117 protein-coding genes, 2 tRNA genes, 1 pseudogene, 1 riboswitch and 1 other annotated feature (1 of these 122 only partly in view) are annotated in these 115343 nt (G+C 45.4%); of the genes and pseudogenes, 31 read left to right on the forward strand and 89 right to left on the reverse strand.

Annotation, left to right across the window (positions count from 1 at the left end):
• The 10 genes from dinG to CS921_RS06435 all read right to left on the reverse strand — a co-directional run.
• Positions 1-319, reverse strand: the 5' end (the start) of a protein-coding gene (gene dinG / locus CS921_RS06390; protein WP_099222239.1) for an ATP-dependent DNA helicase DinG. The gene continues 2471 nt to the left of window position 1, outside the view; only the first 319 of its 2790 coding nucleotides appear in the window; it begins with the start codon at positions 317-319; its stop codon lies off the left edge, out of view.
• A 30-nt stretch (positions 320-349) separates the two neighbouring features.
• A complete protein-coding gene (gene panD, locus CS921_RS06395) occupies positions 350-730 on the reverse strand; it encodes an aspartate 1-decarboxylase (RefSeq protein WP_099222240.1) in 381 nt (126 codons plus the stop codon).
• Entirely contained in the window at positions 727-1575 is an 849-nt protein-coding gene (panC, locus tag CS921_RS06400; RefSeq protein WP_099222241.1) for a pantoate--beta-alanine ligase, read from the reverse strand. Before panC ends, panD begins: the two co-directional genes overlap by 4 nt.
• The gene (gene panB / locus CS921_RS06405) at positions 1572-2411 is read right to left on the reverse strand and encodes a 3-methyl-2-oxobutanoate hydroxymethyltransferase (protein WP_099222242.1); all 840 of its coding nucleotides are present in this window, start codon (positions 2409-2411) and stop codon (positions 1572-1574) included. Before panB ends, panC begins: the two co-directional genes overlap by 4 nt.
• 184 nt (positions 2412-2595) lie before the next feature.
• Positions 2596-3057 (reverse strand): DUF6568 family protein, encoded by a 462-nt coding sequence (locus tag CS921_RS06410; RefSeq protein ID WP_099222243.1) that lies wholly within the window; start codon positions 3055-3057, stop codon positions 2596-2598.
• A 151-nt stretch (positions 3058-3208) separates the two neighbouring features.
• Positions 3209-4183 (reverse strand): biotin--[acetyl-CoA-carboxylase] ligase, encoded by a 975-nt coding sequence (locus CS921_RS06415; protein ID WP_099222244.1) that lies wholly within the window; start codon positions 4181-4183, stop codon positions 3209-3211.
• Positions 4164-5348: a CCA tRNA nucleotidyltransferase gene (locus CS921_RS06420; protein ID WP_099222245.1), complete on the reverse strand. Its 1185-nt coding sequence runs from the start codon at positions 5346-5348 to the stop codon at positions 4164-4166. Before CS921_RS06420 ends, CS921_RS06415 begins: the two co-directional genes overlap by 20 nt.
• 18 nt (positions 5349-5366) lie before the next feature.
• Positions 5367-5777, reverse strand: a complete 411-nt coding sequence (gene mgsA / locus CS921_RS06425; RefSeq protein ID WP_099222246.1) for a methylglyoxal synthase — start codon at positions 5775-5777, stop codon at positions 5367-5369.
• 15 nt (positions 5778-5792) lie between these two features.
• Positions 5793-6563: a 4-hydroxy-tetrahydrodipicolinate reductase gene (gene dapB / locus CS921_RS06430; RefSeq protein WP_240422321.1), complete on the reverse strand. Its 771-nt coding sequence runs from the start codon at positions 6561-6563 to the stop codon at positions 5793-5795.
• A complete protein-coding gene (locus CS921_RS06435) occupies positions 6563-6895 on the reverse strand; it encodes a nucleotide pyrophosphohydrolase (protein WP_099222248.1) in 333 nt (110 codons plus the stop codon). Before CS921_RS06435 ends, dapB begins: the two co-directional genes overlap by 1 nt.
• A gap of 102 nt (positions 6896-6997) precedes the next feature.
• Here CS921_RS06435 and CS921_RS06440 point away from each other — a divergent pair, with 102 nt between their 5' ends.
• Positions 6998-7864, forward strand: a complete 867-nt coding sequence (locus CS921_RS06440) for a YitT family protein (protein WP_099222249.1) — start codon at positions 6998-7000, stop codon at positions 7862-7864.
• On the opposite strand, the gene CS921_RS06445 is transcribed toward CS921_RS06440, so the two are convergent.
• Together CS921_RS06445 and CS921_RS06450 are read right to left on the reverse strand one after the other, a co-directional pair.
• Positions 7858-8985 carry an NAD(P)/FAD-dependent oxidoreductase gene (locus CS921_RS06445; RefSeq protein WP_099222250.1) on the reverse strand — a complete coding sequence of 376 codons (1128 nt, stop codon included), beginning with the start codon at positions 8983-8985 and terminating at the stop codon, positions 7858-7860. The genes CS921_RS06440 and CS921_RS06445 overlap by 7 nt on opposite strands.
• Positions 8986-9630, reverse strand: a complete 645-nt coding sequence (locus CS921_RS06450; RefSeq protein ID WP_099222251.1) for a uracil-DNA glycosylase — start codon at positions 9628-9630, stop codon at positions 8986-8988.
• A gap of 176 nt (positions 9631-9806) precedes the next feature.
• On the opposite strand from CS921_RS06450, the gene CS921_RS06455 reads away from it, so the two are divergent.
• From CS921_RS06455 to CS921_RS06470, 4 genes are read left to right on the forward strand one after another with little or no spacing between them, the layout of a single operon-like run.
• A complete protein-coding gene (locus CS921_RS06455) occupies positions 9807-10979 on the forward strand; it encodes a GGDEF domain-containing protein (RefSeq protein WP_099222252.1) in 1173 nt (390 codons plus the stop codon).
• A 15-nt stretch (positions 10980-10994) separates the two neighbouring features.
• Positions 10995-12143 (forward strand): GGDEF domain-containing protein, encoded by a 1149-nt coding sequence (locus tag CS921_RS06460; RefSeq protein ID WP_099222476.1) that lies wholly within the window; start codon positions 10995-10997, stop codon positions 12141-12143.
• The gene (locus tag CS921_RS06465) at positions 12140-13156 is read left to right on the forward strand and encodes a glycoside transferase (RefSeq protein ID WP_099222253.1); all 1017 of its coding nucleotides are present in this window, start codon (positions 12140-12142) and stop codon (positions 13154-13156) included. Before CS921_RS06460 ends, CS921_RS06465 begins: the two co-directional genes overlap by 4 nt.
• Positions 13157-13174: 18 nt before the next feature.
• Complete coding sequence (locus CS921_RS06470; RefSeq protein ID WP_099222254.1) at positions 13175-13855, forward strand: EAL domain-containing protein; 681 nt, start codon at positions 13175-13177, stop codon at positions 13853-13855.
• A gap of 106 nt (positions 13856-13961) precedes the next feature.
• On the opposite strand, the gene CS921_RS06475 is transcribed toward CS921_RS06470, so the two are convergent.
• Positions 13962-14624 (reverse strand): cyclic nucleotide-binding domain-containing protein, encoded by a 663-nt coding sequence (locus CS921_RS06475; RefSeq protein ID WP_099222255.1) that lies wholly within the window; start codon positions 14622-14624, stop codon positions 13962-13964.
• 212 nt (positions 14625-14836) lie between these two features.
• Here CS921_RS06475 and CS921_RS06480 point away from each other — a divergent pair, with 212 nt between their 5' ends.
• On the forward strand, positions 14837-15862 hold the full coding sequence (locus tag CS921_RS06480; protein ID WP_099222256.1) for a serine hydrolase domain-containing protein: 1026 nt from the start codon (positions 14837-14839) through the stop codon (positions 15860-15862).
• A gap of 101 nt (positions 15863-15963) precedes the next feature.
• Here the strand turns inward: CS921_RS06480 and CS921_RS06485 are convergent, their stop codons facing one another.
• The 24 genes and pseudogenes from CS921_RS06485 to CS921_RS06600 all read right to left on the reverse strand — a co-directional run bounded on the left by CS921_RS06485 (position 15964) and on the right by CS921_RS06600 (position 37760).
• Positions 15964-17220, reverse strand: coding sequence for a BaiN/RdsA family NAD(P)/FAD-dependent oxidoreductase (locus CS921_RS06485; protein WP_099222257.1), 1257 nt, complete (start codon positions 17218-17220; stop codon positions 15964-15966).
• Between the two features lie 112 nt (positions 17221-17332).
• Complete coding sequence (locus CS921_RS06490) at positions 17333-18016, reverse strand: zinc metallopeptidase (RefSeq protein ID WP_099222258.1); 684 nt, start codon at positions 18014-18016, stop codon at positions 17333-17335.
• Between the two features lie 72 nt (positions 18017-18088).
• Positions 18089-18685 (reverse strand): lipoprotein heptaprenylglyceryl N-acetyltransferase LhaT, encoded by a 597-nt coding sequence (lhaT, locus tag CS921_RS06495; RefSeq protein ID WP_099222259.1) that lies wholly within the window; start codon positions 18683-18685, stop codon positions 18089-18091.
• 107 nt (positions 18686-18792) lie between these two features.
• Positions 18793-19326 (reverse strand): ReoY family proteolytic degradation factor, encoded by a 534-nt coding sequence (locus CS921_RS06500; protein WP_099222260.1) that lies wholly within the window; start codon positions 19324-19326, stop codon positions 18793-18795.
• A gap of 28 nt (positions 19327-19354) precedes the next feature.
• Positions 19355-20614 carry a tetratricopeptide repeat protein gene (locus CS921_RS06505; protein WP_099222261.1) on the reverse strand — a complete coding sequence of 420 codons (1260 nt, stop codon included), beginning with the start codon at positions 20612-20614 and terminating at the stop codon, positions 19355-19357.
• A gap of 134 nt (positions 20615-20748) precedes the next feature.
• The gene (gene aroA, locus CS921_RS06510) at positions 20749-22035 is read right to left on the reverse strand and encodes a 3-phosphoshikimate 1-carboxyvinyltransferase (RefSeq protein ID WP_099222262.1); all 1287 of its coding nucleotides are present in this window, start codon (positions 22033-22035) and stop codon (positions 20749-20751) included.
• Between the two features lie 12 nt (positions 22036-22047).
• A complete protein-coding gene (locus CS921_RS06515; protein WP_099222263.1) occupies positions 22048-23148 on the reverse strand; it encodes a prephenate dehydrogenase in 1101 nt (366 codons plus the stop codon).
• 22 nt (positions 23149-23170) lie between these two features.
• Positions 23171-24252 (reverse strand): annotated as a pseudogene (gene hisC, locus CS921_RS06520) (histidinol-phosphate transaminase).
• Positions 24249-24623, reverse strand: coding sequence for a chorismate mutase (gene aroH / locus CS921_RS06525; protein ID WP_099222264.1), 375 nt, complete (start codon positions 24621-24623; stop codon positions 24249-24251). The pseudogene hisC and the gene aroH overlap by 4 nt, the downstream one beginning before the upstream one ends.
• Before the next feature lie 5 nt (positions 24624-24628).
• Entirely contained in the window at positions 24629-25720 is a 1092-nt protein-coding gene (gene aroB, locus CS921_RS06530; protein WP_099222265.1) for a 3-dehydroquinate synthase, read from the reverse strand.
• A gap of 2 nt (positions 25721-25722) precedes the next feature.
• The gene (gene aroC / locus CS921_RS06535; protein WP_099222266.1) at positions 25723-26889 is read right to left on the reverse strand and encodes a chorismate synthase; all 1167 of its coding nucleotides are present in this window, start codon (positions 26887-26889) and stop codon (positions 25723-25725) included.
• 188 nt (positions 26890-27077) lie between these two features.
• Positions 27078-27521 (reverse strand): nucleoside-diphosphate kinase, encoded by a 444-nt coding sequence (gene ndk, locus CS921_RS06540; RefSeq protein ID WP_099222267.1) that lies wholly within the window; start codon positions 27519-27521, stop codon positions 27078-27080.
• A gap of 13 nt (positions 27522-27534) precedes the next feature.
• Positions 27535-28503: a heptaprenyl diphosphate synthase component II gene (hepT, locus tag CS921_RS06545; RefSeq protein WP_099222268.1), complete on the reverse strand. Its 969-nt coding sequence runs from the start codon at positions 28501-28503 to the stop codon at positions 27535-27537.
• Positions 28500-29228: a demethylmenaquinone methyltransferase gene (locus tag CS921_RS06550; RefSeq protein ID WP_099222269.1), complete on the reverse strand. Its 729-nt coding sequence runs from the start codon at positions 29226-29228 to the stop codon at positions 28500-28502. The genes hepT and CS921_RS06550 overlap by 4 nt, the downstream gene beginning before the upstream one ends.
• Before the next feature lie 16 nt (positions 29229-29244).
• On the reverse strand, positions 29245-30012 hold the full coding sequence (locus CS921_RS06555; RefSeq protein ID WP_099222270.1) for a heptaprenyl diphosphate synthase component 1: 768 nt from the start codon (positions 30010-30012) through the stop codon (positions 29245-29247).
• 126 nt (positions 30013-30138) lie between these two features.
• Complete coding sequence (gene folE / locus CS921_RS06560) at positions 30139-30708, reverse strand: GTP cyclohydrolase I FolE (RefSeq protein ID WP_099222271.1); 570 nt, start codon at positions 30706-30708, stop codon at positions 30139-30141.
• A gap of 255 nt (positions 30709-30963) precedes the next feature.
• A tRNA-Asp gene (locus tag CS921_RS06565) sits at positions 30964-31036 on the reverse strand.
• Between the two features lie 6 nt (positions 31037-31042).
• Positions 31043-31117, reverse strand: a tRNA-Glu gene (locus CS921_RS06570).
• A gap of 169 nt (positions 31118-31286) precedes the next feature.
• Positions 31287-32435: a 30S ribosomal protein S1 gene (rpsA, locus tag CS921_RS06575; RefSeq protein ID WP_099222272.1), complete on the reverse strand. Its 1149-nt coding sequence runs from the start codon at positions 32433-32435 to the stop codon at positions 31287-31289.
• 297 nt (positions 32436-32732) lie between these two features.
• The gene (gene cmk / locus CS921_RS06580; protein ID WP_099222273.1) at positions 32733-33404 is read right to left on the reverse strand and encodes a (d)CMP kinase; all 672 of its coding nucleotides are present in this window, start codon (positions 33402-33404) and stop codon (positions 32733-32735) included.
• Positions 33405-33416: 12 nt separating this feature from the next.
• A complete protein-coding gene (locus CS921_RS06585; RefSeq protein ID WP_099222274.1) occupies positions 33417-34379 on the reverse strand; it encodes an asparaginase in 963 nt (320 codons plus the stop codon).
• 77 nt (positions 34380-34456) lie between these two features.
• A complete protein-coding gene (locus CS921_RS06590) occupies positions 34457-35197 on the reverse strand; it encodes a LysM peptidoglycan-binding domain-containing protein (protein WP_099222275.1) in 741 nt (246 codons plus the stop codon).
• A gap of 165 nt (positions 35198-35362) precedes the next feature.
• Positions 35363-36772, reverse strand: coding sequence for a RecQ family ATP-dependent DNA helicase (locus CS921_RS06595; protein ID WP_099222276.1), 1410 nt, complete (start codon positions 36770-36772; stop codon positions 35363-35365).
• Between the two features lies 1 nt (position 36773).
• A complete protein-coding gene (locus CS921_RS06600) occupies positions 36774-37760 on the reverse strand; it encodes a helix-turn-helix domain-containing protein (RefSeq protein WP_099222277.1) in 987 nt (328 codons plus the stop codon).
• Positions 37761-37889: 129 nt separating this feature from the next.
• Between CS921_RS06600 and CS921_RS06605 the strand changes: the two genes are divergently transcribed.
• Positions 37890-38138 (forward strand): ferredoxin, encoded by a 249-nt coding sequence (locus CS921_RS06605; protein WP_099222278.1) that lies wholly within the window; start codon positions 37890-37892, stop codon positions 38136-38138.
• 4 nt (positions 38139-38142) lie between these two features.
• Here CS921_RS06605 and CS921_RS06610 read toward each other — a convergent pair whose 3' ends face one another.
• From CS921_RS06610 to fur, 12 genes are all read right to left on the reverse strand, one after another.
• Positions 38143-38751 (reverse strand): ECF transporter S component, encoded by a 609-nt coding sequence (locus CS921_RS06610; RefSeq protein ID WP_099222279.1) that lies wholly within the window; start codon positions 38749-38751, stop codon positions 38143-38145.
• A 168-nt stretch (positions 38752-38919) separates the two neighbouring features.
• A riboswitch (FMN riboswitch) is annotated at positions 38920-39039 on the reverse strand.
• An 83-nt stretch (positions 39040-39122) separates the two neighbouring features.
• Positions 39123-39650, reverse strand: a complete 528-nt coding sequence (locus CS921_RS06615) for an acyl-CoA thioesterase (RefSeq protein WP_099222280.1) — start codon at positions 39648-39650, stop codon at positions 39123-39125.
• Positions 39651-39665: 15 nt separating this feature from the next.
• Entirely contained in the window at positions 39666-41456 is a 1791-nt protein-coding gene (locus CS921_RS06620) for an ATP-binding protein (protein WP_099222478.1), read from the reverse strand.
• Between the two features lie 89 nt (positions 41457-41545).
• Positions 41546-42262, reverse strand: a complete 717-nt coding sequence (locus CS921_RS06625; protein WP_099222281.1) for a response regulator transcription factor — start codon at positions 42260-42262, stop codon at positions 41546-41548.
• A gap of 181 nt (positions 42263-42443) precedes the next feature.
• Positions 42444-43175 (reverse strand): pseudouridine synthase, encoded by a 732-nt coding sequence (locus tag CS921_RS06630; protein WP_099222282.1) that lies wholly within the window; start codon positions 43173-43175, stop codon positions 42444-42446.
• The gene (gene scpB / locus CS921_RS06635; protein WP_099222283.1) at positions 43175-43774 is read right to left on the reverse strand and encodes an SMC-Scp complex subunit ScpB; all 600 of its coding nucleotides are present in this window, start codon (positions 43772-43774) and stop codon (positions 43175-43177) included. The genes CS921_RS06630 and scpB overlap by 1 nt, the downstream gene beginning before the upstream one ends.
• Positions 43767-44516, reverse strand: a complete 750-nt coding sequence (locus CS921_RS06640; RefSeq protein ID WP_099222284.1) for a segregation/condensation protein A — start codon at positions 44514-44516, stop codon at positions 43767-43769. The genes scpB and CS921_RS06640 overlap by 8 nt, the downstream gene beginning before the upstream one ends.
• 14 nt (positions 44517-44530) lie before the next feature.
• Complete coding sequence (gene lysA / locus CS921_RS06645; protein WP_099222285.1) at positions 44531-45844, reverse strand: diaminopimelate decarboxylase; 1314 nt, start codon at positions 45842-45844, stop codon at positions 44531-44533.
• Positions 45845-45992: 148 nt separating this feature from the next.
• On the reverse strand, positions 45993-46811 hold the full coding sequence (locus CS921_RS06650) for a purine-nucleoside phosphorylase (RefSeq protein WP_099222286.1): 819 nt from the start codon (positions 46809-46811) through the stop codon (positions 45993-45995).
• Positions 46812-46829: 18 nt separating this feature from the next.
• Positions 46830-48011 (reverse strand): phosphopentomutase, encoded by a 1182-nt coding sequence (deoB, locus tag CS921_RS06655; RefSeq protein ID WP_099222287.1) that lies wholly within the window; start codon positions 48009-48011, stop codon positions 46830-46832.
• Positions 48012-48042: 31 nt separating this feature from the next.
• On the reverse strand, positions 48043-48936 hold the full coding sequence (xerD, locus tag CS921_RS06660; RefSeq protein WP_099222288.1) for a site-specific tyrosine recombinase XerD: 894 nt from the start codon (positions 48934-48936) through the stop codon (positions 48043-48045).
• Positions 48937-49100: 164 nt separating this feature from the next.
• The gene (gene fur, locus CS921_RS06665) at positions 49101-49556 is read right to left on the reverse strand and encodes a ferric iron uptake transcriptional regulator (RefSeq protein ID WP_099222289.1); all 456 of its coding nucleotides are present in this window, start codon (positions 49554-49556) and stop codon (positions 49101-49103) included.
• A gap of 347 nt (positions 49557-49903) precedes the next feature.
• Here fur and CS921_RS06670 point away from each other — a divergent pair, with 347 nt between their 5' ends.
• Positions 49904-50746 carry an ABC transporter ATP-binding protein gene (locus tag CS921_RS06670; RefSeq protein WP_099222290.1) on the forward strand — a complete coding sequence of 281 codons (843 nt, stop codon included), beginning with the start codon at positions 49904-49906 and terminating at the stop codon, positions 50744-50746.
• Positions 50724-51722 carry an NAD(P)/FAD-dependent oxidoreductase gene (locus CS921_RS06675; protein WP_099222291.1) on the forward strand — a complete coding sequence of 333 codons (999 nt, stop codon included), beginning with the start codon at positions 50724-50726 and terminating at the stop codon, positions 51720-51722. The genes CS921_RS06670 and CS921_RS06675 overlap by 23 nt, the downstream gene beginning before the upstream one ends.
• 43 nt (positions 51723-51765) lie before the next feature.
• Here CS921_RS06675 and CS921_RS06680 read toward each other — a convergent pair whose 3' ends face one another.
• Complete coding sequence (locus CS921_RS06680) at positions 51766-52329, reverse strand: NUDIX domain-containing protein (RefSeq protein ID WP_099222292.1); 564 nt, start codon at positions 52327-52329, stop codon at positions 51766-51768.
• A gap of 239 nt (positions 52330-52568) precedes the next feature.
• Between CS921_RS06680 and CS921_RS06685 the strand changes: the two genes are divergently transcribed.
• The 3 genes from CS921_RS06685 (at position 52569) to CS921_RS06695 (ending at position 55212) form a co-directional block, all read left to right on the forward strand.
• Complete coding sequence (locus CS921_RS06685; RefSeq protein ID WP_099222293.1) at positions 52569-53213, forward strand: 5-bromo-4-chloroindolyl phosphate hydrolysis family protein; 645 nt, start codon at positions 52569-52571, stop codon at positions 53211-53213.
• A complete protein-coding gene (locus CS921_RS06690; RefSeq protein ID WP_099222294.1) occupies positions 53210-54412 on the forward strand; it encodes a toxic anion resistance protein in 1203 nt (400 codons plus the stop codon). The genes CS921_RS06685 and CS921_RS06690 overlap by 4 nt, the downstream gene beginning before the upstream one ends.
• A gap of 164 nt (positions 54413-54576) precedes the next feature.
• Entirely contained in the window at positions 54577-55212 is a 636-nt protein-coding gene (locus CS921_RS06695) for an SMI1/KNR4 family protein (RefSeq protein WP_099222295.1), read from the forward strand.
• 60 nt (positions 55213-55272) lie between these two features.
• Here the strand turns inward: CS921_RS06695 and dinB are convergent, their stop codons facing one another.
• The 3 genes from dinB to rnz form a co-directional block, all read right to left on the reverse strand.
• A complete protein-coding gene (gene dinB, locus CS921_RS06700) occupies positions 55273-56340 on the reverse strand; it encodes a DNA polymerase IV (RefSeq protein WP_099222296.1) in 1068 nt (355 codons plus the stop codon).
• Between the two features lie 105 nt (positions 56341-56445).
• Complete coding sequence (locus CS921_RS06705) at positions 56446-57240, reverse strand: SDR family NAD(P)-dependent oxidoreductase (protein ID WP_099222297.1); 795 nt, start codon at positions 57238-57240, stop codon at positions 56446-56448.
• Complete coding sequence (gene rnz / locus CS921_RS06710; protein ID WP_099222298.1) at positions 57237-58166, reverse strand: ribonuclease Z; 930 nt, start codon at positions 58164-58166, stop codon at positions 57237-57239. The genes CS921_RS06705 and rnz overlap by 4 nt, the downstream gene beginning before the upstream one ends.
• Before the next feature lie 280 nt (positions 58167-58446).
• Here rnz and zwf point away from each other — a divergent pair, with 280 nt between their 5' ends.
• Positions 58447-59925: a glucose-6-phosphate dehydrogenase gene (zwf, locus tag CS921_RS06715; protein ID WP_099222299.1), complete on the forward strand. Its 1479-nt coding sequence runs from the start codon at positions 58447-58449 to the stop codon at positions 59923-59925.
• A 277-nt stretch (positions 59926-60202) separates the two neighbouring features.
• Here the strand turns inward: zwf and CS921_RS06720 are convergent, their stop codons facing one another.
• Together CS921_RS06720 and CS921_RS06725 are read right to left on the reverse strand one after the other, a co-directional pair.
• Positions 60203-60592, reverse strand: coding sequence for a DUF5626 family protein (locus CS921_RS06720; protein WP_276107116.1), 390 nt, complete (start codon positions 60590-60592; stop codon positions 60203-60205).
• Between the two features lie 490 nt (positions 60593-61082).
• The gene (locus CS921_RS06725) at positions 61083-61502 is read right to left on the reverse strand and encodes an effector binding domain-containing protein (RefSeq protein WP_099222301.1); all 420 of its coding nucleotides are present in this window, start codon (positions 61500-61502) and stop codon (positions 61083-61085) included.
• Positions 61503-61604: 102 nt separating this feature from the next.
• Here CS921_RS06725 and CS921_RS06730 point away from each other — a divergent pair, with 102 nt between their 5' ends.
• The 3 genes from CS921_RS06730 (at position 61605) to CS921_RS06740 (ending at position 63271) form a co-directional block, all read left to right on the forward strand.
• Entirely contained in the window at positions 61605-62525 is a 921-nt protein-coding gene (locus CS921_RS06730) for a helix-turn-helix transcriptional regulator (RefSeq protein ID WP_099222302.1), read from the forward strand.
• Between the two features lie 108 nt (positions 62526-62633).
• Complete coding sequence (locus CS921_RS06735) at positions 62634-63068, forward strand: YueI family protein (protein ID WP_099222303.1); 435 nt, start codon at positions 62634-62636, stop codon at positions 63066-63068.
• A 62-nt stretch (positions 63069-63130) separates the two neighbouring features.
• Positions 63131-63271, forward strand: a complete 141-nt coding sequence (locus tag CS921_RS06740; RefSeq protein ID WP_099222304.1) for a hypothetical protein — start codon at positions 63131-63133, stop codon at positions 63269-63271.
• Here the strand turns inward: CS921_RS06740 and CS921_RS06745 are convergent.
• Entirely contained in the window at positions 63251-63721 is a 471-nt protein-coding gene (locus CS921_RS06745) for a DUF6884 domain-containing protein (RefSeq protein ID WP_099222305.1), read from the reverse strand. The two genes, CS921_RS06740 and CS921_RS06745, sit on opposite strands and share 21 nt — an antisense overlap.
• Positions 63699-64253, reverse strand: a complete 555-nt coding sequence (locus CS921_RS06750; RefSeq protein WP_099222306.1) for a GNAT family N-acetyltransferase — start codon at positions 64251-64253, stop codon at positions 63699-63701. Before CS921_RS06750 ends, CS921_RS06745 begins: the two co-directional genes overlap by 23 nt.
• A gap of 648 nt (positions 64254-64901) precedes the next feature.
• On the opposite strand from CS921_RS06750, the gene ilvD reads away from it, so the two are divergent.
• The 10 genes from ilvD to budA all read left to right on the forward strand — a co-directional run bounded on the left by ilvD (position 64902) and on the right by budA (position 76761).
• Positions 64902-66593 (forward strand): dihydroxy-acid dehydratase, encoded by a 1692-nt coding sequence (gene ilvD / locus CS921_RS06755; RefSeq protein WP_099222307.1) that lies wholly within the window; start codon positions 64902-64904, stop codon positions 66591-66593.
• Positions 66594-66603: 10 nt separating this feature from the next.
• Entirely contained in the window at positions 66604-68316 is a 1713-nt protein-coding gene (ilvB, locus tag CS921_RS06760; RefSeq protein ID WP_099222308.1) for a biosynthetic-type acetolactate synthase large subunit, read from the forward strand.
• A 1-nt stretch (position 68317) separates the two neighbouring features.
• Positions 68318-68806: an acetolactate synthase small subunit gene (ilvN, locus tag CS921_RS06765; protein ID WP_099222309.1), complete on the forward strand. Its 489-nt coding sequence runs from the start codon at positions 68318-68320 to the stop codon at positions 68804-68806.
• Between the two features lie 84 nt (positions 68807-68890).
• Complete coding sequence (gene ilvC / locus CS921_RS06770; protein WP_099222310.1) at positions 68891-69886, forward strand: ketol-acid reductoisomerase; 996 nt, start codon at positions 68891-68893, stop codon at positions 69884-69886.
• A gap of 147 nt (positions 69887-70033) precedes the next feature.
• A complete protein-coding gene (locus CS921_RS06775; protein ID WP_099222311.1) occupies positions 70034-71560 on the forward strand; it encodes a 2-isopropylmalate synthase in 1527 nt (508 codons plus the stop codon).
• Position 71561: 1 nt separating this feature from the next.
• Complete coding sequence (gene leuB, locus CS921_RS06780) at positions 71562-72641, forward strand: 3-isopropylmalate dehydrogenase (protein ID WP_099222312.1); 1080 nt, start codon at positions 71562-71564, stop codon at positions 72639-72641.
• Entirely contained in the window at positions 72622-74010 is a 1389-nt protein-coding gene (leuC, locus tag CS921_RS06785) for a 3-isopropylmalate dehydratase large subunit (RefSeq protein WP_099222313.1), read from the forward strand. Before leuB ends, leuC begins: the two co-directional genes overlap by 20 nt.
• Positions 73997-74578 carry a 3-isopropylmalate dehydratase small subunit gene (gene leuD, locus CS921_RS06790; protein WP_099222314.1) on the forward strand — a complete coding sequence of 194 codons (582 nt, stop codon included), beginning with the start codon at positions 73997-73999 and terminating at the stop codon, positions 74576-74578. Before leuC ends, leuD begins: the two co-directional genes overlap by 14 nt.
• Positions 74579-74597: 19 nt before the next feature.
• Entirely contained in the window at positions 74598-75866 is a 1269-nt protein-coding gene (ilvA, locus tag CS921_RS06795; RefSeq protein WP_099222315.1) for a threonine ammonia-lyase, read from the forward strand.
• A 175-nt stretch (positions 75867-76041) separates the two neighbouring features.
• On the forward strand, positions 76042-76761 hold the full coding sequence (gene budA, locus CS921_RS06800; RefSeq protein ID WP_099222316.1) for an acetolactate decarboxylase: 720 nt from the start codon (positions 76042-76044) through the stop codon (positions 76759-76761).
• A gap of 104 nt (positions 76762-76865) precedes the next feature.
• Here budA and CS921_RS06805 read toward each other — a convergent pair whose 3' ends face one another.
• The 5 genes from CS921_RS06805 to alsS form a co-directional block, all read right to left on the reverse strand.
• The gene (locus CS921_RS06805; protein ID WP_099222317.1) at positions 76866-78167 is read right to left on the reverse strand and encodes a pyrimidine-nucleoside phosphorylase; all 1302 of its coding nucleotides are present in this window, start codon (positions 78165-78167) and stop codon (positions 76866-76868) included.
• A gap of 81 nt (positions 78168-78248) precedes the next feature.
• The gene (locus tag CS921_RS06810) at positions 78249-79274 is read right to left on the reverse strand and encodes a LacI family DNA-binding transcriptional regulator (protein ID WP_099222318.1); all 1026 of its coding nucleotides are present in this window, start codon (positions 79272-79274) and stop codon (positions 78249-78251) included.
• Between the two features lie 71 nt (positions 79275-79345).
• A complete protein-coding gene (deoC, locus tag CS921_RS06815; protein WP_099222319.1) occupies positions 79346-80008 on the reverse strand; it encodes a deoxyribose-phosphate aldolase in 663 nt (220 codons plus the stop codon).
• Between the two features lie 72 nt (positions 80009-80080).
• On the reverse strand, positions 80081-80761 hold the full coding sequence (locus CS921_RS06820; RefSeq protein ID WP_099222320.1) for a hypothetical protein: 681 nt from the start codon (positions 80759-80761) through the stop codon (positions 80081-80083).
• A 77-nt stretch (positions 80762-80838) separates the two neighbouring features.
• Complete coding sequence (alsS, locus tag CS921_RS06825) at positions 80839-82521, reverse strand: acetolactate synthase AlsS (protein ID WP_099222321.1); 1683 nt, start codon at positions 82519-82521, stop codon at positions 80839-80841.
• 265 nt (positions 82522-82786) lie between these two features.
• Here alsS and CS921_RS06830 point away from each other — a divergent pair, with 265 nt between their 5' ends.
• The gene (locus tag CS921_RS06830; protein ID WP_099222322.1) at positions 82787-83140 is read left to right on the forward strand and encodes a hypothetical protein; all 354 of its coding nucleotides are present in this window, start codon (positions 82787-82789) and stop codon (positions 83138-83140) included.
• A 105-nt stretch (positions 83141-83245) separates the two neighbouring features.
• Here CS921_RS06830 and cspB read toward each other — a convergent pair whose 3' ends face one another.
• From cspB to CS921_RS06865, 7 genes are all read right to left on the reverse strand, one after another.
• Positions 83246-83446: a cold-shock protein CspB gene (cspB, locus tag CS921_RS06835; protein WP_099222323.1), complete on the reverse strand. Its 201-nt coding sequence runs from the start codon at positions 83444-83446 to the stop codon at positions 83246-83248.
• A gap of 340 nt (positions 83447-83786) precedes the next feature.
• Complete coding sequence (locus CS921_RS06840; protein WP_099222324.1) at positions 83787-84482, reverse strand: phosphatase PAP2 family protein; 696 nt, start codon at positions 84480-84482, stop codon at positions 83787-83789.
• Between the two features lie 15 nt (positions 84483-84497).
• Complete coding sequence (gene dapF, locus CS921_RS06845; protein WP_099222325.1) at positions 84498-85493, reverse strand: diaminopimelate epimerase; 996 nt, start codon at positions 85491-85493, stop codon at positions 84498-84500.
• A gap of 119 nt (positions 85494-85612) precedes the next feature.
• Positions 85613-88372, reverse strand: a complete 2760-nt coding sequence (gene ileS / locus CS921_RS06850; protein ID WP_099222326.1) for an isoleucine--tRNA ligase — start codon at positions 88370-88372, stop codon at positions 85613-85615.
• A 127-nt stretch (positions 88373-88499) separates the two neighbouring features.
• Positions 88500-88722 (reverse strand) — a binding site (T-box leader).
• Positions 88719-89252, reverse strand: coding sequence for a DivIVA domain-containing protein (locus tag CS921_RS06855; RefSeq protein ID WP_099222327.1), 534 nt, complete (start codon positions 89250-89252; stop codon positions 88719-88721). Its footprint overlaps the feature before it by 4 nt.
• A gap of 137 nt (positions 89253-89389) precedes the next feature.
• On the reverse strand, positions 89390-89914 hold the full coding sequence (locus tag CS921_RS06860; protein WP_099222328.1) for a transcription repressor NadR: 525 nt from the start codon (positions 89912-89914) through the stop codon (positions 89390-89392).
• Positions 89911-91026: a cysteine desulfurase family protein gene (locus CS921_RS06865; RefSeq protein WP_099222329.1), complete on the reverse strand. Its 1116-nt coding sequence runs from the start codon at positions 91024-91026 to the stop codon at positions 89911-89913. The genes CS921_RS06860 and CS921_RS06865 overlap by 4 nt, the downstream gene beginning before the upstream one ends.
• Before the next feature lie 130 nt (positions 91027-91156).
• Between CS921_RS06865 and CS921_RS06870 the strand changes: the two genes are divergently transcribed.
• The 3 genes from CS921_RS06870 to nadA are packed head-to-tail and all read left to right on the forward strand — an operon-like array spanning position 91157 to position 94568.
• The gene (locus tag CS921_RS06870; protein WP_099222330.1) at positions 91157-92620 is read left to right on the forward strand and encodes an FAD-dependent oxidoreductase; all 1464 of its coding nucleotides are present in this window, start codon (positions 91157-91159) and stop codon (positions 92618-92620) included.
• Between the two features lie 4 nt (positions 92621-92624).
• Complete coding sequence (nadC, locus tag CS921_RS06875; protein WP_099222331.1) at positions 92625-93464, forward strand: carboxylating nicotinate-nucleotide diphosphorylase; 840 nt, start codon at positions 92625-92627, stop codon at positions 93462-93464.
• Entirely contained in the window at positions 93465-94568 is a 1104-nt protein-coding gene (nadA, locus tag CS921_RS06880; RefSeq protein WP_099222332.1) for a quinolinate synthase NadA, read from the forward strand.
• Positions 94569-94611: 43 nt separating this feature from the next.
• Here the strand turns inward: nadA and CS921_RS06885 are convergent, their stop codons facing one another.
• From CS921_RS06885 to CS921_RS06965, 16 genes are all read right to left on the reverse strand, one after another.
• Complete coding sequence (locus CS921_RS06885; RefSeq protein ID WP_099222333.1) at positions 94612-95388, reverse strand: YlmH family RNA-binding protein; 777 nt, start codon at positions 95386-95388, stop codon at positions 94612-94614.
• A gap of 124 nt (positions 95389-95512) precedes the next feature.
• Positions 95513-95803, reverse strand: a complete 291-nt coding sequence (locus tag CS921_RS06890) for a YggT family protein (RefSeq protein ID WP_099222334.1) — start codon at positions 95801-95803, stop codon at positions 95513-95515.
• 24 nt (positions 95804-95827) lie between these two features.
• The gene (locus tag CS921_RS06895; protein WP_099222335.1) at positions 95828-96280 is read right to left on the reverse strand and encodes a cell division protein SepF; all 453 of its coding nucleotides are present in this window, start codon (positions 96278-96280) and stop codon (positions 95828-95830) included.
• 3 nt (positions 96281-96283) lie between these two features.
• Entirely contained in the window at positions 96284-96973 is a 690-nt protein-coding gene (locus CS921_RS06900) for a YggS family pyridoxal phosphate-dependent enzyme (RefSeq protein WP_099222336.1), read from the reverse strand.
• A 100-nt stretch (positions 96974-97073) separates the two neighbouring features.
• Positions 97074-98237, reverse strand: a complete 1164-nt coding sequence (ftsZ, locus tag CS921_RS06905; RefSeq protein ID WP_099222338.1) for a cell division protein FtsZ — start codon at positions 98235-98237, stop codon at positions 97074-97076.
• A gap of 63 nt (positions 98238-98300) precedes the next feature.
• A complete protein-coding gene (ftsA, locus tag CS921_RS06910; RefSeq protein ID WP_099222340.1) occupies positions 98301-99587 on the reverse strand; it encodes a cell division protein FtsA in 1287 nt (428 codons plus the stop codon).
• A gap of 320 nt (positions 99588-99907) precedes the next feature.
• On the reverse strand, positions 99908-100693 hold the full coding sequence (locus CS921_RS06915) for a cell division protein FtsQ/DivIB (RefSeq protein WP_099222342.1): 786 nt from the start codon (positions 100691-100693) through the stop codon (positions 99908-99910).
• Between the two features lie 35 nt (positions 100694-100728).
• The gene (gene murG, locus CS921_RS06920) at positions 100729-101820 is read right to left on the reverse strand and encodes an undecaprenyldiphospho-muramoylpentapeptide beta-N-acetylglucosaminyltransferase (protein WP_099222344.1); all 1092 of its coding nucleotides are present in this window, start codon (positions 101818-101820) and stop codon (positions 100729-100731) included.
• Positions 101817-103184, reverse strand: coding sequence for a UDP-N-acetylmuramoyl-L-alanine--D-glutamate ligase (gene murD, locus CS921_RS06925; RefSeq protein ID WP_099222346.1), 1368 nt, complete (start codon positions 103182-103184; stop codon positions 101817-101819). The genes murG and murD overlap by 4 nt, the downstream gene beginning before the upstream one ends.
• 107 nt (positions 103185-103291) lie before the next feature.
• The gene (mraY, locus tag CS921_RS06930; protein ID WP_099222348.1) at positions 103292-104266 is read right to left on the reverse strand and encodes a phospho-N-acetylmuramoyl-pentapeptide-transferase; all 975 of its coding nucleotides are present in this window, start codon (positions 104264-104266) and stop codon (positions 103292-103294) included.
• 70 nt (positions 104267-104336) lie between these two features.
• The gene (locus CS921_RS06935) at positions 104337-105809 is read right to left on the reverse strand and encodes a UDP-N-acetylmuramoyl-L-alanyl-D-glutamate--2,6-diaminopimelate ligase (RefSeq protein ID WP_121497041.1); all 1473 of its coding nucleotides are present in this window, start codon (positions 105807-105809) and stop codon (positions 104337-104339) included.
• Between the two features lie 153 nt (positions 105810-105962).
• Positions 105963-108233: a penicillin-binding protein gene (locus CS921_RS06940; RefSeq protein ID WP_099222352.1), complete on the reverse strand. Its 2271-nt coding sequence runs from the start codon at positions 108231-108233 to the stop codon at positions 105963-105965.
• On the reverse strand, positions 108230-108592 hold the full coding sequence (gene ftsL, locus CS921_RS06945) for a cell division protein FtsL (RefSeq protein WP_099222354.1): 363 nt from the start codon (positions 108590-108592) through the stop codon (positions 108230-108232). The genes CS921_RS06940 and ftsL overlap by 4 nt, the downstream gene beginning before the upstream one ends.
• 49 nt (positions 108593-108641) lie before the next feature.
• On the reverse strand, positions 108642-109571 hold the full coding sequence (gene rsmH / locus CS921_RS06950; RefSeq protein WP_099222357.1) for a 16S rRNA (cytosine(1402)-N(4))-methyltransferase RsmH: 930 nt from the start codon (positions 109569-109571) through the stop codon (positions 108642-108644).
• A 12-nt stretch (positions 109572-109583) separates the two neighbouring features.
• The gene (gene mraZ, locus CS921_RS06955) at positions 109584-110015 is read right to left on the reverse strand and encodes a division/cell wall cluster transcriptional repressor MraZ (protein ID WP_099222359.1); all 432 of its coding nucleotides are present in this window, start codon (positions 110013-110015) and stop codon (positions 109584-109586) included.
• A gap of 190 nt (positions 110016-110205) precedes the next feature.
• The gene (locus tag CS921_RS06965) at positions 110206-111471 is read right to left on the reverse strand and encodes an MDR family MFS transporter (RefSeq protein ID WP_099222363.1); all 1266 of its coding nucleotides are present in this window, start codon (positions 111469-111471) and stop codon (positions 110206-110208) included.
• Positions 111472-111602: 131 nt separating this feature from the next.
• Here CS921_RS06965 and CS921_RS06970 point away from each other — a divergent pair, with 131 nt between their 5' ends.
• Positions 111603-113372 (forward strand): ABC transporter substrate-binding protein, encoded by a 1770-nt coding sequence (locus CS921_RS06970; RefSeq protein ID WP_099222365.1) that lies wholly within the window; start codon positions 111603-111605, stop codon positions 113370-113372.
• On the opposite strand, the gene CS921_RS06975 is transcribed toward CS921_RS06970, so the two are convergent.
• The 4 genes from CS921_RS06975 to rpmF all read right to left on the reverse strand — a co-directional run bounded on the left by CS921_RS06975 (position 113325) and on the right by rpmF (position 115283).
• Positions 113325-113714, reverse strand: coding sequence for a DUF3397 domain-containing protein (locus CS921_RS06975; protein WP_099222367.1), 390 nt, complete (start codon positions 113712-113714; stop codon positions 113325-113327). The two genes, CS921_RS06970 and CS921_RS06975, sit on opposite strands and share 48 nt — an antisense overlap.
• Complete coding sequence (locus CS921_RS06980) at positions 113707-114591, reverse strand: 2-dehydropantoate 2-reductase (RefSeq protein ID WP_099222369.1); 885 nt, start codon at positions 114589-114591, stop codon at positions 113707-113709. The genes CS921_RS06975 and CS921_RS06980 overlap by 8 nt, the downstream gene beginning before the upstream one ends.
• Positions 114592-114621: 30 nt before the next feature.
• Positions 114622-114936, reverse strand: a complete 315-nt coding sequence (locus CS921_RS06985; protein ID WP_099222371.1) for a DUF5713 family protein — start codon at positions 114934-114936, stop codon at positions 114622-114624.
• Between the two features lie 173 nt (positions 114937-115109).
• The gene (gene rpmF / locus CS921_RS06990; protein WP_099222373.1) at positions 115110-115283 is read right to left on the reverse strand and encodes a 50S ribosomal protein L32; all 174 of its coding nucleotides are present in this window, start codon (positions 115281-115283) and stop codon (positions 115110-115112) included.
• Positions 115284-115343 lie beyond the last annotated feature (60 nt).

Genomic DNA, 115343 nt, shown 5'->3' on the forward strand with positions numbered 1-115343 from the left:
TCTTTAGTTCTTTTTCTAAAAACGTCCAGTCAAATGCCACATTATGCGCTACAAAAATCGTATCCTCTAGAAGCGACAAAATAATGGGCGCCACATCCTCAAAATGCGGCGCCTCTTTGACATCTTGATCGGAAATCCCTGTCAGCTCCTGAATAAAAGGCGGGATCTTTTTAAGTGGATTGATAAACGTTGAATAGGTATGCTCAATCCGGCCATTTTCAACCAATACACCGGCAAATTGAATGATGCGATCTTTTCGCCCTGCCTGATTACCGGTCGTTTCCAAATCGACCACTAAATATCTTTTTGTTTTTTTCATCCGTTTCCCACCTCAGGTCCCGCAGCAGCCTTACAGCGTTGTATGCGGCTTTTCCGTCAATCTTTGTTCAATTTGATTTTTTTCGTTCAGCACGACCACTTTCGGCTGATGTTGACGCGCTTCTTCATCTGTAAAAATACCGTAGCTCATAATAATCACCACATCGCCGACCTGCACTTGCCTTGCTGCCGCCCCGTTTAAGCAGATCACACCGCTTCCACGCTCGCCAGCAATGATATACGTCTCAAAACGTGCCCCATTATTGTTATCGACAATCTGGACTTTTTCATTTTCAAGCATGTCCACTTCTTCCAAAATCGCGGCATCGATCGTAATGCTTCCCACATACTGCAAATTGGCTTCCGTAACAGTCGCTTGGTGGATTTTGCCATTCATCATCATTCGATTCATTTTCCCGCCCCCTTCACTGTGAAAATCTCGTTGTCAATCAGGCGAGCCTTGCTATACTGCACCGCGATGGCTAAAATCAGGTCCGCACTTTCATGCAGATTCTCATCAAAGCCAGGGAAGCTGAGCAGCGCCAGATAATCAATCGATCGAGCCGTTTCGCCCAGCACTTCGCGTACCGCCTGATAAGCCTTCTCAACGTCCAACGTTTCTTGGTAAGCTGCTTTTCCAGCTAGCAGAGCCTGATGCAGTTTTGGCGCATCCTGCCTTTCCCACTCCGTCAGATAGACATTCCGGCTGCTTCTAGCCAGCCCATCGTCTTCTCGAACAGTCGGCACCGTGCGAATCTCCACTGGGAAGAAATAATCCGCCACGAAGTTTTTCACAACCGCGACCTGCTGCGCATCTTTTTGTCCAAAATAAGCCCGATCTGGCTGTACCAGCTGAAACAATTTTGCCAGAACCGTTACCACACCATCAAAATGCCCCGGTCGTTTTGCTCCGTCCAGCACATCTGTCCGCTTTGTCACGGTAAATTTCACAGATAGCGGCGCCGGATACATCTCTGCTGCGCTCGGCATAAACAAAAAGTCTGCACCAGCCGCCTCAGCAAGCTCCGCATCACGCGCCGCGTCACGCGGATAACTTTCAAAATCCTCTCCCGGTCCAAATTGGGTTGGATTTACAAATACGCTCACGACGACCCGCTCATTTTCCTGCCGAGCCGTACGAATCAGCGTCAAGTGGCCCTCGTGAAGAAAGCCCATCGTTGGGACAAAACCGATCTCTGCACCTTTTTCAGCTGCCAAACAGGTCGTAAGTTCTTCTACTGTACGAAGGATTTTCACTGATCTGCACCTCCGTAAAGCGCCCCTAACTGCTCTTCTTTCATGGTAAACGAATGGGCATCTGTCGGGAATTCGCCGTCTTTCACTTCTTTCACATACTGATCGAGCGCTTTTTCAATCAGCGGATCAATGTCCGCATAGGCTTTCACGAATTTGGCGCGGCGCGAAATGCCGTAACCAATAATATCATGATAGACCAGTACTTGACCGGATGTGCCTTTGCCTGCCCCGATGCCAATCACCGGAATAGTGAGAAGTGCGTCAATTCGTTCTGCTAGTTGCTTTGGAATCGCCTCTAACACCAGCATGATCGCCCCGGCCGCCTCGACTGCTTGGGCATCTTCTATCAGCTTTTTCGCTTCCGCTGCTTCTTTGGCCCGCACTTTGTAGCTGCCAGTCAGTCCTACACTTTGAGGAGTTAAACCTAAATGCGCCACAACCGGTGCACCGGCTTCCGTCAGTGCAGCAATCTTCTGTGTCACTTCTCCGGCACCTTCCAGTTTCAGCGCATGTGCACCGCTTTCCTGAATGATTCTGCGACCGTTCGCGATCGTTTCATCAATTCCGCCATGATAGGTCATAAATGGCATGTCGGTCACAACGAAAGTGTTCGGTGCTCCACGTCGCACAGCCTTGGTATGGTGGATCATAACGTCCATTGTAACTGGTACCGTCGAATCATAACCAAGCACGACCATGCCCAGTGAATCGCCGACTAAAATAAGATCCGCACCAGCCTGCTCGACATTTTTGGCAGAGGGGTAGTCATAAGCCGTAATCATGGTGATCTTTTCACCCGTTACTTTCATCTCTGAAAATTGCATTGGTGTTTTCATTTGTCATTCTCCTTTTCGTCCATGTTCTCAAACTTTAAGAATCACGGCAAAAAAATTTATTCTTCATCAGGCGGTATCGTTTCTAAAACAGAATACAATCATTGCCTGATTACCTTGTTATCTTACCATAATCTGTGCCCATTATAAAGCTTCCGAGTAGGAAAAAAGCCGATTGAATAAAACTTCAACCAGCTTGCTGATCCATCCACTTGGCCAGTTTTTTCTGACTATCCGTTGCCGAATAAGTGGACACAACTTTTCCATTCTTCAAATAAACCATCGTCGGAACCGAATCGATCGACATGCCTTCCAGTAGCTGCACCATGTCATCACGATTTTTCTCCGAAGCCTTGTCCGTATTGTAATAGGCTAATTTATCCTTGTAACCGCGGTCTGCAAGTTCTTTTTGCAAGATTGGTTGAAAAGCCTGACAATCCTCACAACTCGGCCGTCCCACATAAATAAATCCCGTTTCTTTATCTGCCATCTTTTGTTTAAAATCAGCGGTGCTAATCGTGGTTAAAAAGGATTTTGCCGCGCTCTTTGTCTCACTAGCCGCGTCGTTGTCCTTAGCTGATGGATCGGAACAGGCGAAAACTAATCCCCCTAAACCTACACACAACATTATAACGAGCCACTTTTTCATCGTATCTCCCCCTTTGTTGTCTATTGTAGCTGATTTTCCTCCAAATAGAAAAATAACAAAACTGACTTTTGAGCGAATTTTTCATATAAAAAATCACTTTCCATACAAAAAACAGCCGAAAAGCTGAATTTCCGACTGTTAAAAATCAAATTTATTCTATTTCAATATCCGCTGAATAGACCGGATGAATCTCCCCGTGATCATCTTCAATCAGCAAAACACCTTCTTCTGAGATGCCCTTGGAAATCCCTGTGATCGTCCCACGAAGCGTTGATACACGAACACGCTGCTGAAAGGGAATCGCGCGTTCTTCCCACAAAAGTTTGATGGGCTGAAACCCTTGACTGTCAAAAAGAAGATAGTATTTTTCTAAATAAAAGAGGATTGCTTGAATCAATGCCTGTCTGGAATAGGTTTTGCCGCCTTCTATTCGGAGCGAAGTGGCTTTCTCTCTCAGCTCTTCTGGAAAATTTTCCTGACCGACATTCAGCCCGATTCCGATGATCACCGCATGAATTGTTTCCGCCTCTGCTTGCATTTCGGTCAATACGCCGCAAATTTTTTTCTTGCCTAGATAAAGATCATTGGGCCACTTGATGCGCGGTTCAAGCCCGGTTATTTCACTGACGGCCTCGGAAACCGCCAATGAAGCAATAAAAGTAAATTGCGGCACACGACGAATCTCGATACGCGGCTTTAAAATCACACTCATCCAAATGCCATGACCTTTTTGGGAGTCCCATGGTCGTAAAAGCCGTCCCTTCCCCGTCGTCTGCTCATCACTGATGATGACCGTTCCGCTTTCCGCCCCATTTGAAACTTCCTGATGGGCAACCAACTGTGTAGATGGCACACTTTCATACACGTGCATCTGTTGACCGATAAAGCTGGTCCCAAGCCCAAGTTGAATGGCTTCCTTTGAAAATTGATCCTCCCGTACATGAAGACGATAGCCTTTATTACGAACGGCTTCTACGTCATAGCCTTCTTTGCGCAGGTTCTCCATGTGTTTCCAGACCGCGGTCCTCGAACAGCCAAGCAAATCGGCAATCTGCTGCCCAGAAATAAATTCATCTTGTCTTTTTCCAAAATAGGCAAGCAATTTCTCACGATTCGTTTTCGCCATAGCCTAGCCATCTCCTTATCTCCGGTTTTTCATTCGGCAACCTACCATCTACAACCGCCTGCTCCACCCGCAGTAATGTCTCGCTCAGCCATGGACCGCCTGACTTCCCGCTCCAAGCAAGCAAATCATGCCCTGTCACCTGTAGTTCGCTGCGACTGTGGATGGGCAACGCTTCATACGCCAAAAGACATGCCGCATATTCATTTTGTCCAGTCACAACCAGTCGACCGTCCTCAATCAGCGTAAAAAGAGCGCGTCCTGCCTGATAAAGATGCCACTTCGTCCACTGCTCCTCATCCATCAGAAACGCATACGCCGCTGCCACTTGCTTGATCGTCCGGTTAGGGAGCCGCCACGCTTTCAGAGCCGTTTTGACATCTGCCGGCTTTGTTGCCACCATTAAAAGCAGCCAGAGCAGCTCATCAGATGCCGCTTCTGGAAGTGTCCAGCTACTCAGTTCAAAGAGCGCTGTCTTTTTCCCGGAAAGTCCCGGCAGATAGGCTTCCATGCCCACTTCGGCGATCATTTGAACAGCACGCGAAAAGGCTTTGCCACGGTGGAGCTTCAGCCATTCAACCGTCACGCGTTCTACAGAAACATGAGCCAGCAGACTGATTTCCTCCGCTAATGCCCGAGCGGTTTTTTCTTCCAACGTAAAATCCAGCTGACTTAAAAAACGAACGGCCCGCATCATTCGCAGGGCATCTTCATGAAAACGCGCTTTCGGATCGCCCACTGCCGTAATGCTTTTCGCCTTGATGGCCTCCTGACCTTGAAAAGGATCATGAAAAGCAAAGTGTCGATCCATGGCAATGGCATTCATCGTAAAGTCACGTCGCAGCAGATCTTCTTTTAAGGAACGAATAAAAGTCACCTCTTCTGGCCGCCTAAAATCCGTATAGGTTCCCTCCGTCCGAAACGTCGTCACTTCGTAGTGCTCGCCGCCCTCACTGACCGTCACGGTTCCGTGTTTGATCCCCGTGTCATAGGTGCGAGCAAAAATCGTCTTGACCTCTTCTGGAAAAGCACTTGTCGCAATGTCAACATCACTGATTTTTCGCCCCAGCAAAAAATCGCGCACCGCACCGCCAACAAAATAGGCTTCAAATCCGGCTGCTTCAAGCTTTTCCAGTACCGGTAATGCTTGTATGAATTGTGCTTTCATAAGTGCTCCTTTCGAGCTTTAAATCTCTTCATTGTTGCGGCGCAAGTCACGCCATTCCAAAAAGCCTTCACTCAGACCGCGAATCAGCACCTCAGCCGTTCCGATATTCGTCGCAAGCGGAATTTCATAAACGTCGCATAGCCGGATCAAAGCGGTCACATCTGGTTCATGTGGCTGAGCAGTCAGTGGATCGCGCAAAAAAATCACCAGATCCATTTTGTTTTCAGAGATTTTAGAACCGATCTGCTGGTCTCCGCCAAGAGGCCCCGATTGAAAACGATGGACGCTCAGACCCGTTGCCTCCATAATGCGCAGGCCTGTCGTGCCGGTTGCATAAAGTGCGTGCTTTTCCAAAATTGGTTGATAGGCCGTTGCAAATTCTACCATCAAGTCTTTTTTTCTGTCATGTGCAATCAGTGCAATATGCATGTCAAAACGCTCCTTTTAAAGTATATTTTCAAGGCCGTAAATCAGTGTTTGATGATGGGCGGTTTCACGAATCGCCAGTGCTACACCCGACATAAAGGAGATCCGGTCGTAGGAATCATGCCGAATTGTTAGCCCCTGACCCTCTGCTCCGAAAATTACTTCCTGATGAGCCACGAGTCCGGGAAGGCGCACACTATGGATCCGCATGCCTTCATAATCAGCACCGCGAGCCCCTGGAATGGTCTCTTCTTCACCGCTTGCCCCCTGTTGGATTTTTTCCCGTGCGGCGGCCATCATTTCAGCCGTTTTGACCGCAGTTCCGCTTGGGGCATCTAATTTTTTATCGTGATGCAGCTCGATAATTTCCACATTTGGAAAATATTTCGCCGCTTTTTCAGCAAACTGCATCATCAATACCGCACCAATTGCAAAGTTAGGCGCGATCAGGCTGCCGACACCGCGAGCTTCAGCAAGTTTCGTCAGCGTTTCGATTTGTTCCGGCGTAAAGCCAGTTGTCCCAACGACCGCACGCACACCCTTTTCAATAATCGTCTTGGTATGGCTAAACGCAAATTTGGGAATCGTAAAGTCCACAATACATTCTGGCTGCACCTTGTTGATCATTTCTTCCATATCACTAAAAACAGGCACGTCAGACCCTGGAATCACTTGCTCAGTCGGATCTTTATCCAGCACGCCGACAAGCTCCATATCTTTTTCGCCGAGGACGGTTCGTACTACCTCGCTACCCATTCGACCTTTATAACCTGATACTGCTACTTTGATCATTTTGTTTCCTCCTTCTTTGTCCAGCGGTCCTTATCACGTTCGGCAAATTTCGCCATCACCATGTCATGTGCTGCTTCCAGATCTACACCGAGTGAATTCGCCATGCAAATTAGCACAAAAAGGGTGTCCCCTAGCTCTTCCTCGATTTTCTTTTCACCTTCCGAAGCTTTTTTTGGTTTTTCACCGTAGTAGTGATTGATTTCACGTGCAAGCTCGCCCGTTTCTTCTGTAATACGCGCCATCATGGCAAGCGGAGAGAAATACCCCTCTTCAAATTGTCCGATAAATTGATCGACTTGTTTTTGCATTTCCTGCATAGTTTTTGTCACGGTTTCGCCCTCCATATGATAAACTGTATGATGGAATCTATTTTATTATACAGAAAAAAACTTCCTATCGTCCAACTTTTACTCATGAAAGGAGTTCTATACATGCTCAAAACACTGCGCTTTAAAAATATTTTCTTTATCATGCTTGGAACCGCCATCTATGCTTTTGGACTCGTTAATTTTAATATTCAAAACGGGCTTGGGGAAGGCGGACTGACTGGGATCACACTGATTCTGCTCCACTTTTTCGGCATCGATCCGGCCTATTCCAACCTATTCCTCAATATTCCGCTTTTCTTGATTGGCTGGCGGGTACTGGGAAGTCGCACTTTTATTTATTCAGGCATCGGCACATTCAGCCTGTCGCTTTTTTTATGGATTTTTCAGCGTGTACCGTTTACGCTCGATCTTCATAATGACCTCCTGCTGGTGGCCCTTTTTGCCGGTGGTTTCACGGGTGTCGGACTTGGGATCGTTTTCCGATACGGCGGCACGACTGGCGGCAGTGACATCATCGCCAAATTACTCAATTTCAAAAAAGGCATCAGCATGGGAAAAACCTTATTCATTTTTGATGCCCTTGTACTCACGGCTTCGCTTTCCTATCTGGACGTTCGACAAGTCATGTATACGCTTGTGACCGTGTTTATCGGCTCGCGGGTAATCGACTTTGTACAGGAAGGGGCCTATGCGGCTCGTGGTGCGATGATCGTGTCAAAAAATAATCAAGCAATCGCTTCGCATATCATGATGGCCATGAACCGTGGTGTCACCATTCTGGAAGGACGTGGCGGCTTCTCCAAGCTCGATCAGGATGTCCTTTATGTCGTTGTGGCTAAAAATGAACTGATTCAACTTAAAAATATTATTGATGCAATCGACCCGCATGCCTTCGTTTCTGTCAGCGTTGTTCATGATGTGATCGGGGAAGGCTTTACGCTCGACGAAAATAAGAACCCGATTTATTGATGCGGCCGGATATAACTTGCCGGGTCGAATGGTTGCAGATCGAGCGCATGAGGCGTTTTCAAGATGGCTTCACTTAAAAGTCGTCCCACATACGGCCCGGTTGTCAGTCCTGATGCGCCTAAACCTCCAGCGACAAAAAGTGGCAGGTCGCCAAGCTGCCCGATGAACGGCTTGAAGTCAGACGTGTAGGGTCTTGTGCCGACAGACTGCTGAATGAGCTGGAGCTTTTCGACATCTGCCAGAAATGGCCGGACCGCTTCCAAAATTTCATCCTGTGCGGCTTTTGTTGGGGTCAAATCAAAGCCCTGCCCCTTTTCATGTGTGGCGCCAATCATCAACATACCCGCTTCAAACGGCACGATACTTTTACTGCTCGGCGGCAAAACGACTGGCCAATTGTCCGTCTCCCGCTCTTCCGTCTGCACCATCAGAATCTGCCCTTTTTGCGGCACCAGATCACTAGTAAAGCCTAAATGGGCCAGCTCTTCTGCCATCCAAGCTCCGCCAGCATAAATCACTTTGTCGAACGGCCCCGCCAGAACGCCACCTGTCGTAAGCTGGAGCCGCCGCGTTCCCGGTTCCCACGCAAGGTGCGCCTCCTGTTCGATATAATGGGCATGCCCCGTTTGAAGCGCTGCTTGAAGAAGGGCGGAGCGAATCTGCGCCCCCTCTGCCCGACCGCCACCTGAAACGAGCACGCCAAAGAAACCAGACTGGACGAGCGGAAAATGAGCTTGTACTTCTGCCGGACGGAGCAGCTTGATCTCCCCAATTTCAGGAGCCTCCCTACGCCGCTCTCTCGCTAAATCGGCCAACTGTCTGGCTCCCGCTTCCGAATCACGCAAAACAAGTGTCCCCACCTGCTTGTAGCCACTCATGCCAACCTGTTTTTCCAGTTCCGCACTTAAGACTGGATAATACGCCGCACTGTGTTTTACCAGCTCATACCAGACCTTGTTGCGCCGTTTTGACAGCCATGGGCAAATAATTCCCGCCGCGTGACGTGTGGCCTGCCCAGCATCCCCGCGGTCGAAAAGTGTCACATCTACCCCGCTTTTGCTTAAATGATAAAAAGCACTTGCCCCCACAATGCCGCCACCAATAATCGCAATTTTTTCCATTTATCTAGCCTCCAATTGCTGCCGAAGAAGCTGCCAGTCCGCCTCAATCAGTGGCAGCAGCTGACGGTTATAAAAAATTGACGCCGGATGAAAAGTCGCAAGCACCGTATAGACTTCCTCTGTCCAGCTATACGACCGATCCTCCAGATGAGCCAAATGTTGAACCGGCCCCCGATAAATTTTGCCATGCTGCTCGGAGACCTGATACGCCTTGCCGATCAGTCGTTTCAGCCCCACATTACCCATCGCAAGAATGATTTTAGGTTGAATCATTTGAATTTCTGCATCTAGTACCGGTGCATGAGCCAAAATTTCTTTCTGTGTGGGCGGCCTGTTATACCGCCGCTTTATTTTTTCGCCTGTTTTCCGGTCGATTTTCTCCCCATAACGATAGGGGCGGCTCCGAACGGCACTCGTAATAAAAACATACTCGCGCGTGAGACCGGCGATTGCCATGAATTTCATCAGTTCTTTCCCGGCCCGCCCGCTAAACGGAATCAGATTCCCAACCTCTGTCTCGCCAGGCGCTTCTCCCACCAGCATGACCTTCGCATCTGCCGGGCCTCTTCCTTTCACAAAGCCTTCCAGCGCAAATCCTTCCGCCCTTTTTTGTGCTAAGTCCACCAACTGATCCGAAATCTCCATCCTTTTTATACCTCCATTTATGCAAAAACTGAATTGACAAGTAAAATAAAGTTTGCAATAATATGAATTACTATATAATAATGTTAATAATATTACATTTTAAGTCTTCCTAGTTAGCGGGTACAGTTCTATTTTAACTGAATGCCCGTTCATTATACAGAAAAGGGAGCTTTTTTATGTGGAATTTGTTAGAATCAATCAGCGCCAGTGCAGCCCTTTTTTTGACCGCTCAATTTTTCCACGGTATGCTGCTACGAACATTGCGCGAGAAAAAACCGCATCTTTTTGAACGCTCAAGTTGGAATCAGCTGATTTTATACGGGGTGGGCATTTACTATGGGCTTCTCGGGGCCTATTTTATTTATCGTGCACAACACGGCTTGGAATACGGAATCTATACCGATATGCTGCTAAATATCATCCTGATTTTTAATCTGTTGTCTACTACCAAGAAGCCTGCTAGTATCGCCGTCGCGCTGATTATTTTCTTCAAGTTTTTATTAGCCCCCCATTTCTTTGACCAGCTTGTTTATGTAGCTTTTATCTTGGCTTATCATCTTATTTGCATGGAAATTTCTTATCTAAAAGTGAATTTCTGGAAAAAATTTGTTTTTGCCAAGCTCAGCATGATCCCGTTTATGCTCCTCTATCTGCACCAAAAAGTTCCGCTCGCCTATGATGTGACTGCCTTGCCTGATTGGGTCAGCTTTTTTGCCGTTTCATTTTTTGTCAGCTTTATATTATTCCAAGCGATTCTCTATGTTGACTCGTCGAATAAAATGGCCTACGAGCTGAAACAATCCGCGCTTCGTGACCCGCTCACCAATCTGGCTAATTACCGCCATTTTGAAACACTTTTTACCGACTATTTTTTGCATGCTAAACACCGCTCAACACCACTTGGCTTGATTATTTTTGATATTGATTATTTTAAGCAGGTTAACGATACCTATGGACATCAGGCAGGCAACACCATTTTAAACTTGCTCAGCGTCTCTCTTAAAAATTTGTCCCTGCCAAAAGGAACCGTCGCAGCCAGAATCGGCGGGGAAGAATTTGCCATCCTTGTCCCACAGGCGACACTCATGGAGACTTACCAATTAGCAGAAAGAATCCGTCAAATGGTCACAGAAACGCCCTTTCCGTTCTTATCCGAGCAGACGGGGCTGACTGTCTCTTGCGGTGTAGCAAGCTTCGATCAGACAGGCGGAACCCACTTTGACACAAAAGCACAATTATTTGAGGCCGCAGATCGGGCGCTTTATATCGCCAAAGAACGCGGCCGCAATCAAGTTTTCGCCTTGTTTAATCAAACAGACCAGGTGGAAAACAGTACTATCTCACCTTAAAGGATGGAAAAAAACATGAAGCTTTCTACGCTTGATCCATATATTGATAGCCTATCGATTTTCTTAGCAATCCTGTTCGTTCAAGGGATTTTCTTTCGTAAACTACGCGATGTGCGCCCGCAGTGGTTCACTTTCAACAAGCGCCATACGATGCTATCCATTGCGCTGGGAGTCTATTACGGACTAGCTGGAGTCTACTTCATGTTTCGTGGTTCACTCAATGATGAAGCGGTCGTCTATACGAATTTGCGTATTAATATCCTGCTGGTAACCACGATTTTTGGCGGACGCTTTACCGCAACGATTGCCTTTTTGACCATGGTTATCGGCCGCACGCTACTAGGTGTTTTTGGGGGTTACCCGGCGACCATTCACTATTTGATTTTGCTGACCGCTTTTTATCTGCTTTGCATGCTGATCGGCAGTCTGAAAATGAGTCAATTGAAAAAATACATTTTGGCGTTTTTGTGCAGTATACCGGTACTCTATTTCTATTATTTTACAAATTTTGATCTTGACCGCATCCTAAACTGGCAAGAGGCCGCACTGTTCTATTTGATTTTTATCATCACGAGTGTGTTAGTCTATGCAGCAGCCAATTACATTGATCGTGGCAATAAAATGATGTATCAGCTGAAATCAAGCGCCATGACAGATATGCTGACAAGTTTGCCGAATATCCGCTATTTTATGACCGTTTTCGAAAAGCAATTCCACCGCTCAACCAAACGGAAAAAGCCGCTCAGTCTCCTGGTGATCGATATTGACCACTTTAAAGAAATCAATGATGACTATGGGCATCAGGCGGGAAACACGGTTCTCAGCCAGTTTAGCGTCATTTTAAAGAACCGGCTCTTTCCTAAAAATACACTTGTTGCTCGAATCGGCGGGGAAGAATTTGCCGTTTTAATGCCTGATGTGAATCTCAAAAATGCCGCCCTGATCGCGGAAACGGTTCGTAGTGAAATTCATCATGCGCACTTCCCTTTCAATCCCAAAAGCGGTAACGTGACGATTTCAATTGGGGTGGCTTGTCAGTATGATACACCCAATGCCGCCTATCCGCAGCAGGAGGCCTTGTTTGAAGCCGCTGATCAGGCGCTTTACCAAGCAAAGCAAAACGGACGCGATCAAGTGAGGACGAGTAAGGGGGAACCAGCATGAAAAAAGGGCTACTGCTATTTCTGCTCATTCTTTTCCTTTCAGCAGGTGCTCTTTTCTGGTTTTTAAATGCCGCCAAAGAGCCGACCGCTGACCATCCTGAGGAAACTACACCGCTTGCAACAGACGTATCAGCACATGTTGAGAAATACTACCTAACCGATGATAAGCTGATTATCGACTATGCACAGGCGACGGACCCACATTATTTAGCTGAAAGTATCGGACTTTATATGCAATATCTGCTCAAAGTAGACGACAGCCGCCGATTTGATCAAATGTATCATTCTTTACTTGACCATTTTGTCGTCACGACCCGTGAAGGAACCTTTTTAAAATGGGAAGCTCAAAAAGACACTTCAACAAATGCTTGGATTGATGACACACGAATTGCTGCTGCACTAGTCACAGCCAGCAGTCAGTTTGATTATTCACCTTATCAGGAGCTGGCAGAAAAAATCAACCAAACGGACCACAGCTTTTTGCTCGTACAAAACAGGCCGATTGATTTCTATGATTTTCAGGCGAAAGTGCCCGCTGACACACTGCATCTCAGCTACTATGCGGTGCCTGAAATGAAGCTGCTAGGCTATTCAGCCAAAAATTTTGCTCCATTAAAACAGGCAAATGCCGATCCGTTTTTTAAAGAAGTTTATCAAAACGGGGCGTATCTGGAAAGCGATCCTAAAGAAGTCAACATGATTGACCAAATGCTGATAGCCCTTGCTTATGTGGAGCTGAACGGGAAGCCTGAACCACACTTCGACAGCTTTTTGCAGACTGAACTGGATCAGCAGGGGAAAATTTTTGGCCGTTATAACCGCACCTCTCACAAGCCTGAGAGCCAAATGGAATCCACTGCTGTCTATGCCTTTTTAGTGCAGTATTTCCAGAAGACAAAAAACACAAACCATGCTAAAATCGCACAAGGACTTCTTCAAAAAATGGATACCTCAGATCCTCTGACTACCCACTTTTTTGATTATATAAATAAAGAATTGGTCCTTACTCCATAATGAAGGAAGATGGAAAACATGACACGCGCTATCCGCTCAATCATTGAGCAAAACCTTTTGGACACTGTTTATGAGCCAATTGTCAACATCCAGACACAGGAAATTTTTGGCTATGAATCGCTCACTCGACTTCAAGATCAGCAAATTTTCAAAAATATTCGTGCTTTTATTACCGCATGTGAAGCGGCTGGCTTGCGTTATGAGTTTGAGCTGCAAACTTTGCTAAACGCCATCCATCGCTTTCCTCACAAAGATGGACGTATTTTTATTAATATTTCTTATGACACATTTCTCGATCATTATGTCTATCTCCAACAACTTCTTGAGACAAACGGGCAGGTGACCTTTGAATTTTTAGAAACGTCTATCCTTCCCCCTGAACGAATGGCTGAACTCCACCAAAAGATCCAACCTTTACGGACGGCTTACGATACGTTTTTTGCTATTGATGACTTTGGCTCTGGCTATGCAGATGTTGACCGTATTTTGAGTCATTCTGCTGATTTTGTCAAAACAGATACGTCGCTACTTCAAGATTTGCTTGAAAATCCCGGTAAACAGCTGGTCATCCAAAATCTCCACCATTATTTGGAAAAAAATGGCCAAGCATTAATTGTTGAAGGCGTTGAAACAAAAGAACAACTGGACTATCTCGTTCAGCTTGGAATCCACTACGCCCAAGGTTATTATTTCAATTAAAAATGCGGCTTTCTGATAGATGCATGACTGGATCCCCCAAAATTAGACCTGAAAAATCTACCTTTTGAGGGCCACGACAGCAACACTACCGAAAGCCGCATTTTTATTAGTGGTATGAATTTAGTGCAATAAAGTGTTCGTCCACAATCTTTCGTGCAATTTTCCAGCACCCATCTTCTTTTGCAATCGTCCCTTCGTCACGCAAAGCCGTCAATTGCTGATAAAAAGAGCTTCTAGACAGCATACAATAACTATTCAAAAATGTCGTGCTAATTTCTTTTGAAAAAATGTAAAAGTCCTCATCCATCGTTGGGCGCAAAATCTGCACAAGGTTCACAAAACTGCGCAAAAGAAAATTCTGATGCTCTTCATAAAGAAGCATGGACTTCAAATAAAGCGGTCTAGTCAGCTCTTTCATGATAAAGAATTGAAAACCATAATTCTCGGAAAATGATAGCGCATATTGAAGATCTGCCTTTTTATACTTATAAACAAGGCAATGTGATAACGCCTTAAACGTAAATTGATTGGGGATATTATCCATGACCATATAGTAACCCATCATATACCCAGCACCAATAGCCGAATACAGACTCTTCGCTTCTGTATTTAGGTAGGCTGCCGCACAGCCGTTCACTAGTAAATAAACATAGTCATCTTTGACATTTTCCACAATCACTTCTTTAGGCTTATAAACTTCTTTTTTAACAAGAAAATGGTATTGATTCATCATTCGAATAAGTTCTTGGTGGTTAAATAAATTCTGCATACTCTCTCGCTCCTTAATCTTACTATAATATATAGTAACACGTATTTTCGCTAAATATGTCATAAAAGCATACAAAAAGCCTACATTATAATAGTTTTTTGTGAACATTTTGCCATAAATCGACCTGATAAATAAAATAAATCGTCTTCCTTAAAATCATTTTCTGAGAATGTGGTACAATGAATCAGAATCAGCAAAGGAGTGGATGGATCATGTCATTTTCAAAAACAAAACAAGCTCTTTCAACACTTGTTGAGCAAAAAGCAGCACCCGGGATCAGCTATGCCATGATTTCTGCTCATGGCATTGAAACGGCAGCAATCGGCGCGAAAGCACTTGTCCCAGCCGAAGAGCCGCTTCTCTTAACGGAAAACCCCGTCTATGATGTTGCCTCCTTAACGAAAGTGGTTGCAACCACCACTAGGATACTACAATTATTGGAAGCGAAACAGCTAACTCTTGATGCGCCCATCTGTAAGTGGCTGACCGATTTCCGCTATTCGGAAGTTACCGTGTTGGATCTTTTAACACATGCATCCGGCTTAGCTAAAAATATCCCCGGCTTCCCAATGCAGCATGCAGCAGATGTCCGGCGCTACGTGATGGCAACACCTCAGGTCACACCCGTTCGTCAAAAAATCGAATATAGCGACGCCAATTTTCTGCTACTCGGCTATCTGATTGAAACGATCGACAGGATGCCCTATGAAGAGAGCATGCAGCAGCATATCCTCACGCCGCTGAAAATGACGGCCAGCAGTTTTTATCGCACTGACCCGCTCCATGCCGTGCCAACTGAGCTTGACACAGAACGCGGACTCATCCGAGGAGTCGTCCATGACTTCAAAGCTTTTACTGCTGGCGGCAACACGGGACATGCAGGGTTATTTGCACCGCTCGACGATCTGCTACGCTATGCGGAGGCACTGCTCTTCCCGAAAACCCATCCTTTTTTGAAAGTCGAAACGCTGAACCTGATGGCACATAACTATACAGCTGGTCTGAACCGCAGTCGTGGTTTAGGATTCGATCTTCGCCCTACCGAATGCGGTCATTTCGCCCTCTATCATACCGGCTTTACAGGCACGTTTATGGTGCTGGATCAAAGGCGTCAATCAGGACTGATCGTCTTGTCTAACCGTGTTCACCCAACAAGAAAAAATGAAGCCTTCAATCAGGCACGCGAACAAATTGCCGATCTTTTTCTGCAAGAAATATCAAGCAATAGGCGCCCTTAAAAAAACGCCCTCTGAAGAAAACTTTTGAACCGCCCGCTAAAAGGTAAGATTGGTTGTCTAGCTTTTTGGCGGGTAGTTCATTTCTCACCTTCAGTCGGCGTTTACTTATTGATTAAACCTGCATGATAGCCAGCAGTGTGGCCTGTTACAAGCGCACTGGTTATATTGTAACCACCTGTATAGCCATTGATATCTAGTATCTCACCACAGAAAAAGAGACCAGCTGTTTTTTTCGACTGCATTTCTTGCGGAACAATTTCTTTGACAGAAACGCCTCCCCCAGTCACAAAGGCCTTATCAAAATCAAGCGTCCCATTTACACGAAACCGAAAATCTTTTAATTGTTCACAGAAATGCTCGATTTTTTTAGGGCTTACCTGTTGAACGACCTGTTCAGCATCAATATCCGCTTGTTCCAGCATAAACAGCAGTATTTTTTCCTGCTGAATCGCATGGAGGGCGTTCTTAATTGTTTTTTTCGGATTTTCTTGCAGCAACTCACGAATCCACTTTGTTACTTCCTGATCCGTTTCGTCTGGGAATAGGTCTAGTTTCATCCAAACCTGCTCACTTTTTTTCAAGGCCTGTTGGACAAACATACTGCATCTAAGCGCCGCTGGACCCGAAATCCCAAAATGGGTAAAAATCATATCCATCTGGTGTGTAACCACGGTTTTATTTTTTTTACCCAGAACAGACAGACTGACATTCCGAAGCGACGTGCCCTGTAGTCTTCTTGACTTGATAAAAGGTTCATTTGAAGTAATAGGCACTTCTGTCGGATAAAGCTCCGTGATGGTATGACCTGCCTCTTCCGCCCACTTGTAGCCATCACCTGTCGAACCTGTGCGTGGAACCGCTTTGCCGCCAACCGCCACAATCACGGCACTGGCATGAATGGTCTCCCCATTTCCAAGTTTCACCCCAGCCACATGTCCGTCTTGATAAAGTACTTTTTGAACCGGTGTTTTCAAAAATACCCGCACGCCCAGCTCATCCATCCGCGCTGTCATAGCATCCCGAACGGAACGAGCGCTATTGGACACCGGAAACATCCGACCATGATCCTCTTCCTTGAGTCCAACTCCAAGCGCTTCAAAAAAGGCAATAATATCCATATTATCAAAATGATGAAAAGCACTATACAAAAACCGACCATTTCCGGGAATATGCGCAATGATCTCCTCTTTTGAACGCCGATTGGTCACATTACATCTCCCGCCCCCAGAAAGAATCAATTTCCGTCCCAGCTGTGGGCCTTTTTCAATCAATAGTACGCGTTTCTTTTGCTCAGCAGCACTAATTGCCGCCATGAGTCCCGACGGTCCGCCGCCAATCACAATCACATCTGTTTCCATAATTCGACTCCTTAAAAAATAACTGCTCTAAGTATAGCACAACTGAAAAATATCCCGATAAAAAAAGCACCGGTTTACTTACCGATGCTTGTGCAAAATCAACCAGATACAATTAGTCGCGATTCATATTGGTAAAAATCAACAGCAAACGTAGAAGCTCCAGTACTGCTACCGCCATTGCTGCCACATAGGTCATCGCTGCTGCACTAAGCACTTGTCTTGCTTGCGGCAATTCATCTGATGTGACAAAACCGCCAGATTCCAGCTGAACAAGCGCCCTCTTACTCGCATCGAATTCCACTGGCAGAGTGACCAATTGGAACAAAACACCTACAGCCATCAAAATAATCCCAATCAGCATCAAACCGGAAAGATTCGCAAACATCCCGATCAAAAGAAATACCCAGGAAATATTCGAGCTGAACATTGTAGCCGGCACGAGAGCTGAACGAACCCGCATCATCGTATAGCCTTCCTTATCCTGAATCACGTGACCAACTTCATGCGCTGCAACGGCAGCACCGGCAATCGTCCTGCCGTTATAGTTGCTGGAGGAAAGAAAGACGGTTTTCTTGCTTGGATCATAATGGTCACTTAAGACCCCGTTTGTTTCACGAACAGGTATATCTGACAAACCGTTTCGGTCTAAAATCATCCGTGCGACTTCAGCGCCAGTCAGACCACTTCTTACACCGACTTTTGCATATTTTGCATAAGTAGTTTTCACTCGGTATTGGGCCCAAAGCGGTATTGCTGCTACAAGTAAAAAGTAAATGATATACGTACTAAATGACATGTTAAACGCCTCTTCTTCCTAATAGTTATTAGTTCATATTATACGGTATTACAATCGTTTTCTCAATCAGATTTACTTACTATGAGGAAACTCTAATGTATAATGCTCTTTTTTTATGCATTTCTCATAAACGATCCAGAGCACAAAAATCGACAGCCAGAAAGTCGCATAGCCGATCACCGGCAAATACTGCTCCATGCCCATGTAGATCGGCATCTGGCCAAATAAATAATCAATGACATCATTATGTAGAATCCACACCGCAGCAATCAAAAAATGCCCGATGCGAAACCGGTAAAACGGCGCGTACATAAAGCCTTCCACCGCCATAAGTGCATGCGAAACCATCAACATCGCACCCGCCAGCAAGAAAGTTTTTTCTTCAATCATTAAGGCAATATTCATTCCCACCGCCCAAATACCATATTTCATCAGGCAGGTAAAAGCCAGTGCCTCCATGAGCGGCCAGTGCTTTTTCACCAAAAAGGCGCCCAGCACACATACAAAAAACAAAATGGCGGTTGGGCTATCCGGCACAAACAGCCAGTACCTCGGCTCCGTGATTTGAAGTTGCGGAATATACCAAATATAGCCATAAATCGCGCCAAGAACATTGACCACAAATAATAACCGCAAAAAAGAGCGGTTTGACAGTAATGAATAAAACATGTCCCCTATAGCCCCTTCACTCGCTTATTTCATGAAAAAAGTCAAATTCACGCGTTTCCTTATAGACGCTCGCAAATTTGACTTTTATTCCCCTCAGAAACGGTTCCCTAGTCGAACTGCTGATAGGCTTTCAAAAGCTCCCGGAAAGCCTGCTCATCCCGGTTGTCGAGCGCTTCATCAATCGCCTCTAAAAGTTTGGCTTTTGAAAAATCAGCCAGTGACCTGTTCAAAAATTGTGCCGCCAGCTCCTGTTCTTTCTTATCCAGTTTTACTTCCAGATAGGGATTCTCATCCCGAACCAGTGCATATTCGGGCGAGCTCAGTGCACCTTCAAAGTGCAGTTCAATAAATAAGGCCTCGTCCCAATTGAGACGAATATCATGAAAAGCTTTTTCCGGATCGCTAGTGGTCACATTCCCTTTAGAAAAGCGGAACGGTTCATCCTCCACGCCCTTGGCAGATAAAACCAAGCCTCGCGGAACCCCTTCAAGATCATCGACAAAGTGCACATATTCCATGATCTGATCATGCCCGGCAATATAGTTAAGAACCCACATGGCTTCCCGCATTTTCATCTGATGTGTACTCACCAGCCAGCGAATAAATTCTTTTTTCTCATCAACTGAAATGGATGCTTTCATTTTCTTCGCCCCTTTCAAAAAATAACGGCTACTCTCCCGCTAAAAGGTCGATTATTTCCTCATCTTGCGGTTCAAAGCGCAGATATTTTGTTAAAATTTCCGTGGCTTTGCCTATTTCCCCTTCTTCGCGGAGGAATAACCCATAGTCGCGTAAAAAATCTGGCTGATTGGTAAAGAAAGGATAGGCACGTTCATAATTTGCTTTTGCTTTATTATATTGTTCTGTTTCTTGATATGCAACACTTAAGTCCCAAAAAATTTGCGGCTCCGCAATCTGTTCCTCACCGAGTGTTTCCGAAAGCTCAATCACGCCTTCATAGTCCCCATCTAAAATCAACCGCTTGTCGAGTGCCAAAATCGCTTCGATATACTCCTCATCCAAAACGATCGCCTGCCGGTAGTGTGCTTCCGCTTGCTGATTTTTCCCCATTGATTCAGCCAGTTTCCCTGCTTCTAAATACAGCTCCTTATTGAATTCATCCTGCTTGAGCCCTTCTTCAAAAGTAGCCAATGCTTCTTCCAGCTGTCCATTTTCCTGATAGCTCTTCGCCAAATAAGGATAAAGCGTCGTATACGCCGGATCATGTTCTTTCAGATGTTCAAAGGCATGGATGGCGCGCGGATATTCTTTCGCCTGAAAAGCCGTGAGTCCATAGCCAAACAGCGTATCCATCGATTCATTTTCCTCAATCGCCTTTTCGTAATAAGGAAGCGCATCTTCAAACGCCCCACTCGCACTCAGCGCCTCGGCAATCCGCTCATAAAGTGAAACAGTCCCACCAAGCGTCACGAGCATCCCTTGATCCACTGCACTCCGGTAACTGGAAACAGCCGAAGCAAAGCGACCTTGAGACAAATAATACTCACCCAGCGCAAAATCAATAATTGGTTCATCCGGTGCCAGTTCTTTCGCCTGCTTTAATTTTTGCTCGGTTACTTCAAATAAGCCCTGCATCTGATAAAGATCCGCCAAAACCAACAGACTTTCCAAATAGGCCTCATCTTCCGGACGCACAAGCTCCAAATAGCTTTGCGCATCGTCAATCTCATCTTTTTCCAGACTCACTTCTGCTGAGCGCACTAAAAGCTCGCCCTCATCCTTATATTTAGCCAAAAGAAGCTCATATAAATCCTGTGCTTCATCCAAAAAGCCTAAACTAAACAACTGCTCAGCAAGAAAAAATTGTTCCTCATCACTGCCTTCTTGCAAAGCCCGTTCAAAATACGTGCGGGCCGCTTCCATATCCTCATGTTCGAGCGCATGAAGCATCTTCTCTGCAAATTCCATTTGACATCCTCTCACCTTCAAAAAATCGTATCTTTTATTATACCACCAATTCAAATGCCAAGAAAGAAGGTTGTTTGAAAAAGCAAAAGCCAAAAATCAGCATCCATGAGCTAATTTCTGGCAATTTTTCGCTATTATGAAAGTAATGTGGCCAAATCTTCAAAGAAAGCCGGATAGCTGACACTAACAGCTTCCGCCCGTTCCAACTCCACTTCGCCCTCCTGAACAAGCAGTGCCGCAATTTGAAGCATCATGCCAATCCGGTGATCGCCATAGCTCGTCACTTTGGCACCATGAAGCGGCGTTTTCCCTCGAATGATCATCCCGTCATCTGTTGGCGTAATATCAGCGCCCATCTTGTTTAGCTCTGTCGCTACCGCATCAATTCGATTGGTCTCTTTGACTTTCAGCTCTGCCGCATCTTTAATGACCGTCATGCCTTCTGCTTGCGTAGCCAAAAGCGCGATGATTGGCAACTCGTCGATTAGTCTCGGGATAATTTCACCGCCGATTGTCACACCTTTCAGCTCACTGGAACGAACCAGCAGATTGCCGGCCAATTTTCCTGTGCTGCGACTTGCATCATGGACTTCCACTTTGCCGCCCATTTCTTCCAGCACATCAAAAATCCCCGTCCGTGTTGGATTAAGTCCGACATGAGACAATTCAATCTCACTTCCCGGCAAAATACTCGCCGCCACAATAAAGAAAGCCGCTGAGGAGACATCACCCGGAACCGTCATTTCCTGTCCCTTGAAGGTTTGACCGCCACGAACCTTGATTGTCAGCCCGTCCATGTCAATCTCCCCGCCAAATTGGCGAATCATATGCTCCGTATGATCGCGCGTTTTCTCCTTTTCATGAATGATTGTCTCGCCTTCCGCTTGGAGCGCTGCAAAAATAATCGCACTTTTGACCTGCGCACTGGCTACCGGCATTGTATATTCAATCGCCTTTAGAGTGGCCCCGCCGGTTACAGCAATCGGTGCAAATTCCGTCCCGTCACGCCCTTCAAGGGTGGCGCCCATTTCACGAAGCGGCAGCATCACGCGGTTCATCGGCCGCTTGGCAATCGACGCATCGCCAAAAAGCACACTGTCGAACGGCTGCCCCGCCAAAATCCCCATCATCAGCCGAATTGTCGTACCGGAATTCCCGATATCAAGCCCCTCTGCTGGAGCCTTGAGACCATCAAAGCCTTTTCCATGTACAATAATCTCTGAACCGTTGTCTTCAATGGCTACACCTAATTTTCGGAATGCCGCAATCGTACTGAGACAGTCATCCGCCCGAAGGAAATGCTTAATCACCGTTTTCCCTTCTGCCAGCGCCCCAAACATAATGCTGCGGTGGGACATCGATTTATCGCCTGGAACACTGATTTTGCCGCGCAACTTCTCTTTATTCGTCATTAATTTCATTTGCTCAAGCTCCTATTCATAACGGCTCGTGTAACTGCTGTACTTCGCAATGCACGCTTTTGCCCTTTTTCGATCTTCCTCGTTCTGAAAAGTAATCTGCAAAATCCCAAAGATATCTTCCCGCGTTTCAAGAATCCGTATGTTGATTAAACTGATGGCCTCTTTTGCTAGGTAGCCTGTAATTTCTGAAATGACCCCCGGATAATCCGGCACATCGACAAACAGGTCATAAAAGGCTGGAATGGCCCCGCGATGAACGGGTAACGAGTCACGAAACTCCTTGGCTTCGTCAAAAAAGCGATAGATGGCCTCCTTGTCACCCGCCCGAATCATTTGAGCCGCCTCGTCTATACCTTTTTGCCAGTCGTCCAGCTGCTCTAAAAGCAGTTCCCGGTTGCTCAGCGAAATATCCGTCCACATCCGCGGATCCGATGAAGCAATTCGCGTGATATCACGAAAACCACCAGCCGCCAGTCGAAAGCCTAGCGGATACTGCTCCACAAAGCGACTTGTCTGGTTGACCAGTTGAGCTGCAACAATATGCGGCAAGTGGCTCAGCATCCCCGTGATGGCATCATGCTCATGCGGTGAGAGCACCAAAAATTTTGCCCGCGTGCCGCCCAGCCATTCCTTTAGCTCAGCCGTTCGTGCCTGGGCTTTTTCTGTCGTCGGTGTAAGCAAATAGTAAGCATTTTCAAAGAGGATCTGCTTTGCCGCCTGAACGCCACTCTTATGCGACCCGGCCATCGGATGTCCGCCAATAAATGTGAAACCCGCCTCCAGTAAAGCGGATGCCGCCTCCATCACATCCTCTTTCGTACTGCCCGTATCCGTAATCAGCACACCCGGTTTTAGTTTGATTTTAGGCAAATAGTGTAAAAGTTGTTCCGTCTCTTTCACCGGACAGCAAAAGATGATCAAATCCGCCCGCGGTGCCTCCAGCAAGATACTTTCGCCAATCTCATCGATCACACCTAGCGCCAAGCCTTCTTCAAGCGACCGGTAAGAAACATCCACCGCCACGATATGCGCTTCTGGATGAGCCGCCTTAATGGATAGCGCCAACGAACCGCCAATCAGCCCCAGCCCAACGATCAAAACATTCCCCTTCATGTTTCTCCTCCTTTACACTTGCTTAGAGCAGCTCCTCTAGACATGCAATAACCGCCTGATTGGCAGCCGCATCCCCAATCGTAATCCGGATGGCTGTTGGAAAACCAAGTGCAGCACCAGAACGCGTAATAAAGCCATTTTTCTCCAAATAACGGAAAATCTCGTCCGCCGGAATCCCCAAATCCAGCAGCACAAAATTCCCTTGTGTCGGATAGAGCTTGACCGCCGGATATTTAGCGCTGAATGCCTCATATAGCGCGACACCCTGCCGATTCGACTGGCGACAGCGTTCGACAAATGCCTGATCAAGCAGTGCCGCCTGCGCAAGCTTTTGCCCAATCGAAGTTGTATTGAACGGCGGTCGAACAATGTTCAACTGATGAATAATCGCTGCGTCCGCAATGCCCACCCCAACACGCGCACTGGCCAGTCCATAAATTTTACTGAATGTCCGCGTAATGATTAGATTCGGATACACTTTGATCCAGTTTTCGTGTTTTCAGGCACCGGATCGACATATTCAATATAGGCTTCATCCAACACCACCAGCACATCCTGCGGTACTTTTTTCAAGAAATCCTCTATTTCCTCAAGCGGCAGATAGTTGCCTGTCGGATTATTCGGATTACAGAGCCAAACGATCGCCGTCTTGTCATCAATCGCCCGGAGCATGCCGGATAAATCATGATGACCATCCGGAAGCAGTGGAATCTCGCGCACTTCCGCCCCCTCGATCAGGGCATTTTGACGATACTGCACAAACGTCGGTGCCGCCATGACCGTATTCGTATCCGGACTAAGCAGAACACGCGTGAGCAGCTCGATTAATTCGTCCACACCTGCTGTAAAAATCAATTCCTCTTCTTCCACCTGATAAAATTCAGCCACCGTCTGACGAAGTTCACTCGCCCAGCCATCCGGATAAATTTCTGTTCTCACACGAAGCTCCTGCTGCAATTCTCGCACCTTTTCCGAAACGCCCAGTGGATTTTCATTGGAAGAAAGTTTGGTGATGCTCGTGAGCCCCAGTTCCGCCATGACCTCTTCCTCGCGCTTGCCCGGTTTGTAAGAACCAAGACCCGCTAGTGACTTCTTCCATTTCATGATAATTCCTCCTTTTTGACCAAATCAGGACGCAGGCGAACCGCTTCTCTCAAATAAATATGTTCGACTTCTGCCAGCTTTTTTTCGATATTGACATGGCACATCATGCGAATACATTTTTCCGGTGCTCCGGGAACAGGGATCTCCTGCATGCCCATCACCGGTACTAACTCAAATCCAGGCGTTTCCCGAACCGCTCGTGCCGGAAAAGCCGCTGAAATATCTTCTGTCACCGTAATAATAACCGAAACAAAATCCTCTGGCGCAAGCTCATTTTGCGATACGATTTTGGCAAAAAGCTCACTCGTTGCCTGATAAATTTGTTCCGCCTGATTTTCCTCAATCGTTGTTGCACCGCGTATCGCACGCATTTCCCTCACGCTCCTTCACGTTTCATTTTTTGAAAAATTGACTCGAGTGCGCTTTCGCTTGCCGGAGTGATTACTAAGTCGCCGATTTCCCGCAAAAGCACCATTTTCACTTCCTGATAAGTCGTCTTTTTATCATGCAGCATATTTTGATACAACTTCTCAAAGGTCACATCTTGCGGCAAAACCGTTTCATAGCCGAGATCTGTCAACCACGCTTCAAAGTTCGCCAAATCGAATGCTAGATTGAGCTGTTCCCCGCTCATCCGAAGCGCAAACAGCATGCCGAAAATAATCGCCTCGCCGTGCAGCCATCTTTTGAAGCCGCCGCACGCCTCGAGTGCGTGTCCAAACGTATGCCCAAAATTCAAATAGGCCCGAACCCCCTGCTCCGTCTCATCCTGCGCCACAATCTGCGCCTTCACATCGATGCCCTGTGACAAAAATGCCGTCAGATCATGCGTATAAAAATCTTCCGGCTTTCGGTAAGTTGTGATCAGCGTATCCAGTAACTGCTGGTCTGAAATAAGGGCATGTTTGATCAACTCTGCAAAGCCAGAACGCATTTCCCGCTCCGGTAGCGTCCCAAGAAGTCCAGTATCATAGAGCACCGCTTCCGGTTGGTAAAATTGACCGATCAAATTTTTTCCCAGTGGATGGTTGATTGCCACTTTCCCTCCAACCGCACTATCATGCGCCAAAACCGTCGTTGGAAGCTGATAAAAAGGAATGCCTCTCATATAGGTGGCTGCTACAAAACCGCCCAAGTCGCCAATCACGCCACCGCCAAAAGCTAGCAGCACGGATTTCCGGTCCAGTCCGCTTTCGATCGCCCGCGTCATCACATCTTCATATACCGCAAAGCTTTTCGCCTCTTCCCCGTTTGGCGTGATATAGTAGATCACTTCATCAAGCGGAGCAAGCCACGCATCTAATTTTTCCTTATGTAACGCCGCCACATGCTGATCCGTCACAACAAATACCTTTGAATAGGAAGAAAGGGCAGAAAGAATCGTCTGCCCGACTTCCTGCCATATATTTTGCCCAATGTAAACGGGATATGTTTTGCTCGCCGCATGGATCCATTTTTCTTCGCCCATCCTTAAAACTCCTTCGCAAGCGCCCGATGCTCTTCCACATGCTTTTTCAAAACATCAAAGCGGTCACCGTCAAATTTTTCCAATACAGCCACAGCCACTTCCCATGCCACAACGGCCTCAGCCACCACACTAGCCGCCGGAACCGCACAACTATCCGAGCGTTCGACACTGGCATTAAACGGCTCCTTGGAATCAATATCCACACTTTGAAGTGGTTTATAAAGAGTCGGAATCGGCTTCATAACCCCTTTTACCACAATCGGCATGCCATTTGTCATACCGCCTTCAAAGCCGCCTAGATGATTAGTCCGCCGTGTATAGCCGTCCGCTTCTGACCAAAGGATCTCATCCATCACTTCACTGCCTGGTTTTCGAGCAGCCTCAAAGCCAACGCCAAATTCAGCCCCCTTGAACGCATTGATGCTCAGTATGGCACGGGCAATCTTGGCATCCAGCTTCTTGTCCCACTGTACATAGCTACCAAGGCCAGCCGGAACACCGCCAACGACAACTTCTACCACGCCGCCGATCGTGTCACCATTTTTCTTCGCATCATCGATTTTCTGCATCATTTCCTGTGCCGCTTCCTCGTCCAAACACCGCACAGGCGAGGCTTCCGAAATCTCTTGAATCTCTTTTACCGTATAATCACGCGAAAGATCAGCTTTCGTACCGCCAATTTCCAGCACATGACCGGCCACCTCAATGCCCAGTTCCTGAAGCAGCTTTTTCGCAATCGCCCCGGCCGCCACACGCACCGTCGTTTCCCGCGCACTGGAACGCTCCAGCACATTGCGCATATCGCGATGCCCGTATTTGATGCCGCCCACAAGATCCGCATGACCAGGACGCGGCCTAGCCACCTTCCGAGATTGCTCATTTTTTTCTGGAACCGGCTCAATGCTCATGACCGTCTCCCAGTGTTTCCAGTCCTTATTTTCCACAAAAAGGGCTACCGGTGAGCCAAGCGTTTTTCCATGTCTGATTCCCGCTGTAATCTCAGCCCGATCTTTTTCAATTCGCATTCTTGCCCCGCGACCGTGCCCCCCTTGACGCCTCGTTAACTCCTTATTAATATCCTCTGCAAGTAGCGGCATTCCCGCCGGTAGACCCTCAATGATCGTTGTCAGACCAGGTCCGTGTGATTCTCCAGCTGTTAAGTATCTCATTTAGCAACTCTCCCTTATCGGCTCGATTTTGACACTAAACATTTTAGCGCTTTAAAGTATATTTGTAATATCTTAACATAGGACCAAAAAGAACACAACCCTTTCTTTTTATTCTCCTATCATATCAAAAAATTATGTAAATTGGCAAAATGATTCTAAAAAAAGAAACTGCCTCCAAATGGAAACAGTTAAAAGTACTGTGCCAAAGCCTTTTCATACGAACAAAGTTCTTCTGGTCGAAAGAAAAGGGCGATTTCTCGTTCTGCCGATGCCGCGCTGTCCGAGCCATGGATGACATTCCGGTTCGTCCTCGTTGCAAAATCAGCTCGAATCGTCCCAGGCGCAGCTTCAAACGGGTTCGTTTTCCCCATCATCAGTCGAGCCGCTTCGATCACATTTTCCCCCTCCCAAACCATCGCAAAAACCGGCTTGGATGTAATAAATTGAAGCAAATCCGGAAAAAACGGCTGATCAACATGTTCGGCATAATGCTTGCGCGCCAACTCTTCTGTCACCTGCATCAGCTTTGCGCCAACCAGTTTAAAGCCCTTCTGTTCAAAACGCATTACAATTTGGCCAATCAGCCCGCGGTCAACACCATCCGGCTTAACCATCAAGTAGGTTCTTTCCATCCTTCTCACTCCTTTAATAATCACGCCGATCGAGCATTTTCACAATCTGCCGCAACGGTTTAAGTTCCTTCGACTGCGGAAAATCATCCAAAAGCTGACTAGCTTTATGTAAATATAAACTCGCGACCTTTTCTGCCTGCTCTACAGCGCCACTTTTTTTGATTGCGAGCACCACGGCATCCAGTTCAGCAGCTTCCGTTTCGCTGGTCATTCGTTTGATCCTTTTTCTAAGAAGCGGGTCCTCCATGGCAAAAAAGACTGGCAGCGTCATATTGCCTTGACGCAAATCCTCACCAATCGGCTTCCCTACTTCCTTTTCCGAGCCACTAAAATCAAGCACATCATCTGTAATTTGAAAAGCCATCCCGACATAATAGCCGAAACGGTATAGCTTATCGTCGAGCTGATCCGGCAGCTTCCCAATCAACCCGCCAAGGCCGCAGCTTGCCGCCAGTAAAAGAGCCGTTTTCCTTTTGATCCGCCGCAAATAATTACGCACATTCTGCTCAAAATTAAACTTGTCGCGCATCTGCTCAATTTCACCCGTCGCCAGTTCAACCGTTACTTTTGAAAGCATCAGATGGGCTTTATCGATCGGAATTTTGGTCATATATTCCAGCGACTTGGCAAAAAGATAATCTCCCGTATACATCGCAATATGGTTGCCCCAAACCGCTTTGATCGTTGGTCGGCCGCGTCTGAGCTCCGCATCATCCACCACATCATCATGCACAATCGATGCCATGTGAATCAGTTCAATCGCCACAGCAGCATCCTTGACCTGTTCAGGATCTGCTTCCTTAGACAACCGTGCTGACAAACAGACAAGCATTGGACGAATCCGTTTGCCACCCGCCTCCAGCAGATGAAGAGCCGCCCGCGAAGTCGTCTCTGCCTCCGCATGACTGACCGCCACCTTCAATTCCGCTTCGATCGCCTCGATTTCTTTTTGCACACTCACCATTAGAAAATTAAATTTCATTCGTCCTCACCATTAAGTTCCTTTTTTTTCACGCCAAAATGTGTCGCACTCGCACCGCCACTGTGGGAAACAAAGCGTACATAAGAAAATCCTGCTTCATAAAAAAGATCCGACAAGACACCCATGCCAGGAAAATCTCGCGTTGACTCTTGCAGCCAGTTATACTCTTCATAACTTTTAGCCATCCATTTGCCTAAAAATGGCATGACATGACGAAAATAGCTATTGAACAGCTGCCGCCAGCCAGGAATATTGGGTTGACTTGTATCTAGACAAACAGCTAGACCGCCCGGCTTCAAAACGCGCCGCATCTCTTTTAATACCGTCAAGTAGTCTGGAACATTCCGCAGACCAAAACCAATCGTGACATAATCAAAAGTATCATCTGGAAAAGGCAGCGCCATTGCATTGCCATGAATCAGCGTTATATTTTGATGCCCACTAGCCTCCACCTTTTTGCGCCCGATTTCAAGCATATTTTCACTAAAATCAAGCCCCACAACAGAGCCTTCTTCCCCCACATATTTAGCAGAAAGAATCGACCAGTCAGCTGTCCCGCAACAAACGTCGAGCACTTTGGCGCCCTTCTCGATATGCATCAGTTCCATCGTCTGTTTGCGCCACAAAACGTGCAGTTTAAAACTGATCACACTATTCATCACATCGTAGCTGGGAGAAATTTTTTCGAAAACACGATGTACTTTTTCTTCCTTTGTCTCAGTCATGCTCTAAAAGGCCCCCTTAATGTTTTAACAATTCCTGTATGCGTACTTTTTGCGCGTCCGAAAGCCCTGTAACATCTTCCATACATCGCAAAATATCTTGGCTTAAATCGGTGATCATTTCAGCGAGCCAATCATCAAAATTTGCGCTGGCACTATGAGCAAAATAACCATGTTCATAAGCAGGAAGCAACCTAGATTTATAACTCGCTCGGCTATTTTTTTCCTCCAGCAATAATTGTTTAAGCAGCAAGACCCTGCTTGCCAGCTCAATAAAACGCTCTTCACATTCAAAGTAGCGCGCAAATTGTGTGAAAATGGCACTGGATGCTTGCAAAAGCGTATCAAACAAATCCTGATCAGTGGCTAAATGAAGCTCTCGTAAATTTGTCTTCGCCGTATTGGTCTCCTGCACACCTTTTTGAAGCTTGGCTAAAAGTGCAGTCATGCCAAGCTCTGCCATCGTCCGGTAATAAAGTGCACTATAATAATCCCCAGCAAGAACCGTCAGCTCACGATCTTTGCGCGCGAGTGGAAACGCATCATTTTTTTCGTCAATCATATCATGTGTATCATGCGCCTGAATCACATAAAGCGTTGCACTAATCACCCGATAACGCACCGTCTCGCTAAGTTCAGAGCCGCGAATCGCTTCATGCAGCCAAAGCATTTGATCTTTGTCCTTTGCCGGCCCATGAAATTGCTCTTGTAAAAATTGATTGGTGGTCTCTTCATGAACCAATTGTTCCACTTCCTTCAACTGCATGCGGCTCCTTTGATAAGTCATTTGAATTTCCCCTTTAATTCATAGATTAATCCGATTAACGCATCCTTTAGAGAAAGGATAAACACAATGTAAATTATACCACAAAAATACACATAACCAGCACCAGAGCAACTGCCCTTCTTTGTCTCAACCTTTAATTAGCGACATAACCTCGCTGCGCAGCTTATCATCATTCCGAAAAGCTCCCCGCACGGCACTTGTCACCGTCTTCGTCCCCGGTTTATTTACTCCGCGAATCGTCATACACATATGTTCCGCTTCTAAAATAACCATCACGCCAAGTGGTTTCAGCTTTTCCATCATGATTTCAGCAACAGTTGTCGTAATTCGTTCCTGCAGCTGCGGGCGTTTGCTGACATCATCTACAACACGTGCTAATTTACTTAAACCAGCAACGCGACCATTTTGCGGTAAATAAGCCACATGTGCCACGCCAAAAAACGGAACCAAATGATGTTCGCACATCGAAGAAAAACGAATATCCTTTACAAGTACTAATTCCTCATGCTGCTCTTCAAAAACAGTTTGAAAATGAATGCTCGGATCCTTTTTTAAACCTGCAAAAACTTCCTCATACATTCTTGCTACCCGATTTGGTGTATCTAATAAACCCTCACGATCTGGATTTTCGCCTACAGCTTCAAGAATCATCCGTACCGCTTGCGCAATTTTTTCCTTATCTACTTGTTCCGTCATTTCGCTACCCCTTGTCCTCTAAATATTATCCACCTTATCTTAACATACACCGCTTCACTGGTAAATATTCTTCACTTGAACCAACCACGGCCTTTTACTAAAACGATACGGGCGACACGCTTTCTACACGTCAAACAATCCTTTGCAACAACCAACCTTGAGCTTAAGTGGACACGCTTCAAATCCTCATTACCTCACAAAATCCTATTAAAAAACACAACAAAAAAAGCCCAGCTGCACTGGACTTTAAAAAAGCGGTTCCGACGGGATTTGAACCCGCGATCTCCTGCGTGACAGGCAGGCATGTTAACCCCTACACCACGGAACCTTATGATGGTGACCCGTACGGGATTCGAACCCGTGTTACCGCCGTGAAAGGGCGGTGTCTTAACCGCTTGACCAACGGGCCATCATAATGAATAATTATACAATTAAAGTCTTCACTAACTCGACTCAACTTTTTTATTATAACATAATCTTGCCAACTGTCAACGATTTTCGCCAAACTTTTTATGCATTTTTTATACTAAAAAAATCCTGATACACCTACTAAAGAAATGTATCAGGATTTCAATTATTTATTCGTTATCGTCGTTTTGGATTTTTTTCAACTGATCGCCAATCAAATCGCCCATTTGGAAACCAGTATTTTCTTCTGGAATTTCATATTCAGGCTCTTGAGCAGGCTCTTCTGTAAGTTCTTTGATGCTAAGTGACAGACGTTTTTCATCTTCATTCACATCTAAAACCTTCACTTCAACTTCTTGCCCTTCTTGTAGAACTTCTGCCGGTGTACCAATATGTTTATGCGAGATTTGCGAAATATGCACAAGACCTTCTACACCAGGGAAAATTTCTACAAAGGCACCAAAAGAAACTAAGCGCATTACTTTACCACTTAATACGGCACCAGTTGGCGCTTTTTCAGCGATATTATCCCAAGGTCCAGGAAGCGTATCTTTAATAGAAAGTGAAATTCGTTCGTTTTCAGGATCTACCCCGATTACTTTAACTGTTACTTTTTCACCTTCTGAAAGTACATCACCAGGTGTTGCAACATGTTGATACGAAATTTGCGAAATATGAACAAGTCCATCAACGCCGCCTAAATCAACAAAAGCGCCAAAATTGGCTAAACGTTCAACTGTTCCTTCGATGACATCGCCTTCTTTGATATTTTCAAGAATTTCCCGTTTCTTCTCTGTTTTCTCCGCTTCTACAACTGCACGATGGCTTAAGATAACACGGTTATTCTCAGGTTCAAATTCTACAACTTTGAAAGTAAGCGTCTGACCTTTATAATCTGAGAAATCTTCTACAAAATGGTCTTCTACAAGGGAAGCTGGTACGAAAGCACGTACACCCAAGTCTACAACCAGACCGCCTTTGACAACATCACTAACAACTGCCTCAAAAACTTCACCGGATTCAAATTTTGCTTGAATGTCGCTTGTTGCTTTTTCAGCATCCACTTTGCGTTTTGAGAGGACCATGACATCTTCTTCCACTTTTGTCACGATCAAATCCAATGTGTCGCCTACTTTAACTACATCCGAAGCCGTTTCCACATGTACATTTGAAAGTTCACTGATAGGAACGACACCATCGAGTTTGCTATCAGGGATCCCAACATAAACTTGTTTATCCTCGACGCTAGTAACTGTACCTGTTACCTTGTCTCCTTCTTCAAAGTTTCTAACTTCCACATTGTTTAATTCTTCAGACATGTGTAGCCCTCCTCAATTCGTTTGTCGAATTTAGGACTTTCCTGTAGCAGCAAAAGTAGTACACAGCTTTAACATTCTCATGACCTAAGTCAGGTTATTCTAACAAAATACAACTGTTAGAATGAGCATTGCGTTCGACATACTGATTTTTTGCAAGAAAATCCTATAAAGAAAATTTCCTACCATAAATTTATAGCAAAAAAATTCTCTCTTCTAACTTCCTACAAATCGATCAATTTGTCAAGTACCATCTAAAAAAAACAGCGCACAAAGTACGCCGTTTCGCCGTTTTTAGTACTATTTAATTCTTTCTTGAGCTAATCGTAATATATCATACGCGACTTCATCAATGGTCATAGAAGTTGTATCCAATTCAATCGCATCTGCCGCTTTTTTTAATGGTGAATGCTCTCTTGTATAATCAAGATGATCCCGCGCTTCAATTTCCTGCTTCAACTGCTCCAGATCACAACTAATCCCCTTCGCCTGATTTTCTTTAAAGCGACGTTCAGCACGTTCAGCTACACTGGCTAAGAGGAAAATTTTCAACTCGGCATTTGGCAAAACAGCCGTCCCAATGTCCCTGCCATCCATCACAATTCCGCCTTCCGCTGCAAACATCTGCTGCCGTCTTTGCAACTCTTCGCGAATCAGCGGGTGCGCCGCCACAATCGAAACATGATTTGTCACTTCGTTCGAACGAATCACTTCTGTCACATTTTCCCCATCTATATAGACTTGCTGAATTTCCCCCGGTTCAAAGGCGATTTCCGCTTTTTTTAATGCATCAAAAATTCCTGTTTCATCTTCATATTTTAGCCCTTTCTGATTAGCCAAATATGTCACAGCCCGATACATCGCGCCCGTATCTAAATAAATAAAATGAAGCTGTTTGGCGACAATCTTAGCTACCGTGCTTTTCCCTGCCGCTGCTGGTCCATCAATCGCAATGCAAATTTTTTCCATCATTTCTGTCCTTTCTCACTCAAAATCCGCTTGAGTCACTGTTTCTTTTGATGCAAGCAACACAGCCAGCTTCATTCTTGCCTTTTTACTATCATAATCATTGCCAAGAATAACACCGTGATTAAACAAATCAAATGTGCTGCCCAAATAATCATAGGTTGTATAAACGTTGCCTTCTTCTGCGCTGGTTGTAATCACGACCGGAATCCCTTCAGCAAGTGCACGCTGAATAGCCGGCATCATTAAAGGCGCCACTTGACCGCGCCCGACACCTTCCAGCACAATGCCATCCACTTTCCTGTCGATCGCCGCATCGATAAAAAGCCCATCTGCATCAAGATAGCACTTGATGATCACCACTTTTTTTAGTGCGAGTCTGATGTCATAGCATTCATGAATGACCGGCTTTTGATAGACGAACACCTTATCATTATCAATAATCCCCAAATAGCCAAACCCGAATGCACTAAAGCCCTGAATATTCGAAGCATGTACTTTTTTAACGTAACGGGCGGCAAATATCCGCTCATTGAATACCACAACAGTCCCGGCATCCTGCAGTTGTTTTTCACAAGCCGTATAAATCGCATGGCGGATATTGATGTAGGCATCCGTCCCCATCTCTTCCGGACCACGCTGCGAACCTGTGACAACGACTGGTCGCCGATCTGTAATGGCCAAATCTAAAAAATAGGCCGTTTCTTCCAGCGAATCCGTCCCATGCGTCACGACCACACCGTCATAGGTTTCATCCATGTAGATTGCTTCAATCAGCTGCTTCAAAGCAATTAAATCTTCCATCGTAATGTGCATGGACGGCAACTGAAAGGTTGAATAAATATCGACTTGTATTTCTGTTGGCAACCCGCAAATCTCAACTAATTCTTCCCCCGAAAGCTCCCCTGAAGCAAGCTTTCCAGAAGCTGTTTTTTTACTGGCAATCGTCCCGCCAGTTGTGATTAGTGCCACCTTTGCCATCATTTCCGCTTCTTTCCATAAAAAGAACGAGTCCAAGCACTTGGATAAACCGGTGTTTGGCGCTCATTCTTTTGTCATTATTTAGGGATTGTCAAAGTTGTGCCCACAGGGACATTATTACTCGACAAACCGTTTGCTTGTTTGATTTTCTCTACGCCGGCACTCGCTCCTGAACTTCCGTAGAAACTCTTCGCGATGCTGTAGAGTGTATCTCCTGCCTGAACCGTATGCGTTCCGGCTGATTGTTGGGCTTCTTCTTTTTCCTTAGCCGCCTGTTCCTGTGCTTCTTTTTCAGCTTGAGCAGCAGCCTCTTCTTGCGCTTTTTTGTCCGCTTCTGCTTGTGCCTGCTTTTCAGCCTCAGCTTGTTTAGCCGCTTCCTCTTGCTGTTTCTTTGTTTCTGCTTCTTGAGCAGCCTTCTCATCCGCTTCTTTTTGGGCTTGTTCTTTTTCCGACTTTTCTTTAGCGGCTTCTTCTTTCTCAGCCTGTTCTTTCTTCGCTTTTTCTTTTTCAGATTGTTCCTTTTCAGTGTTTTTCTTAACTTCGATACTGGAATCAGCCTGATCGGCTTGATTAGAAGTTCCAGAATACTGAACAGCCATAAAGACAACGATTACTACAATAGGAATTAATAAAAAGAAGACGATCAATATATTGAGTAGCGGATAGCGAAAGATGGTTTTCTTTCTGCTGCGTCTGCTGTCAGATCTTGAAAGCATCGGCGGTTCATTATCAAACTCATCTTTTTCTTCTGCTGCAAACTTCTCATCCCCATAATCATCAGATGGTTTGTATCGTTCGCTGCGCTTATTTTTTGCCATTCGTCGCAATCCTCCCTTATTTCAAATAATCATTTGGTTCCTTCTTAAATTTTCATTACAAGGATGTAATCTCCCTGCAATAATTATACCCATAAAACATCGATTCAACAACATAAAGCCACATTTTTTTAAGAGAATTTATAAAATGGGCCAGAATACGCATCATCATGGACCTACAAACAGTTCATCTAAGTAACGTACCCAGTCAGGCTGCTCATTCCGACGTTCATTTGTCCCGAAATAGTGGGTGATCTCCGCCCCATCTCGGTCACAGCAATCCGGTTGTTGCTCCTTATCTGCCGCTTCTTCCCCAAAATAGCGCAAAATATAAGCGCGCAGACAACCTTCCGTTTCCAGATAGCCTTTCATAGCCGCCAAATTCTGCTGTTTCCAATGCCTGCGCTCCTCCAGCCGCTTTCTGATCGCCCCTTTGGAAAGACCGCTTTCTGCATAATGCGCCAACATCCGCTGCTCCGTTTCAGGAAGTGAGCCGACAAGCTCAGCTGGCAGTTCAAGAAGCGCAGGATCTAGGGCATCCTTATCCGCCAGCTGCCGTTGAAGCATTTCGTCACCATTCGCATACAATAAAATCGCCGCACTCTTTTCACCGTCACGACCAGCACGCCCAATCTCCTGCACATAGGCTTCCAAATCTCCCGGCAAGTGAAAATGGATGACATAACGAATATCCGCTTTATCAATCCCCATGCCAAAAGCACTTGTCGCACAAATCACATCCAATTGTCCTCGACTAAACTGCTGTTGGATCATCATGCGACTTTCTGCTTGCATATCGCCATGATAATAAGCACTCTCTAGAGCCGTCTCCGATCGAATAAGCTGCTGAAACTCTTCCGCTAACCGTTTGCTACTGAAATAAATAATGCCCGGCGACTTAAGTTCACGCACAAGCTCCACTAATCCAGCCTTCTTCTCTTTAAAAGTGGCATACCTACGTGTAAATAAAGCGATATTGGGCCGATCGACCGAGTAAATAATCGATTCCGCATCATTCAATTGCAGCTGCAACAAAATATCCTGCCGTACCCGCTCAGTCGCCGTGGCAGTCAAAACCATGGTAAGCGGATACTCGAAATCTGCTCGAAAATCGCCGAGTGCCAAATAATCCGGACGAAAATCATGTCCCCACTGTGAAATACAATGCGCCTCATCAATGACAAATAAAGCAATTTTCAACTGCTTAAGCCGCCCTTTAACCGTATCATTCATCAGCATCTCAGGAGAAAGAAAAATAAATTTATACTGATCTAGTCGCCTTAGTGCGGCCACTTTTTCCTGCGGCGCTAAAAAACTGTTGATCGCAATAACCCGTTTTTCCCCGTAGGCCTTCATTCGCTCGACCTGATCCTGCATCAAACTAAGCAGCGGTGAAATGATCACGACTGCCCCCTCCAGCAAATAGCCGGTCAACTGATAGCACACCGTTTTCCCAGTTCCAGTCGGCAGCATCACAAAGCTGTTCTTGCCAGCCAAAGCCGTCTCGATTACTTCTTTTTGCCCCGGACGAAACGTTTCATACCCAAGATATTTTTTCAAGGCTTCTTCTAGTCGCATTTTATCGTGCTCCCTTCACGACTGCCATCCGAATTTCAAAATAAGACAGATCCGGATAATGCGTTTTAATCTCTTTTAAACTGGTAAACGAACCCTGGGCAATCTCTTGGCAAACCGCCTGATCTGGCAGCCCCTCAAAATTTTTTCCCGGAAAAGTCGCCTGAATTTCTACCAGATGGTCCTCAATCGTACTTTGTTTCAAGTGTCTCAGCCCCGCTAATTGCTCGATTCCCGCCACTTCATTCATTTGCAAAAAAGTCGCCGTTCCCGAACTCGTCATCGCTAGCTCAGGTGCCGGCATTAGGCTTTGCAGGATCGGAAAATCTGCTTGATGTTGAAATAAAAAATGAATCGCATACAGCCACTCAAAATAGCCGTCCCAATAACTTAGCCCGCACCGCTCATACAGCTGTTCTTCCGTCAAGCCGATCCACTCTCCGCCACTCAGCCGAAAAGCCACAAGCTCCGGATACTTTATCTCCGAGTGCCCCAACCAGTTGACAAGCTCCTCCCGTAAGCGCTCTGTCAGCTGAAAATTTTGCGAACCTCTCAGCCATTCTTTGATATGAAATTGGACTGCCTTGTCCCGAACCGCTGGCAAATAGTGAACACGTCCATGTTGCCTCTGACTGATCACTTGACTAGCCAAGAGAAGTCGCAAAAAAAAGTTGTGTGCACGCTTTTGAATGAGAAATCCCTGCCAGTCCGGACGTTCAAAACGTTCATCCGCTGTTTCTCGCACACTTATACACCCAGCTTCCGAAACACGCACCCAGCCCTGCTCCGCTAACCGATCGACACATGCGAAAAACTCCGCTTCCTTCAGCTTTGGCGTCAGACCGAATAGGTGCTTCATCTTAAATAAATGCGCTTCTTGCACAGCTTGTCCAGTTCGCTTCCCTGTCATGAGTGCATAGATGAGGGGTAATTTGCGCACTGCTTTAATATGATTTAATAGCTGCATCAGATAAATTTCCAAGCCGTCCAATCCGGTCACCTCTTTCCTGTCCTATCATACCACAGAAACATTTGTTCGGCATTAAATTCTATTAAAGTTTTCTTTTTAAATATGTTATACTGTTTCTAACCAAATGCTTGATTTTTAGGGGGATTTTCGGTGGTTAAATATCTCATTGTTGATAAAGAAACATGTATTGCCTGTGGTGCCTGCTCCATTCATGCACCTAATCTTTTTGATTATGATGTAGAAGGCCTCGCTTATGTGACGCTTGACAATAATCAAGGCTCGCTTCCCCTTCCAAGTGATCAATTGGAGCAGGCCGAAGACGCCGTTTTTTCCTGCCCGTCTCTTTCCATAAAAATAGCGGATCACCCGTTTCATGGCGACCCGCATCATTCTTCTTAAAGTGTCATGCTAATTCATGACGCTTTTTTTCATATCTTTTTCGTTCTTTTGGTGTCTGGTTTTTGACAATCCATTTTTTCATCGATGCATACAGAATAAGGAATACGGCACTCACAATCACGCCTTTTAGCAAGTTGAACGGAATAACAGCCGCCACAACCATCGCTGACACATCTGTATTCGCAGGCAATCCGCCAAGTGTAATGTAGAATGGCAGCAAGACAAAATAATTAAAAATACTCATGGCAATGGTCATAATAATCGTCCCAGCTGCCGTTGAAACAAGCATTCCCTTTGTCGAACGGAACCAGTAGAACAAATAATAAATAGGCAAGCAGTAGCAGATTCCTGACAAGAAATTCGCTATTTCTCCAACTGGTACCCCCACCGGACTCCCTGAAACAAAGAATTCCAATACATTCTTAATCAGCTCGATCAATATAATCGCCAGCGGTCCAAAAAGCAAGCCGCCAATCAGTGCCGGAATATCGCTAAAGTCAAGCGTTAGAAATGATGCGCTTGGAAGCAGCGGAAACTTCAACAGCATAATGACGAAAGACACCGTCCCAAATACCGCGATTCCAACAAATGTTTTTAGTGAATAGTTTTTCATTTTCCTGATCTCCTTTGATGTTCATCCCAAAGAAAAACGATAACAGTTCTTTTTTGTGTATCCAATAAAAAATCCCTCACCAAAAAATTGGTCAGGGAGAAATAGACATACGGCCATGCAAAATAAACTTGCATCTGTAGTCTTTTTAGACACGCCAAAAAAGACTGTCAACATCCTCTCCCATCCAGACTATACTGTCGGTCCTGGAATTTCACCAGCGTCACCTGCCTAAGCAGATCGTGGACTTTAACCACCGGTCGGGAATTACACCCTGCCCCGAAGATGAACGATATAATTTTTTTACATTGTAATTGTAGCATAGATTTTTAATTTAGCAAGTCCTTTGTGTTCACTTTCACGAAATTTTTTTCTTACTTGTGGTGCCACGGAACGTCAATGGACAATGCTTCTGCTAATTTACGACTTCCTCTCAGCCGCTCTTTCCGCGCCTTCGCACGAATTTCTGCCCCTTCAAAAATCATTTTTTCTTCCTCTGTTTCCGGATAAACTTCCGGCACCGTCACAGTTTTTCCGTTGTCATCAATCGCTACAAAGGTCAAAAAGGAAGTAGCAGCCAAATAGCGCTCTCCAGTTTTTAGATTTTCCGAAATGACTTTCACAAAAATCTCCATCGAACTCCGACCGACCGAAGCCACATAAGACTCCAAGCATACCGAATGGTCGTTTTTAATAGGTTTCAAAAAGTCGACCGAGTCCGTTGAGGCCGTCACAATGCCAACTCGGCAATGTCTCGACGCACTAATGGAGGCCGTATCGTCAATATAGGTCATCAATTTTCCGCCAAATAGCGTGTTATGATTATTCGTATCCTGCGGGAAAACACGGCTTGTCTTGATGACGAGTGATTCCTTACAGGCTTTTTTTGGTCTTTCAGTCATTGTTATCAATCTCCTTCAATTGGTTGAAAGCGGCAGTGTGATAATAAAGGTTGACCCTTCTCCCACCTTACTTTCGACTGTAATTTTCCCATTATGCGCCTCCACGATATTTCTGACAATGGCAAGTCCAATACCGGTACCCGCTTTGCCACGCGTTCGCGCTTTATCGGCTTTATAAAAGCGTTCAAATAAATACGGAATATCTTTTTCATCAATTCCACTACCATTGTCCCCAACAGTAATCATCAGTTGATTGGCTTCGTGATTGACATGTTCACGAACAACCACACGTCCATCGTATCCTTCTCTTCCGGTATGCCTGATTGCATTCATAATTAAATTAATCAGTACCTGCTCCATCCGATCCCGGTCAAATGAATAGACAAGTGACGGATTGTCCGCTTCCACTGCCAGTGTCACATGATTTTCCTTCGCCAGTACATCAAAATTCCCCGCCACTTTTTCAATAAACGGTACTAGCAGCTGTTCTTTTTTATCCAGTTGGTTAAAACCTGCTTCCATACGGGCAAGATCCAGCATATCATTCACTAAACGACCAATCCGCAGGGACTCATCATAAATAATCTGAGCAAATTCCCGTACTTCTTCATCCGACTGAGCCACACCGTCAATGATGGCTTCACTATATCCTTGCAGCATTGAAATCGGTGTTCTGAGTTCATGTGAAATATTATTGACAAAATCACTCTTCATTTTTTCAAGCCGTTTTTCTTCGGTCACGTCACGAATAACCGTTACGATACTGCGAATATTTTCTCCATTATAAAGCAAAGTTAAAATCGCGACATAGGTTTGATCCCCAAATGTGATCTCTCCCACCTGTTCTTCCTGTACTTCAAGGATTTGATCCAGCATTCGACTTAATTTGGGCGGAATCAGCCCCTTCTCTTTATTTTCAGAAGAGAAAAACCAATTGTGTAAAAATTCTTCCGCCGGGGGATTACTTAAAATGATCGTCTTATCAATATTGAACTTGATAACACCATCAGCCATGCCGACTAAAATATTGGAAAGCTGCTCCTTTTCCTGCCTGAGCGCACTGATATTATATTTTAATTGCTGGGCCATATTGTTGAATGCAACCCCTAAGTCCCCAATCTCATCATGCGTATAACTCGGCACGCGATTATCAAAATTCCCGCGTGATACCGCCACAGCGATTTTTTTCATTTCCCGAAGTGGAAAGGCCATGCGCGATGAAAAAATAAAAGACAAAAGCGACGTAACCAAGACGGCTCCGATTCCCGCCAAAATCAAGGTACGTGTTGTCTTCGCATTGACACTAAGAATATCTTGGAAAGACTGATAGACGAAAATGGTTCCCGATTCCCCGTTCGGCAATTGGAAATTCTCGGCCGTCAGCTCAACTGGCAAGTCATCTTTACTGCCCTCAAAATCATACTTCATCGTCAGTTGCCCTTCTTTTTTAAGGGCCGCCTGGATTTTCGCATCACTTGTTAATTTATTGATGGCTTTTTGCGAAACTTTATCCGGTGATTCATGCGTGTAGACAGGTTTATTATTCGTCGCAATGATTACACCCGTCGTATCGTCTAAAAGGGTCAGCGCGTCGCCGCCAGAAGCCTCACCGGTAATCAGCTCATCATTTGTTTTCATGATGGAAACAATATTATCCGCCGCACGTTCTAAATCATTTTCGATTTCATCCAGATTATTTTTTTCATAGACCATCGCCACGAGAAACCCGCAAATGACCAAAACGCCAATCAAAAGCAAGATGATCGTACTCCAGATTTTTCCAACTATACTGTTCCAAATCTTCATGCTTTCACCCCGCATTTTCAGAAATCATTCCATCAAAAAGAGCAGGTTTCCGGTGATTATACGTACCCCAACCTGCCCTACACATCATACTAGTCTTCTGGAACTTCAAACTTATAGCCCAGTCCCCATACAGTCACAATCATTTTAGCTGCTTCCTCGGAAACATCAAATAGTTTTTCACGCAGCCTCTTTACGTGTGTATCAATAGTTCGCAAGTCACCAAAAAACTCATATCGCCAAACCTCTTTGAGCAATGACTCACGATCAAACACTTTATCCGGTGATTTTGCTAAATAATAAAGCAAGTCATATTCCTTTGGCGTCAAGCTGATTTCTGTTCCATCAACAATCACACGATGCGCCTCATTATCAATGGATAAATGTGGAAAATTAATAACGTCTCCCGGCAGACTGCTCACTATATTTTTATCTGTTTGTTTTGCACGACGAAGTACAGCCTTTACACGCAGTACTACCTCACGTGGACTAAAAGGCTTGACAATATAATCATCCGCCCCCACTTCAAATCCCTGTACCCGATTTGCCTCTTCACCTTTGGCTGTAAGCATTACAACCGGTGTTGATTTATATTCACGCAGTTCGCGGCAAACTTCAATTCCATCCTTACCTGGCATCATCAAATCAAGTAAAATGACCTCATAATTATTATTCAGTGCCATTTGAAGCGCCTGATCTCCGTCACTAGCTTCCTCGATTTTAAAATTTTCTCTTTCCAGATACATTTTTAAGAGACGGCGGATACGATCTTCATCGTCAACAATAAGCACTTTAATTCGCTCACTCATAAGTATACATCCCCCAACTTTGAATTGCTCATTTTTTAAGAGTATTTATTTAATAATCATATAGAAAGTGATTTCCTTTTATGGAGGCACCCACATACCTTCTTACTAGAAAATCTAACGATCAAATAAATTATACATGTTTTTCACAAAACACGCTATTAAAACCCTACAAATGTCCTGATTATTTCTGACCAAATTGGGCAAGTGCTTTGAGCTGTTTTACTTCATGATGTGTCAACTCGCGCCATTCTCCCGCATTCAAACCACGCAAATTCAGAAAAGCATATTCCTCACGTACCAGCTTTTGAACCGGAAAACCAACTGATTCAAACATTTTACGTACCTGCCGATTTCGCCCTTCGTGAATGGTGATTTCGACAATCGCTTTTTCTTTTTTCTTATCAAACGATCGCATTTTCACTTTTGCCGGAGCCGTTTTTTTCCCTTCCAAATGAACGCCTTTTGCAAGTTTTTGTAAAACCTCGCGTTCAGGAATGCCTTTTAGCCGTGCAATATATTTTTTCTCTACTTTATAACGCGGATGCATCAGCAAATTGGCAAATTCACCATCATTTGTCATCAAAAGCAAACCAGATGTATCATAATCCAGTCGTCCAACCGGATAAAGCCGCGTGCCGATTGCTTCAAAATAATCGGTTACCACTCGTCGCCCTTTTTCATCTGATACCGCTGAAACAACCCCTCTTGGCTTGTAGAAAAGGAAATACCGATGCTCCTCTTTTGTCAGCGCAATCCCCTCTACTTCAACACGATCACTCGCCCGTACTTTTGTCCCAAGTTCACGAACAACTTGGCCATTTACCGTTACTTTTCCGTCTGCAATCAGCTTCTCCGCTTTTCTTCTTGAGGTAATCCCCGCATTCGCTATAACTTTTTGTAAACGTTCTTCCATCACGTTTCATCCCCATTCTCTGGTTTTATTTGGTTGAAACGATCGAAAAACAAATCCATTTCATCCTGATCAATTTCATCGGTCGGTTCAGCAAGCTGTGGCAGTTCTTCCAGCGCCTTTAGACCAAAAGCATCTAAAAATTCATTCGTTGTCACGTAAAGCTTGGCCCGGCCAGCCCCTTCAGCACGACCTTTATCAGTTACAAGTCCGCGCGCCACAAGCGTTCTGATTGGTCCGTCAGACTGCACGCCTCGCACTTCATCCACTTCCATTCGAGTGATTGGCTGCCTGTAAGCGATGATTGCCAGTGTTTCAAGCGATGCCTGAGAAAGTGAAGCAGAGTGTGGCGCTTCAACAAGTTTGCGTAAATAATCCGCATACTCTTTTTTGGTCGCAAGTTGAAAAGTCCCGGCAAGTTCCAGCAATACCAGCCCGCGCGCTTCATTCTCTTGAAAACGCTCCTGCATCGTTTCAAGCAGGTTGAGTGCCTCAATATAGGTGATTTCCATAACCTCCGTAAGCTGCTTGGTGGAAATTCCCTCATCACCAGCCGCAAAAAGCAGGCTTTCTAGTATTCCTAACTGCTGTTCTTTATTCACGCTCCATTTCCCCTCTACCTTCTACATACAAATCTGAAAAACTGTCCGCCTGTTCGACTGATACAGCCTTTCGTTTCATTAATTCAAGCAGTGCCAAAAAAGTGACGACCATTTGTTCTTTGGTCCGCTCCTCAAATAGTTCTTCAAATCTAAGTTTCCCTTTATGCACGGCAAGCTTTTCCAACACTTCTTCCATCCGGGTATCAATCGAGATTTCCTGCGTGGTAATTCGCGTGTGAAGCGGCTTATGCAATTTTTGCCGCCGTAATAGTTTGTTGAAAGCCCCCAGCATATCCTCAAGTGTCACATTAAGTTCCCGCACCTCGTCCAAATCTTCGTAAGGCGACAGATCCATTGGCGGTTTGCTGAAATAAAAACTCCGCTCGGCTTCTTTTTCCTTCAATTCTTGTGCGGCTTCTTTGTAACGTTTATATTCCATCAAACGTTCCACTAATTCATCACGCGGATCGAAGTCAGGATCAAAGTCATCCTCTTCAAGCTCGAGCTCTTGTTTAGGCAAAAGCATTTTACTTTTGATTGCTAGAAGTGTGGCTGCCATCACCAAATATTCACTGGCTACATCAAGCTCAAGCCGCTGCATCGTATGAACGAATTCCATATACTGCTCGGTAATCTCTACCATTGGAATATCATAAATATCGATTTCCAGTTTACCAATCAAATGGAGCAGCAAGTCGAGCGGCCCTTCAAAAGCTTCTACTTTAAAATTCATTTCAGTCATTATATGAAACCACCTTAATTCAGTGCTAAATCATTCTGTATCAAATCGGCATAGCTTTCCCGTTTGATGACCAGTTTTGCTTCGCCATTTTCCACAAAAACGACTGCCGGACGCGGAATGCGATTATAATTACTTGCCATTGCATAGCCATAAGCGCCCGTACAAAATACGGCTAAATAATCGCCAGCCGCAGCTTTGGGAAGTGGCAGATCCCAAATCAGCATATCACCAGATTCGCAACACTTTCCAGCAAGCGAAATCGTTTCTTCCGGTTTGTCGAGCGGCCGTCTTGCCAAAACTGCCTCATAATGAGCTTCATAAAGCGCCGGTCTGATATTGTCATTCATGCCACCATCAACCGCCAAATACTGCCGAACGCCCGGCACCTCTTTCCGTGACCCTGCCTGATAAAGCGTCGTCCCCGCCTCACCGACAAGCGAACGCCCCGGCTCAATCCAGATTTCTGGAACCGCAAGGCCATGTCCATCTGCGACTTTTTTAATTTCAGCGACAATCTGCCGAACATATTCAGCCGGTTCAAGCGGTTTATCCTCTTCCGTATAGCGCACGCCGAATCCACCGCCAAGATTGAGCACCTTTGAATCGAAGCCAAGTGATTCATGCCAAGTGACCAGCTGCTCCATAATTCGATGAGCCGCCATGACAAAGCCAGTCGTTTCAAAAATTTGCGAGCCGATATGGCAGTGAAGCCCGATTAAATCAAAGGCATCCGAAGCAGCCAGAACTTGGCGAATCGCCTCTTCCGCTTGCCCATTCGTAAGCCCAAATCCAAATTTCGAATCATCCTGCCCTGTCAAAATATAATCATGCGTGTGTGCTTCAATGCCCGGTGTTACCCGCACAAGCACCGCGATTTTCTGTTTTCTGTTTCTTAAAAGTTCTGTAAGCAGCTCGATTTCATAAAAATTATCCAAGACGATACAGCCAATTTCATAATCGAGCGCCATCACAAGCTCTTCTCTCGTCTTATTGTTGCCGTGGAAATGAATCCGTTCTTTTGGATAGCCGGCTTCGATTGCCGTATAAAGCTCTCCGCCAGATACAACATCAAGCGACATGCCCTCCTCTGCCATCAGCTGGTAGATCGCAATAGCCGAAAAAGCCTTGCTGGCATAAGCTACTTGCGCTTTCACACCCAACTCCTCGAATGTCTTTTTAAAACCCCGAGCTCTTTCTCGAATAAGCGCAACATCATAAACATAAAGCGGTGTACCGTAGCTTTCAGCAAGCTTCAGCGTATCAACCCCTCCAATTTCCAGATGCCCTTTGTCATTCACTTTCATTGTTCCATACCGTTCAAATGCCATGCCTATTCCCACCTTTACTCGGAATTCTTTTACAGAAGTTCCTTTCTATAGTAGCACAAACTAGCCTACTGCTACAATAACTATCCACAAATAAAAGAAAACGCGCTAGAGTTGCGTCATCTACCGCCACCCCTAGCGCGAAAAGAGTTTATTTCATTTGGGCAATCAGCGCTTTGACATAGCGTAAAAAGTCCGCCTGCACCCGATCTGTTGTTTCAATGACTTCTTCATGTGAAAGTGGTTGATCAAGAATTCCTGCCGCCATATTCGTAATGCAGCTGATGCCAAGTACTTCAATTCCGGCATGACGGGCAATAATGACTTCCGAAACAGTCGACATGCCCACCGCATCAGCTCCAAGTGTCCGCATCATACGAATTTCGGCTGGCGTTTCATATGTTGGACCGCTAAATCCAGCATATACACCCTCACAAATGGGGATTTCCAAATCGCTGGCAATCTTTCGGGCCTGTTCCCGCAAACGCAGGCTGTAGGCTTCCGACATATCCGGAAAGCGCGGACCAAAGTGATCGACATTGCGGCCAATCAGCGGATTCGTCCCCGTGAAATTGATATGATCTGAAATCAGCATCAAATCTCCCGCATGGTAGAGTTCATTGACGCCGCCAGCCGCATTCGTCACAAGTAGCAGCTCAACGCCAAGCTCCTTCATGACCCGAACTGGAAATGTCACTTCCTCCATCGCATAGCCTTCATAATAATGGAAGCGTCCCTGCATCGCCACAACTTCTTTTTGCTCCAACTTTCCAAAAACGAATTGACCGGCATGGCCTTCTACCGTTGAAACAGGAAAATGCGGGATCTCCTGATAAGGAATCTTCACTGAATCTGTAATCTCATCTGCCAAAACACCCAGTCCAGATCCTAGAATCAAGCCAATTTTCGGTGTCCCCTGATAGCTTTGGCGGATTTTCTCCACCGCTTCATTTACTTTTTCAATACCCATCTTTTTTCCCTCACTTCTTTATTTCAAGTCTTGTAAAAAGCTTTCGCCATATTCCGGCATCTGCACGCCAAAATTATCTGCCACAGTCGCTCCCAAGTCCGCAAATGTACGACGTAGCGGCAATTCTTTTCCGCCATTAAACCGTTTTGAATAAACTAGAAGCGGAACGTATTCCCGCGTATGATCAGTCCCGCGATAAGTTGGATCATTGCCATGGTCAGCCGTAATGATAAGTAAATCGTCTTCTGCCATCCGTTCAAAAACTTCCGGCAAGCGGGCATCAAACTCTTCCAAAGCCTTTCCGTAGCCGATTGGATCACGACGATGGCCAAATAGCGCATCAAAATCAACCAGATTTAAGAAGCTCATTCCGGTAAAATCTTTTTCAAGCACATGATTCAGCTGATCCATCCCGTCCATATTTGATTTCGTCCGAATGGCTTCTGTCACGCCTTCCCCGTCAAAAATATCACTGATTTTCCCAATCGCAATCACATCTTTACCGGCATCTTTCATGGCGTTCATAACAGTCGGTTTGAAAGGTTTCAGCGCATAATCATGTCGATTTGGTGTACGTGTAAAATTCCCCGGTTCTCCGACAAACGGACGCGCGATGATGCGGCCCAACATGTACGGGTCATCCAGTGTGATTTTCCGGCAGTATGTGCAAATATCATACAGCTCTTCAAGGGGAACAATTTCTTCATGTGCCGCGATTTGAAGCACGGAATCCGCTGATGTATAGACAATAAGTGCCCCCGTTTTCATATGTTCCTCACCGAGCTCGCTCATAATTTCTGTTCCACTGGCCGGTTTATTGCCGATCACCTTGCGTCCCGTATAGTCTTCAATTTGCTGAATCAATTCGTCTGGAAAGCCGTCTGGAAACACGCGAAACGGCGTATCGATATAAAGCCCCATGATTTCCCAGTGGCCTGTCATCGTATCTTTTCCTTTTGAAGCTTCCTGCATTTTCGTATAGTAGGCTTTCGGTTCAGCCGCTTTTTCCACACCCGGAACCGGTTCAATATTGGACAAGCCGAGTTTCCCCATCTCCGGCATGTTTAAGCCGTCCATTTTCTCCGCAATATGTCCGAAAGTATCCACACCAAAATCATCAAAATCAGCAGCATCTGGTGCCTCGCCGATTCCCACTGAATCCATCACGATCACATGGATACGCTTAAATTGCTCTGTCATAAGTCAAACGCCTTCCCTTCATTTTTTTATATTAAGCACGCGGATGAAACTCTTTGTAGACATCTTTCAAACGTGCTTTCGTCACATGTGTATAAATTTGAGTGGTAGAAATATCCGCATGGCCTAGAAGTTCCTGAACGGAGCGAAGATCTGCCCCGTTTTCCAAAAGATGCGTCGCAAAAGAGTGTCTCAGCATATGTGGCGTAATGGATTTTTCAATCCCCGCCTTGACCGCCAGCTGCTTCAAATTTTTCCAAAAGCCCTGCCGCGACATACCCTTGCCGTGGTGATTTAAAAACACTTCATCCGCCCGATATTTTGAACTTCTGAGCTTTGGTCGCCCGTTTTCCAAATAATTGAGCAATGCTTTTGTCGCAGCCGATCCAAGCGGTATAATCCGTTCCTTGTCTCCCTTGCCGATCGTCTGAATGAAGCCCATTTGCAAATGCAGATCATCCATTTTTAAATGAATCAGCTCACTCACACGCAGGCCCGTCGCATAAAGCACCTCGAGCATCGCGATATCACGCAGGCCGTAAACGGTTTTACCATCAGGAGCCGCAAGCAGTTTTTCCACTTCATCAAGATTAAGCACTTTCGGCAGTTCTTTCGCTTGTTTAGGGGTTTCGATCTGAATCATCGGATCATGTGAAACCTTCCCATCATGCAGCAGAAAATGGAAAAAAGAACGCAGCGAAGCCAGATAGCGCGCAACAGACCGAGGTGACTTTCCGTCTTTGCGAGCATAGCCCAAAAAGCCGACAATATCCGCACGTTCGATTTTTTCTGGATCCATAATTTGCCGTGTCTCTTCCATATAATTAGCAAAATAATTCAGATCCCGTTTATAAGCATGCAGGGTATTATCTGACAAGCCTTTCTCCACAATAAGAAAATGCAAAAAATCTTCAATTAAGTCATTCATTATCGCGACCTCCACAATGTTCATTTTAACATGGATTAACCTTCACGTGAATTTTTTCGCCGATATCACGAAGTTGTTCTATAATTCAAACGATTGCCCCACCCATTCGTGTAATGACTAACAAAAAAGACCTTCCCAACAATCGGAAAGGCCGCAACGCTTGATCAGCTATTTTTTTTACTTTTTTTCTTACATTCCGAGCAGATTCCTTGGAAGGTCAAACGATGATCCTTAATCAAAAAGTGCCATCTCTGCTCTACAATCTTTTCAACATCTTCCAGAAGGTCTTCCTGAATTTCCTCTACCGATCCGCATTCTAAACAGACGAGATGGTGGTGGAAATGCTTGGCCCCTTCTTTTCGCAGATCATACCGACTAACGCCATCGCCAAAATTGATCTTATCCACGATTCGCAGTTCCGTAAGCAGCTCTAATGTCCGATAAACGGTTGCCAGTCCAGTATCCGGTGCAATATCTTTCACACGTAAAAAGACTTCTTCCGCACTCAAATGGTCCTTCTCATTTTCCAGCAATACACGTACAGTCGCTTCACGTTGCGGGGTCAGTTTATAACTTGCTTCATGTAGTTGTGCTTTGATTCGCCCAATTCGGCCTTCCATTGATTCGTTCCTCCCTCTGCTGTGCTTCTCGCTGAAACTCTAATCAATTCTCATTATCAATTAATCTTCTTAAACAATTTATAATAATTCTAATTAAAAAACAAGTATTGAATTTCTAAACCAGCTAATTCTGATGTTAAAATTCCGCTTAAATACTTACTTCCTATAAGATAACACAAATCATTTCGACTGTCTATATCTGTTATCAATTAGTAGCAAATAAGGCCATTTTTATAATAATTATCATCTGTAATCACAATGTCTTTATTTTCAACTTGCTTGTTGTGAGAAAAAAATCTATACTGAAATTGATAATCATTATCACTATAATCATTGGAGTGGTGGCTTTGAAAAAACTTTACACAGAAGATCTGCAAATCGCCTATGATAAACGTATTATAGTCGATCATTTAAATATAGAAATTCCTGAAGGCGAAATCACAGCGCTTGTCGGTGCCAATGGCTCTGGTAAGTCAACCATTTTAAAAACCATGAGTCGACTGATGCAGCCCACGGAAGGACATGTCATTTTAGATGGAAAGAAAATTCACCAAGAGTCAACAAAACAAATCGCCAAAGAATTATCAATCCTGCCGCAAAATCCTTCTGCACCAGGCGGACTCACAGTATTTGATCTGGTTTCCTATGGCCGAACGCCTCATCAAAAAGGAATGAAGGCCCTCAGTCTGGCCGATCGCGAAATGATTGACTGGGCGATCCGAATGACTAATATGGAAGATTTTACTGACCGGCCGATCGAACAGCTTTCTGGCGGACAACGACAGCGGGTCTGGATTGCGATGGCGCTGGCTCAGGATACATCCATTCTTTTCCTTGATGAGCCGACTACCTTTCTCGACATGACGCATCAGCTGGATGTAATGAATATTTTGAAACATTTAAATGAAAAAGAGAAGCGAACGATCGTGATGGTCGTCCATGATCTCAACCACGCCTCTCGTTATGCCAGTCATATGATCGCCATCAAAGCAGGAAAAATGGCTGCTTGTGGAACGCCGCAAGAAGTCATGACCAGCGAAATGTTGGAAGATGTTTTCAATATCCGCGCTGATATTTTGATCGATCCACGTACAGGTGTCCCGCTTTGTCTGCCCTATGAGACTTGCAGTGGATGCGAAATCAAAGATGTTGTAAGGGGGACGCAGAATGTCGCAGCCGGAATTATATGATGTCACCATTATCGGAGCTGGCCCAGTTGGTCTCTATACCGCTTTTTATAGTGGGCTGCGGGCAATGAAAACCAAACTAATCGATGCAGAACCAGCTGTTGGCGGCAAAGTCCGCTATTTCTATCCTGAAAAAATCATCCGTGATATTGGTGGATCCCCTGAGATCAAAGGGCACGAGCTGATTGCCAATCTAAAAAAGCAGGCGGAAACCTTCCAGCCAACCATCGTCTGCAATGAAAAAATCGTCCATCTGGAACAGCTTCCGGGTGGAAATTTTATCCTTGAATCAGAAAGCGGCACACAGCATTTTTCAAAAACAGTCATCATTGCTTGTGGAAGCGGCACCTATGAAGTCAATCCACTTGAAGCCGAAAATACAGCTAATTTCCCGTCACAGCTCCATTACAGCCTAACCGATCTGGAAGCCTTCCGCGATAAAAAAATCGTGATATCTGGCGGCGGTAATGCAGCACTTGACGCAGCACTTACACTCTTACCAGTTGCTAAAAGCGTGCAGGTCATCTATCGTGGGGATGACTTAAAAGGCCATGAAGAAACCGTCCGCGAGTTAAAAAGGTCGAACGCCACCATCCATGTGGCCCACAACATCGAGCGGTTATCTGGCGAAGCGGATAAACTGCGTCAGGTAATGATTCGCTGTAAAGAAACCGGTCGAACCCAGACCGTTCCCTGCGATGCCATTTTTGTCGGTCATGGTGTAAAAGTAGAACTCGGGGCCATGCGTAATTGGGGCTTCGATACGGAAGAATGGGGTATTACTGTCGACTCGCTCATGCAAACGAGCATCCCCGGGATTTTTGCTTGTGGAGACGTTGCCTGCTATCCCCGGAAAATTCGCATCATCTTAGCCGGCCTGCACGAGGGCCCCATTGCCGTGAACAGCGCGGTGAAATTTTTGGAACCTCAAGCAGCCGATGAAGCCATGGTCAGCACACATCATGAAAGCTTTGAATAAAAAAGAACGGCATTCCGATTTCACGCAGGAATGCCGCTCTTTTTTAGTTGTCTTCTAATTGTGCTTTAAGCAAGCTCATTTCTAAATACTGAATAGCATAGATCGTTTTCGCATCCACAATCAGCTGGTTTTCCATCAGTTGCTTCGCCTCATCCAGCGAGACCGTCAAGACATTGATAAACTCATCTTCGTCCAGTGTGCGTCTTTCTTTCGGATGATATAAGTCCTTTGCCAGGTAGATATGTAAAAGTTCATCTGCAAAACCTGGCGACGTGTAAAAGGCTGTGACATATTCCAACTCGCCGGAAGCAAATCCCGTTTCTTCTTCCAATTCACGCCTTGCTGTCAGCGCATGATCCTCGCCCGGTTCAATTTTTCCAGCGGGGATTTCAATAATCGTTTTTTCAAGCGGTTTTCTAAACTGTTCGACCAAAATTAGCCGATGATCTGCTGTTACAGGAATGATGGCAACGGCACCTGAATGATGGATTAGCTCTCTTTTGGCTGTTTTTCCATTTGGGAGCGCCACTTCTGCCAGCTTCAGTTCAATAATGCGTCCTTTGAAAAGCGTCTCTTCTGTAATCGTTTTTTCTTCGAGATTTTCCATCTTGTTCCCTCATTTCGCAAGTTTTGCTTAACAATCCATCTTTCGTGGTATCATAAGTATAACATATCCAAGTCCGAGAACAATTTACGTCGCGCGACTGATAACAGAATTTTTTCAGTTATGGTATGATGTAGACATAACCAAACACCCTTTCTAAACTGGTGAACATCTGCAAGTGAGCCGTACAATTTTGTACATACTTCGCTTGTTTTAGAATGGTATTGAAGGAGAAGATAAACATGACTCTATTTAAAAAGATTATGGCTTTTGCCGGTTCCTTCGTATTGATCAGCCTGTTGTTCGGGATCCTCTCATTCGTTTTCACAGGAAAAATGCTGCTTATTTTGCTGATTACTGCTGTGATTGCGATTGTCTTGTTCTTCCTGTCTTCACGAGCTGGCGACCGGGCACTAACTGAAAAAACCGGTCTCACCAAGAAAGAGTACAAATACATCCGAACGAATTTAGACGAAGCACGTGCTAAAATCATTCGCCTGCAAAAAATCATGGGCAGTCACAAGACGCTCTACTCTTTCCAAGAACGGAACAAAACACTTCAGCTGACCAAACGTATTTACGGCATTGTAAAAGAAGAGCCGAAACGTTTTTACGAAGCCGAGGATTTCTTCTTCAGTCATCTTGATTCATTGGTTGAACTTACCGAAAAATATGCTTTTCTTGAAAGCCAACCGGTCAAGGATAAGAAAATTTACCAAACCTTATCGGATACACGGACGCTCCTCAATGATTTGAGCCGAGTGGTCGAAAAAGATTTGTTCACCCTGCTCAATCAGGACGTCAACAGTCTTGATTTCGAGTTAGAAGTAGCGAAAAATGCGGTGAGCAAGCAAAAGCAGAAATTCGAAAGGAGCCATAAAGAATGACTGAGAACTCAAATGCGAAAAAAAACACCGAAGTAAGTCAAACTGAACTTTTAGAAAAAGAAATGAATCAAACGCTCGACGATCTTTTAAGCGATCCATTCGGCACAAAACAAACAACCGAAACGAGCATTGTAAATAGCGAAAACGAGGCTGCACCAAGACTTGTCGACATGCTGCCAGAAAGCAATAAACGTCAGGCGGTCGAGCTCAGCAAACAGATCGAGCCGGGCAACCAAGCTGCCATCCTTAGCTACGGTGCTCCTGCTCAGGCCAAGCTGCATGATTTTTCCCATTCGATGCTGGCACATGTGCAAAAACAAGATGTCGGCCCGATCGGCGATATTATCAGCGATCTGATGTACCGCTTGCAGGAAGCCGATCCTGACGAACTAGCCGCACGCAACCGGAATGTTTTCACGAAAATGTTCCATCGCGTCAAGCAGTCGATCAATGAGATCACTTCCAAATATCAAAAAATCGGCACTCAGATCGACCGAATCGCCCTTAAATTGGAGCATTCCAAAAAGCGCCTGATGGAAGATAATTCCTTCTTGGAGCAGCTTTACGATAAAAACAAAGATTATTTTCAGGCCCTCAACATCTACATTGCGGCCGGTGAACTAAAAATCGAAGAAATCAATACACAGATGCTGCCTGCCCTTCGCAAAAAAGCCGAAGAATCGGGCGATCAGATGGATTTTCAAGAGGTAAACGATTTGACTCAGTTTGCGGATCGACTTGAAAAGCGTGTCCACGACTTAAAACTAAGCCGTCAAATCACGATTCAACAAGCACCGCAGATTCGCTTAATCCAAAACACCAATCAGGCACTTGCTGAAAAAATCCAATCCTCCATCATGACAGCGATCCCGCTTTGGAAAAATCAAGTAGCCATCGCGCTCACGCTGTTACGCCAACAACAAGCGGTTCAGGCTCAACGTCAGGTTTCAGAAACGACCAACGAACTGCTAAAACGCAATGCGGACATGCTGAAAACCAACGCGATTGAAACTGCTCGTGAAAACGAAAGGGGCATCGTTGACATCGAAACCTTGAAAGAAACACAATCAAGCCTCATTGAAACCTTGCAGGAAACACTTAAAATCCAACAAGAAGGCCGTGCCAAACGCGCTGCCGCCGAAAAAGAACTTGTATCAATGGAGCAAGAGCTTAAAGATCGTTTGATTGAATTGAAATAAAAACATTCACTTATTTGTTTATACGACGACTTGAAACCAATGCGCTTGGGATAAGTCGTCGTATTTTTGTGTATCTGTTAGGGAATAAATGGCGATCTGCATCATCTTTTTTGCATATTCCAATACCGATTACAAGCTCTCCCCCCTCAGGAGTTGTTGCATAAATGTTTCACTTTGCCTATAATGAAGTCTCTGACAACAATAATATTTATGTACTAGATGGAGATGACAAAATGGATTTGTATGATGAACTACTAAATAAGCTAAAATTACTAAAAAAAATAGATATTAATCAAGAGATATTTGGTGCCGCACAACACCACTATCATTTTCATCCCACTTTAAGTGAAGATGCAATCAAAGCGTTTGAGCAAGCACATAAAATAACATTACCAGCTGATTATCATCATTTTTTGACAAAAATCGGGAATGGTGGTGCAGGCCCCTCTTTTGGAATTTCTCCACTCGAAAAATTTTTCACCGCAAGGCATTATGGTAATATTAAAATTAACGATCATTTTTTAGTTACCCCGTTTCCTTATTCAACTGCCCATCCTTTTCATTATACAGATGAATCCGATGAATCTTTGATAAGAGAGATGACTGGTACACTCACACTCTGCGATCATGGTTGTGGATATTATGATATGCTAATCATTAGCGGTTCCGAAAAAGGTACAGTATGGTCTGATGCAAGATGCAGTGACCAAGGTATGGAAAAAATCTTTGAAAGTTTTCTGGATTGGTATTTTGATTGGCTTGATACAAGTATTGAAACAATCAAAAATAAGTCTGTTTGATCTTGTTATAGCAATTAAAGTCGATTTTCCTGATTGATTCCACATCTATTTTTCCTATCATTAAATTTCCAACCGTAAATTCTCAAAATAAACCGGTTTTAAATTGGATACGGTTAGTCCGATCAAGCGAACCGATTCTTCTCCTGTGAATGTATCCGCTAAAAGTGCGCAGCCAGCTTCATAAATTGATTGCTGGTCGAGAATATAATCATTCAATGTCAGCCGTTTTGTATAGGTGCTGAAATCTGCATAGCGGATTTTCAAAACAACTGTTTTGCCGTGTTTATGGATTTTTTGAAGCCGAGTTTCGATTTTCCCGGCAAAGCGCCACAGAGCCTGTTGCAAAAGCCACTCTTCCGTGACATCTTCCGCAAAGGTGGTCTCTTTCCCCACAGATTTACGATCTCGATTTGGATTGACCAGACTATTCGATTCTCCTCGAACATGCCGATACAAGTAGTAGCCGTGTTTATGAAATTCCCGAATCAAATCCCACTCGCTCCACGCCTTCAAATCCTTGCCGGAATGAATCCCCAAACGGTGCATCTTCTCAGCCGTTACTTTGCCGACTCCGTAAAATTTATCGATTGGAATGGACTCCAAAAATGCCGCAGCTTCTTCCGGAGGCACGACTGTCAGGCCAGCTGGTTTGCGGTAATCAGAGGCAATTTTGGCAATAAATTTATTGTAAGAAACACCGGCTGATGAGGTCAAACCGAGCTCGCGGTAGATGGTTCGCTGGATGTCACGTGCAATCAGTGTGGCAGACTTCATGCCTTTCTTATTCTCTGTTACATCCAAATAAGCCTCATCGAGTGACAGCGGCTCGATTAGTTCGGTGTATCGTTTAAATATCGCACGAATCTGATCAGAAACTTCTTTGTAATGCTCCATGTTGCCGTGAATAAAAATCCCCTGTGGACATTTCTTAACCGCTTGCTTAGTTGGCATCGCGGAATGGACGCCAAATTTGCGTGCTTCATAGGAGCAGGTCGACACAACGCCTCTTTTATTCGGGTCTCCACCGATGATAAGAGGCTTGCCACGATATTCTGGATGATCCCGCTGCTCAACGGACGCATAAAACGCATCCATGTCAATATGAATGATTTTTCGAGAAATATCCATCGGCTCCACTCCTTAAATACAAACAAATGTTCTTGTTTTTATTATACCGAACTCTGCTGAAAAAAACAAATGCGAGCCCCCTGATAATCGGAAGCTCGCGCCTTTTTATTTTTTCATAAAGGCTTTTTTCCCCAGCTTTTCAATGAGTACGGGGAATAGCTGATACAATTTGGAAACTAGATTCATGGAACGTGGCAGATTGACCTCTCTTTTCTCCGTCCCGATGATTTTAACGGTTTTTTTCGCGACTTTTTTAGGCTTGAGTGCAAATCGGCCCACACTTTTCAAATAGTTTCCTGTCTGATCCGCTCGCTCAAAAAACTCTGTGGCAATGGGGCCCGGGTTGATGATCGTCACATTGGTTCGCTGTTCGGCAAGCTCCATTCGCAGCGCATTGGAATAACCAATCACAGCAAATTTTGTTGCCGCATAAACGGCCGACTTTGGTGTGGCCATTTTCCCGGCTTGGGAGGCAATGTTGATAATATGGCTGCGGCGATTATTCCGCAATACTGGGATCAATTCCTGTGTCAGCTTGATGAGTCCCAGAACGTTAACATCGAACATCTCTTTCGTGACTTCAAACGGCGTTTCTTCTGCTCGTTCAAACAGGCCAAAACCGGCGCAATTGATCAGCACGGTGATGGTCTGCTGCTCGGCTTTTAACATTTCAACCAACCGGTGAATCGCATCAAAATCACTGAGGTCACAAGGATAATAGGCGCACTTTCTTTCATACTCCAATTCCACCTGCCCGGCGGTTTCTTTCAGTGCCTCGATATTCCGGGCGACAAGAATTGGTCTTCCGCCATTTGCGGCAACTTGAAAGGCAAGTTCCCGCCCTAAACCGCTTGAGGCGCCGGTGATGAGTACATTTTTATTTTTTAAAAACTCATTCATGACGACTCACCTTCTATCGGAAAAACAGCAAAATCATTCGCCAAGTCTGTATGGGGGAAAATTTGCCGCGCTTCTCTAAGCAATTCCCGACTGGCCTCTTGGTCGTAGCGTGAACTGATGTGTGTCAGAATCAAGTGCTTGGCCTGTGCTTTTCGGGCGAGTTCCGCTGCTTCATGCGTCGTCGAATGCATATATTTTGCCGCCATTTCCTGCTTATCGGCAGAAAAAGTCGCTTCATGAACGATGACATCAGCCCCTTCTGCAAGCTGAATCTCGCTTTCCAGTGCACGCGTATCGCCAAAGATGGCCACGACCCGCCCTTTTTGACTTGGGCCGATGTAGTCCAGCCCATTAATGAGCCGACCGTCATCTAGTGTAACCGTCTCGCCGTTTTTAAGCTGCTGATAGAGTGGCCCCGGCTTGACACCTTCTGCCTTCAATCTGGCCGCGTCAAGTGTGCCGTTTTTATCTGCTTGAACGATCCGAAAACCGAAAGATTCAATCCCGTGGTCCAGTTTGCCGCAAGTCACAGTCAGCATTTCATCAGCGAATATCTGCCCTTCCTCAAGCTCCACCACATGAAGCGGATAGGTGAGATGTGAACCGCTGACAGAAAGCGATGTTTCCACGTACTCTCTAATTCCAGCTGGTCCGTAAATCGTGACGGCTGTTTCGCCGCCTTGAAAAGAACGGCTGCTTAAAAGTCCCGGCAAGCCGAAAATATGGTCGCCATGCAGGTGTGTGATAAAGATTTTTTCAAGTTTGCCAAGTTTGACCTGGCTGCGTAATATTTGATGTTGGGTGCCTTCGCCGCAATCGAACAGCCAGATGCTGCCACGCTCATTTAACATTGATAAGGCAATGGAAGTTACATTCCGGCTTTTCGATGGTACGCCTGCTCCCGTGCCTAAAAAAATCAGTTCCATCCTTTTCCGTCCTTTCAAGTTGATCAACTGTTTCATCATATCCTACTATTTTAACATATTTTATCTGGAATAGCGGCATCGTTTTTATGAAGCGCTTCCAACCTGTTCTTGAAAATATTCCAGCTTAAACAGTTGCACAATCAGTTTTTAATAGATAAAATAGTATGGAGTTAATGAGGGAGTTTTATCCAGTCATTCCGGGATTTATTTGGCAAATGATTGTGAAAATACTTTTTCTATGATATGTGCTTATAGAAAATTCAGAAAGAGGGTAAATCGTATGACAGATGAGTTAGAACAAAGAGCGTTAATTACCATTTTTGGTGGTACAGGAGATTTAGCAAATCGCAAACTTTACCCTTCCCTGTTCCATTTATATAAAAAAGGCTCCCTTGGTGAGAATTTTGCCGTGATTGGGACTGCTCGTCGTGAATGGAGCGATGACTTTTTCCGTGATAAAGTGAAGGCTTCCCTGAAAGACATTCCGGATCACGCGGAACTGGCTGATGCGTTTGCCGCGCATTTTTACTATCAGTCGCATGATGTGACGAACCAGGAATCCTATGTCAAACTAAAAACTCTATCCGATGAACTGGATGAAAAATATGAGCTGAAGGGAAACCGTCTGTTCTATTTGGCCATGGCACCTAACTTTTTCGGTATGATTGCCAGCCGCATCAAATCTGAAGGCTTTGTGGATACAGAAGGCTTCCACCGTTTGATTATTGAAAAACCGTTCGGGCATGATCTAGCGAGTGCCGAAGAACTGAATAATTCTCTTCGTCAGGCATTTAATGAAGATGAAATTTACCGAATTGACCACTATCTTGGCAAAGAAATGATTCAAAATATCTCCGTTATCCGCTTTGCCAATTCCATTATTGAATCACTTTGGAACAATCGCTATATTGATAATATCCAAGTCACGCTCAGTGAAGTACTGGGTGTTGAGGATCGTGGCAAGTACTACGATGAAAGTGGCGCACTGCGGGATATGGTGCAAAACCATATTTTACAAATCGTCTCTCTTCTCGCAATGGAACCGCCAATCAAATTGACAACAGAAGAAATTCGTCATGAAAAAGTTCGCGCGCTCCGCTCTTTGCGTGTTTATGAAGGAAAAGAAGTCCATCAAAACTTTATTCGCGGGCAGTATGGCGAAGGGAATGTAGACGGCAAAGAACTTAAAGGCTACAGACAGGAAGAAAATGTCGACCCGCATTCCAATACGGAAACATTTGTTGCGGCGAAGCTCATGATCGACAACTTCCGCTGGACAGGCGTGCCATTTTATATTCGCACCGGTAAACGTCTCGCAGATAAAGCGACACAGATTGCCATTCATTTTAAAAATGTTCCGCTGAACCTTTTTGGACAGCAACAGTCACTAGGTGGCAATGTCCTTGTCATTCATATTCAGCCGAATGAAGGCATCACTCTGCATCTGAACGTGAAAGAACCCGGTCAGGGAATGGTGACCATGCCAGTCAATCTGGACTATGTCCACTCTTCTCCAGATGGTATGAATACACCGGAAGCCTACGAAAAATTAATTTTAGACTGTCTGCGCGGCGACGCGACTTATTTCTCGCACTGGGATGAAGTTAGCCTATCTTGGCGCTTTATTGATCAAGTAGCAGCTGTCTGGAATACAACAAAAGATCACTTCCCGAATTACAAGCCCGGCTCGATGGGTCCGAAAGAAGCTGATGATCTCGTACAAAGAGACGGTTTCTACTGGTTCCCGGTGAATGAATAATTGCTAAAGAAAAACTGAGCGCCACACAACAGCCATTTTTAAATGGATATTGCGTGGCGCTCAGTTTTTTATTTAATACTCATTTTATTATTATAGACGCTAGTTAAAGATTTTTTCTTTAAATTTCTGATTAACAGTTTAGCTATATAAGCTCCGACTATTACTATAAAGACGAAAAACAGTAAACTAATCAAAGCAGTTAAGTTCCCTACAAAACCCATAAAGTCACCACCTAATTTACTGAATATACAATTTGATTTTTATTGTTTATCTTAGCTCATAACCAGCCATGCCACCCGCCCATTTCATAAAATATAGTTGTGAAATCAAAATAATTAGTCGCTTGTTTGCTATTATCTAATTTAAGTTTTTCACTTTTTACTTTTACACCATACATATGATAGTCTTTATCGTAAGCTCTGGTTATTTTATTATTTTTTACCGTGAACTTAAAACTACAATTATATGCACCAGTGTACCAATATGCTTTATAATTCCCATTACTTGCTCTTAATAGTGGTCGTCCATTACTACCAATGGTTGGCTCTTCAACAACTGGTGTAATTCCAATTGTCATTGTTTCTCCATTATCCAAAGTAACGTTCTCTTCCTGAGCTACTGGTGAACGTAAATCGAATGTTCCTTCAACTGATTCTGTATTAGCAATGGCAAGCTAATGCTATACTTGGTGGTAGTACACTAACCGTTATACACGTGACCGCCAATAAAGATAACGCTTTCAAAAATATTTTTCCCGTTTTTTCTCTCTCCCTTTTGTGTTTTTTATGAATTAAATATAACATACTTGATAGATGTATAGTCAAAAAAGTAAGGAAAAGCTATTTTCTCGCACAGGAAATTAACATAAAAACTTTCCATCAGTATTTTGTAAATTAAAAAGATATTTAAATACTTAAAATAACTTTTATTAGTATACATAATAGTCGCTTTTTGTTTTTATACATATTTTTATGCATGACGTTTTCTATTTAGACAAAAAAATTCACATCATAAACCATATATCAAAATTAAAGCAAAAAAACAAACAAAACTATCTTTACATTGTAAATTCAAATAGAATAAATATACAAAAAAACCTGCAGAGCTTGTATTTCTACACTTTGTCTACAGGCTTTTTGTTGATTGGATAGACCTACCTACTTTTCAAACACTGGAATATATAGAGTTAAACCTTTGTCACGGAAGTCTTCCAAGTTGAAATTGCCGCCAATGCCCACCTTTTCGCTTTGGGCAACTTCACCATAAGCTTGCCCGATGAATTGGTCGATCGCTGCGCGGTCTGTTTCCGTCGTTTCAAATTTAGCATAGAGACCTGCTGGGAATTCAAAAGTGGTGTCCCCTTCCCCATTTCCGGCTTTTGCCACCAGATAATACTGCTTGTCTTCAATATTGGTGTTGATGCCAACAAACGCTTTTTTATCTTCTGCATGTTTCGCAATTGCCGCCGCTTTGATCTCGCTCATTTTGCCTAAGCCTTCCTGCGGGTTGAATGCGGGAATTTCTACTTTACTTCCTGAAAAAACTTCTTGTGCGTGCTGAATCGTTTCAAATGACATATCGTTTCCCTCCAAAATTAAATCGTTTTTTGTTATGCTATGACTATACCTTATGAATGTTGACAACTGTCTGTCAGCATTCCAAAATAAAGGAGCTTTTTTATGAAAATTGAACGACTGATCGGCATCGTCATGCTACTGCTTCAAAGAGAGCTTGTCAGTGCAGCGGAAATGGCCCGGATGTTCGAGGTCTCCAAGCGGACGATTTATCGCGATATTGAGACGCTTTCGATGGCTCGGATTCCGATTTATACACTTGCAGGGACAAAAGGTGGGATTGGGATTATGCCTACCTATAAAGTCGATAAAAAATTGTTGACTGTTGATGATTTGACGGCCATCCTTACCAGTCTGGACGGCTTTGAACAGCTGCTTGCCTCTGCTGAAATTAAAAATACGCTGCGCAAGATTCGCAATATGCTGGGGGAAATTCCTGAAAGTGCTGCCCAGCCGATTTCACTGGACTTTTCGACGGTTGCCAGTAATAGCGACTTGAACCAGCTTGTCGAGCAGCTGCATTTGGCGATCAAAAAAGAGCGACTGGTCACACTGGTTTATATTGATCGGAACGGCCGTGAAACAACGCGACAAGTGGAGCCTTATCATCTCCTTTTTCGGAATCGTTTTTGGTATCTTCAAGGGTACAGTCTGGATCGGGCGGACTTTCGGACATTTAAGCTGTCACGAATCATCCACTGGCAGGTGGAGAAAGCATCTTTTATACCGCGCCCCTTTGATAAGCGGCCTTTTTCGGCGGGATCGGAGCAGGCGGCTTTCTCCATGCAGGAAGTTAGGTTGATTGTGGACAAGATCGGTCGGGAGCAGATTGTCGAACGGTTTGATCGTCCGGCGGTTGAAGCGCTCGATGATGGGGCGTTTCTTGTGACGCTTTCCCTGCCGAATCATGAAGCGGGTTACCGGTTTTTGCTGCAGCTTGGGACGCATGTGACACTCTTGAACGAGGATGATTTCTATGAGGGATTTCACGACTATCTGAATACCCTTTATCATAAATACCAGTAAAATTTGTTTCCCGCTTCCGTTCTTTTTAAACCTGCTTGGCACTTTCTCGGCATAATGTGATTTTCATGTTACAATAAGCCTAAGAATGTTGTGAAAAGGAGAAGTCATATGGCTGAAAACATTGAAGATTATCTGGAACATGGCATGTATGGCAATCTTGAAGTGAATCCAGCTGAACAGAAAAAATATTTGGGCACTTTTCGGGAACGTGTGATTGTTGCCATGACGAGAGAAGAAGTGCTGGGTAAAAAGCTGCTTCCTTCTCTGGAAGAAAAAATCAAGGCACATCCGCAGGCTAAAATGCTGTTGAACGGTGAACTTGGCTATCCAAATTTGCGTCCCTATATCACGCTGGCGGAAACTTACAAGCTCCCATTTTCGATTGTCTCTCGTGAAACAGGTGACACGGATATTTATCTCGTGCTTGCCAGTCAGTCCGAGGTCAATCAAAATGACATCCATCTGCATCCGCTTGAAAATACGGACACAAAGGATCCGGAACCAACCCATTTACTTGATAAGATTAAAAAATTATTCGACTAAAAAAAGCCGAAACAGTATCTAAGCTGTTTCGGCATGCTATTTCTTGAATGGAGGCTCTTCTTATGCTACATACAATCGTTATATCTTTGGCGATACTGATGCTTTTGCAAACTTTGTATTTCTTTATTCGCCGGAATGTCAACATGGGCGTCATGTGTTTACTGATTACGGCAGCACTTTTTTTAATCTCGACGATTGGTTAGCGGTTGATTCGTTTCAACTGCTTTTTTTAATGCCTGCTGCATAAAACCGATCCCGCCCCGGCCGACAAGCGGTTCTTCGATTCGTACCGTCTCGCCCATAATGGACCTGCAAAGCGGACCATACTTCACACCGCCGAGCAGTATGACGGTTTCTTTAGAAGAAGGGGCTACTTTTCCCCATTGGTATTGAAGGGTTTTTAAATCAATCGTGGCGCTCGTAGTCCCCTTTTTTGTAAAACGAACGTCATAAGGGCCCGCCACTAGGTCGTTCGGCTGCAGAAAACCGTATTTTGGTGAAAGAATCAGATATCCCGCGCTACCTGCGAACTGCTCTGCATAAGCTCTGGCCAGGCGGTGAAAGGTTCCCATGTAGGCTTCCCTTGCAGGAACAGCACCTGCTTCGGGGGCTTTATCCCAGATTTTCGGCTTACCGGAGGGCACAATCATCATGTGCTTTCACCTCGTCTTTTGGGAGCTCCCACATCATGATGGTTCCGCCGATTTCATGTGTGTCCTCTTCTGTTAAATAGGAAAAACCCGTGTGGCGCAAGACTTGGATGGAGGCCTGATTGTTATTATAGCAGCGCGCAAAAATCCGCGTGATGACGGGTTCGGTTTTCAGCCAGTAGATCATTTCTGTGAGTGCTTCGGTCATGTAGCCGCGGTTTTGGTAAGCTTCGACAATGCTGTAACCCAGTTCGATCTCCCCTGTCGCATCTGGATCCCCTTGTCCGCCGATTTCTCCAATTACTTTATTTTCTTCTTTTAAAACGACAAGTCGTGTCCATTTCGTCATCTCAGGGTTCTTTTTAACGTTTTCCAAAACATAGGGCAGGTAGAAGAAAAAATCAATTCCCGGCCAGTCGCGCGACACTTGATAGCCGGTTGCCCGTTCCAACTCATCAACCCCGGAAATCGTCGCTTGAATCATTTCATATGTGTATTCAATTAACCGTAATCTTTCGGTTTCTAAAATTCTCATCTCAAGCCCTGACTTTCCTTAGTTTTAATAAGTTTAATTTAGCAGAAAAGAGCCCTTTTTGGCAACTAATCAAGTAGCTTTCACCGATTTTCCCAATGCTTTTTATCAGATAATTTCTTTTTGAAAATAAATTTTTTCAGAAAATATTTCTTTGAATCGTTTTGTGTATTCGCTTTCATTGAGCTTGTCAGTCAATTATATGACCAGGTGCTAAAAACAGCTTATTATCAAATTTGGATGAATTGTCCAAAATGACGGAAAACTTTAAAAATAGCAGTTGACAGATGATCGAAAGACCGTTATATTTAATAATAACATCACACCACTTGAAGGATTTAACGCTTTGGTGTATGAAATCAAACTAATAGAATCCGATTTTTAAAAGGAGCTAATGACCATGAAAACCATCCATTTTAATGCCGTCATTACAATTTTATTAAGGTAACAGGACTCGCTTAGCTGTAATTTTCTTACAGTGTCTGAGTCCTGTTTCAAATGGGATTCTTTCACAAGCATCCCATTTTTGTTTATTCAAAAGTGGGATGCTTTTTCTTTATCCAAGAATGAACAGACGATTGCCGTTCTATTTGACATTTTCTAAATATTCAGGTTCGGCGCACTATTTAAACGAAGGAATGGGGTTATGATATGAGAAGTGATAAGATCAAAAAAGGTGTGGATCAGGCACCGGCTAGAAGCCTACTGCATGCAACCGGACAATTAAAGAGTCCCGGCGATATGAATAAACCTTTTATCGCCATTTGTAATTCTTATATCGACATCGTTCCAGGGCATGTTCATTTGCGTGAGCTGGCAGATGTGGCAAAGGAAGCCATTCGCGAAGCTGGCGGGATTCCTTTTGAATTTAATACGATCGGTGTGGATGACGGGATTGCGATGGGACATATTGGCATGCGGTACTCCCTGCCAAGTCGTGAAATCATTGCCGATGCTGCGGAGACGGTCATCAATGCGCACTGGTTCGACGGCGTGTTTTATATTCCGAATTGTGACAAAATCACACCTGGCATGCTACTTGCCTCGGTTCGGACGAATGTGCCGGCCATCTTCTGCTCTGGCGGTCCGATGAAGGCCGGACTTTCTGCTACCGGCAAAGCTTTGACGCTCTCATCCATGTTTGAAGCGGTTGGAGCATTTAAGGAAGGCTCGATCAGCCAATCAGAATTTTTGGATTTGGAAGCCAACGCCTGCCCGACTTGCGGCTCCTGTGCCGGCATGTTTACCGCCAACTCGATGAACTGCCTGATGGAAATTCTCGGTGTGGCACTTCCTGGAAACGGGACAACACTGGCTGTTTCAGAGGATCGGCGCGAATTGATTCGGAAATCCGCCTTCCACTTGATGGATTTGGTTAAAAAAGATATTCGACCGCGCGATATTATTACAAAAGATGCAATTGATGATGCGTTTGCTCTCGATATGGCGATGGGCGGCTCGACAAATACCGTTCTGCACACGCTCGCACTGGCAAATGAAGCTGGGATTGATTATGAGCTGGAACGCATCAACGAAATTGCAGCTCGCGTGCCTTACTTATCCAAAATCGCCCCTTCTTCTGCTTATTCGATGCATGATGTCCATGAAGCTGGCGGCGTCTCGGCGATTGTGAAAGAACTGGTCGAGCTTGGTGATGCCATCCATCCCGACCGAATCACTGTTACTGGGAAAACGATTCGTGAAAACGTGGCAGATGCGTCGATTAAAAATGAACAAGTGATTCATCCAAAAGAAGCCCCTTACAGTCCAGTCGGCGGTTTGTCGATCCTTTTCGGCAATATTGCCCCCAAAGGCGCGGCCATCAAAGTCGGCGGTGTGGATCCATCCATTCAGGTTTTCAAAGGGAAAGCAATCTGTTTCAGCTCCCATGATGAAGCGGTTGAAGCCATCGACAACCATACCGTTCGCGAGGGACATGTGGTCGTGATTCGTTATGAGGGACCAAAAGGCGGACCGGGCATGCCGGAAATGCTGGCCCCGACTTCCAGTATTGTGGGGCGCGGACTTGGTAAAGATGTGGCACTGATCACGGATGGCCGTTTTTCCGGGGCCACACGCGGGATTGCGGTTGGGCACATTTCACCCGAAGCGGCTGCCGGCGGACCCATCGGCCTGATTGAAGATGGGGATATCATCACGATCGACCTGCCGAACCGTACGCTAAATGTTGAGGTGCCAGATGAAGTCCTTGCCGAGCGCAGACTGAAACTGCCAAAATTCAAAGCAAAGGTCAAAACGGGCTATTTGGCCAGATATACGGCCCTAGTTACAAGCGCACATACTGGCGGTGTCATGCAGATTCCAGAAGATTTGATCGACTAAAGACGAGGTGATGAAAATGGTGACAAAAACGAGCAAGGAAAATGAAGCAAAAAGTGGCGCTGAACTTTTGATCGACTCGCTTCACAAGCAGCATGTTGAGATGATTTTTGGCTATCCGGGCGGTGCGGTTCTTCCGCTTTACGATGCTTTCTATGATTGCGATATTCCCCACATTTTGACCAGACATGAACAAGGCGCGGTACATGCGGCAGAAGGTTATGCACGCGTGACAGGAAAACCCGGCGTTGTCGTGGTTACAAGCGGACCGGGCGCGACCAATGTTCTGACGGGGATTGCAGATGCGATGAGCGACTCGATCCCACTGGTTGTTTTTACGGGGCAAGTCCATACGCCGGGCATTGGGAAGGACGCTTTTCAAGAAGCCGATATGATTGGCTTGACCATTCCGATCACTAAATACAATTATCAAGTGCGAGACGTTCGTGACTTGCCTCGCATCATCAACGAAGCCTTTCATATCGCCAGCACGGGGCGGAAAGGACCCGTTGTCATCGATTTGCCAAAAGATATGGGCATCGCCGAAACCGATCAGGTTAAAGCAGATACAATTGATCTGCCCGGCTATCAACCTACCTACACACCCAATCCGCTGCAGATTGAAAAATTGATGACCGCCCTTTCGCGAGCCAGCAAACCCTTGATTTTGGCTGGTGCCGGTGTCAATCATTCCCGTTCGACAAGTGAATTGTTGGAATTTGCAGAACGTTATCAGTTGCCTGTTGTGAATACACTACTCGGCTTGGGTAGCTTTCCGAATGAACATGAGCTGTTTCTCGGCATGGGCGGCATGCACGGTTCCTACGCTGCCAATATGGCTCTGACCGACTGCGACCTCTTGATCAATTTTGGTTCCCGATTTGATGACCGGCTTGCCAGTGCACCAAAAGAATTTGCCACAAAAGCGACGATTGCCCATATCGATATTGATCCGGCGGAAATCGGCAAGGTCATTCCAACTGATATCCCGATTGTAGCAGACATTGGCGAGACACTCCGCGCCATGCTTCTTGTCCAGCTCGAAGAAAATCCCGATACCTCGCATTGGTATAAACTCAATTTGACGCGAAAAAATCGGCACCCTTTTTCCTATGATCGCTCGTCTAAACTTTCGATTAAACCGCAGAAAGTCATTGAAATCATTGGAGAATTGACTGGCGGTGAAGCTTTGGTGGCAACCGATGTCGGACAGCATCAAATGTGGGTCGCCCAGTTTTATCCTTTCCAGTATGACCATCAGATTATTACAAGCGGCGGGCTCGGTACGATGGGCTTTGGCTTTCCGGCAGCAATTGGCGCCTCGCTTGCTTTTCCAAAGAAAACGGTTGTCTGCTTTGTGGGCGATGGCGGTTTCCAAATGACGAATCAAGAGCTGGCGATTTTAAACGAATATGGCATCAATGTCAAAGTGATTATTTTGAATAATGCCTCTCTCGGGATGGTACGGCAGTGGCAGGAAAAATTCCACAATGAACGCTACTCCCATTCCCTTTTCCAGACACAGCCTGATTTTGTTAAATTGGCTGCGGCATATGGTGTTAAAGGCTTTTGTTTGACGAATCCGGATACGCTTGAAAAGGATTTGAAGAAAATCTTTATGGAACCCGGTTCAGCTGTCGTGGATGTGCATATCGCCAAAGACGAACTCGTGCTGCCAATGGTCCCAAGCGGCAAACCGAATCACCAAATGGAAGGAGTCGAATGATATGCGCCGAATCATTACTGCAACTGTGAATAACTCATCCGGCGTGTTGAACCGGATTACGGGGGTCATTTCAAGACGGCAATATAATATCGACAGCATCTCAGTTGGCTGGACGGAGGTGCCGAATGTTTCCCGCATCACGATTGTCGTCCATGTCGATTCACTTTATGAGATCGAACAGGTCACCAAGCAGCTCAATAAACAAATTGATGTCCTGAAAGTCAGTGATATCACCGATGATCCGCATATCGAGCGAGAGCTGGCACTGGTCAAAGTTAGCGCCCCTGCAGCTGCCCGTTCGGAATTAAACGCCGTCATTGAGCCATTTCGGGCCACCGTGATTGATGTTGGTACTAAAAATATCGTCATACAGGTGACCGGTACAAGTGAAAAGATTGATGCCTTTGTCGACATTATCCGGCCTTACGGAATCAAGCAAATGGCGCGCACAGGTGTGACTGGTTTTACTAGAAGTCCTAAGAAACTTTAAATGACTACCCCGCAACACGAACGTTGCTTGAGTAGCGTAGCAAATGTCTACGTCATAAATAGAAAAATAATGGAGGTTTGAAAGATGACAAAAGTTTATTATGAAGAGGCAGTTCAAACAAATGCACTGGAAGGTAAAACGGTGGCCATCGTCGGATACGGTTCACAGGGGCACGCGCATGCGCAAAATCTGCGTGACAATGGCAATCATGTGATCATTGGGATTCGTGAAGGAAAATCAGCCGAAGCCGCCAGACAAGATGGATTCGATGTATTTTCTGTAAGTGAAGCCACTGCAAAAGCCGATTGCATCATGATTCTTTTGCCAGACGAAACACAAGGTGCGACCTATGAAAAGGAAATCAAGCCGAATTTGGAAGCTGGAAATGCGCTTGCCTTTGCACACGGTTTTAATATTCACTTTGACGTCATTACACCTCCTGAAAATGTAGATGTTTTCCTTGTAGCACCAAAAGGCCCGGGGCACCTCGTTCGCCGGACATTTGTCCACGGTGGCGCGGTCCCTTCCCTGTTCGCCGTCTATCAGGATGCAACAGGCGGAGCGCGTGATGTGGCACTTTCTTATGCGAAAGGAATCGGGGCGACACGTGCCGGCGTGATTGAGACGACTTTCAAGGAAGAAACGGAAACCGATTTGTTCGGGGAGCAGGCGGTCCTTTGCGGCGGCTGTACACACTTGATTCAGGCGGGGTTTGAAACGCTTGTCGAGGCGGGCTATCAGCCGGAACTTGCTTATTTTGAAGTCCTCCATGAGATGAAACTGATTGTTGATTTGATGTATGAAGGCGGTATGGAAAAAATGCGCGACTCGATTTCCAACACGGCGGAATATGGTGACTATGTGTCTGGACCGCGTGTTGTGACGGCTGATACCAAGGCTGCCATGAAAGACGTTTTGACGGACATTCAAAATGGTAACTTTGCCAAATCCTTTATCCGTGACAATCAAAATGGCTTCCAAGAATTCCACCGGCTTCGCGCAGAACAAAAAGGTCATCAGATTGAAAAAGTCGGTGCCGAGCTGCGTGCCATGATGCCATTTGTAAAGCCGCAGCAATGATTGACATACGTTTGCTGGTGAAAATCGTCCTCTCTTCGCGTTACGAGGATGATTTTCACACTGGCAGGCAATGGCTTGATGAAAGGACAATTTGTTGCCCTTTCATGAGGCCAAAAGCCGCAAATAAAAAGAATGAGGTGAAATCGAATGAAAAAAATCCAGTTTTTTGACACAACGCTCCGAGATGGCGAGCAGACACCTGGTGTAAATTTTAATGTAAAAGAGAAGGTTCAGATCGCCTTACAACTGGAAAAGCTCGGCGTGGATGTGATCGAAGCCGGTTTTCCGATTTCTTCTCCTGGTGACTTTGAATGTGTGAAAGCCATTAGCGAAGCCGTGAAACATTCATCTGTGACAGGACTAGCAAGATGTGTAGAAAAAGATATTGACAGAGCAAAAGAGGCGCTAAAAGACGCCGCCAAACCACAACTTCATATTTTTCTGGCAACAAGCGATGTACACATGAAGTACAAACTGAAAATGACGCGCGAGGAAGTGCTAGCTTCCATCAAACACCACGTGACCTATGCCAGACAGCACTTTGACATCGTCCAGTTTTCACCGGAGGATGCCACGCGGACGGAAAGAAGCTTTCTAATAGAAGCCGTCCGGACAGCGATCGATGCAGGCGCCAAGGTGATCAACATTCCGGACACGGTTGGTTACACGAACCCGACTGAATTTGGTCAATTGTTCCGTGATCTGCGAGAAAACATCCCGACTTTTGATGAGGTGACTTTCTCCTCCCACTGCCACGATGATCTCGGCATGGCGGTTGCCAATTCCCTTGCTGCGATCGAAAATGGGGCGACGCGTGTGGAAGGTGCGATCAATGGGATTGGTGAGCGGGCCGGAAATACAGCCCTTGAAGAAGTAGCCGTCGCGCTTCATATCCGCAAAGATTTTTATCAGGCGGAAACGAGTATCACGCTAAATCAAATCAAAGCGACGAGCGATCTTGTCAGCCGTCTTTCTGGAATGCCGGTACCGCGAAATAAGGCGGTTATTGGCGGCAATGCCTATGCGCATGAATCGGGCATTCACCAGGATGGCGTTCTGAAAAACCCGGATACGTACGAAATCATTACACCGGCACTGGTCGGCGTTGAAAAAAATTCCCTGCCACTTGGCAAATTGTCCGGTCGACATGCTTTCATCACCCGGATGACAGAGCTTGGCTACGCGCTTTCTGAAGAGGAACAGAATGAGTCCTTCCGCCGCTTCAAACAACTCGCAGATGTCAAAAAAGAAGTCACGGAAGACGACCTCCATGCCCTGATTCTTGGGCAAACGCAAGCGGCCAACGAAGAAGTGGAGCTGCGACATTTGCAAGTCCAATATGTGACTGGCGGTGTCCAAGGTGCGATCGTCCGCATCGAGACGGAAAACGGCGATACGCAGGAAGATGCAGCAACAGGTGCCGGCAGTATCGAAGCGATTTACAATACGATCAACCGGCTGTTCGGACAAAATGTGACGCTGACAGACTACCGCATTCAAGCGATCACCGCGGGTCAGGATGCCCAAGCAGAAGTGCATGCGGTCATTCAGGATGAACACGGCACAGATTTCCACGGAATTGGGATTGATCATGATGTGCTGACGGCAAGCGCCAAGGCTTACCTCTATGCCAGCACAAAATGCCAAAAGGCTCGGCTGAAAGGAGTTCGCTAATATGAAGACTTACCACATTGTCGCCCTCCCAGGTGATGGGATCGGCCCGGAAATCATGAAATGCGGACTGGACGTGCTTGATGCCGTGGCAAAAGAGGCCCCCTACCGTTTTGAAATCACCGAGAAAGCCTTTGGCGGAACAGCGATTGACCAATTTGGCGAACCGCTTCCACAGGATACGCTCGAGGCAGCCAAGAAGGCAGATGCGATTCTGTTGGCAGCAATTGGCGGACCTCAGTGGGACGAGGCGGAGAAACGGCCGGAAGCTGGGCTCCTTGCGCTCCGCAAAGCGCTCGACCTATTTGCCAACATTCGCCCCATCCAAGTCCCGGCGGCTGTCTCCCACCTTTCCCCGCTGAAAGAAGACCGGGTGGCCGGATGTGATTTTATCGTGGTTCGCGAGCTAACTGGCGGTCTGTATTTTGGCGAACCGAAGCAGTGGAACGAGCACGAGGCGACCGATACGCTCTACTATCAGGCCTACGAAATCGAGCGCATCATCGACAAGGCCTTTCTAATCGCCCGTTCGCGCAGAAAAAAAGTCACCTCTGTTGATAAAGCCAATGTTTTGGCCTCGAGTAAGCTTTGGCGGAAGATTGCCGAACAGGTAGCGGCTCGCTATCCAGACGTGGAACTCGAGCACCTATATGTGGATGCGGCCAGTATGCTGCTCATCCAAGCTCCCAAAAAGTTTGATGTCCTTGTAACAGAAAACATGTTTGGCGATATTATCAGTGACGAGGCTTCCGTGATCCCCGGCTCTCTTGGGCTACTCCCTTCTGCCAGCCATGCGGAAAACGGCCCTTCACTCTATGAACCCATTCACGGCTCTGCGCCAGATATTGCGGGTCAAAATATTGCCAACCCAATGTCGATGATTCTCTCCGTCGCAATGATGCTGCGGCAGTCCTTCCAGCTTCACGAAGCAGCAGAAAAAATTGAACAAGCAACGAGCCGAACGATGGAAAGCGGCTGTTTGACGAAAGATCTCGGCGGAAACGCGACAACCACAGCTTTTACAGAAGCGGTCATTCAAGAAATCCAGAAAGGAGCGGTACAAAATGGGACAAACACTTTTTGATAAATTGTGGAACAGACATGTCATTTTCGGAAAAGAAGGTGAACCGCAATTACTCTATGTGGACCTCCATCTGATCCATGAAGTCACCTCTCCACAAGGTTTTGAGGGCTTGCGCATGGAGGGTAGAAAAGTTCGGCGACCAGACAAAACGTTTGCCACGATGGACCATAACGTACCGACGGAAGATATTTTCAACATTCAAGACCTCGTTGCGAAAAAGCAAATTGAGGCGCTTCAGAAAAACTGTCAGGAGTTCGGCATCAGGCTGGCGGATATGGGCAGTGACTTGCAAGGAATCGTCCACATGGTCGGGCCTGAAACAGGGCTTACCCAGCCGGGCAAGGTCATCGTTTGCGGTGACTCGCATACGGCGACACATGGCGCTTTTGGGGCGATTGGCTTTGGCATCGGCTCAAGTGAGGTGGAGCATGTTTTTGCGACGCAGACCATCTGGCAGCAGAAACCGAAATCAATGGGCATTGAAATCGTTGGGAAGCTGCCAAAAGGTGTCTATGCCAAGGATATCATTCTCCATCTGATTGCCACTTATGGCGTGGCTTTCGGAACGGGCTATGCGATTGAATATTACGGCGAGACAATTGAAAATCTTTCCATGGAGGAACGGATGACGATCTGCAACATGGCGATTGAAGGCGGCGCTAAAATGGGCATGATGGCACCCGATCAGACGACTTATGACTATCTGGCAGGCCGCGAATATGCACCGGCAGACATGGAGAAAGCCATCTGTGATTGGGAGACGCTGAAGACAGATCCTGATGCTGTGTTTGACCACTCGATCAAGGTGGACGTCTCGAATCTCGCCCCTTATGTCACGTGGGGAACCAATCCTGAAATGGGCGTCCCGTTCGATCAGCAATTCCCCGAAATTCGGGATGTGAATACGGAGCGCGCCTATCATTACATGGGGCTTGAACCTGGTCAAAAAGCGGCTGATATTGAGCTTGGTTACGTCTTTATCGGCTCTTGTACGAACGCTCGACTATCGGATCTCGAGGAAGCAGCTCGCATCATCCAAGGCAAAAAAGTGAAGCCGGGTATTCGCGCGCTTGTGGTACCGGGTTCCAGACAAGTTCAGAGAGCCGCCGAACAAAAAGGCCTCGATCAAATTTTCAAAGCGGCTGGTTTTGAATGGCGCGAACCGGGCTGCTCGATGTGCCTCGGAATGAATCCCGATCAGGTGCCAGCAGGTGTTCATTGTGCCTCAACCAGCAACCGCAACTTTGAAGGGCGGCAAGGGAAAGGTGCCAGAACGCATCTCGTCTCCCCTGCCATGGCGGCTGCGGCGGCAATCCATGGGCACTTTATCGACATTCGTGAGGAGGTAGTTTCAAATGGAAGCTATTAATATTCATATTGGCAAAACGGTGGCCCTGATGAACGACAACATCGACACGGATCAAATCATCCCCAAAACTTTTTTGAAGCGTATTGAAAAAACCGGCTTTGGCGAATTCCTCTTCGACGAGTGGCGCTATTTGCCGAACCGCAAACTAAATCCTGATTTCCCGCTTAATGCACCGGATCGGCAGGAAGCAACCATTTTGATCACGGGGGACAATTTTGGTTGCGGCTCCTCGCGGGAACATGCGGCCTGGGCCCTTCTCGACTATCGCTTTCGGGTGATTATTGCGGGTGGTTACAGTGATATTTTTTATATGAATTGTACGAAAAACGGCATCCTCCCTGTCGTCCTGCCGAAAGAAGCTCGTGACAAGCTTGCTTCCCTTGCAGCGGACGAACGAATCACGATCGACTTGCCGAACCAAAAAATCAGTAGCTCGGTAGGCGACTACTCCTTTTCCATAGATCCGACTTGGAAAAATAAGTTTATTCATGGGCTTGACGATATCGCGATCACGTTCCAGCATCTGGAAGAAATTGAGGCATATGAAGCGAAAGTAGACGCGAAATAAAACAAAGGTAGTGATGAAAGTGGAATTAGTGGACTTACTTGTAACAAAAGAAGAGGTTGAAAAAGCCTATGCGGTGCTGAAACCAATCGTCAAACATACCCCACTTCAATATGACTACTACTTATCGCAAAAGTATCATTGTCATGTATACCTAAAACGGGAAGACTTGCAGTGGGTGCGGTCATTCAAGCTGCGCGGTGCCTATTATGCGATCGCCTCCCTTGAAAAGGCTGTTCTGGCAAAAGGTGTTACATGCGCCAGTGCTGGCAATCATGCGCAAGGGGTCGCCTACACCTGTCAAAAAATGCAGGTCAAAGCCACCATCTTCATGCCGACAACGACACCGCAGCAAAAAATCTCGCAAGTCCAGTTTTTCGGCGGTGAATATGCAGAAGTGATTCTGACGGGCGATACCTTTGATGCTTCAGCCGCGGCGGCCAAACAGTATTCAGCTGATCATGGTACAACTTTCATCGCGCCATTTGACGACCCGGCGATCATTGCCGGCCAAGGCTCACTAGCTGTCGAGATGCTACATGATATGAACCGCGAAAAAGTGCAGGCTGACTATTGCTTTGCAGCAGTGGGCGGCGGCGGACTGATTGCCGGTGTGGCCAGTTATCTGAAAGCGGTCAGCCCCATCACCAAAATCATCGGTGTCGAGCCGGCCGGTGCCCCGTCAATGACCCGCTCACTGGAATCAGGCCATGTTGTCACACTGCCAGAAATCGATAAATTTGTAGACGGTGCCGCAGTGAAGCAAGTGGGCGATCTGACTTTCCATCATGCCAAGCAGCTGGTCGACGAGATGGTCGAAGTGGCAGAAGGCGAGGTCTGCTCCTCCATTTTGGAACTCTATACAAAGCAGGCCATCGTTGCCGAACCAGCCGGCGCTCTAAGTGTGGCAGCACTGGGTCACTATCTGGAAAAAATCAAAGGAAAAACGGTAATCTGTATCATTAGTGGCGGAAACAATGATATCAACCGGATGCAGGAAATTGAAGAACGTTCACTGCTTTTTGAAGGACTCAAGCATTACTTTATTGTGAATTTCCCGCAACGGCCGGGTGCCTTGAAGGAATTCGTTAATGAGGTGCTGGGGCCGCAAGATGATATTACCAAGTTTGAATATACCAAAAAGGTCAATCGTAATAACGGCCCTGTCATAATCGGCGTGCTACTTCATCAAAAAGACGATTACGAGACACTTCTTGAGAAAATGCGACTTTTCGATCCTTCCTTTATTCCGATCAACGACAACCGCACACTCTATACCTTGCTCGTTTAACACGGAGCCCCTTGCTTGTTTGCAGGGGCTTTTATTTATGTAACAGTTTCCCTCGTTCTTTCAAAACTGTTTTCTTTAGACTTTGTATGTTTTATGCTATAATAAACGGGAATAGAAAAACTGTACTAATCAAAAATACAAATAACGATATAACATATCAAGGAGTGTAAAATAAATGGAATCGAAACGAAAAAATCGACTTTTTCAGCATTCCACCATGGCAGCACTGGTCGGCGGCCTTTTTGGCGGCACCACGACCTTTAAAGATCTGATGAAGCATGGCGATTTAGGTATTGGCACGCTAAACGACTTTGACGGAGAGCTGATCATTGTAGACGGCGAACCTTTCCAAATCCGTGAAGATGGCAAAGCTTATAAAGTAGCGCCTGAAGACACGACACCATATGCAACCGTCACCTACTTTGAGCCTGATGTTCTCTTTAACGTACAAGAAGCGATGACCCGCGAGGCAGTAGAAGAAAAAATCGCCTCCCTCGTCCAAGGTCCGAATGTCTTTTATGCAGTCAAAGTGACAGGAAACTTCAAAGTGGTTGACACCCGCGTTGCCCCTAAACAAAGCCGTCCTTATCCGCCACTGATCGAAGCGGTCAAAACACAGCCAACGTATCATTTTGAATATATTACTGGTACGATTGTTGGTTTCTTCACGCCGAAATACATCAGCGGAATTGGCGTTGCTGGTTACCACATTCATTTTATCGATGATATGCGGAAAATTGGCGGCCACGTGTTCGACTATGAACTCTTGGAAGGGGTCGTCGAAGTGGCTCAACAAACGGAATTTGAGCTTGAATTACCGCAAACCTCCGAATTTCTTCGTAGCGATCTTGGTTCACCAGACATGCTGGAACAAATCGAAGCTGCTGAAAATTAAAAAAAGCGTCTGACTGTTAACGGGGCTCTCCAGAGTGAATGGAGCCGCCGTCAAAAACAGCCGGACGCTTTTTTGCTAGACTAGATTAGGATGAAGATAAAGCCTTACTCTGTAATCACCCGATGGATCAACACAGGTTTTTCAGCATGATCGGAAATGTGGATATTCTGATAGAGTTTTTCCGCCACAGCCTCCACATTCTCCCGATTACTGTAGATTGTCAGGAGCGATTCACCCGCTTCAACCGGATCCCCTACTTTTTTATGCAGCATGAGTCCCACGGCCAAATCGATTTCGTCTTCCTTCGTAGCGCGCCCTGCCCCAAGCAGCATAGCGGCAATTCCCAGTTCATCTGCGACAATTTCAGCCACATAACCGGCTTTTTTCGCTGGCAGTTCTATTTGGAAACGAGCTTGTGGAAGCTTATCAGGCTGGTCTACAACAGAAGCATCGCCGCCTTGATGGGCTAAAAACGATTTGAATTTTTCCAAAGCAGCCCCGTTTTCCATTACGGCAAGCAATTTGGCGCGTGCTTCTGCCAAAGTTTCCGCCTGTTCGGCCAAAACAACCATTTGACTTCCCAGTACGAGAACCAGCTCCGTCAAATCTTCCGGCCCCTCACCACGCAGTGTATCAATCGCTTCTTGAACCTCCAGCGCATTCCCAATCGCAAATCCCAGCGGTTGTGACATATCTGAAATAACCGCCATCGTATTGCGTCCGACACTATTGCCAATTCGCACCATCGCATGCGCCAGTTCTGCTGCATCTTCCTCCGTTTTCATAAAGGCACCAGCACCCGTTTTAACATCCAGTACAATCGCATCGGCACCCGCAGCAATTTTTTTACTCATGATCGAGCTGGCAATCAGCGGAATGGCATTCACCGTTGCCGTAACGTCCCGTAGTGCATACAGTTTTTTATCAGCAGGCGTCAAGTTGCCACTTTGACCCATGACCGCCAGCCCTTCCTTGTTAACCAAATCGATAAAGGCTTCCTTGGTAATCTCCACATGGAAACCATCAATGGACTCCAGCTTGTCGATCGTTCCGCCAGTGTGCCCCAGCCCGCGGCCTGACATTTTCGCGACTGGAACACCAACAGCAGCAACAAGCGGCGCCAAGACTAGCGTTGTCGTATCACCAACACCACCAGTCGAATGCTTGTCCACTTTGATGCCATGGATGGCCGACAGATCGATCGTCTCGCCCGAATGGACCATCGCCATGGTCATATCCGCCCGCTCCTGATCTGTCATATCTTCAAAATAGATAGCCATTAGCAGCGCGCTGACTTGATAATCCGGTATCTCACCTTTCGTATATCCATCAATGAAAAATTGAATTTCAGCAGTTGTTAACTCGCCGCCATCTCTTTTTTTGGCAATCAGATCGACCATTCTCACCTTCAACACTCCTTTTTGTTATCGGTTTCATTTAGAAGTAAACCGTTTTACTTTAACCAGAAAAGTATGATTACACACTCACTATACGTTACTTTTCTGCTGACTGTCAATTCTTTTCGTACTGCCCCGCTCGATTAGTGTCAAATCCAGCTCGCAGTTGCCCATTTTTTCTTCAGGATGCTCAATTTTACGCAACAAAAATTGGGCTGCAATCTCGCCCAACTGATAGATCGGCTGGCGAATGGTTGTCAGAGGTGGTGTCATAAACTCGGATAATTCAATATCATCAAACCCGATGACAGACAGATCATCTGGAACCCGTTTGCCGCATTCAAGTGCCGCCCGATAAGCTCCAACAGCCATCAAATCATTCGTTGCAAACAGTGCCGTAATCTCCGTTTTCATTAAAGCATGCGTTGCCTGATAACCGCCTTCCATCGTCTGATCACCACTTGTGATCCACTCCTGCTTCACGGTTATCCCATAGTCGCGCATACACGCCTTATAGCCCTCAAACCGCTCGAAAACATTGTAAAAACTAGCATCAGCAATAATGATGCCAATCGCCCGATGCCCCAGCTCGATCAAGTGCTTGGTTGCCATGTAACCGCCCTCATAGTCATCGACAGCAATCCGCCCTTCCTTCTGTTCATTCCGTTGACGGTCAAGCAGAATAAAGGGCTTGTTTTTTCCACGAAGCCGCTCGAAAACTTGTGAGGCTAAAATGTTCGGACTCGCAATGATCAGCCCGTCGACCGCCCGATGCAAGAGCTCCTCGACATATTGATCTTCACGTTCCTTGTCATTCGACGTATTGCAAAGCATAATCATATACTCATAGCGGTTCAAATAATCCTCCGCCCCTTTGACCATTTGTGAAAAAAAGGCGTCGGTTACCTGTGGCACAATCATGCCGATTGTATTGGTATGACTAGTGATCATATTCTTCGCAAAAAAGTTCGGTTTATAGGCCATTTCTTTAGCCGTTTCGAGTACCCGCTTTTTCGTTGCCTCACTGAAACGGTCTCCCTTACCATTCAGGATCTGCGAAATCGCCGTGATCGAAACGCCGGTTTTTTCTGCAATTTCACGAATTGTGACGCTCAAAAAAACACCCCATTCCCCTGTATCTCCCCATCAGTTTTATCAAAAGAATAAAGCACTAGAGAGGCTTTTAATCAATAATCCGCGTCGCTTTTTTCACCAGAAACGATGGCTACTCCCGCACTCGCACCAATTCGCGAGGCACCCGCTTCGATCATTGCCAGCACATCTTCTTTTGTCCGAACGCCGCCTGATGCTTTCACACCAATATCTGGCCCAACTGTTTGGCGCATTTTCGCAATATCAGCAGCCGTGGCACCGCCTGTCGAAAAACCAGTGGATGTTTTGACAAAATCGGCTCCAGCTTTAACCGCAAGCTCACAAGCACGAACTTTTTCCTCATCCGTTAAAAGACAAGTTTCAATAATAACTTTGACAAGGGTTCCGTTTGCCGCTTCAACAACTGCTCGAATATCCGCTTCAACAAGCGTATCGTCCCCGTCCTTCAAAGCACCAATATTAATGACCATATCAACTTCTGTCGCGCCATTTTCGATAGCATCTTTCGTTTCAAACGCTTTGACAGCCGAAGTATTCGCACCAAGCGGGAATCCAATCACCGTACAAACCTCTACGTCTGTGCCGGCCAGTTCTTCCTTACAAAGACTAACCCACGTTGGATTCACACAAACAGACGCAAAACCATATTCCTTCGCCTCTTTGGTCAATTGTAAAATTTGAGCCTTTGTTGTATCCGGCTTAAGCGCCGTATGATCGATCATTTTTGCAATATTCATTTTCACACTCTCCTCCTTCTCCCTTATTGTAGTTGATTCACTCTGCTCTGTAAACCAAAATCTGCTTGCAGTTTAATCAATTGGAATCCCCGCTAAATATGCATATTTCAAAATATCTGCCCCGTAAAATTCATTGTGCATCACATCGATAACCTCCGCCGATACAAGCTCCTTATAAAACGCCCGCGCCCGCTGTTCGTATGGTAACTCTCCAAGCCAGTTTTGCAGATAAGCGATCGCATCTTCCCTTTTACCATACACAAGAAAATAAGGAAAACTCAAACGGCAATCTTTCTGTTCCCTAAAAAAGTGCAGCCCTTTATCCGCCTCTTCAAAATGCGCTAAAAACGGCAAGACTTTCTCTTCAAGTAAGCGACTGATCCTTAGCACCGTCCGCATTTGTGTCATTCGCGAAAAAGTGATCGACTGATTGCCGCCAGCAGTTGGGAAATCCTCAGAAAGCGCCCCGTGGAAACAAATCCCTTGCGCAACGGTTTTCCCCAGAATTTCCCGTTCATATGTTTGTACACTCTTAGAAGAAACGACCACACGCGGATCAATGACCACTGCGTTCGGCATATTATAATGACTAGAACCAAAATAGATTTCAAACGTAAAATCCTTATCCACTGACCTGTATTTCATGATTTGCCCTTTTTGAATGACTTTAAAATGCTGGAAAGCCGGCCGAGCCGCAATCTCTCGGCAAGTCTCCAAAAAAAGTTCTCTCGGTTTCCGTTGTTCGTCTGTCATTTTTGCTGCTCCTTCCGCTTAAAAATAATTCCTATTATAACATAAAAAAAGAGGCCCCCGAAGAGCCCCTCTTTTGCTTAATAAAATTGATCCGGCAAAAGTGTTTCGCCTAATTTGACATTATCCCGATAATCGATTGGAATATCGACCACCACTGGTCCCTCCGATTGAAGCGCCTCTTTCAACACATCTGCCAGCTGATCTGGGGACTCAACCCGCAGACCTTTCGCGCCAAAGCTTTCCGCATATTTGACAAAATCAACGCCGCCAAAACGAACAGCAGCTTCTCGGCCGTATTTCATTTTTTGCTGGAAGGCCACCATGTCGTAGCTGCCGTCATTCCAGATCAAGTGAACAAGCGGAATACGCAGACGGACAGCCGTTTCAAGTTCCATTGCGGAGAAAAGGAAGCCGCCATCTCCTGAAATCGACACCACCTTTTCGCCAGGACGAACAAGTCCCGCCGCGATCCCCCACGGAAGCGCAACTCCAAGCGTCTGCATTCCATTACTGAACAGCAAACGGCGCGGCTCATAGGAGCGGAAATGCCGAGCCATCCAAATGTAATGCGAACCTACATCCACGGTCACCGTCACATTATCGTCCACTTGGGAACGCAGCTCTTGAATAACAGAAAGCGGGTGCACAAGCCCAGTTTCATCAGGTTCCGGCGGATTGTCCCGCAATTCGAGCTGCTCACGAAGGCCGTTCAAAATCTCCAGCTCCTCGTCCGCCAGTTCCAGCCCGCCAAATTTGGCATTGATACGGTCAAGCGTCAAGGCAATATTGCCGACAAGCTCTGTCACCGGTTGATAATAATGGTCGATATCCGCCAAAATATCATCAATATGGACAATCGTTCTGTCTCCCGATGCATTCCAGCTTTTCGGATCATATTCAATTGGGTCATAGCCGACTGTGATGACAAGATCCGCCTTGCTTAGCAGAATGTCCCCCGGCTGATTCCGAAACAAACCAACCCGACCGAAGAAGTTTTCCTCTAAGTCGCGCGAAATCACACCAGCCGCTTGGAAAGTCTCGACAACTGGGATGCTTGTTTTTTGGAGCAGGCGACGGATCGCACTTGTAATCTCCGGACTGCTGGCACGCATGCCTAGAAGGAGGACGGGCAGTTTGGCTTTTTTCAAACGGCTCACCAGTTTGGCTACTTGTTCCTTGGAAGCTGGACCATTTTCAGGTCGCGCAAGAGGCCGAATCGCTTTGACTGGCACATTTTCCTCATTGACAATATCTTGTGGCAGACTGACAAAAGCAGCCCCTTGGCGAGACTCAGTAGCCGCACGAAAAGCATTGGTAATCGCTTCTGGGACGCTTTCCGCATGCACCACTTCTTCACTGTATTTTGTGATTGGTGTAAACAGCGCCGCATTATCCATCGACTGGTGGGTTCTTTTCAGGCGGTCTGAGCGGCCAACATTTCCGGCCAGCGCGACGACTGGATCCCCTTCTGCCGTTGCTGTCACCAGTCCAGTGGCTAAATTGGAAGCCCCCGGTCCGCTTGTTACCATGACAACACCTGGTTTTCCTGTCAAACGACCAATTGCCGCAGCCATAAATGCAGCATTTTGCTCATGACGGCTGACAATAAGCTCTGGTCCTCGATCTTCCAACACATCAAACACCTTGTCAATTTTTGCACCGGGTATTCCGAAAACATGGGTCACACCTTGATTAATCAAACTATCTACAACAAGATCTGCGCCTGATTTTGTTTGTTCATCTTTTTTCATCCTGATCATCCTTGTATTATATATTTTTATATTTCAATTGATACAGTTTTATCTGACATTCTTTATTATACATCATATCCTTGTTAATTCAAGAAAAAAGTTTCAAAATCTGTTATATAAATAAATAAAAACTGTTATATTTTTATAAACGTTTCCACACCGTTCTCTCGCCTTCTGAAAGCTGTTTTGCGCTCTTTTTCACAATCGATTTTATTCCCAATATTTATAAATCGGTTATACTAGAATTATATCATTCTTTGAAAAGGAGAAAGTGATGAAAAAATTGACGGGCATACTTTTGCTGATCACAGGATGTTTAGGCGTTGTGGAAGAAGTTATCTATTACCTGTCTCCACAAATGATTGAAAACTTTAATATCTTTAACTTCTCTAGCGAATTGACTATTCTAGCTGGCTTTCTCGACAGCATACTATTGATTTTTGCAGGGATCGTCTTTTTAATCAACCGAGAAAATCATTCCTTTTTATTATTCCTAGCGATTATTGCTACTTTATTCGTGGCCATCCTCGGCTTATTTTTCGCCAATTCCTATTCATCGTTTCATATTCGCCCTGCCATCGGGCTACTCGGCTTCCTCGTCGGACTGTTCTATTATACAAAATATTAAAAACCACCCTTCCCTACGAAAAAAGTGCAGAGTCGCAAAATAAGTTTTACGATTCCACGCCTTTCTCTCAGGAAAAGTGGTTTTTCGATCGTCGCCTCTTTACAATTAAAGTTTTACAACTTTATCTGCTTGTGGGCCACGTTGACCTTCAACGATTTCGAATTCTACGCTTTGACCTTCGTCAAGTGTTTTGAACCCTTCGCCTTCGATAGCGCTGAAATGTACGAATACATCGTCGCCGCCTTCTACTTCGATAAAGCCAAAACCTTTTTCACCGTTGAACCATTTTACTGTACCTGTTTGCATGTTTCACAAACCTCCAAAAATTTTTCTAATATGTTCCTTTCTTCCAAAACATGGTCGTGCAAGCAACAACAAACACCCCATTATTTCCACAAAAAAATTCACATATTATAAAAAGTATTCAAATGATAGAGCCGGAATACCCTTTATAACATGTGAATATTCTTTTCCGCTTTCTTCCAAGCTTCAAACCTATTTTCTTATCAACATCTTTATCATACTCTCAAACATTTAGAAAATCAAGCAAAAAAAGCGTTACGTTTACATTTTATTTTTTCAAAAAATTCATTCTGATTTAGCATAAAAAAATGCGAAAAGCCACGATGACTTTCCGCATTTTCACTTATTCTACAATACTCTTATCATTGATTCGCCATTTTCGCAATAATTGATGCAGAGGTTTTCTGACTAGGAAGTACACGCCACTTGAAATAAAGATCGAAGCGATTCCGAACAAGAAGCCACCTAGCACATCGGTTGGATAATGCACCCCTAAATAAACCCGGGAATACATAATGAAGAAAATCATCGCTAGACCGAGAGCCCCGACCACGATTTTCTGCCACATTTTGCGGACTGTAAAAATTAAAAACAACGCCGCCAGTCCATAAAAGACCGTCGTGGCTGTCGCGTGACCGCTCGGGAAACTGAAACCCGACTCATCGATCAGCCAATTTTTTTGTGGCGGGCGACTCCGTTCAACAAAATGTTTCAACAAATAGTTCATCACGACACCACAAAATAGAATCGTGCCGCCAAACCAAAGCCCCACAACGAATTTACGTAAAACAAATAATACAATGACCACAATGATGGTCATCACAATAATATACTCTGCTGAGCCGAAATTAGTCAGAAAGTCGATCATGGTCGTCGCACTTGCGTGAATGCTGCCACGAATCCGTTCAATCCAGCTTAAATCAAATTTGGCCACCCAGCTTTTCTCAGAAGCTACTGAAAAAGCCTCAATAATAAATAGTAAAAGTGCAAATCCGCCCACTACTAAAAGCGGCATTGCTTTTTTTCGATTTGTCTCCATCTTCGTCTCCTTTTTTTACGCCTGATTTTCAGCTAAAAATTGTTTGACTTCCTCTACCATTTGCTGGTAACGTTCCTCTTCATCCGTCTGCTCCTGCTGAAGAATTTCAATGCCTGTTTCCGGTTCATAGGAAATGGTTCCTGTCGCTGTGAAGGTGGCATTCCCAATGAGCGTAATCTGATATTGATCCGTTTGCGCGTCATGAGAAGCTTTCACTTTCACACGACCGCCATCGTTATATACGTCAAGCAACGTTTCCAGTTTATCATGGTCCAGCAATTTTTTAATCAGACTCGAGGCTGACATCGCCGTTCCGCAGGCATTGGTAAAACCTACACCGCGTTCGTAAGTTCGCACAAAAATCGCCTGATCCGTCAAGCGGCTCACAAAGCTGACATTGACACCGTCAGGAAAATAGGGATTCTCTCCATTTAAATAACGGGCAATTTTTTCCTGCTTGCCACTCGCCAGCGTCTCTTGATCCACAAAGCTGACAAGATGTGGATTAGGAACAGCAAGGGCAGAAAAATGAAGCTCCGGATCAATTTCCGGTAGCAGCTCGTCAAATAGTTGTCCTTGATGATGAAAAGGAAGGGCTTCCGGCGCAAACAAAACCGGTGAAATCTCCACTTCAAAAGTAGGAATGGCATAACCAAGCGATTCCCCTTCTGCCACTTCAAGGGTTGCTTTCATCGTTTCCACTTTCGCACGATTTTGTCCCGTTTCCTCCAGTAGATAGCGCGCAACCGTCCGCAAGCCGTTGCCACACATAGAAGCCTCCGTCCCGTCCGCATTAAAAACTCGCATTTTGCCGATCGCCTGCTCGCTTTCCGCTGCACTAACATATAAGACGCCATCCGCTCCGCCAAGCTCCGCGTCACGCGCTGTAATCATTTCAGCAAATGCCCGTCTTTCCTCGTCACGCCAAGCGGTCAATTGATTGTGGCGTTCATCGATAATAAAAAAATCATTTTGCGAGCCATGTACTTTGATAAATTCGATTTTCACAATGTCTCCCTCTTCCGTGTGATTTTTCTTATTGTAACAAAAAATTTTTCAAGAAGCAAAAAGCCTGCCAAAGCAAGAAAAAGACTGCGCCCTCTTTAGAAAAGCGCAGCCCTTTGTTGTTTTTAATAGTGTTCTTTCACAATCGTCGCACAGCGTCCGCAAAGTGTCGGATGATCAGGATCCGTCCCAACATCTTTTTTCACGACACGGCAGCGTTCACAGGTTTCCCCTTCTGCTACCGAAATGCTCACTGCCACATGCTCATTCTTGACAGCATTTTCAGGTGCTTTATCAAGGCCTTGAATCATTTCAAAATCCGAAACGATAAACAACTGGGCAAAGTCGCCTTCCAGTGATTCAAACAAGGCGGTAGCTTCTTCATCTGCATAAAGAGTCACTTTTGCCAGCATCGATTTACCGATCAGTTTTTCATTTCGTGCTTCTTCTAAAGCTTTTTGCACGACGTCACGCACTTTCATAAAGGCGTCCCATTTTGTTTCCAGCGCCTCTGAACCGGCAAATGTCGCTGCTTCAGGCAGATCTTGCAGATGGATACTATCAGTTTCTTCCCCGTTCAAATGATGCCATACTTCTTCTGTTGTATGCGGCAAAATTGGTGCGAGTAGCTTCGTCAACGCATCTGCACAAGCATAGAACACCGTTTGCATCGCACGACGGTCATGGCTGTCAGCTGCCTCGATATAGACAACATCCTTGGCAAAGTCCATATAGAACTGGCTAAGCTCGACTGTACAGAAATTATTGACTTGATGATAGATTGTTGAAAATTCAAATGTCTCATAGCTATTGCGTACCGTCTCGATCAAACGGTTCAATTTAATTAGCAGATACTGGTCTACTTCTCGAAGATCCGCGTAAGCCACCCGATCAGCAGCTGGATTGAAATCACTCACATTTCCAAGCAGGAAGCGCATCGTGTTACGGATTTTCCGGTAAACTTCCGACACCTGTTTCAAGATGTCATCACTAACCCGCACATCGGCTTGATAGTCAACAGATGCAACCCATAAACGAACGATATCTGCACCAAGCTGGTTGATGATTTTACTAGGCAAGATCGTATTGCCCAGTGATTTACTCATTTTGCGGCCTTCACCATCCATTGTAAAACCGTGGCTAAGCACATTGCGGTAAGGCGCTTGTCCCATGACAGCCACACCCGTTGTTAGCGATGAGTTAAACCAACCGCGGTACTGGTCGGAACCTTCCATATATAGATCAGCCGGATAGCTGAGTTCAGGACGGCTGTTCAAAACGGCTTGGTGGCTGGATCCTGAATCGAACCACACGTCCATGATGTCATTTTCTTTTGTAAATTCGCCGTTTGGACTGCCCGGATGTGTAAATCCTTCTGGCAGCAATTCCTTGGCTTCTTTTTCAAACCAGATATTTGAACCGTGTTCACGGAAAAGATCGGCAATATGCGTGATCGTTTCGTCTGTGATGATCGGCTCACCATTTTCCGCATAGAAGATCGGCAGCGGAACGCCCCATGCTCTTTGACGCGAAATGACCCAATCGCCACGGTCACGAACCATATTGTAAAGGCGCGTTTCACCCCATGCCGGCGTCCAAGTCACATCTTGCACGGCATTTAAAAGATCATCGCGGAACTTGTCGATCGATGCAAACCATTGCGGTGTTGCCCGGAAAATCACTGGTTTTTTCGTCCGCCAGTCATGTGGATACGAGTGCGTAATAAATTCCATATGCAATAAAGCGCCACACTCTTTCAATTTCTCTGTGACAACTTTATTGGCATCATCATAAAACATACCTTCAAAGCCTGGTGCTTCTTCCGTAAAGACACCTCTATCGTTCAGCGGTGCCAGAATTTCAAGATCATATTTTTTGCCGACCAGATAGTCATCTTCCCCGTGTCCAGGTGCTGTATGGACTGCCCCAGTACCTGCTTCAGCTGTCGCATGATCCCCATTAATCACAAGTGAATCACGGTCATAAAGCGGGTGCTTCGTTACCACATATTCAAGCTCAGATCCGCGCAACGTTTTTTCCACTACCGCATCTTCCCAGTGGAAAGTTTCTTTCAAACCGGCAAGCAGTGCTTCTGCCACTACATATTTCACACCAGCCACATTGACCACAACATACGTCAGTTCAGGATTGACCGTGATCGCCATGTTGGCAGGAATTGTCCAAGGTGTCGTCGTCCAGATCACAATTTTCGTACCTGGTTCCAGCACATCTTTTCCATCTGTTACATCAAATGCCACAAAAATAGAGGCAGACTTTTTATCGTGATATTCAATTTCGGCTTCTGCCAAGGCTGATTCACTGGAAGGCGACCAGTAGACCGGTTTTTTCCCTTTGTAGATATAGCCTTTTTTCGCCATTTCACCAAAAACTTTCACTTGTTCCGCTTCATAATCTGGTGTCAGCGTAATATATGGATTTTCCCAATCACCGTTCACACCGAGGCGTTTAAAGCCGGTACGTTGAAGATCCACTTGCTTATAGGCATATTCAGCACAAAGCTTGCGGAATTCTGCCACAGACATTTCTTTCCGTTTAACGCCTTTTTTTGCCAGCGCTGTTTCAATTGGCAAACCGTGCGTGTCCCAACCAGGTACATACGGTGAACGGAAGCCGGCCATCGATTTATAGCGAACGATAAAGTCTTTAATCGTCTTGTTCATGGCATGCCCCATATGCAGTTCTCCATTCGCATACGGCGGTCCATCATGCAGGATATAAGTTTTACGCCCTGCATTTTTTTCTTGGATTTTGTGATAAAGGTCTTCTTTTTCCCATTTCGCTTGCCATTCAGGCTCCTTATTTGGCAAATTGCCGCGCATTGGGAAGGCCGTTTTCGGCATGAGTAAGGTTTCTTTGTATTCCATTTTGACGCTCCTCTACTTATTGGTTTTATTGAAGTTTCATTTTAAATAGGCTCATAGGCTTCATTTCATAGCAATAACTGCCGTCACTCGTTTTCTACTAACACCAACAAAAAAATCCCCTCCCCAAAAAAGGGACGAGATTTATCGCGGTACCACCCTTGTTGACAACTTCTGAAAAAAATTGCCCACTTCGGCCCGTTAACGCCTGGTACGCCAATGCTTACTAAAAATTCAGCATCAGAACTATTCGAGTGATTTCGTCTTTTCATCAGATTACTGGTCTCACACCATCACCAGTTCGCTTTCATCTGTCTTAGAAAAAACTACTTGTCTCGTTTCACTGTTTTTAATCGTTATTAGATTCCTTGGCTTCATCATGAAATTCTTTGATACTGGAAAGCTCCGTCGCATCCACATCATATTCCATCATTTGCTGCCAGTCATCACTTTTAATGAGGTCCATTTGCGCTTCTACAAGCATCCGCAGTCTCTCACGGAAAACTTTAGATTGACGCTTCAAGTCCTCAATTTCAATCGCAATTTTGCGTGCTTTGGAAAGCGAATCGCTCAAAATCCGGTCAGCATTTTTTTCAGCTTCACGAATAATCAGCTTAGCTTCCTTGTCAGCAGATTGTTTTACTTCTTCAGCGGCTGTTTGCGCAACGATCAACGATTTATTTAGTGTTTCTTCAATATTCGTAAAATGTCCCAAGCGCTCTTCACTATTGTTCAGTGTATCTTCAAGCCGCTTTTTCTCTTTAATGACTTGTTCATAGTCCTTAATGATCTGATCAAGGAAATCATTTACCTCATCCTCATCATAACCTCTAAAACCACGGGTAAATTCTTTATTATGTATGTCCAGTGGAGATAATGGCATAATTACACCTCCGTATGATTTTTAGAAAATAAATCCGAAAAATGATTTACCTTCTCACGAAAAAATTCACAATTCGCTAGTCTAATTTTCATTTTAACACAGTTAACACATAATGAAAAGTCTCGACTAGTGAAAAATTAGCGAACAAGAAAACCAGCAGCATCCAGCGCCGCAATTGCTTTTTCAAGCTGTTCCTTGCTGTCCGCTTCAATCGTGTGAAGATGTAGTCCGTCTGTCAGCCCTGAAAGCAGACTGGCACTCGTTGTCATCAGTTTGCGAACAAATTTTTCGACATCAAAACGGCTGTTCAAATGTAGCGAGCCGGTCATCTCTCCGTAAATCGGATGTTCCACAATGACGTCAATCACCGATACCCCATGATCGACTAGAATGTTCAACTCGGCCTCGGTCTCCGCACGCGTATGGCGACAGGCAATCACCCGACGTTCCCGCTTCGACTTCTCTTCATCAATCAAAATATACCCTTGTGGCGTGGCCATGATCGGCTGATTCATCGCCTTAAGAAGCGATACATCCTGAACAATGACTTGACGGCTGACATTCGTTCTTCTCGCGATCTCGCTGCCGGAAATGGGCTCCTCTGTTTCCTTCAGCCATGCAATGATGGCTTCTCGGCGCTCTTCTCCTAATAATTTTCTCATCCCCGTTCACTTCCTTTTGCTAAAAATGAGGTCAATACTTGTCTGATCGGCTCGATTTGCTGCACACGATTCGACGCACCAAACGAAAAACGAATAAATCGTTCCGCCTCCTCTTTCGTATAGCCCATCGAAAGAAGCGCACGCGAAGGTTCGGGATCTCGCAGGCTGCAGGCACTAACGGTCGAAATTTGCAGACCCCGCTCATTAAAATAAAGCAGCGCCTCCTCTCCCAGTGCGTGTGGCAAAATCATCCCCAAAATATAGGGCGATCCATTTTCTTCGGCCAAAACGTTTATCTGCGGATCCAGTTCTTGCAGCAGCTGTTTTTTGAAGCGGCCAATTCGGGCAACCTCTGCCGGATACTCCTCCATTATAGCACAAGCAGCAGCCGTAAAGGCAGAAATAGCCGGTAAATCAACCGTTCCCGCACGATACCCGTTTTCATGATGGACATGCGGCATTTCTTTTTGCCAAATGTGCGCCGGATTCAGATAAAGAAGCCCCGTCCCCTTTGGCCCGTATATCTTGTGCGAGGAAATACTGAAACTCGTCACCCCGCTCGGTCGAAAATCTGCCTTGCCAAAGCCTTGCACCAGATCCATATGCAGAAAGACCCGCTTTTCCTTCGCCAATTGCTGCAGTCGATCGGCATCCTGAACAGCGCCAGTTTCTGAATGGACATGCTGCACGATCATTAGCGCCGTTTCATCAGACAAAAGCTTTTCGAGTGCCGTCAAATCAATTTCTCCTGCTTGTGAAACTGGGAGAATACGAATGTGATAGCCCCTATCCTCCAACTGCGTGAGCTTTTGCCAAATGGAAGCATGTTCAAGCGGCGACACCACAATTTCTTTTTTATCCGTATGTAAAAGAATCGTTTCGATCGCCAATTGGTTGCTTTCCGTTCCGCCACTTGTAAAAATTAGTCCATCTTGCGGTACTTCCAGCAACTCCGCCCACCTCTTGCGGCATATAGCGAGTAAACGCGCCGCATCTGTCCCGCTGTCATGAAGACTTTCCGTGTTGCCAAAAAATCGCGCCGCTGTCTCTGTATAAGTTTTCAGTGCCAAATCACTCATTTTCGTCGTGGCTGCATGATCTAAATAAATCATTTTTCGTCCCCCTCACAATTAACACTTGTCTTTTTTTCAATTTTATGTGAAACTAGATGACAAGACACCTGTCATAACATAATGATTGTACTTGAAAATCAGGTATTTTTCCATAAGAAGGTGAAGCAACTTGGCAAAAGAAAAAGTAATCATCCTTGGCGCCGGGATCGCTGGAAGTCAAGCGGCACTCGAACTGGCAGAGGATTACGATGTTCACATATTCACAAAATCAGCGCTACTGGCTTCCAACTCTGCTTTAGCACAAGGCGGCATCGCAGCAGCCGTTCATCCAGATGACGAGCCGCTGTCACACTACCGTGATACCTTGATTGCCGGACATTTTGAAAATAACCGCAAGGCTGTCCGGCTGTTGGTAGAAGAAGCGCCGCACATTATCGAGGAGCTGCGACAAGCGGGATTCCTTTTTGACTGCACGCCAAATGGGAAACTGCTTTTCGGCTTGGAAGGGGCTCATTCGGCGCCGCGAATTTTGCATGCCGGTGGTGATCAGACGGGCCTTCTGTTGACGCGTTTTTTGCATGACCGCTTCCCTGCTTCCGTAAAGCTTCACACCTATGAAATGGCCAGCTCGATTCTGCTGGATCAAGATGGGCACGCGGCGGGCATCCGGACGTTCACAACTAAAGACGGGCACTGCCACTTCTATCACTGCGACCATCTGATTATCGCGACAGGTGGCGCCGGTCAGCTTTTCGGCAACACGAGTAATGATGCTTCCATTACCGGAGACGGTATCGCCATGGCTATTCAGGTAGGAGCCGCCATCCGTGATCTAAGCGCAATCCAATTTCACCCAACGCTTTATTTTGCCAATGGGCGTGCGGTCGGGCTTGTGTCGGAAGCCGTTCGTGGACAGGGGGCTGTTCTTGTTGATCAAAGCGGCCGCGCCTTAATGGCAGGCGAGCACCCGTTAGCAGATCTTGCTCCGCGCGATATTGTTTCCAAGGTCTTATTCCGGGCGCAAAATGCCGGCTGTTCGATCTTTCTCGACCTGTCAAAAGTAACCGACTTTGAAGCAAAATTCCCACACATTACGGCGATGCTGGACGAAAATCAGGAGCCTTTCCGGCAGACGAAAAAAATACCCGTACAACCGGGCGCTCATTTTTTGATGGGCGGAATAGCCACCAATTTATCCGGTCAAACGAGCGTTCCAGATCTGTATGCCATTGGTGAAGCCGCTTCTACTGGGGTTCATGGCAGCAATCGCTTAGCCAGCAACTCTCTTTTGGAAGCCTTTGTGTTCAGCAAACGAGCGGCCGATCAGATCAAGCGGACAACAATTTCGCACAAAAAAATGGCGATCATTCCAAAAAAGGATTGCCTGTCTGGCGGAGTGAGTTTGCCAGAGCGAACACTGCTTCAAGAAAAAGTCCGGCAAGCACTTGGCATCGAACGTTCAGAGGAGTCCTTAGAGCATCTCTTGTCCTTTCTAAAGGCCTATTCTTTTCCTAGTTGCCAGGTAGTGGACAGCGATACGCTTGAACGCCGCAATATGTGTATCTTAGCAGCCAGAATGGCAGAAAATGCGCTCACTCAGTTGCGCCAAACTGAAATTGAAATGAGGTCATGAAGGAATGAATCCCCTTTTAGTCAAACAAAAATTAGCCACTTTTTTAACGGAAGACATCCAGCAGGAAGATCTTTCTGCCAGCGCGATTTTCACGGACCGGCAGCAAGGTACAGGCGTGTTCATCGCCAAAGCTACAGGAATCCTAGCAGGAGTCGATCTGGCAGAAGTAGCCTATGAACTTTTGGGCGGTCAGGTTTCCGTCACAAAAATCAAGCAAGACGGCGATCAGGTTGAACCGCTCGACGAGTTGCTGACTGTACGAGGGCCAGTCCGTACACTGCTTAGTGCCGAACGGGTTATTTTAAACTTGATGCAGCGAATGAGCGGCATTGCCACATTGACAAGTCAGGCCGTGAAAACACTCGACGACCCGGCCATTCGGATTACAGATACGCGCAAAACCGCACCCGGCCTGCGCATGTTCGATAAATATGCGGTGAGCGTTGGCGGCGGAACCAATCACCGTTTTGGTCTCTATGATGGCATCATGCTGAAAGACAACCATATTGCTTTTGCTGGCGGCATTCGGGAAGCGGTCAAAGCAGCACGCCTTGCCGCCGGTCAAATGGTCAAAATCGAGGTGGAAGTGGAAACGAAGGCCCAACTGCTCGAAGCCATTGCAGCTGAGGCAGACATCATCATGTTCGACAATCGTACACCGGAAGAAATCAAAAGCTGGCAGCCACTCGTCCCTGCATCCATCCAAACCGAAATTTCCGGTGGGATTACGATGCGCAACTTGCCGAGTTACCGAGGAACGGGAGCCGATTCATTGTCGCTCGGCTTTTTGACCCATTCCGTTCAGGCACTTGACATCAGCTTTAATTATAAGGGGGAAAAATAGATGAACCTACTGGAAGAAGCCGTGAATGAGCTGTTACCGGAAAGTTACCATCATCTATCGGCAAAAGAAATGAGCAAGCGCGTCCAAGCCATCCGGCAAAAGTTCGGCGAAGCACTTTTTATTCCCTGCCACCACTACCAAAAGGATGAGGTTGTCCAGTTTGCCGACAGCATTGGCGACTCCCTCCAATTAGCCCAAGCCGCCGCTCAAAATAAAAAAGCCCGCTACATCGTTTTTTGTGGCGTGCATTTTATGGCGGAAACAGCCGACATGCTGACAGACGATACGCAAAAAGTGATTCTTCCTGATCTGCGAGCCGGCTGTTCAATGGCCGACATGGCGGATATTTATCAGCTCGAACAGGCCTGGCCGCGTCTTTTGGAAAGGTTTGGCGATACGATCATGCCGATTACCTATATCAACTCGACGGCTGCTATCAAAGCTTTTGTAGGCAGTCACGGCGGCACAACGGTGACAAGTAGTAATGCAAGGCAGATCGTCCAGCATGCACTCACTCAGAAAAAGCGCATTTTCTTTTTGCCGGATCAGCACCTTGGTCGCAATACTGCCGCTGAGCTTGGCATACCGCTCGACGAGATGGCTATTTGGAATCCCATTCGCCAAGAGCTGGAAGACGTGCAAACTTCGGATGACCGTCTCCAAGTGATTTTATGGAAGGGCTACTGTTCCGTCCACCAGCATTTCACATTAAAAAATATTGCCGCTATCCGCAAAAATCACCCCGCCATGCAAATCATCGTTCATCCAGAATGCCCCTATGAAGTAGTGCAAGCGGCCGACATGGCGGGTTCTACCAAAAAGATTGTCGACACGATTGAAAATGCGCCTGCTGGCAGTGAATGGGCGATCGGCACCGAAGCCAATCTTGTCGGCCGCATCATCCAAGCTCATCCAGATAAAAAAATCGTTTCCCTCAATCCTTTCACCTGCCCCTGTATGACAATGAACCGGATCGACTTGCCGCATCTGTTGTTTGCGCTTGAAAAGCTCAATCAAGGTGAAGTCATCCACCAAATCCAAGTGGACAAGCAGACAACAACCGACGCTCTTGCAGCACTGAATCGAATGCTTGCTCAAAGTTAAAACGTGCAGCAAAGTCCCCCTCATTCAGGATTTTGCTGCACGTTTATTTTAGAAATCCGATTTCCAACCGAATCTTATCTTTTTTCGTTTTGCCATGCCGCGCGATAATCTTGATTCGCCCATAGCCGCGCGCTGACAAGATGTCTTCTTCCTCACATTCAAAATCAGGATTCTCGATCGTTTTCCAGTTCACCTTGACGAGTCCCGCCGCGATCAGCTGCTTGGCCTTTTGGCGCGACAGATTATGGGCACTGCTTAGAAGCGCATCAAGCCGCATACTAGAAACCGTCGTCCCCATTTCTTCCCAAATCAGATCGATCAAAATGGCCTGATCAAGTGGTACCTCTTCCAGCATGACATTCACTTTGCCAATTTTATCTAGTTGCCCGCTAATAAAATCCTTCATTTCGGTTGCCAGAAAAATCTGCCATTCATCACCGCTATTCACGATGTCACCAAACAGTTCTCGCTTAAGACCGAGTGACATTAAGGTGCCCAAAATTTTAGGATGCGTTAAGGTTGTAAATTTGACCGGATAGCGGATATGAAATAAAGTGATCTCATAGTCTCCCTCTTCCGGTGTATAATAATCCGGATAAATCAGCGCCCGCTTGCGTTCTGTGACCGGACTACCACCGAAAAATGACACGCGAAGATTGGCATAGCCCCCCACCACAGTCTCCAAAATGAAGCACTGCCGCGGATCCAAGAAATGCGTCAGCTTTGGAGCATATTCATCCTCCACCTGAACGGCCAGACTGAGCATCTGATCGATAAATGGAATTTCTTCTTCGCGAAAATGTTGATAAATTCCTTCCATGACGTCTCTTCCCTCTCCTTTTATTGGTTCAATTATACCACGTTTTCAGTCAATTCGTTTTCATTTTGTTTCATGATTTTTTTGCAAAAGAAAAAGCCGAACCAGTTGGTCGACTTCAAAGGCTTTAAAACAGCATCGGTATAACATATGCCTGAATCAGATTCGTAAGGACCGACATGGCATATTGAAAAAGAATAAAGGCAATCAGTGATGAGATATCAAAAATGCCAATTGGCGGGATGATTTTCCGAAACGGTTCCAAAATCGGCTCAAAGATGCGCGCCAGAAATTGACCGATTTTCGATTCGCGTGCCCCAGGAAACCAACTCATCAGGAAATAAATGAACATGACCGTCGGCAAATAGCGAATAATGAAAAGTACAACCTCTACCACTTGATAAAGAAACATTTGCAAATTTCGTTCAACCTCTCTCTTAAGTTACATAAAGTCTTGTTCCTCGATCATTTCAGAGATCGAGCCATCTACTTCGACATTATCCGGTGTGCAAAGGAAAATATTATTTCCGACACGCTGAATGTCTCCACCTAAAGCATAAACGGTTCCGCTTAAAAAGTCCACAATTCGAATTGCCTGATCATGACTGATTCGCTGCAAATTCACCACGACCGTTTTATATTCCTTCAAATAATCCGCTAGTTCCTGCGCTTCCGCATATACACGCGGCTCAGCTAGCACCATACGACTGGAATACTGGGCTCCTTGCATGCTTACCACCTTCTGTTCCGTCTCTTTTACAGCTTGAAAGCGATTTTCTTTCTTGCTTTTCTTCGGTGTCGGCTCTGCTTGTTGTTGAACCACTTCTTCTTCGTAATACTCTTCGCCTTCTTCATCTAGAAAGAAAAAAGACTTGAACTTATTAGAAAGTCCCATAGTTTACACCTCCACAATTTCGTCGTTCACTAATGCTCGACCAACTCTGATATATGTAGCACCTTCTTGGATCGCGATCTCGTAATCATTTGTCATTCCCATTGATAATTCAGTACAAGGGACTCGGTTCAAGTCAAGAGATGCCACTCTTTGCTGCAATTCTTTCAGTTCGTGAAAAACTTGATGCAGTTCGGTTTCGTCCTGGGTAAGGGGTGCCATCGTCATCAGGCCAATAATCCGAATATGTTGAAAAGAAGCTTCGGTTAAAAATTCAATCGCTTCTTCTTTTGTAAAACCGTGTTTAGATGCTTCACCAGAAATATTCACTTCTAAGAAACAGTCAATATCACGCTCGGCACGCTTTTCAATCTCAGCTGCAAGCGATGGTCTGTCCAGCGAATGCAGATAATCGATATGCGGTAGCACCTGACGAACTTTACGCGTCTGCAAAGAACCGATAAAATGCCATTTAATCCCTGGATGTGCCTTCAGTGCTTCGACCTTTTCCAAGAACACATCCACACGGTTTTCACCAAAGTTACGTAACCCTAGCGAATACAGCTCTTCAATGCCCGCAGCATCAATCGTTTTTGTGACGGCAACAAGCGCCACATCATCCGGTTTCCGGTTTGCTTTCAGACAGGCTGCTTCTATACGGCTTGAGACATCCGCTAAGTTTTGTTGTTTTGTCATTTGAATCACCTTACTATTTTCCCGCTCGATTTTCGCCTAAACATTTTGCTCTAAATAGGCGCTTACCCGGTCATATACATGGCCGGGAGCAGGAGTACTATTATTTACCGCGGCGATTGCGGTTACGGATAAATGCTGGCACATCTACATCTTGCGCGCCTTGGCCAGATTCTGGCTGCACGTAGTTGTCTTCTTGTGCCGATTGTTTTGGTTCTTCATAAGCCGGTTGCTGTTGTGTTGCATAGTTCGGGCGATTGACTTGAATTTGTTGTTGAGCCGGTCTGCGTGCAGCTGCCTGCTGTGCTTGTTTGGCTTCATCAAAACCAGTCGCAATCACTGTCACAATCAATTCGTCTTTCAATTCATCATTAATGACCGAACCGAAAATCATGTTAACATCTGGATCCGAAGCGCCAGCCACGATTTCAGCTGCTTCCTGCACTTCATACAAGCTGAGGTTCGAGCCGCCTGTAATATTCATCAAGACACCCTTAGCCCCATCAATACTTGTTTCAAGCAGTGGCGAGGAAATCGCTTTTTTCGCTGCATCTGCCGCACGATTTTCTCCTGTTGCAATACCAATTCCCATAAGCGCTGAACCGCGATTTGTCATGATCGTCTTCACATCGGCAAAGTCTAGATTGATCAGTCCTGGTACGGCGATCAAATCAGAAATCCCTTGCACACCTTGACGAAGCACATTATCTGCTTCCCGGAAAGCTTCCAGCATTGGCGTATTTTTATCTACGATTTGAAGCAGGCGGTCATTCGGAATTACAATCAATGTGTCGACCGCTTCTTTCATTGCCTCAGTTCCAGAAACAGCTTGTTTGGAACGTTTTGGTCCTTCAAATCCAAATGGACGAGTGACCACACCCACTGTCAAAGCGCCCATTTCTTTCGCGATGGTTGCAATGACTGGTGCAGCACCAGTTCCAGTACCACCGCCCATTCCGGCAGTCACGAATACCATATCGGCCCCTTTCAAGGCTTCTTCAATTTGTTCGCGGCTTTCCTCTGCTGCTTTTTTTCCGATTTCAGGAACTGCACCAGCGCCTAAACCGCGTGTCAATTTGGCACCAATTTGAAGTTTTGTTTCAGATTTTGCCAGGTTGAGTGCCTGCGCATCCGTATTAACGGAAATAAATTCTACACCCTGCACACCGTGATCGATCATTCGGTTGACCGCATTGTTGCCGCCACCGCCAACACCAATCACTTTTATTGTTGCCAAGCTTTCAGAACTTGTGTCAAATTCTAACATATTAACTTCCTCCTAATTCCAGAAATTTCATCTATTGTCTATCACTCCGAGGTTTTCCCGGTACTATTCAAAAAAGGCGCCAAAGAAATTCTTCATTTTTGTTGAAACTTTCTCTTCGTCTGATTTTTTAGGTTTAGGTTGTTTCGTTGTTCTAGATTCTCTAGGCTGCTCTTCGTCATAAGAAGATTCTTCGGTTTGTGAACTTAAATCGCGCCCTTCAAGTTCTGCCAGCTGGCAAGCATATTGAATGAGACCGACAGCCGTTGTAAAGGAAGGATCTCGAACGCCAATATAATCTGGAATCGCAAGCCGTACATGGGCATTTAAAGTTTTCGCTGCAAGATCTACAGCGCCCGGAATGGCCATCGTCCCCCCTGTCAAAACAAATCCGCCCGGCAAATGCGTAATGCCTACCCGGTTCAGATCGTTCATTACAAGGTTGAAAATTTCTTCCATTCTGGCTTCAATGATATCCGCAATCTCAAGCTGATTAAAATGCTGCTGCGTTTCAGAACCAATCACATTGACAGCAAAAACTTCATCCTGAGAAGCATCATCATAAAAAGCATAGCCATGTTCAAGTTTGATTTTTTCAGCAGTGGCCGTTGAGGTGTTCAGTCCAAGCGATAGATCCTTGGTAATATTATCGCCACCAACAGGAATGACCGACGTGTAAAGCAGTTTACCATTCTGGAAGGCGCTAATCGTTGTCGTTCCTGCCCCCACATTAATCAGGGCTGTTCCGAATTCCTTATCATCTTCTGTCATTGAAATGGAAGATTCGGCTAACGGCTGTAGCGCAATCTCTGCCACTTCAAGGCCGGCACGTTCCACACAACGAAGTGTATTATGTAAAATCGTTTTGGAGCCTGTAATCAATGTTCCTTCCATTTCAAGGCGTACACCAATCATGCCGTGCGGATCTGTAATTCCATCAAGGCCGTCCACAATATACTGATCAGGAAGTATATTAATGATTTCCCGTTCAGGACTAAGCGGCACAACCTGAGCAGCATCCATGACATTCCAGACATCTTCATCTGTGATTTCGCGATTTTCACTATTTACCGCAACAATCCCACGACATGCTTCCAGTGTGACCTGATTGGAGACGATTCCGACGATGACTTGAGATATTTCCACACCCACCATACGTTCCGCTTGTGAAATGGCTTGTCTAATGGAATCAACTGTCTTGTCGATATCTATTATGATGCCTTTTTTAATCCCCTGTGATTTAACATTTCCCACACCGATAATATTGAGTCTGTCATCCGCCATTTCTGCAATGATGACTTTTACTGAAGATGTTCCTATATCTAAACTTACATAAATTTCGCTATCTCCCACTTATCGGCACCTCCTTTAGTCCAAATTCATTTTTCTTATCATTATCTATTCATGTTTTATTGGCACTGTGTCCAATTCTTTGCCGTTTTATGCACAATGGCTATGTAAAAATATCCATTTTTTCCGGTGCTGACAAAAAGTAGTTGACTTTTTCTCAACATGATTATACAAAATCACTTATTTACAGTCTACACTAACAATCCCCGTAATTAAAGCACAAAGGACAAATTTTAATAAGTTTTTCAGAATAATTTCTTAAATTTGTAAAAATAAGAATGTCTGTTCCTATTTTTAAAGATCAAGCAAGGGAGGAGCATGCTTTATTCACTCTTTCCCTGCTTTTTTTCTTCATTTTGTTTGTAATAGCTCTGAAAATAAGAACCGACTTCCATATCGATGACACCTCTTTGCCCATCATTCAGCTGGGCCGCGATGGACGGATAGTATTGCATCTTATCTGCAAAGGAGTCAATGGATGCTACGACTTGATTGCCGTCATTCATATACAGCCTGATATGTTCCGGGTCAGAATCAGTGGGCTCAAGATGAATCTCCGAGATGGCCCCTTGAATATCTTCATCGAGCTTATTCAACTGGCTGACCATATCTTTTAATACCTGGCCATTCTTGAAGCCTACAAAAAGCGGCTCATTTCCCATGGGGAAGCTGGATTTCTTGCTATCCAGCATAACGCCGTTTTCAAGAATGTCGTAGTAGCCGCCATCTTTTTCTTCATAGCCAACCGTTTTATTTTCAGTGATTGAAATTCGATAATCATTGACGCCTGATTTTTCCACTTTTGCCTTTTTGATCAGCTTATTTTTCTCAAGCTGGTCAGAAACATTGTCACTATTAATCGCAAAAACGTACTCACCCTGCTCAATGCCGCTTGCCTTCCGTACTTCATCTTCCGTCAGCTGCCGATTTCCCGAAACGTAGATCGTATCAACCTTGCTGTACGGTGAAATAAAGTAAAGCGTAATTAAAATTAAAATCGCGAAAAAGCCGATTAAAATGGCTAGATGACGAATCAATTTCTTACGTCGATATTTTTTCAGTTCCGGGATGCGTTTTTCGATGGAAACAACTTTTCGGTTTTCTGCCATTTTATTCAGACCTCCTTTCGCACAAATAGGTTTTCTTAGCGGATAATTTCAATGGCTGTTTCTACAAGTTTAGTACTGGCGTCTGGTTTTCCAAGTTCTTTTGCACGGTACTTCATATCTGACAAAGTTTCTTCACTTGCCATAATACGGTCAATTTCTTGCATTAAATTCACTTCTGGAAGACGACTTTCCGTAATTACGACAGCTGCTCCATTTTTCTCAAGCGAGCGCGCATTTTGTTCCTGATGATTTGCTGTGACATAAGGACTCGGTATCAAAATACTTGGAACACCTAGCGCGGTAAGTTCCGCCAACGTTGTAGCACCCGCCCGTGAAACTACTAGTGCCACGGCGTTCAAAACACGCGGCATGTCATAAACAAATGGCTGGATGCTAACGTGTTCCCCACTATTTCGAGCAGCTTCTGAATTTTTCACTTTGTCATAGTGAACATCACCTGTCACATAGAGAAGCTGGTAATCTTTCCCCTGCCAATCAGGCAATGCTCTGTCAACCGCTTCATTGAGCCCCCGCGCACCGCGACTACCGCCAAAAACAAGCACGGTTGGTAGATCAGCTTCAAGACCATATTCGGTCAAAACTGTTCCCGGTTCAACGCCAATCACCTCGGATGCACGCGGATTGCCGGTAAAAACAATCTTTTCCGAGGCAAATGAATCACTGACCTCTTCAAAACAGATCGCCACTTTGTCCGCATAACGACTTAAGAATTTATTCGTCAGTCCGGCCACACTGTTTTGTTCATGAATCAGTGTTGGAATGCCCAACTTGGCAGCTGCATAAACAACTGGCCCGCAAACATAACCGCCGGTGCCGATGACAACATCTGGTTGGAATTCCCGCAGCATTTGTTTGCTTTTTTTGACCCCTTTAAGAAAACGCATGACTGTTTTGATATTTTCAGCGGATATTTTACGTTTGAACCCTGTGATCTCGATGGAACGGAAAGGGATATTTTCACGAGGCACGATATCGGCTTCGAGTCCTTTTTCTGTTCCGATGTATAGGAATTCTGTTTCAGGATACATTTCTTTAAATCGACGAATAAAGGCTAGCGCCGGATAAATATGGCCGCCTGTCCCCCCACCGCTTACAACAACTTTCATTGTTCCACCTCTTTAGCTAATGTTTCGATTGCTTCCATGTAGGCATTCCCGCGAACTTCAAATGTCCGATACTGATCCCAGCTCGCACAGGCCGGTGAAAGCAAAATGACATCGCCGGAAGCAGAAGCCTTGAATGCAACTGGCACAGCTTTTTCGACATTTTCAACAAATTGCACTGACACACCGGCTTCCTTGCCGATTCGCGCAATTTTTTCTGCCGTTTCGCCAAAGACGATCAGCTCTTTTACATTTTTTAAGAACGGGCGTAACTCATCAAATTCGGTTCCGCGATCAAGCCCACCGGCAAGTAAAATTACCGGCTGTTTGAAACCTTTAAGCGCACTTTGAGTTGCTAGGATATTCGTTGCCTTGGAATCATTATAAAATTTACGGCCGGATAGTTCTGTGACAAATTGCGTCCGGTGCGGCACACCTTTGAACGTTTCCAGCACTTGCATGATCGCTTCGCTGGAAATACCGATTGTTTTGGCAACTGCAATAGATGCCAGAATATTTTCAAGGTTATGGTCCCCCGGTAGCAAAATATCATCCCGCTCGCCGATAACTTCATCATTAAACATCAGTTGACCGTTCTTCACATAGGCCCCTTTTTCAAGTCGCTGAGTGGTCGAAAATGGAATCACGGTTGCTTTCGTGCCTTTTGTCAGATTTTGCAGCTCCCCTTGATCCCAATTGATCACAAGAAAATCGTCAGCAGTCTGATTTTTTTGGATGTTCCATTTGGCCATTACATACTCATCACGTGTTTTATGATAATCAAGATGCGCTTCATAGATATTCGTAATCACAGAAATTTGCGGATGGAAAGATTCAATCCCCATCAACTGGAAGGAGCTGAGTTCCATTGTGATATACTGTTCGCTTGTCGCTTCCTCGGCCACAGCAGAAGCAGGAAAACCAATATTCCCAGCGAGCAAGGAGGTTCCTTTTTTCTGCTGGTTGATCATATGATGAATGATGGTTGTGGTGGTTGTTTTACCGTTTGTTCCTGTAATGCCGATGATGGGTGCCTCAGAAATCTGGTAAGCCAGTTCGACCTCTGTGATAACAGGGATGTTCAGCTTACGAGCTTTTTCAATCATGGGATTATTATAGGGAATCCCCGGATTTTTGACGATCAGTTCAAAGCCTTCATCAAGTAGCTCGATGGGATGGCTGCCGCAGATCACTTTGATGCCTTGTTCCAAAAGCCCTTGTGCCTCTGGATTTTCGCTGAATGGCTGCCGATCATTGACTGTTACGAATGCGCCAAGCTTATGAAGCAAGCCGGCTGCCGAAACGCCACTTTTTGCGAGACCGAGAACAAGAATTTTTTTATGATAATAATTTTCAATATTTTTCATTTAACTCTTCCCCCAAATTTTAGTAGACCTTTTTATTTTACAAAGAAACGACCGAAAGCGTCAGCAAAACTCATTAAAAAACGAGCTGCACGACGCTTCGATTATTTTTAAAGCATGACCATTAAAATAGCTAAAATTGCACCGACAAGTCCTACTGCCCAGAAAGTCAGTACGACACGCCACTCTTTCCAACCGCCCAGTTCAAAATGGTGATGGATGGGCGTCATTCGGAAAATCCGCTTACCGCCAGAAATTTTGAAGTAAGCCACTTGAAGCATAACAGAAGCCGTCTCGATCACAAAAACAATCCCGATCAAAAGCAGCAGCCATTCCTGTTTCAAAAGGATCGACACGGCGGCAATCGCACCACCCAGTGCCAGCGAGCCGGTATCGCCCATAAAGATTTTCGCCGGATTCTTATTGAAAATTAAAAATCCAAGCATGCCGCCGACAACGGCAAAGCAGAATAGAGCGACGGAAAATTCCTTTTGATAGATGGCGATCAGCCCGAAAGCCAGAAAAGCAATACTCGACAAGCCTGAAACCAGCCCATCAAGTCCATCTGTCAAATTGACCGCATTGGAAAAACCAACCAGCCAGAAAAGAACGAACAGTACAAAGAAATAACTAAGATGCAGTTCGATTGAAGTAAAGGGAATGTTGATCGTATTCGGATAGCCAGCTAGCAGATAGCCGATATAGAAAATAACGGCGATCCCCACTTGCCCGAAAAACTTCTGTTTACTGGTCAGGCCTAGATTCCTCTTTTTGACCACCTTGATGTAATCATCTTGAAATCCGAGAATCCCGAATAAGACAAGCGCCAAAAGCAGCAGCCAAGTTGCCGAAGTAAAGGTGCCGCTGATCAGCGAGATGAGCACATAACTGATCACAATCGCGGTCAAATAAACAACAGCCCCCATTGTAGGTGTCCCGGATTTTTTTTCATGTAATTTTGGTCCTTCTTCCCGAATGCTTTGGCCAAATTTCAATTTAACCAGAAACGGGATGAATAAAGGTACGCCGATCACCGTAATGACAAACGCTATCGCAAGTGTTGATACTAGCATGTATAGTGACACAATCTTCTCTCCAATCTTTTTAACCGCAAAATCGCGGCAGCTCCTAAAAGCCTGTTAACCTTTTTTTATTTTAGTCGAGTTGTTGCTTTTTTTCAATAGCTTCCCGCGCAACCACTCGGTCATCAAAATCGATTTTGGTTGTTCCAATAATTTGATAATCTTCATGGCCCTTTCCGGCAATCAAAATCACATCTCCGGTAGCCGCCTGACTGACTGCATATTCAATTGCCTCACGTCGATCAACTTTTACGACATAATCGTCTCCCTCAACACCTGCCAGCATATCCTGAATAATGGCTTCTGGGTCTTCGGTCCGCGGATTATCGGAAGTGAAAATCGGGTTTGTTGCATACTGAACGGCAATTCGGGCCATTTTGGGACGCTTGCCTTTATCTCGGTCGCCACCACAGCCCACGACACAAAAGACACGTTTTTCAGCAAATTCATCGATGGTTTCTAAGACATTCAGCAGTCCGTCCGGTGTATGCGAATAATCGACAATAACTGGGAAATCCTGCCCTGCATGGACGAGTTCAAACCGGCCGGCCACGCCCTCCACTTCACCAAGACTTTCTATCGCCTGCTCATAAGGCACGCCTAATGCAAAGCAAGCGGTTAGAGCAGCCAGCATATTGTAGATACTGAATTTGCCAGCCATTTTGATCGCTACTTGTTCAGTACCAAAAGGCGTTACCAGTTCAAAAGTTGAACCTGTGCTGCGGACTTGGATGTCGCGCGCGCGAAAATCTGCCTCCTGATCGATCCCATACGTTAAAATCGGTGCAGCTGTGGCTCTTTGCATCAGCTTTGAAACCGGATCATCCGCATTTAGAACGGCATATTTCGGTGCCGACCGACTGTAACGATTGCCCAATTGCGCAAACAACAAGCTTTTAGCCTGTGCATATTCTTCCATTGTATGATGATAATCCAAATGATCTTGTGACAAGTTGGTAAAAACGGCCACATCATAGTCACTGCCATAAACGCGTCCCTGTACGAGCGCATGTGAGGAAACTTCCATCACCGCACTGGTTACATCAGCGTCGATCATTTCAGCAAATGTTTTTTGCAAGGTCAGACTATCTGGTGTCGTATTAATCGTATGGAAAATCTGATCCCCGATTTTACGATACATGGTGCCGATCAGACCTGTTTTTTCGCCATGATCCGCCAGAACTCGCTCAATCAAATGCGTAACGGTCGTTTTGCCATTCGTTCCGGTCACGCCGATCAGCTTCAACTTTTGGCTGGGATGATGATAAAAAACGTCTGCCAGTTGCGCCATTGCTCGTTTGGAGTCGCGTACCAAGAGCGTAGGAATGGAGACGGGTACTTCCTTTTCCGCAATAATGAGACTTGCACCCAGTTCTTCGGCTTTTTGAGCGAAATCGTGACCATCCACTACCTCGCCATCAATACAAATAAAAAGTGTTCCTGGCTTTACGCGGCGGCTGTCCTGTTCGATCGCTGTAATTTCAAGGTCATCTGCCACCTCGCCCCGGTAGAGCGCCAGCACCTGAATCAATTCTTTTGCTTTCACTTTAACGTCCATCTCCTCTAAACTTCTGTTTTCCAGCAATTTTTGCTAAAACGAAGATGTCAAAGTTCCTTCTTTATCTTAGCAAAAACAACGGGTCATTTCCATAGGATAAATAGCTCCCCCGGCTGATGCAAAGGGAGCTATAAAATTTACTTATCCGCCACCGGTTGTAAGAAGGTCTCCTACACCGGCATTTTCATTGATATCTGTTCCGCTGTCTGAACTGTCAGTGGAGCTGGTATCATGATTTTGATTATAGGTAGAAATATCAGCTGGGTTTCCAAGCGTAATTTCGACTTTGGATGCTTCATTAATGACACTGCCAGCTGAAATGTTTTGCTTCGTGACGTAACCCGAGCCGCTAAAGGTGAACGGCACGCCAGTAATTTCTGACACTTTGAGCGCATCATCCTTCGACCAGCTCGTCATGTCTGGCATCGTCATATCGCCGTCAGTCATCAGAATCACCTTGCCACCTTGCAAGACCTTATCTCCTGAAGCCGAGCTTTGCTGCACGATTTTCTGTCCGTTACCCACAATGACCGGCTCAAGGCCAGCATCTGAAATGGCCTTTTTGGCATCATCTACAGATTTACTTGTTACATCTGGTACGGAAACGGAATTTAATTTGGCTTGATCAGCTGGTTCAATATTCATATATTGCAAACTGTTTTTCATCACTGGGTTGAAAACATCTGCTACTGCCTGACCGCCTGTTTGACCGGTCTTCAGCTGTGGTTGTTGAATGGTCACATACATGACAAGTTCAGGATCATCCGCTGGGGCCATGCCCATGAAAGAGAAAATGTAATTGTCATCGCCGGTCATGTATTTACCGGTTGTCGGATCTGGAATTTGAGAAGTACCGGTTTTCCCTGCCACTGTATAGCCGGGAATTTGGTAAAGCTTCCCTGTCCCGTTCTCACCATTTACAACATAGGTCAATTCTTCTCGTGTCTTTTTGGCAGTCTCAGCAGAAATCGGTTGCCCTGTCACGGTAGTTTTGGTTGTATCTGATTTGCCGGTATTGGGATCTGTCACAGAAGAGACGACATAGGGCTGCTTCATTTTTCCATCGCTGGCAATGGCTGATGCCCCTTGAATCATTTGCATCATTGTGACGGTCGTACCTTGTCCAAATGCGGTCGTTACTTTTTCAACTGGATAGTTATAAAGAATCTGCCCGGTGGCTTCATTCGGCAAATTAATGCCGGTTTTTTGACCAAAGCCGAATTTTGTCAAATAGCTGTAAAACGTATCTGTTCCCATTTTATCCAGCAAATTGGCAAAGGCGACGTTACTGGAACGCTCGACCCCTTCCCGGTAAGTGATATTTCCCCAGCCAACCCCATTGTTATGGTCATGGATGGTGATATCCCCTACTTTATAGGTACCGGACTGGTAATAAGCATTGGGATCATAGACGCCGCTGTCAATCGCAGACGCCAACGTAAAGATCTTCATAACAGAACCCGGCTCATAGGCATATTCGACTGGCAAGTCCTGCCAAATTCCATCACTGCTGGAATCAAGGCCTGAACGATCTTCCGGATTAAAAGAAGGACGCTGACTCATCGCCAAGATTTCACCTGTTTTTGGATTCATGACAACTGCCATCATATTTTTCGGATTATAGGTTTCCTGAACGGTCGACATCGTGTCTTCCAAGAAAGTCTGGATTTTCTTGTCAATCGTCAGCTGAATGTCACTGCCATCCTCAGCTTCTTTGACATTCTTATCAGCATTCGGCAAAATGTAGCCCGAACTATCCGTACTGTAGGTGACTTTTCCATTTTTACCATTTAAAACATCATTGTAACTTTGCTCGATCCCCATCTTGCCTTCAAGTGTCGTCGAGCCGTCCTTATTTTCCTGCTGCTGAGCAAACCCAATCAGTTGGGAAGAAAAAGTACCGTTCGGATAAAACCGTTGCGGCGTCCGTGTAAAGGTCAGTCCCGGTAGATTTTCCGCTTCGATCTTTTCTTTCGTTTCGCTGGAGAGATTCTTGCCCGCTTTTCCGAATTCCACCTGATAGGCATCTTTCGTGTTGAGGCGTTTCAAAATATCCTCTTCGCTCATCGGAATATATTTGGCTAGTACTTTGGCTGTTTTTTCTTTATCTTTGACGTACATCGGATTGTCTGTCCCGTTCGCTGTTTTATTGGAAACTACAGCTGCAAGCGTATAAGTCGCTGTATCCTCGGCAATGACATCTCCATTACGATCTAGGATTGATCCGCGATTTGCTTCAATGACTTGACTTTTCTGATGCTGCTGGGCTGCTTCTGCGGCAAGCGGTTGTCCATTAGCCATGCCCGTAATCTCTAAATAAAGAAAACGGCCGGTTACAATGAGGAAAAGCGCAGCAAAAAAGATAAATAGTACGAGAGCGCCTCTCCTCATGTTTCCTATACGCCGTTTCATTTACCGTCCACCACTTTCACATTATCACCGTCTAGTTTCAAGCCGTCTTTCTTCGCCTTATCTAGCACCCGGTCATAGCTGCTCAGTTGTTTTTCTTGGACCTTTAAGTCTTCATTTGTTTTTTTCTGGTCTACAATTTTCTCTTCGCTCGTCTGAATATCTTTGTTGACATTGTAAATCGATGCCTGAACGCTGACCATTTTAAAAGCAAAGAATGCAATCACTACAACTGCGGTAATGATGATCATTTTTTCACCAAGTGTGATCTTTCCGCGTCTTAAAATCTGCTTTTTCGGTTCAGGCTGTCTCGTATGTACATGTTCGCGTTCGATATTTGGTTTGTAGGCTACATTACTCATACTTTCAACTCCTACTGTTCATAAACTTTTCTTTGGCCGTGGCTATTATCTACAATTTTTCGATTACCCGCAACTTGGCGGAACGTGCGCGATTATTCTGAGCAAGTTCTGCTTCACTCGGAAGTATCGGTTTTCGTGTCACTAGTTTGAATTCCGGCTGATACTCATCTGGAATCATTGGCAAGCCGGGTGGTAAATCCCGTGTGCTTGTCACTTCTTTAAACATTTGCTTGGTAATGCGGTCTTCTAATGAATGGAAAGTAATGACGCTGATTCGGCCACCACTTTTTAGCAGGGAAAGTGCATCTTTTAAAGACGCTTCTACTGCCCCTAGTTCATCATTGACGGCAATTCTTACAGCTTGGAAAATCCGTTTTGCCGGGTGCCCGCCTTTTCTTCTGGCCGGTGCCGGTATAGCTGTTTTAATAATGTCCACAAGTTCGCCAGTCGTTTCAATAGGTCTGACCGCTCGACGTCTTTCAATTTCACGAGCGATTTGTTTGGAAAACTTTTCTTCGCCGTAACGAAAAAAAATCTTGACTAAATCATTGTAGTCCCATTCATTGATGACCTCTCTTGCCGATAGTGGCTGACTTTGATCCATCCGCATGTCGAGCGGCGCATCATGATGATAACTGAAACCACGTTCTGTCACATCGAGCTGCGGTGAAGAAACACCTAAATCATATAAAATGCCATTTACTTGTGTAACCCCTTGTTTTTCGAGTTCAGTTTTCAGCTCCCGAAAGTTCGCTTTGATAAATGTGACTTTTTCGCGTACATCCTGCAGAACATTTTCAGCATTTTGAATGGCCGTGATGTCCTGATCAAATGCGAAAACATGCCCCTTATCAAGCTTCTCTATTAAATATCTCGTATGTCCTGCGCCGCCGAGCGTGCAGTCAACGTAGATGCCGTTTGGGTCGATCTCAAGCATGTCTACTGTTTCATGCAAAAGAACGGTCTCATGGTTAAACATCCCTACTCCTCCTTAAATATCGAACCCAATCATATTTTCAGCAATATCCGAGAAAGATTCCTCTGATTCTGTAAAGAAATCGTCCCAAGAATTCTCGCTCCAAATTTCAATACGATTGGACACTCCGATAATCACGGTTTCTTTTTCAAGTCCTGCATAACCCATCAAGTTCGACGGGATATTGATTCGGCCCTGTTTATCCAGCTCGCATTCAGATGCGCCGGAAAAGAAGAAACGCGTAAAAGAACGAGCGTCTTTTTTCGTCAGTGGTAAAGTTTGGATTTTTTCTTCCAGTTTGCTCCACTCCTCGCCCGGATAAGCAAATAAACACTTATCAAGACCGCGGGTGATGACAAACTTATCCCCTAATGCTTCACGGAACTTGGCTGGCACGATCAGACGGCCCTTTATATCGATGTTGTGACGATATTCACCCATGAACATTAGACTTCCCCCACTTTCTTATTTTCTACTTTACCACATCTCCCCACTTCGCACCACCTAAAACTTAAAAATCCTATAAAAAAATCGTCCTTCTGCTGTAAGAAAGACGACAAATCACTGATATAATGCGATTTTAAAAAGGTGGGAGGCGGTGGAGAGTGGGTGGGGATATTATCCACAATTCCCCACTTTAGCTTTTTTTCAGGCTGCCAATTTTTTTCTGCGCCTGTTTAAGCGCTGCAGCAGCAAGCAAACAAGCGCCAATTCCACACCCTAAAATGAAGATCCCCACGCCCGTACTGCCAATTAAAGGAGCGAAAACAAGTGTAACTGATGCAAGAATCCGGCCGATTTGATAGATCATCCCGTTAAATGCCATGTAGGTTCCGCGTTTCATTTCATCAGCCAAGTCTGCCATAATCGTTTGCCGAGTTGGTACATATAACAATTCTCCCGCAGATAAAATCAGTGTGGCGAGCAATAACACAGTCAAATTCAGGGACATCGCTGAAAAGGAAAATCCGATTGCAAACAGGACAAATCCTGTATACATGATGGCCGTTTGGTTTTTATTTTTCAGCCATTTTGCAACGGGCACCGTGAAAAGGACAATACAAATCGTATTCACTGTTGTCAGTAAACTCAACATTTTGATTCCATCCAGTTCAAAGGTCAACCAGTGCCCTATGGGAATTAAATGGGCAGAAAATTTTTCAGCCAGTTGAACGGAAATAAAATTATTTCGCTGATATTCAATCGTCATCACACAAATGCCCGAAAGTGTAAACAGCAAAAAAGGTCTGTCTTTGATGACTTGCATGTAACTGTTCTTGAGTTCCCCCAGCCCCCAAAAGCGAGGTTTCAAAGTAGCCGCTTCGCTACTAGGTATGAAAGTCTCTGTTATCCACAAGATTGTCAGCCCCGTTGTCACGAGAGACAATATAAATAGGCCAAGCAAAAGTTCAAATAGATGTTGACTGAATAACCAGCCGCCAATCATGATGCCAACTGTTAACGAAAGATTATTAGCCCAGTAGCTAACCGAATACATAAAAGTTCTAGATTCAGGCGTACTGACATCTATCAGCATCGCATCCGAAGCTGGTGTGATCAGGCCTTGCGCAATGGCAATAACCAGCATCAAAAGAAAAGTCAGTCCTGGAGAAGTTAAAAGCGGCGAATTGACGAGCATCATGCCCAAATAAGCGATGGCCTTTGTCCCTTCGCCCCAGATCATCAGCTGACGGCGCCCAATTCTGTCTGTCAGATAACCACCGTAGACGCCCGCCAAAAACTGGATAATTACATGCATCATTAGTAAAACGCCTGCCGCTTTTGCACCATAATACGTTGTGAAATAGATGGCCATAAATGGGAAAATCATCGTGGCAATCAATTTGCTCAGGAAATTAATGATAATCCGTGCTTGAACATTTGGATGAAGCATTTTAAACATCGTATCACCCCTTCTTCAAACTGAAAATTTCTCTCTATGTGATCTTTCTGTTAGTATAAGGTGGAATAAAAAGCGTTAAAAGGGACGACTTTGTCATTTTTTGTCCCCTTTTCATTCATGGAGGTAATGTGATGGATCAGGATTATTTTCAATTGCGCTTTTGGCTGAAAACAGAAATAACGAGTCCACTTTCGCTTCAAGCACTTGCGAAACTCTGGTACTCCTCACCAAAGAATGCCAAACGTAAACTGCTGAAGTATCAAACATCCGGCCTACTCGTTTACCAACCGGGTTCTGGTCGTGGCCATTTATCAAAACTTGCATTTGCCAAAAGTTTTCAGGATGATTTAGCCGATTCTCTATCACCAAAACAAGATGATGAACAGCTTTCTTTTTTGCTATCTCTTCTAAAACTTCCTGAATCAGCTAACTATCAAAATTTGATCATGCCAGCCATCAATCAACTTTTAGGTGCCAGTTTTCATGCACAAAAAGGAGAAATCATGCGCGCAATTGTGCAACGCCGGATTGGCACACTACACCCTTCCAAGGTTGCCACATCATTTGAATCTTTTCTCATCGATCAACTAGGTGACTCTCTTTTTACATTTCATCCAAAAACTGGTGAGATTCGCCCCTGGTTGGCGCACCATTTTGACACAAGCGATCATAAATCCTGGATCATTCATTTACGAAAAGGGGTATTCTTTCATCATGAACGGGAAATGGATAGCGAAGATGTGATGTACTCACTAAAAATGGCTGCCAGCCCCACAAGTGTATGTGCCTGGAAACTTGCAGAAGTCGATACGATGCAGATACTCGATCGTTATACAATTGAAATTAGATTAAAACGCCCCAATGTCCTTTTTTTGCGTTACTTATGCAGCAGCAATATGAGCATCCTGCCCCGCGATCTTCCTTTTGATGAAAATCAGTGGGTTTCAACTGGGCCTTTTAAACTGACAGAACGAAACGATGAGCGAATTATTCTAACGGCTTTTAATCATTATTTTTCCACTCGTCCATTGCTTGATCAGGTGGAGTTCTGGTTTGTTCCGCAGGATCCGGTGGCTTTTGGGGCGCAGTTCAGCCATACTCGAGATAACCCCGAAGAGCAACTAGTGGAGCAAGACAGCCACTCTAAAACCGTCCATTTTCTTGCCTTTAATTTCCATTCACCGCTCCCCTTTATCCAGCATCAGGCATTCCGTGAAGCGATTTATCACTTAGCTTTTATTGAAAAATGGCAAGCGGAAGGAATTCTACACGACAAATCCGCGGCGCATGGGTATCTGATACAAAAAGAAGCGCCTATTTTCCCTCCGCATGATCTTGCAAAAATTCATCAGTTACTGCTAAAAAGCGGTTATGACGGACGTCCAATTCGATTGGGCTACTATAATAAGCCATGGGGTAAACAGCTTGTGGATAAGTTCCGGGCAGAAGCTGCCAAAGTAAATATCCCGATTATTCCCGTCCCGCTTCTCATGGCCGATTATTATCGAACAGATTTTCAAGCAGAGGCAGATTTGTTCATTCTATCTGAAGAAAGCGCGGCGGATTTGGAAGTAAGTTTTCTAGATTTTCTGCTTAATCCCGCTCTTGCACCTCAGAAATTTTGGCCTAGCGAATATAAACAAACTTTACTGGCACTGACAGCTGATTATCAAGCCGAGCCGGACAAAAAAGCACGTCAAAAAAGCCATGACACAATCGAATCATGGCTGTTGCAGCATTTTTTATTGATTTATTTATTTTTTGATACCAAAAGTTTTCTAGTGGATGCCAATTTGAAGGGAATGAATGGCAGTATTTACGGTTATTTTGACTTGCGTAACGCCTGGTTTGACCTATCCCACCAAAAACAGAAGGCTTTGAATCACACCAATGATAAATAAGACGAGGTACAGCAAGGCAAAAACCATAAAACAGATCCGCCAGAAGCCGCGCAGAACTTTGTCAAAATGAAGCTCCCCTTCTCGCGTTGCTTGCACGCTGACAAGAACGATTCCTACGATAAAAAGACCTAATAAAATATAGAGCAGATAGGACTTTTCAAACACAAGCAGCATAAACACATGGTCCGCTAATATAAAGAAGAAGGTCGAAATATCAGCTGCCAATTTGATACTCTTCTGTTTTTTATGTGTTCTTTTTTTGATGAGCCATTGTGCCGCTATAAACACAATGATCGGCAAAATAATCAGCCATGCAGCTGGATCTTTTAACCAATTAAGCATGCGTTTCGCCTTCTTTCCCTTTGATTAAATGATATAAAAATGTCAGTCTTGGGAGTGGTACGCCTTGTGCCTCCCCAGCTTCCAGTGCCGGCAGCAGAATACTGGCAATTTCCGTTCTCCGTCCATGACGAACATCCTCAGCCATCGAGGACCAATTCCCCGCCGTCTGCTCACAAATCAGCTGGATTTTTTCAAATGAAGCCTCCTTTTGAAAAAGCGGTGCGACCTCGTCTACAAGTGCTCGCGTTTCCGCCCGGTAGGCTGACTTTGTAAGCAGGTCGCCATTTGGGCACATGAAAGCAGCTGTTAGCGGATTGATGATCAGGTTGATGAACCACTTATCACGCAAAACCTGCTCGACTGTTGCCTTCTGGATAAACGGAAAATCTGAACCTGCCTGCTGAAACAAGTGCAGCAGCTCATCGCTCAGCTCCCCCCGCCAAATACTGAAATTAGTGCGGCCTTTTCCTCGCCATGATACCGTGTAGTCATTTTCCCGAACGGCTCCGTGTTCAGAACTGCCGACTAGGATGATTTTTTGCGGGCAATTGGCCAATTGTTTTAAATGAGCGACCCCATTTTGCAAGAATAACAGGGGTAATTTTTCAGGAAGGAGCGCTAAGTTTGGCCAAAACTCATCCAGTTGATAGGATTTCATCGTTAAAATAAGCACGTCTAGCCCAGCCGCCAGCTGTGAGAGCTCGTCCACTTCCCGTGCCGCCAGCTGATGATGCTGTCCATCTAAAAAAACCCCTTTTTCGGCCAGAGCTTCCGCCTGTTCTTTTCGTTTGGTGAAAAATATTACCTCAGCATTTTCAGTCAGTTTCGCGCCATAGAGAAGCCCAATCGCCCCAGCGCCAACAATTCCCACTTTCATCCTGCTCGTCCTTTCCACGCTTTTAACGGCTTACCATTCTCGCTCGCGAATAGCGTCTTCTACGTCTAAATCAATTTGATAGGCATCTAAAAGTGCACCCACCGTTTCACCAATATCATCTCTGGCGACCGTTTCGATTTCACTGTCGTTTTCATTAAACTCGCTTTCCAAATCATTGATGGCAAGTGTCGCTTTGTCAAAGGCTGCTTGAATGACCGCTAGATCCTTTTCACCACTTGCAAGTACTGCTTCCACTTCTTTTAAAAGCACCTTAATTTTATCAACCAAAAATTTGGGATAGTAGTCATCTTGATACATTTCACGCAGATATTTTTCTTCTTCCATTTTGAATCACCTGTTTCCTAATTTTAGACAGGCAAATGCATGAAGCTTTTCATTGCTGTCACGTTCTATTTTACTAAATCTTCCGTCAAAGCAAAAGAAAAAACCTAAAGAGATCCATGGCATCTCCTTAGGTTTATGAAAACAAGCGAAACGTTCGCCTGCTTTTAGCAAGATTAGCTGTTTGCTACATCTTTACCATCGTAGTGGCCACATTCAGGACACACACGGTGGGATAATTTCATTTCGCCGCAGTTGGAGCATTCATTCATGCCCGGCACTTGCAATTTGTAGTGCGTACGACGTTTACGTTTTCTAGTTTTAGAAGTTCTTCTAAAAGGTACTGCCATTTCGATACACCTCCTTAGAGACGTTTGCCTCATTTTAAAGGACAAGTCCTTCATATATTC

The organism is Listeria costaricensis (assembly GCF_900183385.1).
In the GTDB taxonomy this organism is placed as follows: domain Bacteria; phylum Bacillota; class Bacilli; order Lactobacillales; family Listeriaceae; genus Listeria; species Listeria costaricensis.

Excerpts from the sequence above, each read along its gene's own strand:
- CS921_RS06695 (WP_099222295.1), top strand. The coding sequence starts at position 54,577 with ATGTTTCACTTTGCCTATAATGAAGTCTCTGACAACAATAATATTTAT.
- CS921_RS06505 (WP_099222261.1), bottom strand. The coding sequence starts at position 20,614 with ATGGAATTTGCAGAGAAGATGCTTCATGCGCTCGAACATGAGGATATG.
- CS921_RS06745 (WP_099222305.1), bottom strand. The coding sequence starts at position 63,721 with ATGATGATTGTGCCCTCCGGTAAGCCGAAAATCTGGGATAAAGCCCCC.
- CS921_RS06515 (WP_099222263.1), bottom strand. The coding sequence starts at position 23,148 with ATGAAGGGGAATGTTTTGATCGTTGGGCTGGGGCTGATTGGCGGTTCG.
- CS921_RS06820 (WP_099222320.1), bottom strand. The coding sequence starts at position 80,761 with ATGACAGACGAACAACGGAAACCGAGAGAACTTTTTTTGGAGACTTGC.
- cmk (WP_099222273.1), bottom strand. The coding sequence starts at position 33,404 with ATGATGGAAAAAATTTGCATTGCGATTGATGGACCAGCAGCGGCAGGG.
- CS921_RS06490 (WP_099222258.1), bottom strand. The coding sequence starts at position 18,016 with ATGTCATTTAGTACGTATATCATTTACTTTTTACTTGTAGCAGCAATA.
- nadC (WP_099222331.1), top strand. The coding sequence starts at position 92,625 with ATGAATCCCCTTTTAGTCAAACAAAAATTAGCCACTTTTTTAACGGAA.
- CS921_RS06895 (WP_099222335.1), bottom strand. The coding sequence starts at position 96,280 with ATGGGACTTTCTAATAAGTTCAAGTCTTTTTTCTTTCTAGATGAAGAA.
- aroC (WP_099222266.1), bottom strand. The coding sequence starts at position 26,889 with ATGAGATACTTAACAGCTGGAGAATCACACGGACCTGGTCTGACAACG.
- CS921_RS06630 (WP_099222282.1), bottom strand. The coding sequence starts at position 43,175 with ATGGAAGAACGTTTACAAAAAGTTATAGCGAATGCGGGGATTACCTCA.
- CS921_RS06885 (WP_099222333.1), bottom strand. The coding sequence starts at position 95,388 with ATGGAAGGAATTTATCAACATTTTCGCGAAGAAGAAATTCCATTTATC.
- CS921_RS06410 (WP_099222243.1), bottom strand. The coding sequence starts at position 3,057 with ATGAAAAAGTGGCTCGTTATAATGTTGTGTGTAGGTTTAGGGGGATTA.
- ftsZ (WP_099222338.1), bottom strand. The coding sequence starts at position 98,237 with ATGTTAGAATTTGACACAAGTTCTGAAAGCTTGGCAACAATAAAAGTG.
- panB (WP_099222242.1), bottom strand. The coding sequence starts at position 2,411 with ATGAAAACACCAATGCAATTTTCAGAGATGAAAGTAACGGGTGAAAAG.
- CS921_RS06460 (WP_099222476.1), top strand. The coding sequence starts at position 10,995 with ATGAAGCTTTCTACGCTTGATCCATATATTGATAGCCTATCGATTTTC.
- CS921_RS06470 (WP_099222254.1), top strand. The coding sequence starts at position 13,175 with ATGACACGCGCTATCCGCTCAATCATTGAGCAAAACCTTTTGGACACT.
- CS921_RS06985 (WP_099222371.1), bottom strand. The coding sequence starts at position 114,936 with ATGGAAGAAGAAAAATATCTGCGTGAAATGTATCAAGATGACTACTAT.
- panD (WP_099222240.1), bottom strand. The coding sequence starts at position 730 with ATGAATCGAATGATGATGAATGGCAAAATCCACCAAGCGACTGTTACG.
- CS921_RS06730 (WP_099222302.1), top strand. The coding sequence starts at position 61,605 with ATGAAAATTGAACGACTGATCGGCATCGTCATGCTACTGCTTCAAAGA.
- CS921_RS06685 (WP_099222293.1), top strand. The coding sequence starts at position 52,569 with ATGACTCTATTTAAAAAGATTATGGCTTTTGCCGGTTCCTTCGTATTG.
- leuB (WP_099222312.1), top strand. The coding sequence starts at position 71,562 with ATGAAGACTTACCACATTGTCGCCCTCCCAGGTGATGGGATCGGCCCG.
- CS921_RS06740 (WP_099222304.1), top strand. The coding sequence starts at position 63,131 with ATGCTACATACAATCGTTATATCTTTGGCGATACTGATGCTTTTGCAA.
- CS921_RS06590 (WP_099222275.1), bottom strand. The coding sequence starts at position 35,197 with ATGGCAAAAAATAAGCGCAGCGAACGATACAAACCATCTGATGATTAT.
- rsmH (WP_099222357.1), bottom strand. The coding sequence starts at position 109,571 with ATGTTTAACCATGAGACCGTTCTTTTGCATGAAACAGTAGACATGCTT.
- hepT (WP_099222268.1), bottom strand. The coding sequence starts at position 28,503 with ATGAAATTTAATTTTCTAATGGTGAGTGTGCAAAAAGAAATCGAGGCG.
- CS921_RS06480 (WP_099222256.1), top strand. The coding sequence starts at position 14,837 with ATGTCATTTTCAAAAACAAAACAAGCTCTTTCAACACTTGTTGAGCAA.
- ndk (WP_099222267.1), bottom strand. The coding sequence starts at position 27,521 with ATGGAAAGAACCTACTTGATGGTTAAGCCGGATGGTGTTGACCGCGGG.
- rpmF (WP_099222373.1), bottom strand. The coding sequence starts at position 115,283 with ATGGCAGTACCTTTTAGAAGAACTTCTAAAACTAGAAAACGTAAACGT.
- ilvN (WP_099222309.1), top strand. The coding sequence starts at position 68,318 with ATGCGCCGAATCATTACTGCAACTGTGAATAACTCATCCGGCGTGTTG.
- lhaT (WP_099222259.1), bottom strand. The coding sequence starts at position 18,685 with ATGTTTTATTCATTACTGTCAAACCGCTCTTTTTTGCGGTTATTATTT.
- CS921_RS06690 (WP_099222294.1), top strand. The coding sequence starts at position 53,210 with ATGACTGAGAACTCAAATGCGAAAAAAAACACCGAAGTAAGTCAAACT.
- mgsA (WP_099222246.1), bottom strand. The coding sequence starts at position 5,777 with ATGCATATTGCACTGATTGCACATGACAGAAAAAAAGACTTGATGGTA.
- CS921_RS06840 (WP_099222324.1), bottom strand. The coding sequence starts at position 84,482 with ATGGAGACAAATCGAAAAAAAGCAATGCCGCTTTTAGTAGTGGGCGGA.
- CS921_RS06965 (WP_099222363.1), bottom strand. The coding sequence starts at position 111,471 with ATGTTTAAAATGCTTCATCCAAATGTTCAAGCACGGATTATCATTAAT.
- CS921_RS06775 (WP_099222311.1), top strand. The coding sequence starts at position 70,034 with ATGAAAAAAATCCAGTTTTTTGACACAACGCTCCGAGATGGCGAGCAG.
- ilvB (WP_099222308.1), top strand. The coding sequence starts at position 66,604 with ATGAAAATGGTGACAAAAACGAGCAAGGAAAATGAAGCAAAAAGTGGC.
- folE (WP_099222271.1), bottom strand. The coding sequence starts at position 30,708 with ATGACGGAACAAGTAGATAAGGAAAAAATTGCGCAAGCGGTACGGATG.
- CS921_RS06595 (WP_099222276.1), bottom strand. The coding sequence starts at position 36,772 with ATGCGACTAGAAGAAGCCTTGAAAAAATATCTTGGGTATGAAACGTTT.
- ilvC (WP_099222310.1), top strand. The coding sequence starts at position 68,891 with ATGACAAAAGTTTATTATGAAGAGGCAGTTCAAACAAATGCACTGGAA.
- murG (WP_099222344.1), bottom strand. The coding sequence starts at position 101,820 with ATGAAAGTTGTTGTAAGCGGTGGGGGGACAGGCGGCCATATTTATCCG.
- CS921_RS06725 (WP_099222301.1), bottom strand. The coding sequence starts at position 61,502 with ATGTCATTTGAAACGATTCAGCACGCACAAGAAGTTTTTTCAGGAAGT.
- CS921_RS06465 (WP_099222253.1), top strand. The coding sequence starts at position 12,140 with ATGAAAAAAGGGCTACTGCTATTTCTGCTCATTCTTTTCCTTTCAGCA.
- CS921_RS06640 (WP_099222284.1), bottom strand. The coding sequence starts at position 44,516 with ATGACTGAAATGAATTTTAAAGTAGAAGCTTTTGAAGGGCCGCTCGAC.
- CS921_RS06485 (WP_099222257.1), bottom strand. The coding sequence starts at position 17,220 with ATGGAAACAGATGTGATTGTGATTGGCGGCGGACCGTCGGGACTCATG.
- leuD (WP_099222314.1), top strand. The coding sequence starts at position 73,997 with ATGGAAGCTATTAATATTCATATTGGCAAAACGGTGGCCCTGATGAAC.
- leuC (WP_099222313.1), top strand. The coding sequence starts at position 72,622 with ATGGGACAAACACTTTTTGATAAATTGTGGAACAGACATGTCATTTTC.
- ilvD (WP_099222307.1), top strand. The coding sequence starts at position 64,902 with ATGAGAAGTGATAAGATCAAAAAAGGTGTGGATCAGGCACCGGCTAGA.
- ftsL (WP_099222354.1), bottom strand. The coding sequence starts at position 108,592 with ATGAGTAATGTAGCCTACAAACCAAATATCGAACGCGAACATGTACAT.
- CS921_RS06555 (WP_099222270.1), bottom strand. The coding sequence starts at position 30,012 with ATGACTTATCAAAGGAGCCGCATGCAGTTGAAGGAAGTGGAACAATTG.
- CS921_RS06550 (WP_099222269.1), bottom strand. The coding sequence starts at position 29,228 with ATGACTGAGACAAAGGAAGAAAAAGTACATCGTGTTTTCGAAAAAATT.
- CS921_RS06450 (WP_099222251.1), bottom strand. The coding sequence starts at position 9,630 with ATGGAGATTTCGGATCAGTTGGTGGACTTAGCACAAAAAAGGGCGGAA.
- CS921_RS06860 (WP_099222328.1), bottom strand. The coding sequence starts at position 89,914 with ATGAGAAAATTATTAGGAGAAGAGCGCCGAGAAGCCATCATTGCATGG.
- CS921_RS06415 (WP_099222244.1), bottom strand. The coding sequence starts at position 4,183 with ATGGCGAAAACGAATCGTGAGAAATTGCTTGCCTATTTTGGAAAAAGA.
- xerD (WP_099222288.1), bottom strand. The coding sequence starts at position 48,936 with ATGAATGACTTAATTGAAGATTTTTTGCATTTTCTTATTGTGGAGAAA.
- rpsA (WP_099222272.1), bottom strand. The coding sequence starts at position 32,435 with ATGTCTGAAGAATTAAACAATGTGGAAGTTAGAAACTTTGAAGAAGGA.
- CS921_RS06735 (WP_099222303.1), top strand. The coding sequence starts at position 62,634 with ATGGCTGAAAACATTGAAGATTATCTGGAACATGGCATGTATGGCAAT.
- fur (WP_099222289.1), bottom strand. The coding sequence starts at position 49,556 with ATGGAAGGCCGAATTGGGCGAATCAAAGCACAACTACATGAAGCAAGT.
- cspB (WP_099222323.1), bottom strand. The coding sequence starts at position 83,446 with ATGCAAACAGGTACAGTAAAATGGTTCAACGGTGAAAAAGGTTTTGGC.
- CS921_RS06610 (WP_099222279.1), bottom strand. The coding sequence starts at position 38,751 with ATGAAAAACTATTCACTAAAAACATTTGTTGGAATCGCGGTATTTGGG.
- CS921_RS06440 (WP_099222249.1), top strand. The coding sequence starts at position 6,998 with ATGCTCAAAACACTGCGCTTTAAAAATATTTTCTTTATCATGCTTGGA.
- CS921_RS06830 (WP_099222322.1), top strand. The coding sequence starts at position 82,787 with ATGAAAAAATTGACGGGCATACTTTTGCTGATCACAGGATGTTTAGGC.
- CS921_RS06975 (WP_099222367.1), bottom strand. The coding sequence starts at position 113,714 with ATGCTTAATTGGTTAAAAGATCCAGCTGCATGGCTGATTATTTTGCCG.
- aroH (WP_099222264.1), bottom strand. The coding sequence starts at position 24,623 with ATGCGTGCGATACGCGGTGCAACAACGATTGAGGAAAATCAGGCGGAA.
- zwf (WP_099222299.1), top strand. The coding sequence starts at position 58,447 with ATGACAGATGAGTTAGAACAAAGAGCGTTAATTACCATTTTTGGTGGT.
- CS921_RS06705 (WP_099222297.1), bottom strand. The coding sequence starts at position 57,240 with ATGAATGAGTTTTTAAAAAATAAAAATGTACTCATCACCGGCGCCTCA.
- CS921_RS06650 (WP_099222286.1), bottom strand. The coding sequence starts at position 46,811 with ATGGGTATTGAAAAAGTAAATGAAGCGGTGGAGAAAATCCGCCAAAGC.
- CS921_RS06900 (WP_099222336.1), bottom strand. The coding sequence starts at position 96,973 with ATGACAAAACAACAAAACTTAGCGGATGTCTCAAGCCGTATAGAAGCA.
- CS921_RS06420 (WP_099222245.1), bottom strand. The coding sequence starts at position 5,348 with ATGAAAGCACAATTCATACAAGCATTACCGGTACTGGAAAAGCTTGAA.
- CS921_RS06675 (WP_099222291.1), top strand. The coding sequence starts at position 50,724 with ATGTCGCAGCCGGAATTATATGATGTCACCATTATCGGAGCTGGCCCA.
- ileS (WP_099222326.1), bottom strand. The coding sequence starts at position 88,372 with ATGGAATACAAAGAAACCTTACTCATGCCGAAAACGGCCTTCCCAATG.
- CS921_RS06750 (WP_099222306.1), bottom strand. The coding sequence starts at position 64,253 with ATGAGAATTTTAGAAACCGAAAGATTACGGTTAATTGAATACACATAT.
- aroB (WP_099222265.1), bottom strand. The coding sequence starts at position 25,720 with ATGGGCGAAGAAAAATGGATCCATGCGGCGAGCAAAACATATCCCGTT.
- rnz (WP_099222298.1), bottom strand. The coding sequence starts at position 58,166 with ATGGAACTGATTTTTTTAGGCACGGGAGCAGGCGTACCATCGAAAAGC.
- nadA (WP_099222332.1), top strand. The coding sequence starts at position 93,465 with ATGAACCTACTGGAAGAAGCCGTGAATGAGCTGTTACCGGAAAGTTAC.
- CS921_RS06500 (WP_099222260.1), bottom strand. The coding sequence starts at position 19,326 with ATGAAAGCATCCATTTCAGTTGATGAGAAAAAAGAATTTATTCGCTGG.
- CS921_RS06625 (WP_099222281.1), bottom strand. The coding sequence starts at position 42,262 with ATGAGTGAGCGAATTAAAGTGCTTATTGTTGACGATGAAGATCGTATC.
- alsS (WP_099222321.1), bottom strand. The coding sequence starts at position 82,521 with ATGATCAGGATGAAAAAAGATGAACAAACAAAATCAGGCGCAGATCTT.
- mraZ (WP_099222359.1), bottom strand. The coding sequence starts at position 110,015 with ATGTTCATGGGTGAATATCGTCACAACATCGATATAAAGGGCCGTCTG.
- CS921_RS06865 (WP_099222329.1), bottom strand. The coding sequence starts at position 91,026 with ATGATTTATTTAGATCATGCAGCCACGACGAAAATGAGTGATTTGGCA.
- CS921_RS06475 (WP_099222255.1), bottom strand. The coding sequence starts at position 14,624 with ATGCAGAATTTATTTAACCACCAAGAACTTATTCGAATGATGAATCAA.
- CS921_RS06445 (WP_099222250.1), bottom strand. The coding sequence starts at position 8,985 with ATGGAAAAAATTGCGATTATTGGTGGCGGCATTGTGGGGGCAAGTGCT.
- CS921_RS06915 (WP_099222342.1), bottom strand. The coding sequence starts at position 100,693 with ATGGCAGAAAACCGAAAAGTTGTTTCCATCGAAAAACGCATCCCGGAA.
- CS921_RS06970 (WP_099222365.1), top strand. The coding sequence starts at position 111,603 with ATGGATCAGGATTATTTTCAATTGCGCTTTTGGCTGAAAACAGAAATA.
- CS921_RS06455 (WP_099222252.1), top strand. The coding sequence starts at position 9,807 with ATGTGGAATTTGTTAGAATCAATCAGCGCCAGTGCAGCCCTTTTTTTG.
- deoC (WP_099222319.1), bottom strand. The coding sequence starts at position 80,008 with ATGAATATTGCAAAAATGATCGATCATACGGCGCTTAAGCCGGATACA.
- CS921_RS06680 (WP_099222292.1), bottom strand. The coding sequence starts at position 52,329 with ATGGAAAATCTCGAAGAAAAAACGATTACAGAAGAGACGCTTTTCAAA.
- CS921_RS06855 (WP_099222327.1), bottom strand. The coding sequence starts at position 89,252 with ATGCCATTATCTCCACTGGACATACATAATAAAGAATTTACCCGTGGT.
- CS921_RS06940 (WP_099222352.1), bottom strand. The coding sequence starts at position 108,233 with ATGAAACGGCGTATAGGAAACATGAGGAGAGGCGCTCTCGTACTATTT.
- dinB (WP_099222296.1), bottom strand. The coding sequence starts at position 56,340 with ATGGATATTTCTCGAAAAATCATTCATATTGACATGGATGCGTTTTAT.
- CS921_RS06615 (WP_099222280.1), bottom strand. The coding sequence starts at position 39,650 with ATGACTGAAAGACCAAAAAAAGCCTGTAAGGAATCACTCGTCATCAAG.
- murD (WP_099222346.1), bottom strand. The coding sequence starts at position 103,184 with ATGAAAAATATTGAAAATTATTATCATAAAAAAATTCTTGTTCTCGGT.
- deoB (WP_099222287.1), bottom strand. The coding sequence starts at position 48,011 with ATGACAGAGCAATTTAAGCGTATCCATGTGATCGTGATGGATTCAGTG.
- lysA (WP_099222285.1), bottom strand. The coding sequence starts at position 45,844 with ATGGCATTTGAACGGTATGGAACAATGAAAGTGAATGACAAAGGGCAT.
- budA (WP_099222316.1), top strand. The coding sequence starts at position 76,042 with ATGGAATCGAAACGAAAAAATCGACTTTTTCAGCATTCCACCATGGCA.
- CS921_RS06980 (WP_099222369.1), bottom strand. The coding sequence starts at position 114,591 with ATGAAAGTGGGAATTGTTGGCGCTGGGGCGATTGGGCTTCTCTATGGC.
- aroA (WP_099222262.1), bottom strand. The coding sequence starts at position 22,035 with ATGAAATTAATGACGAATAAAGAGAAGTTGCGCGGCAAAATCAGTGTT.
- CS921_RS06585 (WP_099222274.1), bottom strand. The coding sequence starts at position 34,379 with ATGGCAAAGGTGGCACTAATCACAACTGGCGGGACGATTGCCAGTAAA.
- CS921_RS06620 (WP_099222478.1), bottom strand. The coding sequence starts at position 41,456 with ATGAAGATTTGGAACAGTATAGTTGGAAAAATCTGGAGTACGATCATC.